This is a genomic window from Pseudomonas sp. B21-019, assembly GCF_024749225.1.
Lineage (GTDB): Bacteria > Pseudomonadota > Gammaproteobacteria > Pseudomonadales > Pseudomonadaceae > Aquipseudomonas.
This window is the reverse complement of record NZ_CP087193.1, coordinates 3,033,642-3,148,651: the sequence shown is the minus strand read 5'-3', so window position 1 is coordinate 3,148,651 and position 115,010 is coordinate 3,033,642. Positions and strand designations below refer to the sequence as shown.

Sequence of the window (115,010 nt, the reverse complement as noted above, 5' to 3'; positions counted from 1 at the left end):
GCCGAACTGGGCGTCTGGCAAGCAAGCGTTCCGAGCACTGTCGAGGTGCGCGCGCAACCACCGTACCTGGCCAAGGGCGATCTTGACGGTCTGTGCCAGGCTCTTCGTCTGGCGCAGCAGAGGTCTGCATGAAGCGCATTCTAGATCCGTTGGACGAACGCATACTGGCCGAACTTACCGCCAATGCGCGAATAGCCCATATCGAACTGGGTGCCAAGATCAACTTGTCACGCAATGCGGTGCGCCAGCGCATCGAGCGTCTTGAGCGCGACGGTGCGATCCAGGGCTATACGATACTTCTCGGCGAGTCCCGGCGGCCTACGTCGCTTATCAGCGCGGTGATCTTTGTCTATCGCTACGACCGCATGCGTGGCGAAGAAGTACTGACTGCGCTGCGCTCCATTCCCGAAGTGGTGCAATGTGAAGTACTCAGTGGTGAGTTCGATTTAATGCTGCGTGTGAATGCCGCCACACCTGAACGCGTCCATCTCGTGTGGAAGGAAATCGCGGCCATGCCGGGGGTGGAAAACACCGTGACATCGTTCGTCCTTTCTGCGGTGTTTTGACAACATCGTGCGTGGGCAAAACGCTCAACTAATACAGCACTCTGCCATATTCAACTGCCAAAGCCCGGCTCTTAGGATGTTCCTATCGAACAACATCAATATAGGAACAGCGCTTATGACTGAGTACAAAATTGCCTTGGTAGGGTTTGGTGGCGTGAACCGTGGCTTCGCCCAATTGGTCGCCGATCGTAATGCCGAGTGGAAAGAGGCCCTGGGCTTCACCATTAAAATTGTCGGGGTCACCGATCTGTTCCTCGGCTCAATCGTTGCCAAAGACGGTCTGGATGCAAAGCAGTTGGTGGCGCTGCCGGTTGAGAAGGGCGCATTCGCTCAACTGCCCGGCGGCAATGCCGAGGCCTTCAACGAAACCGTGATCAAGCATTCCGGTGCAGACATCATCGCTGAAGCCACTTTCACCAATCCGGTGGATGGCGAGCCCGCCACTACCTTTTGCCGCTGGGCCTTGGAAAGCGGCATTCATGTAGTGACCACCAATAAGGGACCTATTGCGCTGCACGGTGCCGAGCTCAAGGCGTTGGCCCGTCGCAACCAGGTCGCCTTCGAATACGAGGGAGCGGTGATGAGTGGCACCCCCGTGATTCGTCTGGCCAGGCAGGCTCTGGCGGGTGCCAACGTGCAAGGCTTCGAAGGCATCCTGAACGGCACTTCCAACTACGTGCTCACCCGGATGAAAGACGGCCTGGCGTTCAACGATGCCGTCGTACAAGCGCAACAACTCGGCTACGCCGAAGCAGATCCAACCGCCGATGTGGAAGGGTTTGACGTACGCCTCAAGGTAGTGATCCTGGCCAACGAACTGCTCAACGCACGACTGAATGTCAGCGATGTAGCGTGCTCGGGTATCAGCAATATCAGCGCGCAAGATATTGCCCAGGCAAGTGCCAATGGCGCGAGCTGGAAGCTGATTGGCTCAGCCGATCGTGAAGCAGATGGCTCGGTTCGAGCGAGTGTGGAAGCTCGGTTACTGTCGAACTCACATCCTCTTGCCGGAATCAGCGGTGCTACGAATGCAGTGTCATTCAAGACCGAACTGCTGGGAGCTATTACGGTTTCCGGGCCTGGGGCAGGGCGCATCGAGACGGCCTTCGCATTGCTGTCGGACATCGTCGCCATCCACACCGCCCACGGCAAATAACAGGAGATAGTCATGAGCGTATCCAGCATGGCCAGTATCCAGCTTGTTGAAGCCAAACAGATTGATGTGTTCAGTCCATTCGATGGTCGCCTGGTGGGAAGCGTCCCTTGCCTCGATGCAACCGCAGTTCCTGGCTTGCTGGAACGCGCGCGAATCGGCGTGCGCGAGAGTGCGGCAATGCCTCGTCACCTTCGTGCACGCATCCTTGAGGAGGCGGCCCGGCGTGTAGAGCTTGAGGCTGAAGCGTTTGCCAAACTCATTGTTGCAGAGGCGGGGAAGACGCTGCGACAAGCAGAGAAGGAAGTGAAGCGTTGTGTGAATACGCTGAAGCTATCGGCGGAAGAGGCTCGTCGTAACGCCGGGGAAGTGATTCCATTTGAGGCATATGAAGGCTCCGAATCGCGCCAGGGCTGGTTCACTCGGGAACCGTTGGGGCTTATCGTCGCGATCACTCCCTACAACGATCCACTGAACCTGGTCGCCCATAAACTTGGCCCGGCCATCGCCGGTGGTAATGCTGTGATCCTGAAGCCCTCAGAGCTCGCACCGTTGTCTGCTCTCAAGCTGGTTGAGTGCCTGGTGGAAGCGGGTCTGCCTCCGTCTGTGGTAACCCCGGCGACCGGAGGCGTCGATCTGGGTAAAGCATTGGTGGAGGTTCGCGAAGTTCGGATGATTTCCTTTACGGGCGGTTTTGCCACGGGTGAGGCCATTGCTCGTAGTGCAGGGTTGAAGAAGCTAGCGATGGATCTGGGAGGAAATGCCCCGGTTCTCGTGCTTGAAGATTGCGATATCGAACCGACTGTTGAGTCCTGCGTGTCTGGCGCCTTTTGGGCAGCAGGGCAGAATTGCATCGGTACTCAACGCATCCTTGTACATCGTTCAATTTATGAGGACTTCCGTGAGCGTTTTGTCAGCCAAACGCGTGCCTTGGTAGTGGGGGATCCTGACCAGCGAGCAACGGATGTAGGCCCGATGATTACGGAACAGGCGGCCCGTCGTACCGAACAATTGGTAAATGAAGCACTGGCCGAGGGGGCCGTTCTTCTGTGTGGGCACCATCGTGAAGTGGGAAGCTATGCGCCGACCGTGCTGGAGCGTGTAAGCCATAACAGTCGGATCTGGCAGCAGGAAGTCTTCGCGCCGGTTGTCATCCTGGAGCCTTTTGACCACCTGGATGATGCTGTTGCTCTGGCCAACGCTGCGGAGTACAGCTTGCATGCGGGACTCTTCACACGTGATCTTTCCAAGGCCTTGAAATTGGCTCGGCAAATTCAAGCCGGTGGCGTGATGATCAATGACTCTTCCGATTATCGTTTTGATGCCATGCCTTTCGGTGGCTTCAAGTACGGAAGTCTGGGGCGAGAAGGTGTCCGGTTTGCCTATGAGGACATGACACAGCCCAAAGTGGTCTGCATCAATGAAATGGGTTGAGCCATCAAAGTAGCTAATTACCGTCGACCGTTACATCGGGTGAAGTTGCTCGTCCAGTGACACCCGATGTTTTTTCTCAATGCTCATGGGCATGTGAATGGATGGTCAGGGCCCCCGGTACCTTGGTGCGTTCGAGCCCCCCATGTTCCAGCCACCGGAGGGTCTGCTCATAGGCACGCTGCAGCAAAGACTCGGTCTGGTCGAAGTTGAACACCGAGACATCCACAGGACACAAGGGCGGGACGATGTGCAGGCTGGTAAGCGTGCGGAAGTGTTCGATGTCGCTCACCAGTTGGCGCATGCTCATCAGATTGACGGTGTGCAGGGCCAAGGCGACCAGGCCTCGGGGCGGTTGTGTCAGGGCGCAACTCACCCCGGTGGGGATGACCACGACGTTGGTGGCTCCCAAGGCTACGGCAGTCGAAATAGGTGTATTGCTTGCCACGCCGCCGTCAACCAGGAACCGATCGGCGATTTGTACGCAGGGGAACACCAACGGGATGGCAGCGCTGGCCAGTAACGCCTGCTCAAGTTCGCCACTGGACAGCACCGTCTCGGCACCACTGAGCAGGTCGGTGGTGACAATGTGTAGGGGCAGCGCCGCATCCTCAATGCGATGAATGGGCAGTGCCTGACCCAGCAATCGGTGCAAGGCCGCCGGCTGCAACAGAAAACCACGCCGTTTGAGCAGTCCTCTACAGGTATCGAGCCAGGAGAGGGGAAAGATGTCCGTTTTACTCAGCCCGCGCCAGAACCCGGCGAGCGCCTCGACGCCATCGGAATCGGGCCTTGCGGCAAAGTAGGCACCATTGATTGCGCCTACCGAAGCGCCAACCACCATGTCGAATCGAACATTGACCTCGACCAAGGCCCGCAACATCCCCACCTGGACCGCACCCAAGCTGCCGCCGCCAGCGAATACGATTGCGGTTTTGGTCGCCATGGTCGAAGTCTCGGTGCGGAAATGTATCGAATGAGTGTAGCTGGTGGGGTGGTGTTACTTCGGTGGGAGAGGGTAGTCACATGACATCGCGATCATGGATGTCATGTGTCCAATGCGTCGGTTATCAGGACGCTCGATAGCTCAACTGCCACTGAACCAGTTGTAACCCTGATCCTCCCAATAGCCACCGGGGTAATCGTTGGTCACGAAGATCTCCACGACATGTTTGGGGTTCTTGAAGCCCAGTTTGGTCGGCATCCGCAATCGCAGGGGGTAACCGTATTCCGCTGGCAAGACCTGATCGTCATAGCGCAGGGTGAGCAGTGTTTGCGGGTGCAAGGCCGTGGGCATATCAATGCTGGTGTAATAGTCATCGGCGCATCTGAGTCCGACATATTTGGCACTGATATCGGCGCCCACACGTTGCAGAAAGGTCGATAAGGTTACACCACCCCATTTACCGATGGCGCTCCAGCCCTCCACACAAATCAGTCGCGTGACCTGACTGGTGTGCGGCAGTTGGTTCAGTTCAGTGAGGGGCCAGCTGTGCTTATCCTGGACCATGCCACCAACCGCGAGTTTGAAAGCAGCTCCGTCAATGTTCGGGATGCTGTTGCGGTCGTAGTAGGCGTTGAAAGGAAACGGGCGCGTCATCATCGACTCAGGGTAGGTCGGTGCCAGCCTGCTCGGATCGAATAGAGCCGCTTGTACCTTGTCATTGAAGCGCGACACCATTTTCAGCATGGACTCCACCGAATCACTGTCATCCAGCCGACAACCCGTCAACAAGGCAATTGCGCCCAGTGTCCAAGCATGACGAAGAAACTGTCTGCGTGCGGGTAGATCAAGTTCCTGCGCTACCGATTTGATGATGACGGAGTCATCTAGCCCGTCTACTTTTCTGTTCATGAGTTAGCGTCCGCGCAGCATGGCGATCAGGGTGCGTGGCACGAGAGCCACCATCACCAGATGCACTACGGCAAAGGCCACCAGCAGGCTCATGCAGACAAAATGCACGATGCGCGCTGAGTCATAGTCGCCCATCAGTTCCCTCAGCAGCGGAAACTGCACCGGTTTCCAGATCACCAGACCCGATAGCACGAGCACAATGAGATCGAGCACGACAAAGAGGTAGGCGAGCTTTTGCAGGGAGTTGTATTGCCGCAAGTCGGCATGGGCGAGCTTGCCCCTGAGGGCCGCCAGGCAATCATGCAAAACTTCGGCAGGGCGTATCGGGAGAAACTTGTGGGCGATGCGGCCGGAGAACACATTGAGCAGAAGGTAAAGGGTGCCGTTGATGACCAGTATCCACATCGCTGCGAAATGCCAATGCAGTGCGCCCGCCAACCAACCACCCAAGGTGATGCTGTCGGGAATCCGAAAGAAAAAAATCGGTGAAGCGTTATAGATACGCCAGCCGCTCATCACCAGGATGAACACAGCGATGACGTTGACCCAATGGGTCAGCCGGAGCCAAATCGGGTGAATCGTTTGGGGGCTACTCACAATTCCCATCCTGCCGGCACAGTGCCGACTAGTCCCCCCACGGCCAATACGAAGCGTGTTGGCTCAATCCCCCGTGCTTAACCGGCAACTCCACTGGAGTCGCAAACAGCACCTGCCTGACAGTGTCTCTATCAAGACTAGCATCAGCTTGTAGGCGCCGTTTTACATTGTTCAAGCCGTGATTGCCCATGTGAAGCACCAGCCATCAGTAGATACGCCAACTCAATCCAAAGGCGAGCGAATGAGCTGGCTAAGACCCTTGCTCGTGGAGCGACAAGTAATTGAGGAGTGCAGGCGGTGCTTTTATGAAAGTTCCGCCCAGACACATCATTTAACATAATATACATTACACGTAACATCATGTTTCAGGATTGGCCCGGTTGCACTGTCGAGATTATTTAAATATGCGTATAAGCAGCTAAATATGAAACAGCCGAACAATCAGCCCCTTAGTGAATTCTGCTCACTGCATCCTCCAAAAAATATTATTTAAATATGCGCATCAGCTTTCATACCGGGATCGGAAATTCTTCGTTGCCGGAGTTGTTTGCAGATCGCCTGCCCAGTAGTCGTTTGATATCTCAGAGGTCTAGCACTGATCTTGCCGCATCCGTCGCACCTAATCGGTCTGCATGAACAATGCTTCCAGGAATGTCAGCAATCACGACGCTGTGTGAAATCTGTGGCTTTCGGCATGGGTTGGTGCGCGGATTTCAAGGACAGCCATACAGGAATTGGCCAATGTCTGGCGACGCCGTCGAAAATTACGCTCCTAGCGACCCATGCACCAAGCATTGCTCTGAAACCCCATTTAAGTATGAATCAGCGAGTAAGGGGCTGACATTGCGGAGAGCTTCACTAGCTGGGCAAGGCGTTAACGACCGCTATTTGCCGAAAGCAGGCCTCTGCCCCCCGTTCATTTTGGCCCATCTCTGCTATCTACGATCTAGCTTGCCATGAACCATGCAATGGCTACCCGCACGCCTTTACCTAGCTCTAGGAATCTCCCGGCGGGAGGACATTATAGGCTGCCATAGATTAAACATAACTGGTGTTGTGTTTAATCTGAGTGACTGCTAGCATCCAAATCGCCAAGTGGCATTTTCGAGGAGAAAGCTCTCATGCAACCCTCTGTGCGAAAGGCGTTCCTGGAAGACGGGGCCGTCCTGATCAAAGGTTTTCTGAACAAAGATCAATTGGCCAAGTGCCGGGCAGCCTACGACTGGGCTGTCGAGAATCATGGCCCTCATGCGACCCGAATGTTCGACGGAACTGAGCAACAATCGCACGTCGACAATGCGAATCCGGTCGCCAAGGCCCGTCTCGAAGAACTGGTGACCTCCCTGCCCTTTGGCGAGCTGTTTGCACAGCTCTGGGGCTCGGAGAATGTGTGGTATTTCGCCGAAGAAGTATTTCTCAAGGCCGGTGGGCGCGGATCTCGCACACTTTGGCATCAGGACACGTCTTACCTGCCGTGGGCGGGAAACCACTGGGCCAATGCCTGGATCAGTTTTGAATCGGTCCCGAAGAAAAACGCTTTGGAGATCGTCCGAGGTTCACACATAGGGCCGCGTTACGACGGCACCACGTTTCGCGACCCAAATGATCCGACGCAACCTCTGCATGGCGGCGATGCCTTGCCGCGTCTGCCTGACATTGAGGCTCTGCGTCAGAACAATCCCAAGGCGTTCGACATCATTTCGTGGGCCACCGAGCCCGGCGATATCGTCCTGCTGCATCCTGGTTCGCTACACGGCGGTGCGCCGGTGGATGCAGCCTTCCCGGACCGCCATACCTTCGTCTTCCGTTTCTTTGGAGACGACGCAACCTTTCGACCTCTGCCAGAGCACAGCGCCGCCGGTTACCCGCAACAGGGCGTGCTGTTCAGTGAGGAGCTGTCGACCTTGAAAGCCGGAGATCCTTTCCGCCACCCAACGTTCCGCCAATTAATATAAGAGGAGTAACGCCATGAGTACTCAAGACCTGCAGCGTCAATCGATCAATCCTGGTCACACCCAGGCCATCTACGACACCTTCCATTTTTCCCAGGCGACGCGTGTCGGGAACATGATCTGGGTGTCCGGCCAGGTCGGTATCGACGCGTCCATGGTTCCTGCCGAAGGTATCCAGGCACAATCCCATCTGGCGTTTCAGTCCTTGAGAACCATCCTTGAGGCCGCAGGCGCAAGCCTGGCCGATGTGGTCGAGTTGATGACCTTCCACACGGATCTTCAGGGTGAAGTTCATGCCTTTGGGCAGGTAAAGGACGAGTACTTCCCCGAGCGCTATCCAGCGTGGACCGCTGTCGGTATTTCACAACTTGCACTTCCCGGATTGCGAGTGGAAGTACGAGCCGTTGCTGTGATTAATAGCGGTCGAATCTGAAGGATTGCATGTTCTCGACATGCCAAGCCAAAATGGCGTTCGCAGCCGCTGTCGGCTCAACGCCTTCAACCAACGGAATCACTTTCTCTCATGCATGATGCCCAAGCGCCTTCCACGGATCGTCAGCAACCCATTGACAGTGATTCCGCACACGCCCCACGCCGAGGACGCCCGGTAGGCAATCGCCTGGAAAAACGCGGAGAACTGTTGACCGCTGCCATCGAGGTGATTGCCCAGGAGGGTTATGCCGGGACTTCTCTGCGCAAAGTCGCCAGTCATGCTGGCTGCACGACTGGCGCCGTGACCTACTACTTCGCCAACAAGGAAGAGATGATCACTGCGGCCGCGCAGAGTCTGTTCGACGAGTTCGACGATCTGCTGGAGTCCGATCAAGAAAAAGTCGACGTCAGGGCAATGATCGAGCAGTGGTTGAACCTGACTCAAGCCAACGACTCAGCCCGCTGGCTTGCCTTGTTTCAAATGCTCGCCCACGCCCGGCACGAGCCAGTGTTTGCCGATGTGATCCAGAAACGTTACTCGCGATTCCGAGAGGATCTCGCGACCATTCTGGCCAAGGGGCAAACCCAAGGCATCATCCGCAAGGACATTCCTGCCGATCTACTCGCTGACCAGCTCAGCGCACTGAGTGACGGCTGGATGATGATGCTGCCGATCGAGCCGGAACGATTTGAACCCAAACGCAGCAAGGCGTTGATGGATGCCGTCATCACGCTGATCAGCCCCTCTCGATAAATCCCCCTACCCTGTCTTCATACCATCAACAAGGTTCGCTTCATTCGGGGAGCGAACCCAGCATATCTGCATCTTCCTTACGCTCAAATCCACTCTTTATCGCCATCCTCTCGATTTCACTTTGCTGAAGACCTCTTCCGTCATATATTCACATAACATCTGTAATTATAAATAGAAAAAGGAGGTGAAGATGGATTCGGATCTCGATGAGCTGTCGACGCAATCACGGCAGCGACGATTGTTATTGCAAGCGATCGGAGGCGCCGCCCTCGCCGGAGGACTTGGCATCAGTGGGCGTGCCATGGCTCAAACCGAACCTGCGACAGACGCTTCGATACTGGACGTGGTGATCATGGGCGCGGGGCTGTCCGGGCTTACATCAGCCAGGGATCTTCAGGCCGCCGGCTGCGAGTCGTTTGTAGTCCTTGAGGCCCGCGATCGCGTCGGTGGCCGCACGTACAACCATGACTTGGGCAACGGCGTCATCTCTGAGGCCGGCGGCCAATGGATCGGTCCTGGCCAAACATCGATTGCGGATCTGGCAAGGCAGCTCGATGTCGCAACCTTCCCTACTTATTACAAGGGCAAGGCGGTTTATCTGATGGGCGACGAAAAGATCCAAGAGGATGTCAGCGATGGCCCGAATTCCAACACTGAAATCGTCGGCAAACTGAACAAGCTGGCCGAAGGTGTTCCCAGTAAAGCGCCCTGGAAAGCCAAGGACGCTGCTGAGCTTGACAAACTCTCGGTTGGCCAATGGCTAGCCGAACAAGGCATCAGCAACGTAGACAAGATCGGATTCAACATGTCCGTGAGTCTGACCTTCGGTACGGCGCCGGCCGGCATGGGCCTGCTGCATTACCTGGCGATGATCAACTCCTCCGACTGCCGCCTCGAAAAGCTCGAAGGCATCAAAGGTGGCGCGCAGGAATCACGGCTGGTAGGTGGTTCTCAGACCCTCAGCTTGAAGATGGCACAGGCTCTGGGTGACAAAGTCCGGCTGGCGTGTCCGGTGCGCAAAATTGTCGGTTGGGATCGTGATGTCGTCGAATTGCATACCGACCAGGGCATCATCCGCACGCGGCAGGTGATTGCCGCCCTGAGCCCGGCGCTGTGCAATCAGATCATCTTCGATCCGCCTTTGCCAACCGAGCGCGCCGAGCTGCAGCGACGTTGGCCGGCCCATGCGCCAATGCGCAAGACCGTACACGTCTATGAGCGACCGTTCTGGCGAGACCAAGGCCTTAACGGGCAGATCGTACAAGTGGAGGGCCCCCTGATCTGGGCCTACGACAACTCCCCTGCGGACGGTAGTCTGGGCGTCCTGAGCGGCTTTATCAGGCCTGGGCAATTACCCCATGACCCCAAAGCGGCGCAGGACACCTTGTCGGAGATCTACGCCCAAGCTATGGGCGAGCAAGCCCTGCATCCGATCCAGTTCCATGATCAGGACTGGGGCAAAGTCGACCCATGGACCCTGAGCTGCATTTCTCCAATGCCCCCCGGTTTCTGGACTCAATGGGGCGAATACCTGACCCCGGCCGTTGGCCGTCTGATCTGGTCCGGCACCGAAACGGCGGAGATCTGGGCTGGGGCGATGGATGGCGCAATCCGCGCAGGCCATCGAGCGGCGATGGAAGCGCTACAGGCGTTGGTTCAACCGGGGAGGAACGTCTGATGAAGCGGACTATCGTGATTGGGGCAATCGCTGTGACAACCGCGCTGGCGGGATCGACAGTGATCTATGGGCCAGAACTGTTGGCGGGATACCGCTTTATGAATGCCGTGGATCAGCATGACGCTGATTACCAGGCCGATGGTGGTGCGTGGCCACAATTGCAGGACACCTGCGCACTCTGTCATGGCGCAAGAGGCCAGCCGCGGGACGCCCAGTATGCCGCTCTTGCGGGTCAGTCCGCAGCGTACATCGAAAGCCAGTTACATGCGTTTGCCGAAGGACGCCGACACAGTGCACAGATGAGTCCGCTGGCGGCGAATCTGACAGATGAGCAGATCAAGCGTCTGGCCAGTTATTTCGCCGAACAGAAACCAGGCGTAACTGAAGTCACGACGAAAGATGATGCTCTTCAACAGCAAGGTCAGCGTGTGGTCGTCGCCAATGGATGTGCAGCCTGTCACGGCGAAAAATTGTCTGGCGGCCCGTTGGCTCCGCGCATCGCGGGACAAGGGCAGCTTTATCTGACGGACCAACTGAAAGCCTTCAAAGTTGGCCAACGCAAAGATCCGACTCAAGCCATGAATGCTATGGCGGGTGCGTTGTCCGACGAGGATATCAAGGCCTTGTCGCACTATCTGGCGAATCTGGTGCCCTGATCCCGCTGGGCAAGGATGCCCGCCGCCCTCCTCTTTCATACGCCAAAAGCCGCCAGAATGGCGGCTTCGCATACCTGAAAAACATATCTCTCAGCGTGTCTGCAAAAGCGCCATTGAGTTCTTCGAACGCTCTAAGGCGCAATACGCGTAGTACAAGTGCACCAGTAAATAAGCCCAAGTAGTCAGCGCAAGAACATAGAAGTTCAGCAGCACGTTAGTGTCGTCCCCAGGGATTTTGTAGAAGTCATAAATGCAAGCAATGGTCAGTGAGGCGAGCATGCCAAATATCACCCCGATCGCGTGCAGGAACTCTCCGGCGCTTGCGAGCCTCACTGCGAAATAGACCAGATAAACCGAAAACATCACCCACATCATCACGTAGAAATACGGCAGGAGCGTGATCAGAACCTTGGTGGAAATCAAAGCGAATGTGCCCACCAGGGCACCGGCAAACATCATGAGTTCCTTGCGCACTGAGGGCTTGTAGGTATGCGTCACCGCCATCAACCCGAGTACCGTAATGATCGGGATCCCGAAGGCTCTGGAGAACGCATCGCAAAAGTATGAAATGAGGTACGAATGCTCCGATCCGGTGAGGAAAAATATCAGGAAGTTTGTCGCGGAAAAGGCGACCACAAACCACTCGAGAGCCAGTAGCAGGTTTCTTTTTTTAAGAAACTTGATGCCGAAGGTCAGCCCATTCGCGAGCAGCAAGAAACAGGCAAGGCACAGCACAATATTTCTCGGTTCCATAACGATAGCCTCGATACATCTGACAGAAAATTTGATGATTTATTTGGGTTGAGGAGCCAGTGCGGCAAGGTAGGTGGCAATCGCCTTACGCTCATCCGCTGACAGCGCGGCCGCCATTGCTTTCATTGCGCCGCTGGGCTCATTGCGCTCACCTGTGGCAAAAGCGTTGAGCTGCGCTAAAAGGTAGTCGTGCCCTTGCGCGGCCAAGCGAGGAAACGCGTCGTGCCCCATCAACTGGCCACCGTGGCAGGCTGCACAGCCTCTCGTTTGCACCAGTTGTTTGCCCTTTTCCTTCAGACCTTCGTCAGGGCTGAAAGCCGCATTCGCGCTGACGGATTGCCGAGAATAGAAATTCGCCAGCAGATCAATATCATCGCGGCTGAGGGTCATCGCCAACGGCCCCATATTGGGTGCAGCCCGTTGCCCACTGGCGAAGTTGTGCAACTGCGCAGACAGGTACGCGGCCGGCTGTCCGGCCAGACTCGGATAAGGCGAGTTCAGCGAGTTGCCCTTGCTGCCATGGCAACCCGTGCAGGCATCCGTCAGATGCGGCCAGCTCCCACGTTCGGTCTGGTACGCCTCAGTGGACGTGGTGATGTAACTCTGCAGGCGATAGAGATCGAGAAGGTCACGACCGAAAATCGCCAACAGCACGGCAATGACTGCGATGACGCCAAACGCTATGATTTTTTTCATTGTCGCCTCCTATGCCCGACGCAAGGCGTTGAGCACCTGTAAGGCGCTGTGGTGTCCGGCGCGTACGGCACCATCCATGTAGCCTGCCCAGATATCAGCAGTTTCAGTGCCCGACCAGAACAGATTGCCGCAGGGTGGACGCAGCGCCTCGCCATGAGTTGACCAGAAGCCTGGAGGAATCGGCGACACGCAAGTGATCGTCCATGGGTCGAAATGCGCCCAGTCATGATCGTGGTAGGAGACGGGGTTAAGCGCTTCGTCCCCCAAGGCACGCGCATAGATCTCGGTCTGCACACGTTTAGCGGCTTCAGGATCAGCAGGTGCTGCCGCATTCATGACGAATGCATTGATGACTCCGATTTCACCGTTGGGCGGTGAGTTGTCGTAAGCCCAGATGACCGGCCCCCCCACCTGAATGATGTGGCCGTTCAAGCCTTTGTCACGCCAGAAAGGCCGCGGGTAGACCATCGCGGTCTTGCGGGCCGGAGAGTGTGCCGGCCAGGCACGTTGCAAGGCTGCACGGGCTTCGGGCAGCGGTGGATCGAACTGCAAGCGTTGGCAGAGTGCGGGATGAATCGCCATGATCACCCGCCGGGCACGTATCTCGCCTTGATCCGTTTGGAGTCTGACGATGTCGCGATTCCAGTCGGTAATCTTTCGCACTGGACAGGACAAGCGAACTTTGTCGCCCAACAGTTGCGCCATCTTGCTGCTGAGAATCTGCGAACCACCGACGATCCGTGTGCCCTGCGCGCTGTCCTTGATTGAGTCGAGCCGCATATATTCGCAACCGGCCGAGTTGATCATCGACAGAAAATGCAGAAAGCCCATCTTTGCCGGCGTAACACCGCAGGTCAGGAGGAAACTGGCGTTCCACCCAGCCCGATCCTCAGGCTTTATGTTCTGTTGAGCCAGCCATTCACCTGCCGAGAGCTTGTCCAATTCGGCGGCCCTGGGTGACTTCCACGGTGTACCGCACGGCACGTCCCGCGACAGTTCACTGAGCTTTGCCGAAACGGCTTCATCGGTGCCGAACGTGCCTTTCAAATCAACGGCGACACGTCCGTCACCGCCGAGGATGATGGTTTCACCGTCGTAGAAACTCGGAAAGGTGCCCACCTCAAGCTCTCGGGCGAGATCCGCTACAGCCGTTTGCCCCGGGCCTATCCACTGGCCTCCGACCTCGGAGATGTAGCCTGAACCCAGATCGTGATTAAGGGTGCGCCCGCCTACACGATCGCGCGCTTCGAGCACCAACAGCGACTGGCAACCCGCCAGATGCAGATCGCGGGCTGCCGTCAGACCGGCAAGGCCTGCACCAATGATCACCACGTCGATAACATTGTCCGAGCTGTCTTGCAAAAGCGTATCGGCGGCATTGGCCAGGCCGATGTTCAAACCAATCGATCCCACCGCCGCTGTAGCACCGGCCAGTTTGAGCAATTGTCTTCGTTTTAAATCTGGAGGGGCGTCAGTGTTCATAATCGATGCCTCACATAACGTTATTGTTGGATTGAACGCTCATGACAGAGCGTCCGTGCGGCAGTAAAAAAAGCGGTGGCAGAAACAAAATCCATTTTGTCTTTCTGCAGGCGAGCGCCTGCCCGGCCAATGACTTCAAGGCCTGTGCCACCACTGAAAATCAGCGTGTTGTCTTCCTTTAACGCGTTGTTCTGCGCGCCCTCAACGATTAACGATGAGTGCGTGCAACCTTGCGGTTGGTGTATTCGTCGAGGCTGTTTGCCACCCCTAGCGCCAGATTCACGGCGCACCATTGCAGCGGCTCTGGCAATGTTTTCGGGGTTTTGTGGCGCAGCGCAGCGAGCAACGGATGCTCGATGCCGCCGATTCTTTCCGCCAGCAGATGCCCGATCAGCGACTGGGTGGCGATGCCGTGTCCGGAGCAGCCTGCGGTGTAGATAATGTTGTGGTGGGTTCCGGTTTCGCCCACCACCGGCAACGCGTCGTAGGCCATGCTGACGTAGCCGCTCCAGCACGATTGAATACCAATACCGCGCAAAGTCGGGAAACGTGCCCCCAGCGTGTTTTCCAGCTCGCGGTAGGCAACATCGTCGGGAATGTTCGGGGTTTTGGAACCGTAGACATAGCCGAGCCGTTTGGTGGTCAGCAGCAACGTATTACGCGCCGTCAGACGATGGCTTTCCATGGTCCAGTGCGGTGTCATCAACCCTTCCCGTCCTGCCCATCCCAATGACGCCAACTGCTGCGCAGACAATGGCTCGGTTTCGACTGCCGACACCCGAAATGGAACAATCTTGTCGCGCAGAAGCCCGATTTGCGGCGTATAGGCATTGGTGGCCAACACCAAATTCGGGGCTGTCGCACGACCGTGCGTGGTTTGGCAGGTGATCGTCGGCCCATCGGAATACGACACCAACTTCGTATTCTCATACAGTTTCACGCCTGCCTGGAGCGCCGCCCGCCGCAGTCCCATCACGTATTTGCCGGGGTCCAGCGTACCGCCATGGCGTTGCAGGCAGCCAAACAGAAATGCCGGTGGAATCCCCCGTGCGCGCATTTGAGCCTGATCCAGAAACTCGGTACGGGAGCCAAGTTCGTCACCCACTGCCATACTCTTGCGTAGCTTTTTCTCCTGGGAAGGATGGATGCCCGCCCTGATGATTCCCGAGGCGTTGTAGTCGCAGTCGATACCCAGTTCGCGCAATCGGCCTTCGACGTAGGCGACACCTTCGTCGTAGAACCTGACGATGTTTTTCGCCTTTTCGTGACCGACACGTTTCAAGAACAGCTCGAACTCAATGCCGATGCTTCCGCCCAGATAACCGGCATTGCGACCACTGGCACCGAAACCGGCAAATTCCTGTTCAAGGATGATTACCTTCGCACCCAGCGCCGTAAGCTCCAGGGCGGTAGACAGCCCGGCAAAACCGGCACCGATCACGATGACATCCGCGCTGACATCGCCTTCGAGCTCCGGCTGCAGATCAACCGGACTCTCGACCCAGCCACCCAACCGGCGGAAATGCCCGCCGGCAAAGTGGCTTTCCAGCTCTTGCGCTTGATAGGTCATGGACATGTGATGCGCTCCTATCGACTCAGGATGTGAATAGCGACCGCTGCTTCCTCAACACCTTGAAGACCGCCGCCGTTTTCCTGGATGGCATGCCGCGCGCCGTGTACCTGGCGCGCCCCGGCTTCCCCGCGCAATTGAGTGGTCAACTCGTACAATTGGCCGATCCCCGTTGCGCCGAGCGGATGACCTTTGGACTCCAGGCCGCCGGAGGTATTGATCGGTATGCGGCCACCCAGGGTGAAATCGCCCCGTTCGGCGCAAATTCCACCCTCCCCCAGCGGCGCCAGTCCGAGATTTTCCGACTGGATGATTTCCCCCATTGCCGAAGCGTCGTGAACTTCGGCCACATGCATGTCCTGCGGGCCGAGTCCGGCGATCTCGTAGGCCTGGCGCGCAGCCAACAGGCTGACGTGCTTGTGCGGCTCATCCAGTCCACGCAAGGTGAAACTGCGGATCACGCTGGCGGCGATTCGCACACAACGTTTCGGATCGGCCCCGATGCGTTTCAGGCCCGCCTCGGTGCAAATGATCGCGGCGGCCGCGCCGTCGGACAACGGCGCGCACATCGGTAACGTGATCGGATAGGTGATCGGTGGCGCCGCCAGTACCTCTTCGATGGTGAAGGTCTTGCGAAATTGCGAATAAGGGTTGTGCACCGAGTGTTGATGGTTCTTGGCACACACCGCCGCGATCTGCCGCTGTGTGGTGCCGTAGGTCTTCATGTGCCAACGGCACATGGCGGCATAAATGGCCATGAACTTGCTGTACGGGCGATCAGACTCCGAGCCTGGCGGAACAACGATGCCCTCCCCCATTTTTACCAGCGTGGCGTAGTTCTCCTCGGCGGTGGAAACATCCCAGCCGGTTTCGAACAGTGCCAGTGCCCGCGACTTGTCCGGCACGTTCATTTTCTCGGCGCCCAACGCTAACACCACATCGGTAGCCCCCGAGCGCAAGCTCTGCACCGCCAGATGAACCGCAGTACTGCCCGAGGCACAGGCGTTTTCGACGTTGTAGACCGGCACACCTTCGATGCCGATCTTGCTGCACATCACCTGCCCCGGGATGGAGAGCTGGCCTTGTAGATGGCCGTTGGTGATGCCGGCGTAAAACACTGCCTCGATGTCGGAGCGTTGGGCGCGGGCGTCTGCCAGAGCCCCCTGCAACGCCTCCAGAGCCATATCCTGAAGGCTACGCTCCAGATGACGTCCGAATTGGGTCATGGCGATGCCGGCTATGTAAATGGGTTCCATCACTTAACTCCTCGACGTCAGATCTGCCGATCAACGCTTTGCCAGTACTGGGCACGCAGATCCTTCTTCAACACCTTGCCAACAGGACTGCGTGGCAATGCATCAATGAAATCCACAGTTTTCGGAGACTTGACCGATCCGAGTCGGTCTTTGCAGAGACTGATCAGTTCTTCGGCGGTGACGCTTTGTCCAACACTCAGCTCGACGACGGCCTTGACGCTCTCGCCCCACTGATCGTCCGGAACACCGATCACCGCGCAGTCCTGCACTGCCGGATGGGCCCAAAGCACCTGCTCGACCTCGCTCGGATAAACGTTGAAACCACCGGAGATGATCATGTCCTTCTTGCGGTCGGTGATGTGCAGGTAGCCATGGGGGTCGAGATGGCCGATATCACCGGTGTGCAGCCAACCGTCGATGATGGTTTCGGCGGTTTTTTCCGGGTCCTTGTAATAACCCTTCATGACCAGGTCACCGCGTACGCAGATCTCGCCGGACTCGCCCTGGGCGAGAATCTCCCCGGCGTCGCTGAGGATCTCGACGCGAATCAGCGGATTGGGGCGGCCGACCGATGACAGACGCTCGTCCGATGCCAGTCGTCCACCTTGCAGATGCTCGGCGGGCGGCAGGTTGGAAATCGATGCGGGCGCTTCGGTCTGGCCGTATCCGCCGGCCATCACCGGGCCAAAGGTTTCGATCGCTTGCTTGAGCTTCTCCACCGACATTGGCGCCGCGCCGTAAAGAAAGTATTTCAACGAGCTGAAATCGACCTTCTGCGCCAGATTTGGAACATCCAGCAGGCGATAGATCACCGTCGGTGGCAGAAAAGTCTCGGTGACCTTGTACTTCGGAATCATCGCCAGCATCAGCGCCGGGTCCGGCTTGGTGATAACTACCACGGTGCCGCCCCGCGAGGTGCACGGCAGGGACAGTGTGCCGGCAGTATGGGTCATCGGTGCCGCCGCCAGGTTGACCGGTGGATGCTCATCCCCATAAGGGAAGTTGATCATGAAGTGCGCACAGAACGTCTGGATGCTGCGATGGGTGTTCATCACACCCTTCGGCAAGCCTGTGGTGCCACCGGTTGGCGAAATCGCCACTACATCGTCGAGTTGATACTCGACCTTGGGTGGCGTGTTCGGCTGACCTTCGATCCAGACTTTAAGCGAAGGTGCTTCGGGCAGATGTTCGTCGATGCAAATCCATAAACGGATTTTCGGCAGGCTCGGGCGCAACGCGTCGATGATGGATGCGAACTCCTTCTGGAAAAACAGCACCTCGCAGTCGAACGCATCGAGCACATGACGGTTCTCTTCGGCACTGTTGCGAGCTCCAACCGGAATCCAGCACATGTTGGCGCGCCAGAGACCCAGTGTGCACGTCCAGGCCACGGCATCGTTGGCCGACCAGATCGCACCCTTGGTGCTCTTGGGCAAACCCTCGGCCAACAGTGCATTGGCGATACGGCATGACAAGTTGCGGACGTCGGTAAAGGTGAAAACCCGGTCATCCTGGATATACGCCGCGCCGTGCGGATTGATCCGCCAGCCACGGTCGAAGAAATCAATAATCGCCATGTCGGTCACTTCACAGTTGGGTAACGGTTGCGCGAGCCAGGCCACGCTGTTCGAGGAAGCCCAGCAGGTAGCGATGACCGAAGGCTTTCGAGGCCGAGGAGAAACCGACCTTGGCGCTATCGTTGTTCAACAGCTTGACCACGGCTGCCGCATGCAAGGCGCCGGTGGCGATGTAGGGCGTGATGCCGTGCACGGTGGCACGCACCGCTGTCAACTGACCGCGGCCGATCGCGAAGTCGACGGTGCGTTGCAAGGTGCTGCGCTCGCGCGGTGGCATGCTCGGCGTGGTCGACTGCACGAGGCTATTGATCACCGCGTCCTGCTGCTCTTTCGGCAGGTGTTTGTACTCGGCTTCCCACTTCTCACCCAGGCCGTGGACCATTTTCATCACCGGGTTGTCGTAGAAACCAACGCAGGACATGCAACTGCGCACCCGGCTATCCTCCTCATAGAACACCGGCAACGAAGTGCCGCCCCATGGCAGGCAGAACACCGACTCCAGCAGATCGGGACAGACCACGTTGAAGCTCGTATTCGGCGCATATGGCACCAGTGCCTTCTCCCACAGATAGGCGCCGGGGTAGCGCATGCCTTCGAAAATGGTGGCCGTTGAACCAACGGTCACACCGGCGGCACCGGTACGTGGCCCACGGGTCAGGGTTGCGGTTTCCAGCGAATCGACGCCCGGAGTTTCCAGGGCCAGCTCGGCGGCGATCTCGGCGTAGGTGTACATGTACGCGAGCGATGGGGACAGCAGCAGCCCAGCCTGGCGGTATAGCTCGCCAAACTGGTCGCGCAAGGCACGAATGTGCGCTTGCTCACCGGCAGGATCCAGATAATGACAGCCGGCCTTCAATGCCGCTTCAACGGCGGTCAGGCCAAAATTGATGAATGGGCCGACCGTGTTACAAACCACGCGCGCGCCTTTGAACACCGAAGTCAACGCTTCGACCTCGTGGGGGCACTCAATGATTTCGTAGGTCGCCGACTCCAGGCCGACAACGCGTTGCGCCATCATTTCCTGGGCACGGCCGGCGTTGCGCGCCACGGCGGTGAACGGGATGTGCTGGTCGATCAACCAGTCCATGATCAGCATGCCGGTGTAACCACTGGCGCCGTAGACAACCACAGGATATTTGGCCATCGGGATGTACCTCATTGTTGTTATTGGATGAGTGATGTCGGGTGAATCTTCAGGGTCAGTTGTTCGCCCAGCCTTCGGCATAAAGCTGCTGGGCCAGCAGCCCCAGACGCATGGTCAGGACACGGTTTTCGCCGTCCTCGATCAATGAGGACTGGGTGTCGCGCAATAGCTTCTCGATCGGGTATTCGCGGGTGGTGCCGTTGCCACCGAACAGGCGGAAGGCTTCTTGCACAACGGCCATCGCCTCTTCGGTCACCGTGACCTTGGCAGCAGCTGTGGCGTAGGGATGGGTTTGCGGCGACAGACGCGCGAAGCTCAGCGAACGTCGGGCGACAGCGCGGGCGGCCTCGACACGGCGCAGCATTTCGCCCAGACGCAGGCGGGTCATCTGGTGGTCGATCAACTGATGACCGCCCTGGCGGCGTTCATGGCAGTACTGCAACGCCATCTCGAATGCGGCGCGCGCGACGCCGGTGAACACCTGGCTCATGTGCGTGCCGGCAAACGACCAGGAAGAGCTGACGGCGCCGTAGTAGTTTTCGCGCTCGGCGATTGCAAAGCGCCGGGGCACTCGCACGCTGTCGAAGTAGATTTCGCCTTGTGGCAGGGAACGCTGACCGATCTTGTCCAGCGGCTTGCCTTTAGACACGCCTTTGAGATCAAGCGGAATGATCACCGCAATACCATGCGGCCGACCGTTGGCATCGTAGAAACCGTCACCGTAATCGGCGCAGATCATACCCAGCGCGACCTGCGCGACGGCTCCGTTGGATACCCACGCCGAGCTTTGACCGTTGAGGATGATTTCATCGCCGACCACTTTGGCGGTCAGGTTGCCGATATTTCCAGGCTTTCCTGCCGGCCAGTCACGCGCCATATCGAAGATCTGGTTGTCGCTACCACGATCGGGTTGGGTGGCCATCCAGCAACCGATCCGGCCCTGGCAGAGCTCGGCCAATTCGGTATTGCCGGCGGCGACGGCCATTTGCAGCGGGAAGTCAGCACAGCCAAGGGAAACTGCCAGGCCGGCATCGCCCCAACCGAGTTCTTCGCCGATCAGTGATTCGATCCGTATCGCCATATCCGGTGGCAACTGTGCCAACAGCGCCGGATCAAGACCCAACTTGGCGAACTCGCTGAACATCGAATAGTAAGGCGAGCCTGGGGCAATCACCTCTTCCGGTGTCATGCGGTCCAGCTCACGCCCCAAGGGGCGCAACACCTCTTTGGCGAAGCGGTGGACGGAGGCCTGAATCGCAGCCTCCTCTTCTGTCAGCGGTGTTTCGAAGCCGGAGAGCCCGGCAGCTGGCAGGGTAAGCGTCGATTTGAGCGAGATCATCAGAGTACCTCCATCGAGAATGGCAGGCCGTTGCGCTTTGCAACGTTCTGCGTCTTGTTATTTGAGATCGACTCTAACAAGCAAAATTATTTAACGCAACAACTGTTATGCTTATTATTTTGCGCGTGAAAAAACGCTTTCAGGCACGGGGGAACCGGCCGAAAATCAGCAGGAAGTTTTAGAAAATGACCAAGCCAAATGTCGGGAAACGGGTATCGCGCTAGCCTCCCGACATCGCAGCGGCATCAGTGCTGAGGGACGACGCCTCGTCGTGAAAACAGAATCGGTGAGCCGTCACTGTTCAGCAGCGACGCCGTGAGCGAAACACCGTCGCCGCTGGGTTGCTCGTGAAAACTCTGTCCACCGTCGTCACTGCGCACAATCAAACCGTCGAGTCCCACCGCGATGACTTTTCGCTCTGAGACATCGATGGCTGTGACTGAACTTTTGCTTTGCAGCGGCACGCGCTGCCAGCTCGAGCCGTCTGCGGAACCATGCAGCAGCGTGCCACGTTGTCCGCCCACCAGCAGTGAGCTGTCACTCAGGACTGCCCCCGTCCACAACGTGCCGCTGTAGCCGGTATCCAGGTAGCGCCAGTGCTTGCCCCGATCGTCGGAGCGCAACAATTGGCCGCGCTCTGCGGTGGCATACAAGTGCCCTTTTTCATCGGCAAACAGTCCCATCAGATTCAGGTCGGCACGACTCGATCCGGGTGGCGCGTCGATTTTCTGTTCGATCCAGGTCTTGCCGCCGTCATCGGTTGTCAGCACCAGCGACCACAGTCCCACTGCGACGCCTTGCGTCGGGTTGAAGAAGTGCACGGCAAACAATGGCCGGTCTTCTGCACTGGATAATCGTTGAACCTGCCAGACATCACCGCCATCGCTAGTGGCGAGAATTGCTCCCCAGTGGCCGACGGCCCAACCCTGTTTGGCATCGGCAAAGGAAACACCGGTCAACGGAGTGGACAACGGTACGGAAGTCGCCTGACGAAAGCGCTGCCCGTGGTCATCCGACAACAACACCATGCCGTGATCGCCGACGGCAACGGTTCGCTCCCCGGCCCAGGAAGCGCTCAACAGCGTGGCGGCACTGGCGTTGGCGGTTTGCGTCGCGGGTACGGCCGGCAAGGGAGAAGCCTGTAGCAATGCCGGCAACATAAGAACAATCAAAGGAATCAGGTTTCGCATCGGGGTCTCCTCAATGCACCAGTGAGCCGATCAGGCGCACCGGGCGCCGCCGTGGGAATGTCCGTTCCAGCCACACGGCGAATGCAGGCAGTACGGTCATGGCCATGACCATGTTGACCAGGAACATGAAGGCCAACAGCTTGCCCATGTCGGCCTGGAACTTGAGATCGGAAAACGCCCAGGTGGCCACGCCCACTGCCAGCGTGATGGCGGTAAAAATCGTTGCCACACCCACCTCCAGCAAGGCGTGCTCGACGGCCTTGGTGATCGGCTGCCCTAGAGCCTGGTGCAGTTGCAGACGGTTGTAGATGTAGAAGGCGTAATCCACGCCGATGCCGACGGCCAGTACCATTACCGGCAAGGTGGCGATGGTCAGGCCGATTTGCAGCTCCTTCATGAACCAGTAGCCGATGAAGGTGCCGAGTGTCAGCGGCAGGCAGCACACCAGCACGGCGCGCCAGTCGCGGTAGACGATAAACACCAGCAGAGCGATCGCGGCATAGACGTAAAGCATCATCGGCAGCTCGCTGCGTTCCACCTCTTCGTTGATCGCAGCGATCACCCCGGCATTGCCGGAAGCCAGGCGTACGCTCACCCCATCCTGAGTGAACTGAGTACGAAATGCCTTGGCGGCGGCGATCACTCGGTGAATGGTCGTCGCCTTGTGATCGGCGAGAAACAGATGCACCGCCGTCATGCTGCAATCGGGACGCATCATTCCTGGCACGCGAGCCACCTCGGCGGCCATCGATGAGTAGTTGGTCGGGTCGATGGGTACCGCGTTCATTTTCGGGTTGCCCTCGTTATAGCCCTCGTTGAACTGTCGCAGACTGTTGGAGAACGAGGTGACCGACACCACCCCTGGCACGCCCTGCATCGCCCAGACAAAGCGATCCTGGTACTGGCCGAGGGCGACGTCTTCGCAGGCGTTCGTCCCTGCGTCGACTTTGGCCTCGAAGACCACGCTGAGCCAATCCAGGCCGATGTCATAGTTGCTGGCGATGGAGACCGCATCGCGATTAAAGCGTGCGTCCTCGCGCAACTCCGGTGCACCGGCTTGCAAGGAGCCGACAACCCGATCATGGCTCTGCCAGGCCGCCGTGACAAAGATCAGCACGGCCATGCCCAGCACCCAGCGCACGTTGTGCCATTCGGTCAATCGGGCAAAACCGTGCAACCAACGGGCACGACGCTGGCGGGAAATTTCTTCGGCCGCGGCGTAGCCCGAGTCGACTCGCAGCATCGACGCCACCACCGGCAGCATCACCAGATTGGTGATGATCTTGAACGCCACCCCGAGCGAAGCGGTGATGGCCAGCTCCCGAACCATGGGAATCGGGATCAGCAACAACGTCACGAACGACACGAATGCGGTCACCAAAGCCAGCGTGCCTGGGATCAGCAACCCGCTGAAACTGGCCCGTGCCGCACCCTCCACCGACTTGCCGCAGGCGATTTCACGGATGATGAAATTGATCTGCTGAACGCCATGGGACACGCCAATGGCAAACACCAGAAAAGGCACCAAGACCGCCAGTGGATCAAGTCCGTAGCCGAGCAAACGCAGGGCGCCAAACTGCCAGATCAACGACACCAGCGAACAGCCCACCGCCAGCAACGTGAAACGCAGCGAATGGCAATACCAGTACACCGCAGCAGCCGTCAGCAGTAGCGCCAGCAGGCAGAACTCCAGAACCGCCGAGGCACCTTCGGCAATGTCACCGATCTGCTTGGCGAAACCGATGATCTGGAGCTCGAAGTCTTTGTCTTCAAACTGACTGCGAATTTTTTGCTCCAGGACCCGGTTGTACGCCACATAGTCGAGGCGTTGGCCGTCAGCATCGAATTCGTTGAGATCCACGGTGATCATCGCGCTGCCCTGATCGCGAGCCACCAGTGTTCCGATAAAGCCGCCCTGCGCCGTCGAGTCGGCGATCATTGCAATGCTCGCCTCATCGAGACTCTCAGGCGTCACCGTGCCCGGCACCAATGGATCGGCACGAAAGCCCTCCTCGGTGATTTCGTTGACGAACGCGTTGGGCGTCCATAATGAACGCACGCTGCTGCGCGAGACGTTGGGCAGGAAAATCAGGGCCTGGGTTACATCATAAAGACGTTTGAGCCCTGCTCTGCTCCAGATCGTTCCACTCCGAGCCTTGACCACTACCGTGAGCCGGTTTGCACCGAGCAGATCATTGCGATACGTCTCGAAGGTTTCGATGTACTCATGGCCGATGGGCAGCTGTTTCTCAAACCCGGCTTCCATGCGCAACTGCACCGCAAACCAGGCCATGCCCACGGTGAACACGGCCAGGCTCAACAGCGTCAACAGGCGATGGGTAAACAACCACTGCTCGATGCGCGGCAACACGCCGCGCACTTTGGTTTCTGTCATTTTCAGCGAACTATTCACGGCGCGCCTCACAGGGTTCGGGAAACCACAAGACCGACGTAATCACGATCACGCAGCAGTTGATCGTAAGGGGTCTTGCCGCCCATGAACTTCGCGTAGTTGGCAGAGATCTGCCAGCTCGCCGGATTGCGCACGAAGTTGAGGTACAGGTTCATGCTGCTGGCATCTTCGGTGAACGTCGCCGACAGATTGGGTGTGCGTCCCTTGATTGATCGCGAATAGAACACCCCCGGCGTGACCTGCCAGCCAGGAATCAGCGTGTTGTCATACGTCAGGCTGAAATCGAGGCTGATCCCGGAAGAGGTTTTGTTGCCCTTGGCGCTCGGCGGGATGGCCGGATCCAGTTGCCAGGTATTGAGGCCGGCGGCAATCGGTTCGCCGGCGTAGTCGTTATGCAGGCCCGGGTATTTCACGACCACCAGTTCGCTCAACAGCGTGCCGGTGCTGGCACCGGTGAAGTCGAGCAATGTCGGCGAGTTGGACGGCGTCATGCTGTAGATGCCGGTCAGGTGCCATTGCAGTTTCTTTTCGTCTTTCCAGCATTTGCCACCGTTGCTGGCACAGGCGTCGATTACCGGGTTGAGCGGTACCGCGTCTTTGGGACGGTATGACAGTTCTGTGCCCACCGCCCAGTCGCCGATCGGCATATTGGCGCTGATGCCGTACATCATGCGGTCTTCCGGGTACTCCCATGTTTGCGCCAGGGCGAAGGTTTCAGGGTCCAGCACCTGCATCGTCAGTGACGGCAGCTTGTCGTGATAACGCATCACATACAGGCCAAGGTTGAGATCGGTGTTGTCTGGCTGCCAGCGCAGCGAAACACCCCATTGGCCGCCGTTGCGTGCGTCTTTTTCGTCGTAACCGTAGGCGCCCCTGCCCTCGCCCAGCGCGTGGGTGGTGGACCAGTAACTGCCCACGGGTGGTAACTCGCTTTTGTTCCAGTTGAATTGCCAATACGCCTCGATGTTTACGCCGGAACCGAGCCCGGACGCGAGGCTCAACATCGGCGCCGGCAGCAGGGCTTCCTTGAGCTGGGTGCCGGGTCGCGACAACGCCATGACATCGTAAGCGTTGGTATTGTTGATGCCGCCGGCAGCGAACAAGCTCTCGCCCCAGTTGATTACCTGATTGCCCAGACGAGCGCGGACACGCTGGTCACCGACATCGAAGCTCTTGCTCACCCACAGATCGAGCAGGCGAGCCTTGAACTCCAGATCATCCCGAGCATCGCTGGTGAGGCCGTCGTTGCCGACGCCTTCTGGCCGGTTGGCCGACAACGCGCCGCTGGTGTCGGTCGCCGCAAAATCACGGATCCAGCTACCGCGCGCCATGAACGTGTAGTCTTCGGGAAACTTCAGCACCAATTCATGGGTGCCCTTGATGTAGTTGGTGAACAAGTCACCCCTGTCGTAGTTCAGGTCGCCCTGATCACCGATATTGGCGCTGGGCGACAGACAACCGCTGGGAGGGTTGTGCCCGCTGGCCCCACTGGTGATGAGGTTGCAGCCGCGAGACTCGGTGCGCAGCCCCATGCCCACAGCGAGGGTGGAATCAAATGAGCCGTGAATGTTTTCGGTTTCAAAGGTGAACGCCATGGCAAATGGGGTTGCACACGCGATGACAAGACCTGAGGTTTTACTGATTATTTTTTTCATGTCTGTTCCCGGAAACTGCTGTTAGCGTTCGCTGGTGGCGCGCAGATTGTCTGAGGTGTAGAAGTCGCGTTTCAGACGAGGGTTGTTGGCGCTATCGGTCAGCCAGCGATGGTCGTTCTTGCCGGTACCAATTGATGTCATGTCGTACAGGTAGCGACCATCAACGAGGTTGTATTGCGCCTGGGCTTCCATATCGCAGGTGCCAGTCTCGTAGACCGGGATCGTGTAACCCTCGCGGACTTTCCAGATTTGCCCTTGCTTGTCGTAATCCACCGCCATCAGCGCGTTCCAGCTGTCTTCGTCGATGTAGAACAGGCGCTTCGGCGCCTGATGGCGCATGCCCTGGCGTACAGTGGCCTCGACCACCCAGACACGGTGCATTTCATAGCGGCGCGATTCGGGGGCGATGAAGTCGCGCTTGGCCACATCCTCGATCTTCGCCGAGTTGTCGTAGGCACCGAACGAGTTGTAGGGCACGAGCATTTCCTGCTTGCCGACCAGCTTCCAGTCGAAGCGATCCATCGGGCCGAAGAACACATTGGACTCATCGATGGTGTACTGGTTATCGAGACCGATTTGCGGCGCATCGTAGGAATACGCCGGCATGCGACGTACGCGGCGCTGGCCCGGGAAGTAGTAGAACGTGGTGGCTTGCTCGCCAGCCTTGGTAGTCACCACCCCGGCCTGCCCGGCAAGGGCTGCGGGGTCGGAGTAGCTGAAGTAGGTCGCGACTTCGAGGCGATCGAATGAGGAAAACAGCGCACTGCCCTTCACTCCCCATGGCGTGTACATGAACCAGTCGGTGGAGGTTCGCAGCCAGTCTTCACTGCCCTTGCGTGGCGAAATCCCGGAAACGGTTTTCGACATATCGAAGCCGACGCCGCGGTAGCGCATTTTCATGTTCCACATGACCTCGGCACCCGAGGTCGGAAACGGAAACGGAATACCGGGCACGTAGGCTTCCTGCAGCGCCAGGCCATCGCCGTCGAGTTTGGCGAAACCGACGTTCTTTTTGGTGTTTTCTGCAACGAAATCGGGTACGCCACAACTGCGACGCGTCGGGTACACATCCATCCGGTAACCCGGAATCTTTTTGAACATTTCCACCTGGCCAGGCGAAAGCTTGCTGGCGTATTTCGCGACGTTGCCCGAATCGATTCTGAACAGCGGTTTGTCGTCCTTGAACTTCCATTGCTGCCCGCGCACTTGGCCATGACTCCAGCTGGCACCCTGTGGGCCTGGTGGCGTCCAGGCCGGAATGACACCATCGGCGCTCGCCGCGACCTCGCCTCCCAGTGGGGTCAATTGGGTACCGAGCAACGCAGGATCCTTTTCTGCCGCTTGCCCCGTACAGATGAAAGCCGATGCGGCGATGGCCGCAATCAGATGTCTGATCCCGCCCCGTGTGAAGACTTCATTATTGGGGCACTCAATTACTGTGTTCATTGGAGGATCCTCGTGGGCCTTGATCAGCAATGTGTCCGTTTTTAAGGCGGTAACACGTTGCCTGCGCTAACCTAATCATCTGACTTGATCAAATGACCAAGTCGTTTGATCAAAGCAAGGCCGGTGCCAAGATCCACAGCGTTGGAAATAGTTGTTTTTTATCAATCGATTGGGAGAACCTCGGGAAGATTTGGCCAACGATGTTTTCGCAAAACGTAGCTAGGTGTTTCGTTGGCACGCACCAAACCGGGAATTAACGAAACACTCGTTACCAATAATGGTGCAACGGTTTCGGAACGCACAGGCATCCATGACGTTTGGCGATTCGTTGCTGTAGCATCCGCTAGCGTCGACACCGCCCACCGCCGTCACGGGGGCGCCAGGAAATATTGGAGATTGCTGATCTATGGCCAGAATGGGCGCTGAATTACGCAGGCAGGATTTCGTTGAAGCGACGGTCAAGGTGATTGCCGAACACGGCGTCGCCAATGCGACTACCCGGCGCATTGCGGCGGCGGCCGGTTGTCCCTTGGCATCGTTGCACTACGTGTTCCACACCAAGAACGACCTCTTTTATGCAGTCTACGAATCGCTGTTCAATCTGCCCCATCAAGCCCTGGAGCATGTGCCTGCCGGGACGACAGCCGCTGAAACCGCGGCGGAAGTTTTACGGCAATTGATCACGTGGTTCATCGACCATCCGGACGCGGCCAAGGCGCAGATAGAGTTGTTCTTCTGGGCGATGCGCAATGACCCCGAAATGGCGAGCAAGATCTACTCAGTGGCCATCGAGGCGACGGAGCGGGCGCTGGAGCGAGCCATGGGGGCTGAGCTGGAAGAGGCTTTTTTGAAGGCTGTGAGCCGACTGCTGATTCATCTGGTCGATGGGTTGACCATTGCGTGGTCCGCCCATGGCGATCTGCAACGCCTGAGGACCGAAACCGAGACGGCTTGCACTGCGCTGGCCCTTTTGGTGGCCAGTCACTGAGCGGATCATCAAATGCTGCTGACCAGATGGCCGCCATCCACGGCCAGCACACTGCCAGTCATGAATGTACCGGCGTCGCTCGCCAGCAGTAGAAAGGGGCCTGCCAGTTCGTGCAGCTCGCCCAATCGGCGCATGGGCACCAGCTCACGAATGTAGCTGTTGCCCTTGTCGCCGTCGAAAAAGTCTTCGTTCATTTCGGTCTTGAAGTAGCCCGGTGCGATGGCGTTGACCCGGATGTTGTACCGCGCAAGTTCCAGCGCCAGTGACTTGGTCAATTGCACCACGCCGGCTTTTGCGGCGCAGTAATGGCTGTAACCGGTTCCGACGCGCAATCCAAGGATCGAGGCAACGTTGACGATGCTCCCGCTACGCCCGGCCTTGGCCAGCCGTTGCGCGGCGACCTGAGCCACCCGCCAGACACCGTCCAGATTGGTCGAAAGCATGGCGCGCCACTGCTCTTCGCTGATCTCCAGCGGGCGCTGGCCGTTGCCAATGCCGGCGTTATTGAGGACCACATCGACCACGCCGAAATGCGTCTGGGCAACATCGAAGGCCGCCTCGACGCTGGCCCGGTCAGTGACGTCGAGCGCGACCGACAGCGCCTGGCCGCTCTCCCACTCAATGTCCCTGGCCACTTGTTCAAGCCTTTCGAGGCGCCGCGCAGTCAGAACCACCCGGGCGCCGGCACGAGCGGCGACCCGTGCCAGGTGCGCACCGATGCCGCTGGAGGCACCGGTGATCAACACGGTTCGGTCGGCAAGGGAAAAGTTCTGGGCGAAATCGTGAGTCATCAATACACCTCGAAAAGAATGACGGTACGTCTTGCGCTAGCGCGTTTTACAGGCAGACAGGCCCCCTTCCTCCGGGTTCGGGCCAGGGTATGGGTGATGCGTGGTCGCCCTTATCCTGGCGCTCCCCCGGAGAAAGAGGATTTTTCAGATTTTTTCGATGCGACACTTGCCGGCGGCGACCAGACGCTCCAGCAGCGCCGCCGGCCGGAACCACATCTCGCCGTATTCGCCCAGCACGTGGCGATAGTGGAGGATGCGATTGAGCACCGTGTCCAGGCCCAACTGTTCTGCGTAATGCATCGGGCCGCCGAGATGGGCGGGAAATCCGTAGCCGTTGATCCACACCAGATCAATGTCGCTGGCGCGCAAGGCAATGCCTTCGTCCAGCAAGCGGATCCCCTCGTTGATCATCGTGAACAAGCAACGATCATGGATCTCCAGGTCTTCAATGCAACGCCGGGTAACGTTGAGTTCCCTGGCAAGCTGTTCGGCCAGCGTGACGATCTCTTTGTCTTCCGTACGGCTACGTCCTTCGTAGAGATAAAAGCCACGCCCACTCTTCTGACCGTATCGCCCCAAGGCATACAGTTCTTCAGCGAGGCAGCAATAGCTTTGGTCATGGGCAATGGCCGCGCGATTAGCCTCGCGCATCAAGAAACTCACATCGATACCGGCCAGATCCAGCATGCTGAATACACCCATGTTCAAATCCAGACCGGTCAGCACAGCATCGACCTGTGCCGGTGTCGCCCCCTCCAACACCAGGCGATGGGCTTCGCGGGCATAAGGTTCGAGCATGCGATTGCCAATAGAACCTGCGCCGTTCCCCGAGATGACCGGAAGCTTGCCGATACGCCCGGCGATGTCCATGGCGGTGGCCACCACGTCCGGCGCCGTGGCTTGGCAACGCACAATTTCCACCAGACGCATGACGTTGGCAGGAGTGAAAAAATGCAGACCAATCACATCTTGCGGGCGGGAAACGGTCGCCGCGAGCGCGTCGATATCGAGCGATGAGGTGTTGGTCGCGAGAATGACACCCGGCTTGCAGAACTTCTCCAGAGAGAGAAACACCTGCTGTTTGATTTCCATCTTCTCGCACACCGCCTCGATGACCAGGTCGGCATCAGACAGGTCTGCATAGTCGAGCGTGCCAAACAACAACTCCATCCGCTGTTGCACTTGTACGGCGCTCAGCTTTCCGCGCTTGACGCTAAGTTGATAGTTTTCGCGAACTCGCTCGAGGCCACGATTCAGCGTACGACCATCTAGGTCCATTAACGCCACGGGAATGCCGACATCGGCGAAGTTCATGGCGATACCACAACCGAGGGTGCCGGCACCGATTACCGCAATCTTGTTGATCTTGCGCAGTGCAACGGCTGCCTCGATCTGCGGAATACGCCGGGCTTCACGTTCAGCGAAGAACACATGGCGCAGCGCCCTGGACTGGCGTGACGCCTCAGCCTGCTTGAACAACGTCAGTTCCCGCACGAGCCCTTCTTCCATCGGCAACAGGCAGGCTGCTTCCAACGCAGAGAGCACCAGACGTGGCGCCAGACGGCTTTTCCAGCGGGGTTCATGCTCAACGCGGTAACGCGCGAGGAAATCATCCGGCAGGTCTTCGGCGGGGTTTGGCCAGGCCTCTGCCGGCCGCGCCGGGGCGCCGCAGTCGATCAGCTCATGGGCATAAGCACGCGCTTCATCCAGCAATTGCTCGGCACTGGTGGCGATGCGGTCGAGGATGCCTAGCATGCGAGCGCGCTCAGCATCGATCTGTTCACCGGACAGAATCAGGTTCAGTGCCGATTCGGCGCCGATCAGCCTGGGCAGGCGTTGAGTTCCGCCAGCGCCGGGTAACAGGCCCAGATTGATTTCCGACAGTCCCATCCGCGCGCCCGGCTCGCCAATCCGGTATCCACAGGCCAGGGCCAGCTCCAGCCCTCCTCCCAGCGCCAGTGTGCCGAGCGCGGCAACCAACGGTTTATGGATTTCGCTCAGGCGTGTCAGGGTGCCGGGCAAGCTGGGTTCGGCAAAGCAGGCCTCGGTGCCAAACTCCTTGATATCGGCACCGGCACTGAACAGCCCCTGTGCGCCATAGAGAATAATGGCCCCCACGGTAATGTCGGCAGCAGCGCGCTCGCAGGCATTGATGAGAGCTGCGCGCAATGACTGATCGAGTGCGTTGACCGGTGCACGGTTCAGGCCTATCAGGGCCAGACCGTCTTCGACACGGTAGTGGATGAGGTCGCACATTGGGGAGCCCTTACTGGCATTTCCAGGGTATTGAAATCGGCGTTCTTCAGCTCGGAAACGGCGGTTTATCAAAAACTTCTGAAGACTTCGCCCATGCTGGCGACGGGATAATTCGGCTGGGAGACCGCCACGTGCCTGGATACCGCGGAGCCAAAAGCGCCATAGGAACCCCGCGAGTAGAAGCTATGAATGGAGTAAATGGCGAGTGAGATCAGGGTCACGGCCAGGCAGGAAAAAAGAATCGGGCGCATCGGAAACCTCCGTCATCTGGCGGGAGCCAAATGCAGTGTCTTTTGTTATTGAGGGTTTCGATTCTGGGTACTGGCAGATGCAAAAGCTTGGCAGATCACGCCATGTTTTTTGCAGATCATGACACTCAAAAACATTATTGATGTGGGCAACCTTGAGAGCCACAACTGAGCAAATAATGTCTCAAATGAAGTAATCTCCTCCTGTTCTGTGGTTTTCGTTGCAGTAATGAGCTTTTCCTGCACAATTCCAGCATTGAAATTCGATCCGAGACCTACTGATGTCCCTGACTCCCCAAGACGAAAGACTCATCAAGGCGTTGGCTCTGGCCATCGTTGATCGCCCTCGTGCGACGCTCAAGGAACTGGCTGAAGCCGCTGGCGTGAGCAAGGCCACCCTGCACCGCTTTTGCGGCACCCGTGACAACCTGGTGCAGATGATGGAAAGCCATGGAGAGACGGTGCTCAACCAGATCACCACCACGACCGACCTGTTGCACGGCGAGCCGGTGGAAGCGCTGCGAAGTCTGATCAATGAGCACTTGGCGCATCGTGAAATGCTGGTCTTCCTGCTCTTTCAGTATCGCCCCGACACCTTCGCGGTAAATGGCGAAGGTGATCGTTGGCAGTCTTATGCAGATGCCCTTGATGCATTCTTTCTGCGCGGCCAGCAATTGGGCGCCTTCCGCATCGATGTCACCGCTGCGGTCTTCACTGAACTGTTCCTGACCATGATCTTCGGCATGGTCGATGCGGAACGCCGTGGGCGCGCGGCAAGTGCCAACTCAGCCAATGTGCTGGAGCAGATGTTCCTGCATGGCGCTGCCTGCGTAGTACGTCCCCAATAATCCCTACTCCTCACTCCTCCAAAAAAAGAGCCCCGCGACCTGACGGTCCACGGGGCTAAAAAAACAGGTTGGATGCGCCAACCCAAGGAGCGCTTGCCAGCGTCTTATCTGGCCATTGCTTGCGATGACCATCCCCCGCCCAGCGAGCGGAACAGATCGACCAAGGCAATCTGACGCTGAGTGCTGACCTCAATGAATGCCGTCTCGTTGACGAAGCTGGCGCGCTGGGCGTCGAGGTAACGCAGGTGACTATCGATGCCGCCTTCATAACGGGCCTTGGCCAGTTTCAGCGTCTCGCTGCTGGTATTGGCCAGCGCGCGTCGGGCGGCTTCCTCCCGGCGCAAGGTGTCGGTAGCGGCCAGTGCATCGGCGACCTCGCGGAACGCCGTCTGAATCGTGCCCTCATACGCCGCCACCGCAGAGTCCTTGCGGGCTTCGGCCAGACTCAACCCCGCTCGATTGCGTCCGGCATCGAACAACGGCAACGACAGGTTGGGGACAAAGCTCCAGGAACGTGATCCACCGTCGAACAAACCGGACATTTGCGCGCTGGAGGTGCCGAAGCTGCCCGTCAGACTGATACGCGGGAAGAACGCCGCGCGCGCCGCACCAATGTCAGCATTGCGCGCCTGCAGACGATGCTCGGCGGCGAGAATGTCCGGTCGGCGTTCGATCAGCGTCGAGGTGGTGTCAGGCGCGATGTCTTGAACCAGCATCGGCTCCTTCTGCAACCGTTCGGGAATCGACTTCGCCGCATCTTTGGTGCCGAGCAACAGAACCAGCGCGTTAAAGGCCTGTTGCTTCTGCCGCAGATTGCTTTCCTGCTCTGCGCGCGATTGCTCCACCAATCCCAGTGCTTCCTGGTAATCCAGCGCGGTCGCCGTACCGTTCGAGCGGCGCTGGCTGATCAGGACAAACGAGTACTCGCGGCTGATCAGGGTTTGTTGCGTCAGATCCAGACGACGTTGGGCGCCATCGTGAACCAGATAAGCCTGGCTGACCTCGGCGATCAGTGCGATCTGCGCCGCGCGTGCGGCTTCTTCGGTGGCCAGGTACTCTTGCAACGCGGAGTCACTGAGGCTCTTCACCCGACCGAACAGATCCAACTCGTACTCAGGCAGCGACAGGCCGACCTGATAGTTGCTGGCAACGCCCGCCCGGCCGTCGTTGGCCAAATCCGCCGGCAAGCGCTGGCGATTGCCCGCTGCGTTGGCATTCAACCCCGGTACCCGGTCGGCACGCTGGATGCGGTATTGCGCCCGGGCCTGCTCGATATCCAGAAGCGTCTGGCGCAGTGAGCGGTTGTTCTCGAGAGCGATCACCACCAGGCGGCGCAGGTCGGGATCGACGATAAACGTCTGCCACACCAGTTGGTTGATCGGACTGCCCTGCTTCATCGACTCACCCGCCCAGTTATCCGCAACCGGCGCAACGGGCCGCTCATAAGTGGGCGCCAACGAGCAACCACCCAGCAGCATGGCGATCACCAGCGTAGAAAAAGCTGAAATACGCATGAGTCACTCCTGAGTCAAAGCGGGTTGTTCAATGGGGGCCGGTTTACTACGCAGCATCGATAGCACCCAGACAAAACAGATCGGTACGAACAGCACACCCAGCAATGTCGCGCTGAGCATGCCGCCGATCACACCGGTACCGATTGCACGCTGACTCGCCGCCCCGGCCCCGGTCGCCAACGCCAGCGGCACAACGCCGAGGATGAAAGCCATGGAGGTCATGACAATCGGCCGGAAGCGCAGGCGTGCGGCCTCGATGGCAGCGTCGCGCAGGCTGTAACCTTTCTCCCAAAGTTCTTTGGCGAACTCGACGATGAGGATTGCGTTCTTCGCTGCCAGACCGATGATGGTGATCAGGCCAACCTTGAAGTACACGTCGTTAGGCATGCCGGCGACCATCACCGCGAGTACCGCACCGATGGCACCGATCGGCACGATCAGCATCACGGTCAGGGGAATTGCCCAACTTTCATAGAGTGCGACCAGCAACAGGAACACCACCAGGATCGCGAGCGCGAACAGTTGCGTCGCCTGACCGCTGGAGACCTTTTCCTGATACGACAGCCCGGTCCACTCGTAGCTGAAACCCGCCGGCAATTGCGCGGCGATTCGCTCCATTTCCGCCATGGCTTCACCGGTGCTATATCCCGGCCCGGCATCACCGACGATCCGGATCGACGGATAACCGTTGTAGCGCACCAGTTGCACCGCACCTTCCTCCCAGTGGGTGGTGACGAAGGCGCTGAGCGGCACCAGATTGCCCGCGCTGTTGTGCACGTACAGTTTGAGCACGCTTTCCGGGGTCATCCGGTCGCCCTGCTCGGCCTGCACCACCACACGCTGCTGACGGCCAGCGTTGGTGAAGTCGTTGATCACCTCCGAACCGAACGCGGCTGACAATGCACGGCTGATCGACTCGAAACTCACACCCAGGGTGCGGGCCTTGTCACGGTCGATCACCACCCGCAATTGCGGCGACTCGGCCAGGCCTTCCATCATTGCGTAGAGGATTTTCGGGTTGCCATTGGCCTGCCCTAACAACTGATCGCGGGCTGCGATCAATGCTTCGCGGCCCAGGCCAGCGCGATCCTGCAGGCGCAGCGCAAAACCGCCGGAGTTGCCCAGGCCATCAATCGGTGGCGGAGGCACCGCCATCACTGCACCGTCGTTGGTCACGGCAAATTGCTCGTTCAGCGCCATGACTTCCGCCATGGCCGATTGATCTTCGCCACGCAGCGACCAGTCCTTGAACACCGGGAATGCCAGCGCCGCGTTATCGCCCATCCCGGAGAAACTGAAGCCCGACACCAGGAACGTCGACTGGACCGCGTCACGGGAGGCAAGATACCGCTCCAATTGTTCACCGGTGGCTTCGGTACGGGTACGGGTCGCGCCCGGTGGCAACTGGACGTCGACGATCATGTAGCCCTGGTCCTCCACGGGCACAAACGACTCCGGCAAGCGCAGATAGAAGTAACCGAGCATCGCAATGATGCCCACGTACACCAACATCATCCGGCCGGCACGCGACACCAGCCCGTTGTTCAGGATCGAGTAACGCTCGGTGAGCCGGGCAAAGCCACGGTTGAAGGCGCCGAAGAAACCGCGCTTTTCATGGTGTCCCTGAGGAATCGGCTTGAGCAGCGTGGCACACAGCGCCGGAGTGAACGTCAGCGCCAGGAAGCCCGAGAACAGAATCGACACTGCCAGCGACACCGAGAACTGCTGATAGATCACACCCACCGAGCCGGACATGAACGCCAGTGGCATGAACACCGCCGACAGCACCAGGGTGATGCCGATGATCGCTCCCGATACTTGTCCCATCGCTTTGACCGTGGCGTCGACCGGTGACAGCCCCTCCTCGGCCATGATCCGTTCAACGTTCTCCACCACTACGATGGCGTCGTCCACGAGAATGCCGATCGCGAGCACCATGCCGAACATGGTCATCATGTTCACCGAGAAGCCCAGCAGATACATCATCAGCAGCGTGCCCAGCAGACACACCGGCACCACAATCGACGGGATCAACGTGTAGCGGATGTTCTGCAGGAACAGGAACATCACCAGGAATACCAGCACCATCGCCTCGATCAAGGTATGGATCACCTTCTCGATAGCGACATCGACGAAACGCGAAGTGTCGTAGGGGACGGAATATTCCACGTCGTCCGGGAAATAGGCGGACAGTTCGGCCAGGCGTTCCTTGACGGCCGTCGCGGTCTTGATCGCGTTGGCGCCGGGGGACAACTGGATCGCCGCCGCCACCGCCGGTCTGCCATTCAGACGCGAGTTGAAGTTGTAACTCTCTTGGCCGACTTCCACGCGGGCGACATCCGCCAGTTTGACCGTCGAGCCGTCCTCGTTGGCGCGCAGAACGATGCGTGCGAATTCTTCCGGATTATCCAGAGTACCTTTCACCGCCAGCGTGGCTGTCAGTTCCTGCTGGCTGTTGGTCGGAGTACTGCCGAAGCTGCCGGCCGGCACCTGCACGTTCTGCCCGCGGATGGCTGTGCTCACGTCATCGATGGACAGCCCGTAACCCACCAGTTTCTGCGGGTCGATCCAGACGCGCATGGCTGCTTCAGAGGAGAAGAATTGCAGCTTGCCGACGCCCGGCACCCGGCGCAGTTCGTTGTTGATGTTGCGTGCGGCATAGTCACCCAGAGCGGTCGTATCGCTGTGCTGGGTGCCTTCCTTGTAGTTGAGCGCATAGATCAGCAGGAAACCGGCACTGGTCTGTTCTACCTCCAGACCTTGGGTGAGCACCGCCTGCGGCATACGTGCTTCGGCCTTTTTCAGGCGGTTTTGTACATCCACCTGGGCCAACTGCGGATCAGTGCCTGGCTGGAAAGTGACCACAATCTCGGCAATGCCGTTGGAGTTGTTGGTCGACTCAAAATAGAGCAGGTCCTTGGCGCCATTGAGCGACTCTTCGATCACGCTGGTGACCGAGTCCACCAACACTTTCGCCGAGGCACCAGGATAGGTAGCCGTAACCCTGATTTGCGGCGGCGCGACATTGGGGTACTGCGCCACCGGCAGCATCGGGATGACCAGCAGACCAGCCAGAGAGATGAACAACGCCACCACCCAGGCAAAGTTCGGGCGCTTGATGAAAAACTGAGACATCGGAATATCCTCGCGGCGACTGCGCCCTTACTGTTTCGACTCAGGCAGCTGAGCCTGGGCGTGAGACTGGCCCGGTGCGACCTTGGCGCCCGGTTGCAGGCCGGCAAGTCCGCCGACAATCACCTGATCGCCCGCCTTCAATCCCTCACTGATCTGCCAGCGCGAACCCTGCATGGCACCGGTGACCACATTGCGTGACTCGACCCGGTCGTCTGCGCCTACCACCATCACCTGGGCGCCGCCATCGCTGCCGCGTTGCACCGAGCGTTGCGGCACGAGAATGGCCTGGTTGTCAGTGCCTTGTGGCGTGCGCACGCGCACAAACATGCCCGGCAACAGGACACCGTCGGTATTGGCAAACTTGCCGCGCAACGATACCTGGCCGGTGCCACGATCCACCGCGACATCGGTAAACATCAGTGCACCCTGGCGCTCGTAGGGTGTGCCCTCGACACGAATTGACAGCGCCTTGTTGTCGTCGGCGGAGAGCTTTCCGCCCTTGAGCGATTCGCGCAGACGCAGTGCGTCGGCCGCCGACTGGGTGAAATCGACATACACCGGATCAAGCTGTTGAATCCGCGCCATCAACGTCGCGTCCCCCTGACCGACCAGGGCACCTTCGGTTACCAGTGCACGGCCGACGCGGCCAGAAATCGGCGCCGTCACCGAGGCATAACCGAGGTTCAGCCGGGCGCTTTGCAGATCGGCCTGGGCCGAACGGGTTGCCGCCTGAGCACTGCGCAGGTCAGCCATGGCACTGTCGAAATCCTGTTGGCTGACCGCCTCGATCTTCACTAGCGGTTCATAGCGCTTGACCCGTGCCTGTGCCTCAAGCGCAACGGACTGGGTGCGGGCCAGTTCACCTTCGGCGCGCGATAAAGCCGCTTTGAGCGGCGCCGGGTCGATCTGGAACAGCAGGTCCCCGGCTTTGACGTCAGCGCCCTCTTCAAAACGTTTTTGCATCACGATGCCGGGCACCCGTGCGCGCACTTCAGCGACCCGCATGGGTTCCACCCTGCCCGGCAGCTCCGAAGTCAGCGCCAAAGGCTCAGTCTTCACCGCCAGCACTTCTACCGGGCGCGCCACTTCGGCCACACCCGCTTGTTCATTCGCCGGCCCACATCCTGCCAGCGCAATGGCTACTGCCAGCGAGCCCGCCATCCTTACTGCACGCAAATTGCCCATAACTCACCCAAGGCTTGATTGAATTTGGTGCGAATGCTACTTTCTAAACCCTAATGAGTCAAATATGTCTCATATGAGAAATATGTGAACCTTATATGAACATCGCTTGAGGCTTGGTGATGAACCCGATTTCCCATGATGAACACCTGCTCAAGACGCTGACCGTGGCGGTCGTCAACCGACCGCGGGCAACGATGAAAGAGTTGGCGCAATTGGCAGGCGTGAGCAAGGCGACCCTGCACCGCTACTGCGGAACACGGGAAAACCTGGGGCAGCGACTGGAAGAATACGCCGAGGGCACGCTCAATCTGATTATCCGCAGCGCCGGTTTACAGCACCTGGAACCGCTGGACGCGCTACGCCGATTGATCCGGAAGCATCTCGCCCATCGCGAACTGCTGGCCTTTCTGATGGCGCAATACCGCCCTGACTTCCTTGACTTTGAACGGGGTGACACACGCTGGCAGTTTTACCTGGAGGCGCTGGATGGGTTCTTCCTGAGAGGCCAGCAAAAAGGGTTGTTTCGCATCGACATCACCGCAGCGATTTTTACCGAGCTGTTCATCACGTTGGTCTATGGCCTGGTGGATGCCGAACAGCGCGGGCGTGCCGCCAATGCTGATTCGGCACGAACGCTCGAGCAGATGTTCCTGCATGGAGCGCTGTCTGGCGGCGAGTTCCGCGAGCACTCATCTGTGCAGGAAAGAACGCTTTAATCCTCAGAAATGCGTGAAGGCATCGCTGATACTGGCAACCGGTGGGTGATTGGTATGATGAACAACAGTGTGGTTAGCGGGCCGAGGCTGAAAATAAAGCGCACCCGAAATCAGCGCGAGCACCAGGAAAACGAACAGGAACCGACGCATCGAATACCTCCATCGTCCGGCCTTGGGCCGAACGCAGGTCTTTTGTTATTGGTGGTTCGAGTCTGGTCTCGGAACAAGGGTGAAAGCTTTGCAAATCGCGCCAGAGATTTTGCAAATCGTGCCAGTACTCCTCAGGCCAAAGGCTGTGCTTCATTCGGGGGGGCGAGATAATGTCCACTGTCCGTGGCACTGCTCTGCTGGGGTTCAAGGAGTTCTCTGTCAGTCAGGGCATCGATCCGGATTCGGCGCTGGCTGAGGTTCATCTGGCCGTAGACCCGCTGGATGCGCAACTTTCCGGCGCCCAGTTCAATGCCTTGATCGAGTTGTGTGCAGTGCGTTCGAACAATCCTCTGTTCGGCTTACAGTTTGGCTTGCGCCAGGGCACGCAAAGTCTCGGCACCCTGCTGTACACCATGCGCAGTACAGGCAACGTGGGCGAGGCGCTGAATCTACTGACACGTTATTTCCATATACATAGCGACGGCGCGCTAGTGCGTCTTGAACGCCAGGCCGGCGGTGCCCTGCTTTTGTACGAAGTCACTGATGGAACGTTGGTCTCGGTACGACAGACGGTGGAGTTGGCGATGGGAATTGCCGCCTGCTTGCTCCGCGAACTGTTGGGGCACGCCTGGAAGCCGAGAGGCCTGATGTTGCGCCATTGTGCTCCGACAAACCGCATTGCCTATCGCGCGCTGCTGGGTGTACCCCCGCGCTTTGACAGCCCCGTCAATGCCTGGGTGTTTGATGAGGCATTGCTGGCGATACCTTTGGGAGCGACGGACGCCAGGTGTCAGCAATTGGCCCAGCAACACATTGACGAGCTTGCGCGCGTGACGCTGCAAGAGTTGCCGTCTTACGTGCAAAAACGGCTGCGTAATGAACTTGCCAATGGCCCGGTCACGCTTCGCGACATGGCGGTGTACATGATGATCAGCCCGCGCACCTTGCAACGCTATCTTCGGGCGCAAGGCACGCGATTTCAGGAACTGCTGGACGACACGCGCCAGGCGATGGCCGCGCGCTACCTCTGCGATTCGTCGATCAACCTTACGCAACTGGCAAGCTTGCTGGGTTATGCCGATCTGAGCACATTTTCCCGCGCCTTCACTCGCTGGTACGGCATCAGCCCGCAAAAGTGGAAGCAGCGCATGCAGCACACTCATCGGTAAATGACATGCCTTCCAATCCGTTCATTCGTGCACTCAGCCTGGCGGGATTCGATCAATTCGCCCGGCGTCAAGGCCTGGACCCGAGCCAGATGCTGCGTCGGGCTTCTGTGCCTGTGGCTTCTCTGCAGCGCCCGGAAGATATCCTGTCCTTCCAGCACTATTGCGGCTTGCTGGAGCTGTGCCAACAGCGTTCGAATACCCCGTTGTTCGGCCTGGAATTTGGGCTCTATCAAGGGGTCGACGTCTTCGGTGATATTTTTTTCCTGATTCACAACGCCCGAACCATCGGCGATGCCTTGCTCGAGCTGCGCGCCAATTTCGCGCTGTACAACGGCGCGGCGCATATCGATCTGGAGGTTTTCGAGGGCGTTGCTTTGCTTGGCTACCGGACCGATGAGGCGGCGATTGGCGGATTGCCTCAAGCAGAAGAACTGGCGTGTGGTGTCGGTCTACAACTGATGCGAACCTTGGCCGGGGATCAATGGCAACCCGAGGCGGTAATGCTCCGTCATCCCCCCCTTGCAGATGAGCGGGTCTATCGGCAGGCGCTGGGTATCACGCCGACCTTCTCCGCAGCGCACACCGGTCTGCTATTCGACGCTTGCGTGCTGACGCAGCCGCTGGATTGCGCCAGCGAAACCCTGCATCAACTCATCGCTCAACATCTGTCGGGCATGGAACGCTTGTCGGCAGACGAGATGCCCGGCTACGTCAGACAATTGCTGCGCAATCTGTTGCCTAGCGGTCGTGCGACGATCGATAGAGTGGCCGACTGCATGGCAGTCAACCCGCGGACCTTGCAACGCCATTTGGCTCAAGAAGGCACGTCATTTCAGCAGTTGCTGGATGAGACACGCCAGCAATTGGTGCGCAATTACCTGCAGGTCCCGACGATCAGTCTGACGCAAGTGGCGCATCTGCTGGGTTATGCCGATGTCAGCACATTCTCGCGTGCGTTCCATCGCTGGTTTGGTGTGTCCACGCTGGAATGGTGCAGGCAGTCGGGGTTTAGCAGGCAGCCGTTGCTGCTTCAGAGCCGAGTGAAGGATCGGTCGTGAACGTATCCAGTGTGCATGCACTCAAATTGGGTCGAAAGCGGCAGATCGGACGATAGGCTTCGGGAACAGCAACATTAGCCTCAATTACTTATCCAATTCTCGCGTCAGTTAGCCCAAAAGTGTTGCGTATGAACAAGTAATTTCATGCAACAAAACCGGATTTCGACTTATCGCAACATGGATATGTAATATTTTTCTAAAAAAACAATAAATTCAAAGAGTAATGAATCGCACAACCATCCGAACATTCCTACTATCGCCAACATTATGTTTCAGGATTGGCCCCGTTTCACACGGCTTTGCACACAGCGTTTTGAACGCTCGGAAGTAAATCATTGAAACGATGGCTCCGTCCCCGCTTCAATAAATTACTTCCGCCGGATCAGTCTGCTTGCACCGTGAACTGATGCTGTTCACCCAGCCCCTCGATACCCAGACGCATGGTCTGACCCGGACGCAGAAAGATCAGAGTCCGTGTATTACCTTTCTGATAGCGGTGTCCGTCGACTTCCAGCCACAGGTCCAGCGTGTGCGGATCACCGAATTCATCTTGAGTGACCAACCATGGGCCGATAGGACCGAACGTATCGAAGCCTTTGCCTTTGTCCCAAACGCTGGCCCGGCCGCTTTACTTCAGCGCTGACGCAGAGTCAGCGCTTTATTGGCAGCCCCCCGACATGTAAGCGTCCGGCGGCTCCGGCAGTGCGGCAAGCATGTCCTGCAGTCCGGCCGCCCACTGCATTCGGATACGCATGAAATACGGGTCGTCGGCCGTGATGCGATAACTTTTTGCACCGCCAAAACTGTCTTTTCTGAACACCAGCAGGTCCAGCGGCATACCCACCGACAGGTTGCTGCGCATGGTCGAGTCGAACGAGATCAGCCCGCAGCGCAGGCCCTCTTCGAGTGATGTGCGGTACGTGAGGTTGCGATCGAGTATCGGTCGGCCGTACTTGCTTTCACCCAATTGCAGGAATGGCGTGTCCTCCGTCGCCTGAATGAAGTTGCCTTGCGGGTAAATGCTGTACACATCCATCGGCCCCTCCGCGATCTGCCCGCCCACCAGAAAAGAGCAACTCAAGTCGGTCTTGCCTGCCAACTTGGTACGGTCCCGGGCGACGACTTCGCGAACGGTTTCGGCCACCAGCACGGTGGCGTCATAGAGTGTGCGGACATTCAACAGATGCGGGCCAGGTCCACTGCAACGCTGCTTGAGCAAGTTCACCACCGATTGCGAGGTGGCCAGATTGCCCGCCGTTTGCAACACAATGAGGCGCTCGCCCGGCGTGCTGAAAATAAACAACTTACGAAACGTTGAAATCTGGTCGATACCGGCATTGGTCCGTGAATCGGAGATGAACACCATCCCGTCGGCCAGGTGCATAGCGACGCAATAAGTCATTTGCGCTTACTCGTGAATTCTGGATGAAAGGCCATACCGTCTCCCCGACGGCATGGCCAATTACGGTGAACGTTTCAGGCTTATTGGTGCTGAACCTGAAACAGCGACGTTACTTGTACCCGCGCCAGCATCGACTCGGCCCCGCCACCACGACGCATGCCACGTACCGGGCAGGCGTCGAGGTAGTCCAGGCCTACCGCCAGTTTCAGATGGCGTTCGGGCCGGGTCAGTCGGTTGGTGACATCGAAGCTGTACCAACCACCGTCGAGCCAGGCTTCGGCCCAGGCATGACTGGCCAAGTGGTTTTCATCTTCAGTGCACAGATAACCGGAGACATAACGCGCAGGAATCCCCAGGCTACGGGCGCAGGCCAGGAAGGCGTGAGTATGGTCCTGACAGACCCCGCCTCCGACCGCAAACGCCTCGGCGGCCGTGGTGTCCACGGTGGTTGCGCCCGGGTTGTAGACCATATGGTCGGCCAGGCCGTGCATCAGGTCGGTCAACGCCGTTCGATCACGCCGTATGCCGCAGTGCTGCATGGCGAAGGCATTCAGGGCATCGTCCGCTATCGTCAGCTTACTGGTGCGCAAAAACGGCAAAGGCGATTGGCTGTCGCGCTCCAGTTCACGGTCCGAGTCGATATCCACCTGACCATAAGCTGTCAGTACCAAGGCCCCATGGGGTTCGTCCATCGTCAACACATGCAGGATGTTGCCGTACGGATCAAACTGGCTGCGCACCAGGCGCGGCAGTTCCAGGTGCCATTCCAGGATGCGCTGGCGTTCACTGTTCTGCGGCGTCAGACGCAGGAACTGAATGCTGGTGCAGACTTCATCGGCGTAGCTGTAGGTGGTGTCGTGACGTATGGACAGTTTCATACGGCCTCCAGATAGGACTCGTGAACGGTCTGGCCGAGATGGCGAACCTGGGAGATGAAGTCAGTCAGCCAAAGGTGCAGACCGAAGCCGAGAATCTCGTCGATACCGGTGTAGCGCAGCCGAGCATTCAACTCGGCGGCCAACCGCTGGGCTGCCCGCCCGTTACTGCCCGGCAGGCTGGCGAGGATATGGTCCAGTTCCTCGATGCAGGCGTGCAGCGAACGCGGGACGTCGCCGCGCAACAACAGCATCTCGGAGACCTGCTCGGCGCCCGGTGCATTGCGGTAGATCTCGTTGAACGCCTCGAAGGACGACAAGGCCCGCAGCAAGGCACTCCACTGGTAGTAGCCGCGCGCAGAGTTGTCACTCACCTCCTCCGACTCCTCGCCAAACATTTCGTAGCGTGCATCCAGCAGGCGCAGCGTGTTGTCCGCCCGCTCAAGGAAAGTCCCCAGACGAATGAAGCAATAGGCATCGTTGCGCATGATGGTGCCCGAGGTCGCACCGCGGAACAGGTGCGAGCGCTCCTTGACCCACTCGCAGAAATGGCTGATGCCATAACGCGCCAGACCATTGCTGGCGATGTTGCGCATCTCCAGCCAGGTGGCGTTGATGTTCTCCCACATGTCGGCGGTGATGCGTCCGCGCACGGCATGAGCATTGGCCCGCGCGGCTTGCAAACAGCAATAGATACTCCCGGGGTTGGTTTCATCCAGCGCGAAGAAGTGCAACATGCGCTCAGTGTTGAGTTCGCCATAACGCTCGTTGTAATCGTCCAGCGTGCCGGCGGCCAGCAGCGACATCGCCAGCTCGGCGCGACCATCGGTGCGCCCCGCCTGAGGCATCAACGACAACGAGTAACTGACTTCGAGCATGCGCGCCAGGTTTTCGGCGCGCTCCAGGTAACGGGACATCCAGTAGAGGTCCGAAGCGGTTCTTGAAAGCATGTCTTAGTCCTCCACTACCCAAGTGTCTTTGGTGCCGCCGCCCTGAGACGAGTTCACCACCAGCGAGCCTTCGCGCAATGCCACGCGGGTCAGGCCACCGGGCACCAGACGGGTTTCTCTGCCCGACAGCACAAACGGGCGCAGGTCAATGTGGCGTGGGGCGATGCCGTTTTCGACAAAGGTCGGGCACGTTGACAGGCACAGGGTTGGTTGGGCGATATAAGCTTCGGGGCGTGCCTTGAGGCGCGCGCGGAAGTCTTCGATTTCCGCCGCCGTGGCCGCCGGGCCGACCAGCATGCCGTAGCCACCGGAGCCCTGGGTTTCCTTGACCACCAGCTCAGGCAGATTCGCCAACACATGGGACAGTTCTTCCGGTTTGCGGCATTGCCAGGTAGGCACGTTCTTGAGGATCGGTTCCTCGGCGAGGTAGAAGCGGATCATGTCGCCGACGTAGGGATAGATCGACTTGTCGTCCGCCACACCGGTGCCGACGGCGTTCGCCAGCACCACGTTGCCTGAGCGGTAAGCGGCGATAAGGCCGGGCACGCCAAGCATGGAGTCCGGGTTGAACGACAGTGGATCGAGATACGCATCGTCGAGACGGCGGTAAATGACGTCCACCTGTCTGGGGCCAGCGGTGGTGCGCATATAAACGTGATCGTCGCGGACAAACAGATCTGCGCCTTCAACCAGTTCCACGCCCATTTCACGGGCCAGGAACGCATGCTCGAAGTAAGCGCTGTTGAAGCGGCCCGGGGTCAGCACCACGGTCGTGGGATTGTCCAGCGGACTGGAGCTCCTCAAGGTGTCCAGCAGCAGGTTCGGGTAGTGATCGATGGGCGCCACACGCTGGGCGGCGAAGAGCTCGGGGAACAAACGCATCATCATCTTGCGGTCTTCAAGCATGTAGCTGACGCCGCTGGGAGTGCGCAGATTGTCTTCCAGTACGTAGTAGCTGCCATCGCCGTCGCGGACCAGATCGACCCCGGCGATGTGGGCATAGATGCCCCGGTGCAGATTCAGGCCCTGCATGGCGACCTGATAACCCTCGTTGGCCAACACCTGTTCGGCCGGGATGATGCCCTCCTTGAGAATACGTTGCCCGTGGTAGATGTCGTCCAGGAACATGTTCAATGCCTGGACCCGCTGAATGCAGCCCCGCTCGACCATTTGCCATTCGCTGGCCTTGATGCTGCGCGGAATGATGTCGAACGGAATCAACCGCTCGGTGCCCTGCTCGTCCCCGTATAAGGTGAAGGTGATGCCGGCTCGGTGGAACAACAGGTCGGCTTCGCGACGACGTTGATCCAGCAACTCCAGAGGTGTGTCCGCCAACCAACGCGCGAACTCCTGGTAATGTGGGCGGCAGCCACCACTCGCATCATACATTTCGTTAAAAAAAGCTCGGGACATACCCTACTCCTTGCCGCGATACAGACGGCATTTTCTTATAACTTCGCTATTTCAATAAAATCAGGCCTTACGTTGTTTTAGTGAGTACTGTTTCTGTAGAGCACCTCAGTGTGCGTCGTTAACTTCCTGTCTCATTTGGAAACAAATTCCTCGTGAATTCGGCAATCTCTTGACGCGTCCCGACGCCAGAGACTTGGCCTTTGCGGTTTGATTTCTGGCGCCCCATTTATAACGTTCCCCCATTATTTTTTTCGATGAAAAACCACACTAGCGGTGGTTTGAAAGTACTTTTGCAAGGGCTGTGCCCAAGTATTGTTACGATCGATAAAAACCGGAAAAACCCTTAGACAAGCCGGAATTGCGACACATCGTTTCATTTTTGAGACGAAAATCGATAAGACTACTGAAACGGTTTTTCCACTTGTAACTTGCACAACTCTGGATCGGACGAAAATGGTGCATTTGGCAACTGATTTGAGTTTTATGCCCTACAAGCGGGAAATTCCTACTCACTGTTTTTATTCTCCGTGTAATACAAGGCGTCCAGCGCGGCGCGTCGATTAATGCCGATGCACTATTAATTCTCATGAAAATGCACCAAGCGGTGACACCGGCAGCGAAAGTGCCAAGTAGTGATGCAAAAATTTAATGCTGGAGAGGACGGCCTGACCCCGAGCCACGAGTCCACAATCAGGTGGGCATATCGGCAGAACAAAGCCAAGGATGCTGCGGTGGCAGGAGCGGTCGTCGGCGGATCACGGCAACGTCAGGAACGCCGCGAGGACCGCCGAAGTGCGGAGTAGAATACGGCCGCCGCTTCTTCCGCCTACAGCCGTTGCATGCAGCAGCGTGGTTTCAGAGCGTCCGATAATATCGAGTGTCCTGGAGAGACCGGTAATCAACCGAAGCGAGCCGTTGCCTCGGTGAAGCCCCTGAACTATCGGGTGCCAGGCACCAGATCGAGTATTTCATTGATCCCGAGACAACGAGGCTCCATCTCCAGCGTTCGACCATTGGCCAGTATTCCATTGGCAACCTCTCTCATCGCCAGGTACGCACTGCGCAACATGTGATTGGCATAAATCACCGCGTTGAATCCCGCTTTCTCCAGCTCGTCAAATCGCAGGTGAGCGTAACTGGTCGGCACGCAAATCAGCGGCACCTTTGCGCAGTACAAGCGAAACAGCCGGGCAAACTCGAGGATTTCCAGACCGTCCTTTTTCCGGCTGTGAATCATGATTCCATCAGCGCCCGCCTCCACATACGCCAAACAACGCTCGATGGCGTCCTCCATGCCCCGATCCAGAATCAGGCTTTCACATCGCGCAATGATCATCAGGTCCCGATGGCTTCGACTGGCGCAACCCACGCGGATCTTCTCGCAGAACTCTTCGATAGAGTCTTGCTCCTGGCTGACGGCATTACCAAACAACGAGTTCTTCTTCAGTCCGCATTTGTCTTCGATGACCACCGCCGAGACGCCGGCACGCTCGAGCATTTTGATGTGAATCGCAAAGTGCTCCGGTTTGCCGCCGGTATCACCGTCGAATATCAACGGCAACGAGCAGACATCAAAAATCTCGCGAATACCGTGTAGACGGTTACTGGGAGAGAGAATTTCGATGTCAGGTAAACCTCGCTGTGTCGAGTCCGTCAACGAACTCGACCAAATGGCGTCGTATGAAACATGTTGCCCGGACGCCAGTTCGAGTCTGGCTCGTTGTGCCAGCAAGGCTGAAATCGGACTATGAGCTTCAAGTACGCGAAGGCAACGCTTACTCTCGAGCAGAGTTGCCAGGCTGGTTGGGCGGATGTCAGTGTCGATCATGCGAATTTACGCTCCATTTTTATAATTGAATGAGCGGCTCCCGGACGGTAACTGTCACTACAAATCACTGATAAGCGGTCAAATCACATTAATCCCAGGCAGGCACTTCGCTTTTCAACACAGACGCCATCTTTCCAAGGTGTTCGCAGGCCTTGGCCACATACTCCCGGGACAGACTTTCGATACGCCGATAGTTGATCTCTTGATGGGTAGCGCTGGCATAGAGTCTCAAAGCCTCTGCCGCATGCCTGAAATGCCGGGCTTCTACACTTCCGCAATGAACGCTGAGAAAGGCAGCGACCCGATTGGCTTCACCCGATGGATAGCCGCGAACCTCCCGAAGCCACTGCTTCCACATCGGAGTCATCAAGTTGTATTCGCCGGTGTTGAACAATTCGGTCATGGCCATCATTTCCAGCGCTTCGGTGAGGTCCGGCGCCAGCGGTCTTTTTTGCCCGACCCAGGTGGAAAACTCTTTGGTGACAGGATCCAGAAACTTGTCCTGCAGGCGCCAGTCGTCAGAGCCACAAATGGCGGATGCCATGCGGTAATACAACTTCGAATGGTGTGGGTGCCCATGCATTTCGCCAAGCCCTACATCTTCGATGATGATCTCCCCGCAATGCCGCGCCGCCTCCAGCATCTTCAACCTGGCGTCGTCGTTCAACGATTCGGATTCCTGAAGTATCCGCACGATAATGCTCGATACCGCATGGGCTGCCCCGTCCGGGCTCCTCCAGCCACAAAAGAACGTACACAGTGAAGACACTGTCCAGTTGCTGGATGTCATGTCCTCATAGGTCTCGCAATAGGCATTCAACTTGTCAGGGTTGTTGTGAAAACCACTCAGCAGCGCCTCAACAAGATTTCCGTCCTCGACATCGACCAGTGCCTGATTGACGTAGTCGATAAACTTCTGGCTCGACTTCTCCATGGTGTTGCTCTCCTTGTTATTGATGGGGCTTCTCTACGACAAGATGAATAACGATGACCATTAACACGCTTGATCGGTACGTCAGGGTCAATCCGTGACGACTTGCGACATGAATTGCCCAAAGCGCGTCAAACCTTCGATCAACTCTTCACGCTCAACGGCGTACGAAATTCGAATGCTATAGGGATCGCCGCAGCCAGAGCCGGGAACCACCGCGATGTGTGCCTCGGTCAATAGCAAATCGGCGAGATGATCGACGTCGCGAATTGTCGTTCCGAGGTAACGGCAACCCAACTTTCGGGAGACATCGATAAACAGATAAAACGCCCCTTCCGGTGGCGCGCACCGGATGCCGTCCACATGACCGAGGCAGGTACATGCCACCAGCAGTTGTTCGTCGAGAAACCTGTTCACCTCGTCACCAAAGTGCGCAGAATCGGCGATCAATGTGTTCAGCGCCGCATACTGGGCGAGACTGCTGGGGTTTGAAGTCGTGTGCCCCTGCAGGTTATGCATGGCGCCGATCACCTCTGTCGGTGCGCAGGCATAACCTACTCTCCAGCCTGTTACGGCCTGGCTCTTGGAGAACGAATCAACCAGAATCGTCTGTCTTTTCAGCAATGGAAATAGCGACAGAATGTTGTGATGCACATGGGGATGACGTACCAGCTTGCGATAGCACTCGTCGAAAACCACCCAAAGCTGATGATCAAACGCGAGTTGGGCGATCCCCAATAACTGCTCTCTTTGATAGACCGTTCCGGTCGGATTGTTTGGCGTGTTGATCACGATCATTTTTGTGCGGCTGGTGAGCGCTCTTTCGACCGCCTTGCAGGTCAATCGGTAGTCATCGGGCTGGGTATCGACAAACACGGGAATGGCGCCGGCAAGAAGAACTTGCGTCGGAAAAGTTTCCCAGTAAGGCACAGGAATAATCACCTCATCACCAGGATTGAGCAGCACCATTGAAGCGTTGAAGAGCGCTTGCTTGGCCCCGGCTGTCACCGCCACTTCATTGGCGGCAAACTCAACCCCGCAACGTTGACTGACATGTTCTGCGAGCTTTTCACGCAGCCGAGGCAGCCCTATGGGCGGCGTATAACGATTTCGCGCCCCTTCTATTGCTGCGATGGCACCCGCCTTCATCTCCTGGCAGGCGTCGAGCGATAACTCGCCGGCTGCAAAGTTAATCACTTTGATACCACTTTCTTTCAGGGCATTCGCTTTACTGCGCATGCTCGATGTTCCTGGCGCGCTGAGATCAAGAGCGCGATGGGATAACGAAAACCGGATTGCAGAGGTCTCGCTGTTATTCATTTTTTTACCTGCGAAAACGATTAAAGAACGGCAACTCAGGTCTTCTTGATCGAACCTGCAAACGGTCGATCAACTCGCGTTCTGATAAAGGTGGGCATCAGCGTCCAGGCCTCGTTGCACATACCAGGACAAGGGCAGTGTCAACAACAGAGTGGCGGCCAACATGATCACAGCAGCAGGAATACCTGTGATGTCGCCCAGGCTGCCAAACAATACCGGTGCCAGCGCCCCGCCACCGATGGTGCCGGTGTAGAACACGGCGAAGGCGTGCTCTCGTTTGCCTGGGCCAGCCAGGTCCGGCACGGCGCCATACAGCACCGACGATGTTCCGTTCAACGCCAGCCCCAGCAGCGGCAACACCGCCATCAGGCCGAACAGCGGCAGGTACACCGACATGATGATCAACACCGCGGTGGTGAACTCGGTCAGCCATACGGTTTTCATCATGCCGATGCGCGCGCCCAGATAGCCGCACAGCAACTTGCCGAATGCACCGCCCACAAACAACATTGTCAACGCCAGACCTATGCCTGCCGTCCCGGCCCCCTTCTCTTTCAGCAGGAACGGCAAGAAGGTGAGAAACCCCATCCGTACTGCACTGTCCAGTGTGCCGGTCACGATGAGCGCCCGCAGCCCGCTGGCGGAGCCATTTCCCATGATTGCCCTGGAGGCCTTGCCCTGACCGGATGAAGTTACCGCGCGCGCCGGAATCAGCCACCACAGCAGACAGGCGGCGGCCAGACCGAGCAGGCCTATCAGCGTGACGCTCGCGCGCCAGCTGATGACCGTCAGTAACAGGCCGACCAACCCTGGTATCAACGTTTTGCCGATGTCTCCGGAGAAGTTGTACTGCGACAATGCTTGTTTGACGCCCGCGCCCTCCTCGTGCGTATCGGTGATCAACGAAGACGCCAGTGGGTGTTGGGTGCTAGCGCCCAATCCGCCCAACACCAGCGCCAACAACAACACCGTCAAGCCGCCAGCCTGCCCTGCCAGCAAGTAAGCCAACCCCGCGAGCGCGGTCCCGCCCACCAGCAAGCGCTCTCGCCCCCATCGCCTGGCGGCCCGGCTTGCCAACAGCTGGAAACCGGCCATCATCCCGGAGTAAGCGCCACGCATCAGGCCAATTTGGGCGTAGCTCAAGGCAAACTGCGCCTGCCATATCGGCAACAGCACATAGATGACGTCGGTCAGGCCGTCATGCACGGCGTGTGCGCCGCAGCCAGCCAACAGAGAGCGGCGCCGCACGCAAGCATCAGCCGAGGAAGAGACTCCGTCTTTCATATCGTTCATCGTTCCACCATTACTGCAACAGTTGCGCGCAATCCTTCATCACGCTGGATTTGCGGTGCAGGTATTCGGCGAAAATTTCCCGGGTAGTTTCCTGATCGACCGCGATCTGCATCGCATCGACAAATTGGTCGACAGCCGCCACGGCATGGGCGAAATGATTGCTCTCGGTGCCACCGGTATGCACGGTGACCCAGGCGACTGTCGCACGAGCCTTTTCCGCGGGTACGCCCATGTCGCGGACAAACCACTGTTTGTACAGCGGATGGATGAACTCCACCTCGCCATGGGTGTACACCTCATGGATCAACGTGGTCAGCAGTCCCTGCAGCAAATCGCGATCGCGCAGACGGCGAGCGTCAGTCCAGTCTTTGAAGGCCTGGGCCGAAGGTAGGCAGTTTTCCTTCAGCAGCCACTGATCATCACCGCACAAAGGCGTGGCCATGTTGTAGAACAGGTCCGAGTGCAAGGTATTGCCCAGTGCGCCCAGATCCTCGTCGGTAATCCGTTGCAGACTGCCGCAGGCCCGATAGAGCTTCTCGGCAGCCTCGGAACCCTGCTCGGAACGGGCCAGCAAGGTGATGCGGTTGGCCAGGCCAGAGACACTGGCGGCCGAGTTGTTGGTCTTGGACCAACTGGCGAAAAACTTACGCAAGGCTGCTGGCGGATGGCGGCGCGAAGTCAGTGTCTCAAAGGCATTTTCGATGTCCACAAGCGCACCCTCTTCATTCCAGAACGCTTCGAACAGCGCATGCTTCAAGACACTGGCAGGCATGTCGTTCAACACCGGTTCGACGATCTTCAACAACTGGCTCTGGCGGGTCAGTACGTTACTCATGGTCACCTCTTATATTCCTTTATTGGATGATGATTCAGGCAGGTTCACCGGTTCGTTCGGAACCGTTACGGTCGTGCGCGACCGGCGTATCGGGTTCAAGGGGTTTCCAGCCGGTCAAGGCGATCAGCAGCGACAACAACTGGACGCCGATGATCAGCGCCACACACCCCTGCCAACCCCAGCGATTCCAGATCATCGCGGGGCCGACGGCGCCGAAACTGCCTCCCAGGTAATAACCCGTCAGGTACAGCCCCACCGCCCCGGCTTTGTTATGTCGGGCCGTGGCTGTAATAAAGGCGTTGGCGCAGGCCTGGGCCAGAAACACGCCGGTTGAACTCAGGGCCAGGCCCAGCACGATCAGCCACAGCGAGGGCAGCAGCGTCAGGAGCGAGCCACAGACGCCCAGTAACACCGCGGCCACCAGCAACTCGGATTGCGGTCGCGATTTGCTCAAGCGTCCGACGATGGGGATCACCACCAGTGCCAGCAGGAACACCGCATAGATCGTCCCGAGGGCCGCAGCGCCGAGATTGAAAGGCGTCTGGCTGAGGTACAGTCCGGCGTAAGTGAAGGTCGCGACTTGCGAAAACAACACACAAAAGCCCACGCCATACGCCGCCAGCAAGGGTTTGCGGCACAGATCGCGAAGGGCTTGCAGACGCAGTGGCGAATTTTTGGTAGCCAACACCGGATTGGCCGGCAGCAGAAAGTGGATGGCCACGCCGACGAACACGCTCATTGCTGCCAGCAGTTCAAAGGCCTCACGCCAGCCCACATATTCGGTCATGAGCCCGGTCACGAAGCGCCCGGCAAACCCACCCAGTACGGTACCGGCCACGTAGAGGCTGGTGACCACCGTGACAGTGCCACCGCTCCAGCGGTCGCCGATGTAGGCTACGCTGGTGGCGAACACCACCGGAATCAACATGCCTTCGACAAAGCGCCAGACCAACAGCTCGCTAAAGCTGTCGGCATGGGCTGTCAGCAGTGCCGGCACCGCCAATAGCAATGCCGCGCCGACAATCACCGAGCGTTGTTCAAAGCGACGGGTAAGACGGCTGACAAAGGGCGCGGTGATGGCGACCGCCAGGGTGGTCACCGTGATGCTCCATCCCGCCTGCCGGGCGCTCACCTGAAAACTCAGGGCAAATTCCTGAAGGATACTCTGGGTTGAATACAGGTTGAGGAAGGCCGCGCAACCACACAGAAACAAGGCGATGCGAGCACTCTGCAGACGCGAATTCATGAGGCCTCTCGTTTTATGACAGGAGGCCTTTATAGAATACGCGGGCTGCCGAAGACCAATACCGAATTCGGACCGATCAATACCCAAGGAACAGGATGCTGGATCTACGCAAGTTACGTTACTTTTTGACGGTCGCCGAAGAGCTGCACTTTGGTCGCGCGGCACTGCGTCTGCACCTCGCCCAGCCGCCGTTGACCCGGCAGATTTCCGCTCTGGAAGCCGAGCTGGGTTTTCGTCTGTTTGACCGCACCAGCCGCACGGTGTCGCTCACGGCCCAAGGCCGGCATTTTCTGCCTTATGCGCGCGCCATGCTGGAGCAAGCCGACCTGACCGAAATCATCGCCGGCAAGCTGGCCGCTGGCTCGACCGGGCAACTCGTGTTGGGTTACGCCAGCTCGATTGCCCTGTCAGACCTATTCAGCCAGGCCATTCAAGCTTTTGCCCAACGCTTTCCAGAGGTTCAACTGACTCTGGTGGAAGGTGCGTCCAGCAGTCTATGGTCACAGGTCGCCGATGGTCGTATCGATATTGGTATGAGCCGGTTGCTGCCTCAAAACGGGCAAGCCGAGGTCCGGGTACTATCCCTGGGTGAAGAACCCTTAGTGGCAGCCCTTTCCAGTGACAACCCGTTGGCCGGCCAGGCCGAGGTCAACCTCGCCCAGCTCAGCGCGTACCCCTTGATTTTATTTCCGGTCGATTACGGCTCGGGGCTCAACGAATCCATTCAACAACTGTACCGACGCAACGGGTTGCCCCTGCGCCCAGGTCCATCCGGACGGCAAATTACCTCGATCATCGCGCTGGTGGCCGCCGGGCAAGGCGTTGCGCTGGTTCCCCAGTGCACCCAGACGTTGGTAAAAAAGGGGGTGACCTACCGCCCGCTGGCTGACTCCGAAGCTCGCGCGCAACTGCTGATACTGACGCGAGCCCAAGGGCGCAGCCTGCTGGTCGAGGCCTTCATGGGGGTGATCGACGAACTGATGCCAGTCAGTTAAAGCACAATCCATGTGGAAGCGAGCCTGCTCGCGATGACGGCATAACATTCAACGTTGCAGTTGACTGTCAGACCGCTATCGCGAGCAGGCTCGCTCCCACGAAAACCACTTCAACATTACATCAGCGGGTCAACAGCACTTCGGCCCTGCCTTACCGCCGTAACGAGCCTCCTGACGTTCGCGGAAGAACATCTCATAGCTCATCACCGGCTTGTCCGGGTGTTCGGTTTGCATATGCTCGACGTAGTTGTCGTAGTCGGGCATGCCGACCATCAGGCGCGCGGCCTGACCGAGGTATTTGCCCAGGCGACTCAGGTCATTGAACATGCTGCCCTCCTCGATCAAGCATCTGGCAGCGCATGGAATGGCGCTTCTTTATCCGTACGTTCTTTGGTGCCCCAGGCGGCAATGCCGACTTTAAGCGCAAAGAACAGGATGCTGAACACCACGAGCAGGAACAACACCGTCAGCGTTGCGTTGGTGTAGGCGTTGTAGATCACGTGCTGCATCTGCTCGATGCTCTTGGCCGGCGCGAGTACTTGACCGTTGGCCAAGGCATCGCTGTATTTCTTGGCCAGCGCGAGGAAACCGATTGCCGGGTTGGCGTCGAACAGCTTGATGAAGCCGGCGGTGGTGGTGCAGATCAGCAGCCAAACGGCTGGCAGCATGGTCACCCACACATAGCGTTGGCGTTTCATTTTGATCAGCACAACGGTTGCCAGCATCAGCGCGATACCAGCCAGCATCTGGTTGGAGATACCGAACAGCGGCCACAAGGTGTTGATGCCGCCCAATGGGTCGATCACGCCTTGGTACAACAGGTAACCCCACATCGCCACGCAACCGGCCGTGGCGATCAGGTTGGCGGTCCAGGATTCGGTGCGTTTCAGCGCCGGCACGAAGGAGCCGAGCAAGTCCTGCAGCATGAAACGTCCGGCACGGGTACCGGCATCGACCGCAGTCAGGATGAACAGCGCTTCAAACAGAATCGCGAAGTGGTACCAGAACGCCATGGTGTTTTCACCCGGCAGCACGTGGTGCAGGATCTGCGCGATACCGACCGCCAGGGTTGGCGCACCGCCGGCACGGGCCAGGATGGTGGTTTCACCGATGTCCTTGGCCACCGCTTGCAGGGCTTCCGGGGTAATCGCGAAACCCCAGCTGCTGACTGTCTGCGCAACCGAAACAGCATCGGCGCCGACCAGAGCTGCCGGGCTGTTCATGGCGAAATAGACGCCCGGCTCGATCACCGAAGCAGCCACCATTGCCATGATCGCCACGAAGGATTCCATCAGCATGCCGCCGTAACCGATGTAACGGGCATGGCCCTCGCTGGCAAGCAGCTTCGGCGTGGTGCCGGAAGCAATCAGTGCGTGGAAACCGGACACCGCGCCACAGGCGATGGTGATGAACAGGAACGGGAACAGCCCACCCTTCCACACCGGCCCGGTGCCGTCGATGAACTGGGTCAATGCCGGCATTTTCAGCTCGGGCATGGTGATCAGAATGCCGATCGCCAGCGCAACGATGGTGCCGATCTTGAGGAACGTGGACAGGTAATCACGCGGCGCCAGGATCAGCCATACCGGCAATACGGCCGCGACAAAACCGTAGCCGATCAGCATCCAGGTAATCTGCAGTCCAGTGAAGGTAAAGGCTTTGGCCCAGACCGGGTCAGCAGCAATCTGCCCGCCCAGCCAGATCGAACCCAGCAGCAACGCCACGCCGATCACCGAGATTTCACCGATACGGCCCGGACGGATGTAGCGCATGTAGACGCCCATGAACATCGCGATCGGGATGGTCGCCATCACGGTAAAGATGCCCCACGGGCTTTCGGCCAGGGCCTTGACCACGATCAGCGCCAGCACCGCGAGGATGATGATCATGATCAGGAAGCAGCCAAACAGCGCGATGGTCCCGGGGATGCGGCCCATTTCTTCACGGACCATGTCGCCCAGGGAGCGGCCGTTGCGGCGGGTGGACATGAACAGGACCATGAAGTCCTGAACCGCACCGGCCAGCACCACACCGGCAATCAGCCACAACGTGCCGGGCAGGTAGCCCATCTGCGCCGCCAACACCGGACCGACCAGCGGCCCCGCGCCGGCAATGGCCGCGAAGTGGTGACCGAAGAGTACGTGTTTATTGGTCGGCACATAGTCCAGACCATCGTTGTTGAGTACGGCGGGAGTGGCTCGATTGGGGTCGAGTTGCATCACCTTGGTGGCGATGAACAGGCTGTAATAGCGGTATGCGACGAGATAAATAGCGACGGCTGCGACTACGATCCAGAGGGCGTTGATCGCTTCGCCGCGGCGCAGGGCCACGACACTTAGCGCAAACGCTCCCAAGACAGCCACGGCAAACCAGGCGAGGTGTTTAGCCAGACGGGGCATAGCGTGTCTCCTGCCGACAGTCAGTGACTGCGGCGGTAATTATTATAATTGTGTCCGCTTTGCGGAGCGGGCCCAATATCCCCCCATGCTGTCGACAAATAAATCCGCGTTACTACGTACGTGGCGTCTACGTAGTTCTACGTAGATGGCGCTGATGCAACACCTGTGAGCTGTGGCGAGGGGGCTTGCCCCCGTTTGGGTGCGTAGCACTCACAAAATCTCTGGTGTATCAGAGATTTTGGGGCCGCTTCGCAGCCCAACGGGGGCAAGCCCCCTCGCCACAGCTCACTCCCTTAGGTTTTGCATTTCATCACGACCGCAGGCGCGTATCTTTGGCATATGATGCCGGGCCTTCGCCCTCCCTCGGTCTGGCCAGGAGTAGAGATGCAGCTCAAACACAAAATCGTCGCGCTCGGGATTCTGCCGCTGGTGCTGGCGATCGCGGTCATCTGCGCGCTGGTGATTTCCCTGAACCGCCAACTGGGTGATCAACAGGCGCAACTGATCGAAGACAGCATTCTGGCCAGCAAGCGCGCAGAGCTGAAAAACTACGTCGAAATGGCGCAAAGCCTGATCGCGCCGCTGTACGACAACGGCCGTGGTGACGAACACGCACAGCAACAAGTGCTGGAAGAACTGCGCAAGCTCAGTTTTGGCATCAATGGCTACTTCTTCGTCTACGACCGCGAAGGCCGCAGCCTGATGCACGCACGCCAGTCGGAGCTGGTGGGCCAATACCTGTGGGACATGAAAGACCCTCACGGCCTGCCGGTAATCCAGGCGTTGCTCAAAAGCGCGGCATCCGGCGAAGGTTTTCAACGTTACGCCTGGAACAAACCCTCTTCCGGCCAAGTGACCGACAAGCTCGCCTACGTAGTGATGCTCGATCGTTGGGGCTGGATGCTCGGCACCGGCATCTACCTTGAAGACGTTGAACGCGCCACCCAACAAGCGCGTGCCGAGGTGGCTCAGGGGATCCGCACAACCATGCTGGCGATTGCCGCGGTGGCGCTTGTAGCGGTGCTGTTTGTGTTCGCCAGCGGCATGACGCTGAACGTCAGCGAACATCGCCTGGCCGACAAGAAGCTGCAGCGCCTGACCCAACGTATCGTCAGCCTTCAGGAGGAAGAGCGTTCGCGGGTTTCCCGAGAGCTGCACGACGGTATCAGCCAGTTGCTGGTCTCTATCAAGTTTCAGTTCGAACTGGCCAGCCATGTGCTGGAGAATGGCCAAGACAAAGGCTTGAGCATTTTAAGAGACGCCACCGAGCGCCTGGGGGAAGCGATCGGTGAGGTTCGCAGCCTCTCCCACGACCTGCGCTCATCATTGCTCGACACCCTCGGCCTGCCGGCGGCAATCGGTCAACTCGCCGCCGAGTTCGAGCAACGCAGCGGTCTTGTTGTAACCTTCAACGATAACGAATTCGACTGCCATCTGGCCGATGGCGCCGCCGCCTCGCTGTTTCGCATTGTGCAAGAAGGCCTGACCAACATCGAACGCCACGCCCAGGCAAAACACGTCATCATTACCCTGCACGGCTGCGAAAAGTCCGTACGGTTGACGGTGATCGATGACGGCATCGGTTTCAACGTCGCCCAGGTCGAACGTCGCCAGGCCGGCATTGGCCTGCGTAATATCCGCGAGCGGGTCGAGCATTTTGGCGGTCGATTCGAACTGATCTCGATGCCGGGGAAAAGTGAGCTGGACGTAGTGCTGCCGATGAAGCCACCCGGTACAGAACGCTGACTCCCCCCATAACAATTAGAGTGAATGCCTGCGATGAACCTGCCCTACCCGATCCGCGTCGCCCTGGTCGACGATCACTCCCTGGTCCGCGATGGAATCAAATCGCTGCTGGCGGTCATGGCGTCGCTGGAAGTGGTGGGCGAAGCCGAGAATGGCGCCGATGCCATTGAGATGGTCGGGCGCTGTCAGCCGGATCTGTTGCTGGTCGACATCAGCCTGAAGGATATCAACGGGCTCGAGCTGACCCGGCTGTTGCGCAGCCAGTACCCGTCGCTCAAGGTGCTGGTGCTGAGCATGTACGACAACTACGAATACGTCAGTGAATCGGTTCGCTCGGGGGCCAGCGGCTATGTACTGAAGAACGCGCCTTCACGGGAAATCATTGCGGCCATCGAAGCCATTGTCAGTGGCGGGACGTTCTACAGTGCAGAAATCGCCCAACGGCTTATCGCCGATAAAAGTACCGACAACGAACTGACACCACGCGAGAGCCAGGTGCTGTACAAAATGGCTCAGGGGTTGAACAACAAGGAAATGGCTCGCGAGCTGGACATCAGCGTCCGCACAGTGGAAACCCATCGCCTGAGCATCCGCCGCAAACTCAACATCGACAAACCCGCCGCCCTCGTAAAATACGCGATCGATCACGGAATCATTTCTGGTTAATCCGCTGTCAGCTTTTCAAATAACTCCGAATGCTCGGGAAACATCTCGCCGAGCTTGCGCCGAGTCCCCAGTTCCATGTCCGCGTAATCAAACCCCGGCGCAACGGCTTCACTGATCAAGCCGTAACCCGCCGCGCCCTCCATCAGTTGCGAGGCCTTCCAGACGCCGCCCGGCACATGCAGCTGCAAACACTGACCCGCAATCACGTCGTTGCCCATCACCACGGTTTTCAATGAACCGTCCGGAAAAATCAGGCTGTACTGAATCGGGTCGCCCAGATGGTAGTAATGCACAATGTCGGACTGATTCAGATGGAAATGGCCAATCGGCGCATCCTCGGTCAACAGGTAATAGATGGAGGTCAGCAAGTAACGCTGACCTCCTTCGGTCTCAACCATGGCGCGGTGATCCGCCTGAAAGGTTCTGCGGTAGAAACCACCTTCCGTGTGCGGTTCGAGGTTGAGCGCAGCGACGATGGCTTGAGCATCAGGTTTGTTTGTATCGAGTCCCTCTTTCTTCATCCTGCAGACGCTCCTGACGACGATTCACACTGTACTGGTATTCACGACACGCGCCGTGCGGATAAACAAGGCACGGACCTTGTCCCAAAAATTCCCGCCCAAAACGAAAAAGCTGCCGACCAACAGGGCATCGCCCAACACCTGGACCTGCCAGAGGTTCGGTCTCAGCCCCGGCCAAAGCGTATCTACGTAAGGTTCGAGAAACGATGAAATCAGTGGCAGGCAAAACATCACCATGCCAATTCTATGGCGAGCCGGGCCTACTTCCAGGTCGGCGGCCGGTGCAAGCGTGGAGACATAACCAAACACGTTGCGCTTGAGTTGCTGAAAACCGGACTTGCCCATGACCGCAATGGCGAGGATCAACAGAATCTTGTTGCTGATAAACAGGATGCCTGTCAGTGCCGCGATTTTTGGGCCGGGCACATCCGCGGCGGCGGCGAGTGGCACCGTCAGCCAGGAGATCACTGTCAAACTGAGTATCGCAATGCCTGCTTTGAAGCGCCAACCGGTGGAACTGGGGGCAATCTCGTCCTGGGGGCTGCTCATGGTCTTCGTACCCGTCTTTTTGGCCCGAATGAATAACTTTCAGAAGCGTAGCAGTTGCCCGACCCCATGATCGTCCAACATGACCTTGTGTTTGTCCGGGCTGTACTAACCTAAGCAAACCGGCTCAAGCCCAATAGCCAGGGCATTCAATACTTGGGGACTCCAGGATGAGGTTTTCCCGTGACCTGCTTGTAGTGCAGCCATGCTGACGCGTTCGGCTCGGCTACTTCTGCTGGGCGCCCTGGGCCTTGGCGGCTGCGTGCGTCTGGGACCGGATTTCCAGGCCCCGGGCGAGGCCTGGACAAAACTCTGGAGCAGCCCTGCGCTTGAACAGGCCAGCCAAAGACGCGCCTATCCCGATGTGCGCCAGTGGTGGCAAGTGTTCGCCGACCCGGTCCTCGACGGGCTGATCGCCGAAGCGGATGCGCACAATTCCAACCTGAAAATTGCCGGCCTTCGCGTCATGGAAGCCCGTGCCCGGTTGGGGATTGCCCAAAGCGGACGCTATCCGCAACTGCAACAGGCCAGCGCCGAGAGCTTGTACATCAACCGTCGGCAATACGGCGGCAGTAACCCGCAAGACAGCCATTTCTGGCAACACAGCGTGGGCTTTGATGTCGGTTGGGAACTGGACTTCTGGGGACGTTTCAGTCGGGCCATCGAGTCGTCAGATGCCAGTTACTTTGCGGCTCAAGCCAATTATGAAGACGTACTGGTACTGCTGCGTGCTCAAGTGGCCGACACTTACTTCTCATTGCGCACCACCGAAGCGCGTTTACGCGTCGCCCGGGAAAACGCCGAACAGCAAAAACGCAATTTCGAGATCACCGAGAAACTGTTCAACAGCGGCCAGAGCGCCGAGCTCGATTTGCAACAAGCCAAGACCCAGTACCTCGGCACCTTGAGCAGCATTCCGGAGCTTGAGGGGCAAGTGCTGCGCACCCGCAACGCATTGGCCGTACTGATCGGACAGCCACCCAACGCCCTGCCCCGATTGCTCGAAAACCAGGGATTGATTCCGCTGGTAGACCGTGCCGTGCTGCAAGACGTACCCGCCAGCTTGCTGTTGCGTCGACCGGACGTACGCGCCGCCGAACTCAACGTCGCCGCCCAATCGGCGCTGATCGGCGTGGCAGAAACCGACTTCTATCCATCGCTGACCTTGCTCGGCAGCATCGTCTGGTCGACCGACACGCTGAAGGGCACCTCCAACAGCCTGGACCTGATCGGCGGCCCCAGTTTGCGCTGGAACCTGTTTGATCACGGTCAGATCAGCAACAACGTGCGGGTGCAGGATGCGCGGTTGCAGCAGCTGATCGAGGTTTATCGCGACAAAGTCCGCGAGGCTGCGCGCGAAGCCGATGATGCCGCCAGCGGCCTGAGCAAATCACTGGAACGCGAGCGCATCCTGAGTGAAGCGCAGGTCGCCGCCAAGCGCTCGCTGAGCCTGGCCAACAGCCAATACCGCGAAGGCTACTCGGACTTCCAGCGGGTGCTGGATGCCCAACGCGCATTGCTCGAACAACAGGACAATTACCTGGTCAGCCGCAGCAATGCCGTGAGCAACCTGATCGCCCTGTACAAAGCCCTCGGCGGTGGCTGGTACAGCGCCCTGCCAACCGTCGACCCAGGCACTCGCCAACAAATGGAACACCGCACCGACTGGGGCAACCTGCTGAATGAACCGGCCCCTTCGCCAGCCCTCTCTTCCACGTCAGACAAGGTCAAAGCCGATGAGTGAACCCTCACCGCCCGCCGCTGAAGCGCCCTCTTCCAAGGCGCCCGAACCGGCTGCCGATCCGGCTGCCGATCCGGCAAAAAAAGGCATCAAATGGGTGCTGCTGCTGATCGTCCTGAGCCTGGCCTGGTATCTGTTGGCTGACCGTTTCACGCCGTATACGCAACAGGCTCGGGTCGGTGCCTTTGTGATTCCGGTGGCGGCTGAAGTGGCCGGCCGCGTGATCCGCGTGAATGTGCGCAACAACCAAGACGTCAAGGCCGGCGATGTGCTGTTCGAGGTCGATCAGCAGCCCTATCAAATAGCCGCCGACCGCGCACGCGCGGATCTTGAGTCTACCCGCCGGCAGATCGGCGCCAGCACCGCCGGCATTGCCTCCGCGCAAGCCTCGTTGCGGGCGGCCCAGGCCAATGAACTCAAGGCCCGGCAGGATAACGAACGCCTTGAAAGCCTGTACCGCCAAGACCGCGGAACCATTTCCGTGCGCCTGCTGGAAGCCTCGCGGGCCAGCCGTGAGCAGGCCGTCAGCCAGGTCGCCGCGGCCCGTGCCGAAGTCCAGCGAGCACGGGAACAGGAAGGTGGCAGCGAGGAAGACAACGCGCTGTTGCGCAGCGCTGCCACGGCGTTGTCAAAAGCCGAACTCGACATGGCCAACACTCAAGTCCGCGCGCGCTCGGCGGGTTTGATTACTGACCTGCGCACCGACGTCGGGCAATTCGCCGCGGTCGGCACGCCGGTCATGACCTTGATTGCCATTCACGATGTGTGGATCAGTGCGGACATGACCGAGAACAACCTTGGGCGGGTCAAGCCTGGAACTCCGGTGGCGATCGTGCTGGACGCGCTGCCGGGCGAGGTCTTCGAGGGGCGGGTGCGCAGCGTCGGCTACGGCGTCAGCGTGGGGCAGACGCCGGCGCCGGGCACCTTGCCTAGCGTGCAGAACAGTCGCGACTGGTTGCGTCCGGCCCAACGCTTCCCGGTGATCATCGAATTTTCTGACGAGGCGATGCAGGTGCTGCGTGACAGTCGCGCCATTCGTGCCGGTGGCCAGGCCGAAGTCATGGCCTTTCCTGCGCAGAACAATCCGCTGAATCCCTTGGGACGCCTGTTTTTCTGGCTGATGAGCTGGCTGTCTTATGCCTATTGATCGCCCGCCCAGATACCAACGGGCGCCGCGTCTGGCCGTCGGCACGGCGCTGTGCCTGGCCATCAGCTTCGGCCTGGCACTGCCGATTCCGTTTATTGCGCCGGTGCTTTCTGTGTTGCTGTTAGCCACGCTTAACAAACCCCTGCCATTCAAGGCCGGAGTGATGCTGGCAGTGGTTGCGATGCTGACCACCGGCATCGGGCTGTTACTGATCCCGGTCCTGCGTTATTACCCCCTCAGCGGTGTGCTGCTGATCGGTGTCAGTCTGTTCCTGGCCTTTGGTTTCGGGCTGCGCGGCGGCAACACCTTGGTCGTGACCTTTCTGATCATTGGCCTGACGATGATTTCCTCGGCCGGCGTTGCCGAGTTCGATCTGGCGATGATGGTCATCGGTGCCCTGGTCAAGGCCTTGCTCCTCGCCGTCATCGTCGTCGCGATCAGTCACTGGCTGTTTCCCGACCCGGCCAATGCACCCTCGCCACCTGCCGCCAGTGCTATGCCGGCGCAAGAAGTGCCCAGGATAGCGCTGCGTGCCACCCTGATCGTGATGCCGGCGTTCCTGTTGGCGCTGATCGACCCGGCCAGTTATCTGCCGATCATTTTGAAAGCGGTCAGTCTGGGCCAGCAGAGTTCAACGGTAACGACGCGCAACGCCAGTCGCGAACTGCTCGGCTCGACTTTGATGGGCGGGCTGTTGGCCATTGTGTTCTGGTGCGCGCTCAGTCTGTTCGTGCACTTGTGGATGTTCTTTCTGTGGATGCTGCTGTTTGGCTTGCTGTTGGCGCGCAAGCTCTATGCCCTGAGTCCGACTCGGCAAACCCCGGGGTTCTGGCTCAACAGCCTGGTCACGTTGATCATCCTGCTGGGCCAGTCGGTGCAGGACAGTCTTGCCGGCAAAGACGTCTATACCGCCTTCGCCGTGCGCATGGCGCTGTTTATCGCCCTCACGCTCTATGCCGACCTGATGGTTCACCTGATCGAACAGCGGCAGCGAACGCCTGATGCTCAGGGCGTTACCTGATAACCGCGCCCTTGCAGGCAGCTGGTATAGGCGGTTGAACTGGTCGCCGCGCTGGTTTTTTGCTGCGCCCGGCGCTCCTGACGCTGGCGCGCGCCACCAACCACTGCGCCCGCCGCTGCGGTTTGCCCGGCCCGGTTCTGGCGATATTCCTGTTTCACATCGTCGTCGACCCCCTCGTAAAACTCGTCATGCTGACGCCCCCGGACCTCAGCGCCCACCGCCCCGGCAGCAGCACCCACCGCAGCACCGCGCAAGCGCCCGCCCGAGGGTGGTGGTGTTGAGGAACTCTGACTCGCCGCGACGTTGCGGCAATCGTTGATGTCCAGCTGGGTTTGTTGCGAACTCTGCCCTTTCAACGGCACAACCGTTTCGGCCTGGACCTGCGTACAGGCCATCGACATTACGACACACAGACTGAAAGACGATAACCGACTCATGATGACCTCCGACAAGGTCCACTGTGTTGGCGGGCGAGCGTCTGGCTGGGAAGTTCCTGGAACAGCGCTCGATAACTGCTGGAAAACCGCCCCAAATGCCAGAACGACCAGTGCATCGCCACTTGCGCGACTGTCGTGTCGCTGGCCGTTCGGCTGAGCAACTCACGGCGCGCACTGTTGAGCCGGCGCAAGCGCAACCAATGCGAGGGCGTCATCCCGGTGTACGCCTTGAACGCGTGCTGCAACTGACGCAACGAAACCCCGGCCACCTGGGACAGTTCCAGCAAATTGAGGGTTTCTTCCGGGGTATCGGCGGCCCATTCGGCGACGCGCTTCATGATCGTTCGCTCTTCGGCCCGGCGCTGCAAGCCTGCTCGATCCAGGCACACACAGGCGTTATCGAGGATGAACAAACAGTCCTCCAACAACTGCTGGGTCAATGCCTCTTTGCTCGGCGGATCCAGCGTCTGCTCCAGTCGCGTCAAGGTGCCGCTCAACCAGCGGCTGAACAGCGCGTTCTGCCCGCAATTGAGCGGCGACATGAACAAGCCTTCGAGCCGCGCCACGTCCAGGCCATGCCGTTGAACGAATTGCGGCCCGAACACCACGGCGATTTCCTGGTAGTTCTCCGGGGTGATCCAGATGTTGCGGCTCTCGCCGTTCAACATGTACAGCGAGTTGTCGTTGCGATCGAAACAGAACGCCAGTGAGCCTTCGGGGGCGCTGAAATTCTGCTCGACCCGGGTGTTCATCTGCTCTTCGTAAATCTCCACGCCTTGCAAGTCCAGATAGCGCACCCGCCCGGCGAAATGCCCCGGTGACATCTGCTGATAGTGCTGCACCCAACCCGGTGTGGCGCGGATCTGCTCGGCCACGTCGGCGGTGTTGAAGGCTTGAACCTGTAACGGATTGCACGCTGTCATGGGGTGACCTTACGCACTCGTTTGGTGCGTTTTGGTGCTGCTTAAAGTGGATAGATGGAACGCCACGGCTCACCCAAGATAGTCGTCAATGCGCCACAGGGGAAGTGTCCGGTGGATGAAGGCGCCTTCCCCGGCGTAATTCAAACCAACAATGAGGTCTTTATGAATGTCCCTTTCGATCAGCTGTTCACGTGGCTGAAAGATCACAAGATTACCGAGGTCGAGTGTGTGGTCAGCGACTTGACCGGCATTGCTCGCGGCAAGATTGCACCCACCAACAAGTTCCTGCATGAGCGAGGCATGCGCCTGCCGGAAAGTGTGCTGTTGCAAACGGTAACCGGGGACTTTGTCGACGACGACATCTACTACGACCTGCTCGACCCGGCCGACATCGACATGGTCTGCAAACCTGTCGCCGACGCGGTTTACGTGGTGCCGTGGGCCATCGAACCCACCGCCATCGTGATCCACGATACCTTCGACAAGTTCGGCAACCCCATCGAACTGTCGCCGCGCAACGTGCTGAAGAAAGTGCTGCAGCTTTACACCGACAAAGGCTGGCAGCCGATTGTCGCGCCGGAAATGGAGTTCTACCTGACCCAGCGCTGTGAAGACCCGGACTTGCCACTCAAGGCACCATTGGGCCGTTCTGGCCGCGCGGAAAGCGGTCGTCAGTCGTTTTCCATCGACGCCGCCAACGAGTTCGATCCACTGTTTGAAGACGTCTACGACTGGTGCGAACTGCAGGGCCTGGACCTCGACACGCTGATCCACGAAGACGGCCCGGCGCAGATGGAAATCAACTTCCGTCATGGCGATGCGCTGGACCTGGCGGACCAGATCACCGTGTTCAAACGCACCCTGCGCGAGGCGGCACTCAAGCACAACGTGACTGCGACTTTCATGGCCAAACCCATTGGTGACGAACCTGGCAGCGCCATGCACATCCATCAAAGCGTGGTCGACATCGCCAGCGGCCAGCCGATCTTCGCCGATGCCGATGGGCGGATGAGCGAGCTCTTCCGGCACCACATCGGCGGCCTGCAAAAGTACATTCCCAAAGTGCTGCCGATGTTCGCGCCCAACGTCAATTCGTTCCGCCGCTTCCTGCCCGACACCTCGGCGCCGGTCAACGTCGAATGGGGCGAAGAAAACCGCACCGTCGGCCTGCGCGTGCCGACCTCGAGCCCCGACGCCATGCGCGTGGAAAACCGTTTGCCGGGTGCCGACGCCAACCCTTACCTGGCGATCGCCGCGAGCCTGTTGTGCGGCTACCTGGGCATGGTCGAAAAGGTCGAGCCGAGCGCCGCGGTGCAGGGTCGTGCTTACGAACGACGCAACCTGCGTCTGCCGATCACCATCGAGGATGCACTCACACGCATGGAAGAGTGCGAAACCATCAAGCGCTACCTGGGCAGCAAATTCGTCCGGGGGTATGTCGCGGTCAAGCGCGCCGAACACGAGAACTTCAAGCGCGTGATCAGCTCCTGGGAGCGCGAGTTTCTGCTGCTCAGCGTCTAAAAAACACACGCCCACATGAGATCACAATCCTCTGTGGGAGCGGGCTTGTGTGGCGAGGGGGCTTGCCCCCGTTGGGGTGCGAAGCACCCCTAACAACGGTCACCACGATCTTGAATTTAGAAAGTGATGACTGGTTTTACGACTGCTTCGCAGTCGAACGGGGGCAAGCCCCCTCGCCACATAAGCCCGATCCCACAAAGACGAATAATTCAAAGAGGTGTCGATATGCGTCTATTGAAATCCGTGGTTCCGGTCGCGCTGGCGGTATTGTTCAGCGCCGGGGCACAGGCTCAGCCGAGCGTCAGCGTCTACAACTGGACCGATTACATCGGCGAGACCACCCTCGCCGACTTCCAGGCAAAAACCGGGATCAAGGTGATCTACGACGTATTCGATTCCAACGAAACCCTGGAAGGCAAACTGCTCGCCGGCCGCACCGGGTATGACGTGGTGGTGCCGTCCAACCACTTTCTCGCGCGCCAGGTGAAGGCCGGCGCGTTCCTCAAACTGGATCGCTCGCAGCTGCCCAACTTCAAAAACCTCGACCCGAAACTACTGACGCTGCTGGAGAAAAACGATCCGCAGAACGCGCATTCCGTGCCGTATCTGTGGGGCACCAACGGCATCGGCTACAACGTCGACAAGGTCAAGCAAGTGCTGGGCATTGATCACATCGATTCCTGGGCCGTGTTTTTCGAACCCGAGAACCTGAAGAAACTCAGCCAGTGTGGCGTGTCGATGATGGACTCGGCTGATGAAGTATTCCCGGCAGTCCTCAACTACATGGGCATGGACCCACGCAGCGAAAACCCTGAGGACTTTAAAAAAGCCGAAGCCAAACTCTTGAGCATCCGGCCTTATATCACCTATTTCCACTCCTCCAAGTACGTCTCGGACCTGGCCAACGGCGACATCTGCGTGGCCTTCGGTTACTCCGGCGACGTGTTCCAGGCGGCCAATCGCGCCAAGGAAGCGAAGAACGGCGTGAACATCGCCTACTCGATCCCCAAGGAAGGCAGCAACCTGTGGTTCGACCTGCTGGCAATTCCCGCCGACGCCAGCAACCCGAAAGAGGCCCACGCCTTCATCAATAACCTGCTGGACCCGCAAGTGATCGCCAAGGTCAGCGCCTCGGTGGGCTATGCCAATCCGAACCCGGCGGCCAAGGCCTACATGGATGCTGAGTTGGTCAATAATCCTGAGGTCTATCCTCCTCAGGATGTCCTCGACAAACTCTACATCTCCACCACCCCGCCCCAGGCGATCATGCGTCTGATGACCCGTTCCTGGAGCAAAGTGAAGTCCAACCAATGAATCAGCATGACAAGCAACATGCCCGCTCCTATTACGCGGCATCGGCCAATGGCATGGCACCCTACCCTACGCTGGATTCGGACCTTGAAGCCGATGTCTGCGTGATCGGTGGCGGGTTCACCGGCGTCAACACCGCGATCGAACTGGCGCAGCGCGGGCTCTCGGTGATTCTGCTGGAGGGCCGGCGAATCGGCTGGGGCGCCAGCGGTCGTAATGGCGGGCAGTTGATCCGTGGCATTGGCCATGACGTCAGTGGGTTCGCCCGTTATGTCGGCGAGGAAGGCGTGCGTTATCTGGAGCGTGCGGGCATCGAGTCCGTGGAGCTGGTGGGCAATCGCATCCGTGAACATGGCATCGATTGCGACCTGCGCTGGGGCTTCTGCGAACTGGCCAATACCCCGGCGCAGTTCGCTGCGTTCAAGGCTGAGCTGCAAAGCCTCGCCGAGTTGGAGTACGCCCATGAAACCCGACTGGTCGGCCCCGAGCAGATCCGCCAGCAAGTGGTGGGCTCGGACCTTTATGCCGGCGGCCTGATCGACATGGGTTCTGGGCACTTGCATCCGCTGAATCTGGTGCTCGGCGAAGCGCAACTGGCGCAATCCCTCGGGGTACGGATTTTCGAGCAGAGCCCGGTGCTGGAGTTGGTCCACGGCAGCACCGTGCAGGTTCGCTGCGCCGGCGGTACAGTGCGCGCCGGCAGCCTGGTGCTGGCCTGTAACGCACATCTGGAAGAACTCGAACCGCGCCTGAGCGGTAAGGTGCTGCCGGCGGGCAGTTACATCATCGCCACCGAACCGTTGGCACCCGACGTGGCCGCGCAATTGATTCCGCAAAACCTGGCGCTGTGCGACCAGAAAGTCGGCCTCGACTACTACCGGCTCTCGGCGGATCGACGTCTGTTGTTCGGCGGTGCCTGCCATTATTCCGGGCGCGACCCCGTGGACATCGGCGCCTATATGCGGCCGAAAATGCTCAAGGTCTTCCCGCAATTGGCGGATGTGCGCATCGACTATCAATGGGGCGGCAGGATCGGCATCACCGCCAACCGTTTCCCCCAGGCCGGCCGCCTGAGCCAGTACCCGAACGTGTTCTACGCCCAGGGTTATTCCGGCCATGGCCTGAACGTGACCCACTGGTGCGCCCGGTTGCTGGCCGAAGCGATTCAGGCCGGCCACAGCCAGGGGCTGGACGTGTTCAGCGCCGTGCCGCACATGACCTTTCCCGGCGGACGAGCCTTGCGCTCACCGCTGCTGGCGCTTGGCATGTTCTGGTATCGCCTGCGTGAATTACTTGGCTGAACTGTGGCGAGGGGGCTTGCCCCCGTTGGGTCGCGAAGCGACCCCAAAACCTGCCATCGCATTCATGCAGGCATACCGGTTGACGACTGCGCAGCCGAACGGGGGCAAGCCCCCTCGCCACAAGTCGCATCCGGGTTATCCCTGGAGTAGCCTTTAGATTTGCTCAATCGCAAGTCACTTCTATATTGAAGGAGTGCTCTGACTCTTCTGCCTTCCGGCGAGTGCGGCCCATGGCGACGACTGCTCCATTGATCATCTGCGAGCACTGCGACTGCGTGTATGAAAAAGTCACGCTCGCCAAACATCAAAAGGCCCTGTGTACCCGTTGCGGCGGTGTGCTTGCGCGTTACAACGGCTTGTCGGTGCAGCAACGCCTGGCGCTGAGCTTCACGGCGGCAGTGCTGTGGACTTTCTCGAATTTCTACCCGGTCATGACCATCAGCCTCAAGGGCATGAAGAACAGCGCGACGCTGTGGGATTCGGTGGTGGCGCTGAGCCAGGGGCCGATCACTTTCATTGCGTTGGTGGCGGCGATTTCCATCATCATCGCGCCGATGTTCCAGCTGCTCCTGTTGATCTGGGTATTGAGCTTCGCCCTTACCTCCCGACGTTCACCTGGCTTCAAGCTGTGCATGCGCTGGCTGGAAACCCTCAGGCCCTGGAGCATGCTGGAAGTCTGCTTGCTGGGGGCGATGGTCGCGGTGTTCAAACTCGCCGGGTTGCTGGATGTGCTGCCGGGTATCGGCATGTTTGCCCTGGCGGTCCTCAGCCTGTTGCTGATCCGCATCGCCGGGCGCGATGTACGTGATCTGTGGGACACCCTATGAACAGGCCTCCGCTCGCCAGCGAACTCAACCTCTGCCTGTGCCACAGTTGTGGCATGGCCTGCGACATGACCGATCAACCTCACGAATGCGAACGCTGCGGCGCGCCGTTGCATGCCCGCAAACCTGACTCTCTGACCCGGACATGGGCCTACCTGCTGGCCTCACTGGTGTTTTATATCCCGGCCAATCTGCTGCCGGTAATGAACACCAGTCTGTTCGGCAACGGCTCCGACAGCACCATCATGAGCGGTGTGCTGGAGTTCTGGGCACACGGTGCATGGGACATTGCGCTGATCATTTTCATTGCCAGCATCGCGGTGCCGGGCATCAAGTTCGTGGCTCTCTCCCTGCTGCTGATCACGGTGCAACGCGGCAGCTTCTGGGCGCGCAAGGAACGTTCGAGGCTTTACCGTTTTGTCGAGCTGATCGGCTACTGGTCGATGCTCGACGTAATTGTCGTTGCGCTGGTGGCGGCATTGGTGAAATTCCAGGCTTTGGGCGATATCGAACCGCGCCCGGGCATTCTGTTCTTTGGTCTGGTGGTGGTGTTCACCATGCTGTCGGCGATGAGTTTCGACCCGCGACTGATCTGGGATAAAGAACGGGATCAAGAGCCGGAAAACCCACAAGATGAGGAGCGCATGGATGAAGTCCCAAGCCACTGACGGTCCGCACGCCCCTGGCCAGGCCGCGATCAAGACTCGTCGCTTCAGCGTTTCGCTGGTATGGATCGTGCCGATCGTAGCGGTGTTGGTGGGGATTTCCCTGGTGGTGCACAGCTGGCTGCAGGAAGGCCCGACCATCACCATCACGTTCAAGACCGGTAGCGGCCTGGTGGCCAACAAGACCGAGGTCAAATACCGCAATGTGGTCATCGGCCGCGTCTCGGAGGTGAAACTGAGCGGCGACCAGAAACGCGTCGACGCCACGATCCAGCTCGACAAACAGGCTGAAAGCTTTACTCGTGCAGACTCGCCATTCTGGGTTGTGCGGCCGCGCATCGGTGCCGGTGGCGTTTCGGGCATCGATACCTTGCTGTCGGGCGACTACATTGGTGCCGACATCGGCCAGGCCGATGCCCGTTCCAAACACTTCACCGGGCTGGAAAACCCGCCGCCCATTACCTATGGCGAGCCGGGCAAACGCTTCATGTTGCACACTCAGGACCTCGGCTCGCTGGACATCGGCTCCCCCGTCTACTACCGCAAGATCCCCGTCGGGCAAGTGGTGGCGTATGAACTGGATGCCGACGGCAAAGGGGTGAACATCGAAATCTTCGTGCATGCACCCAACGACGCCTATGTCACCGAAAATACCCGGTTCTGGAACGCCAGCGGTATTGATGTGAATGTCGGCGCCAACGGTTTTGCGGTGAAGACCGAGTCCCTGTCGGCCCTGTTGGTGGGCGGCATCGCGTTTCGCGCGCCGGAATACAGCCCCAACGATCAAGTGGCAGCGGAGGATAATGCCTTCGACCTGTTCGAGGATGAGCATACCGCCCTCGCCCCGCCCAACGGCAAGGCGCAGTACCTGAGCTTGCGTTTCGATCAGGCATTGCGCGGGCTCAAGGTCGATGCACCGGTGGAATTCCTCGGCATGGAGATCGGCCGGGTGGTAGCGGTCAATCTGGATTTCGACGTGAAGAACCGCAGCTTCCCGGTTAACGTCGGCATCGTGATCTACCCGCAACGCCTCGGTAAGGCTCATCTCAAATTGCTCGAGGCCTTGAAGCATGACCCCAACGATGAAGCCGCCAGCGTGCGCCTGATCGGCTCCTTCATCGAAAACGGCCTGCGAGCCCAGGCCCGTAACGGCAATCTGTTGACTGGCCAGCTGTACATCGCGCTCGACTTTTACCCCAAAGCAGAGAAAGTTGCGTTCGATCCAACCGCCCGTCCCGTCGTTATTCCCACCATTCCCGGAAGCCTTGAGCAGTTGCAGGAAAAACTCGAGAGCATGGTCAACAAGATCAACCAGCTGCCCATCGAACGCATAGCCGGCAACCTCGACAGCAACCTCGTCGAACTGCGCAAAGGCCTCGCACAATTCAACGCCAAGACCCTGCCCGGCGTGCAAACCACCCTGTCGGACGTCAGCAAGACCTTGCAATCGGCCAGTTCGACCCTCGCCGAAGATTCGCCGCAACGGGAACAACTGAGCCAGACCCTGGACGAACTTGGACGCATGTCGCGCTCGTTGCGTGAACTTTCGGACTACATGGGACGGCATCCGGAATCGCTGATTCGCGGCCGCCCCGACAATGCCCCGCCGATGGATCTGCAAGGGCCACCGCGCAACTGACCACAGGAGCTACCCCATGGCATTTTCGCTGAAGATCACGCTGGTCACTGCGTTGTTACTACTCGCCGCTTGCCGCAGTGATCCGATTCAATTCCACACCCTGACCCCGGCTCAACCGAGCGGTGCAAGCGGCGGCGCGGACATCCAGATCGAAAGCATCACCGTGCCGCCCCAGGTCGACCGTCCGCAGATCGTCATTCGTCAAGGCAACGCCGGCCTGGCAATCCTCGAAACACAATGGTGGGGCGCAAGCCTGTCGGAAGAACTGCGCAGTGCCCTGGTCGATCAACTGGTCAACAGTAACCCGCAGCGCAAAGTGTCGTTGCGCCTGGAAGTTCAGCGTTTTGATTCGATACCCGGCCAGTACGCATTGATCGACGTCAAATGGCGCCTGCGCAAACTCGGCGAAGGCGACGCTGCACTGGTCACCTGCCGCAGCACCTTGCAGACGCCTTCCGGCACGAGTATCGATGAGTTGGTGGTGGCTCATCAGAACAATGTGAAGCGCTTGGCCGCCACCATCAGCCAGGCTACCGCAGGCACATCGAAAAGCTGCCCGGCAACTAAATGACAGTCGTCAGGCGCCTTCCAGTTCAATGGTGAAACAACTGCCGTTGGGCTGAAGGCTGCTGTGTACCACACGCCAATTCTGATGGGGCACTGCACGTGGTGTTCAAGACAAGCGTTGCAACAACCAACTAAAAAAATACTGAAATTTTTATACGCAAATTTTTCACATCCCTTTCACCACTCCGACACCTGCCTTGAACTAGTGTCTTTCCATGGCCCTTCAAGCGTTGTTACGCAGGGTTGTATTTGAAAGTTGTTCTCTATTGCGTACCGACGGGTAAACAAAACATGGTTGATCATGTATCGCGCAAACAGCCAGCGGCACGAATCGTTACATCGCGGCTCGGCAAACTGGCCGCGGCAACGGCCGCTCTGGTTATCGCGGCACTCGTCACGGGGTTTGTCTGGTGGCCCAGATCGCCGATCAACCTGGCGACCGCCGGGTCCGAAGCGACCAACAGCCTGGTCGATCGCTGGCAAGCCGGTGAAGTGGTGGTACTGGTTCGCCATGCGGAACGCTGCGACCAGTCCAGCAATCCGTGCCTTGGCCCCGCCGACGGCATTACCCGAGTCGGCAGCGAAGCCGCCACAGCCGTGGGCCAAGGCTTTATGCAGTTGGGCATGACCCAAACCGATGTGCTGAGCAGCCCAGCCACCCGCACGGCACAAACCTCGCGCTACATGTTCGGTAAAGACGCGGCGACCCAGGAATGGCTGGTCAGTTGCGGCAAAACCCTGCGTAACGATGTGGTGGCGCACAAGCAAGCCCATCGGAATCTGGTGCTGGTCACGCACAGCGGTTGCATCAGCGACTTCGAAGCCCAGACCGGTTTCGAGCACGCGACGACCAGTAAGTATGGCAGTGCCTTGTTCGTGCAAATTGCCGCCGACGGGCAACCCCAGGTACTCGGCATTGTGAATGCCACTGACTGGCAGACGCTGTTGCACGGCAAAGCCTTGAAACAATAATCGCGGCAAAAAAAGTCGAAGCCGAGAAAGCGTTTTTGCTCGGGCAGACTATAACTAGTCCGTAACCCTTAGATGGCTGACGCAACTTCTGTAGTCCACATCACTATTGTGTTGCTTTATGTAAGAAGTTCCGCTAGTGCACGCATGCACCTAGCGGAGCAACATCCTTCTGCGCCAAGGTCGAGTCATGACGTCCAATAACTTGTTGCCCCACCCCGACGGCTCTTTATTGCGCGGCACCGCGCGTGCGCTGCCCATCACCGAACGCTGGATCGTGCCCGGCTTGCTGCTGGCCTACGTGGTTTTCTACCTGCTGCCGCTAGTCACCCATGGTCTATGGATTCCCGATGAAACCCGTTATGGCCAGATCAGTCAGGAAATGCTGCTGAGCGGTAACTGGGTGTCCCCGCACTTCATGGGTATCCGCTACTTCGAGAAACCCATCGCCGGTTACTGGATGATCGCCATCGGTCAAGCGGTGTTTGGCGACAACCTGTTTGGTGTGCGTATCGCTTCGGCGCTGAGCACCGGGCTGAGCGTCTGGCTGACTTACCTGATTGCTCGCCGATTCTGGAATGACCCGGGCAAGAGTTTTATCTGCGCCTTGCTCTACATGAGCTTCGGCCTGATCGCCGGACAAGCCGGATACGCCAACCTCGATCCGCAATTCACGCTCTGGGTCAACTTGAGCCTGGTCGCGTTGTGGTTTGCCATCGATAGCCATTCCTCCCGCGGCAAACTCGGCGCTTGGGCGCTGTTGGGTTTTGCCTGTGGCATGGGCTTCATGACCAAGGGCTTTCTCGCCTGGTTATTGCCGGTGTTGATCGCCCTGCCCTACATGATTTGGCAGCGACGCCTGGGCGAGCTGTTGCGCTACGGACCTCTGGCGGTGGTCGTGGCGGCGGTGGTCTGCCTGCCGTGGGTGCTCGCCATTCACCATCAGGAACCGGATTTCTGGCGGTTCTTCTTCTGGCACGAACACATTCGCCGTTTCGCTGCCGATAACGCGCAACATGCTCGCCCGTGGTGGTTCTATCTGCCGCTGCTGGTCGCTTCGAGCCTGCCGTGGGCCGCCTTGTTGCCGACGACGTTGGTTCAGGCCTGGCAGCAAAAGCGCCAGCCCGTGATCGGTTTTCTGTTGCTCTGGATGCTGTTGCCCCTGGCGTTCTTCAGCTCGAGTAGCGGCAAACTGCCGACCTACATCATGCCGTGCCTGTTGCCTTTGGCGTTGCTGATGGGACACACAGTGATGGAGCTGTTGAATCAGGGGCGAGGCCGGATCCTTCGCATCAACGGCGTGATCAACGTCGTCATCGCCACCAGCGCCCTGATCGCCCTGCTTTATCTGCAAGCCACCAAGGAAGTCTACGTAAACACCGAGATGTTCACCCTGTCCCTGGCGTTCATCGTGTTGCTCGGCTGGATCATCACCAACGCCTTGCAGGTGCTGCGTCCATTGATGTTCTGGGCAATGCCGGCACTCGGCATCTGGCTGCTGGTAGCGTTGTTGCCGGCTGCGATGCCGGCACAGATCGTCAATAGCCAAATGCCTGACCAGTTCATCGCCGAGCATCTGGATGCCTTGAGTCAGACGACATCGTTGCTCAGCAACGATCTGGGTGCGGCGTCAGCTTTGTCGTGGCGACTGAAGCGGCCACAGGTCGATCTTTACAACACTATCGGCGAGCTGAAATATGGCCTCGATGATCCCGCCATGGCGTCACGTAAAGTCACCATGGACAACGTCGGGCAATGGATGACCGAGGCCCGCAAAAAAGGCGCGGTCGGTGTGGTGATGCGGGTTAACAGCGTCGTGGAAATGCAGGAAGTCGAGATGTTGCCCATCGATGGCAAGCGTTATCAGCGCGGCCAACTGGAGATTCTGATATTCCCGCAGAGCCAACCCTGACGCCGTTCTTCCTACAGGAAACCCGCCATGAACCTTCGGGCTAGTGACAGGGGCGCGTTGGCGCTCCTGCTCGGCGCCTCTGCGCTGATTTTGTTGTTGGGTCTGGGCACGCGGGAGTTATGGGGGCCGGAAACCCGCTGGGCCAACATCGCGCTGCAAATGCTGCAGAGCGGTGACTATTTCGATCCCTACCTCAAGGGCGGGCCGTATTACGACAAACCGCTGCCCTCCTACTGGCTGATCACGGCCACCGCGTGGCTGACCGGCGGTTTGGGACACTGGTCATTACGCTTGTCCTCGGTGGTTGCTGCCTGGCTGAGCGTCTGGCTGGTGTACTTGATCGGCGAGCAGCTGATGCGCAAAGGCACCGGGTTGATTGCCGGCTGGATGCTGGCGACCACCTTCTATTTCGTGTTCTGGGCACGGGTCGCCACCGCCGACATCCTCACCGTCTGCGGTGTTCTGGCGGCGGTCTGGTGGTATTGGCGCGGGCCGCAAGACACGCGTTTCAGCCGTTACCTGGTGTTTTTCCTGCTGTTGTCCCTGACCTCATTGTTCAAAGGCCTGATCGGCTTCATTCTGCCGGGCTTGCTGCTGTTACCGCATGTGGTGCAGGACGGTCGCTGGAAAAGCCACCTCAATCTGCGGCTGTGCGCAGCCCTGGTCATCGCCGGGGCGTTTTACATGACGCCATTCATATTGTCGCACCTCTACGGCGCGCCGACTTATGGCGAAAGTGGCCTGGGCCTGGTGCTGCGGGAAAACGTCGTGCGGTTTTTCCAGCCCTTCGACAACATCGGACCGATCTACACCTATCTGATTTACCTCCCGGTCTACACCCTGCCATGGGCGCCTTGCTGGATGCTGGGGTTGTGGTTTGCGCTGCGCCACTGGCGCAGCGTCGAACCCAATACGCGCTGGCTGGTTTGGGGGTTGGGTCTGTTGATGCTGTTTTTCACGGCCAGCGGCAGTCGACGCAGTTACTACGTGTTGCCCCTGGTGCCCTTCGCCCAGTTGCTGGGCGCCTGGTGGATCACCCGGCGAATGGCCGAACGCAATGCCACAGACAGGTTCGGTAGTCGCCGATTGAAAATCGGTTTCGGCCTGACCGCTGTGTTGTTGATGGCGATACTCGGTGTGTTCTATCCCTGGACCAACGGCGGTGGCGGCGTGGTTCAGTTCGGTGAGACGGTCAGGCTTGAGGCCAGCAAACGCGCACCGCTCAATACATGGCGCATGGTGATGATCGAGGTGGACAACAAAGTGCCGATGTACCTGCAAACCGGCGGCGCCCCCTTCTATTATGTGCAGCAAACCCAGGACTTTCCTCGCACCGGCGATACCGCCGCGCTGATGACCTGGCTGGACAACACCAGCGGCCAGCACTGGGACCCGCAACGCACCATCGTTATCACCCAGTACCGCAACGGTGATGCAGTACCGCTGGACTACCTGAGTGCCGACCATCAGGTCATCACCACCACGCCCAACAACGGCGAGCGCATATTCCACGGCCGTGAAGACCAGAGCGTGGCGTTTATACCCCGGGGCTAATAAATGTCAGTGCACGCTTTTGCTGTCGATCTTTGTCGCCAGGTTGCTCAGTGCCTCGGTACACGCCGCCAGATCCGGCGACCCGGTTCTGACTTGCTTCAACGCCCGGTCCAGGGACTTGTCGATGGAGGTCCAGCCTTCAGGATCAATCGGTCGCAGCTTTTCCTCGTTTTGGTCCCAAGTGCTTTCCAGGTCGGTGATCCTGGCCCGTGCGCCTTTCATGTCGCCACTGCCGAGCAGTTTTTCGGTGTCGGTAATGATGACCTTCAGGTAGGACAAGTCGCCCATCGACCCCGCGGAAGGTGCCGCTACAGGAATGGCGGCACTGCTCTGCTGGCTATCAAGCTTGGCCAGCAGGGTTTTCAGGGCGTCGGCACAGGCTTTCGGGTCCGGTTTGCCGGAGCGCAATTGGGACAGCGCACGGTCGATCGATTTGTCGACCGACGTCCAGGATGCCGGCGCCTTCGGCTGCAAGGTTTCTTCGGCCTGATCCCAGGCGGTTTCCAGATCGGTGATGCGAGCCTTGGCTGCCTTCAGGTCGCCGGCGTCCACTAAACGGGCAGTGTCTACGGTAATCTTCCGGAAACTCGACAAATCGCCAAGGGAACCGGTCACCGTCGAGGCGCTCACCGTCGTTTTACCGGCCGTTGCCTGAGCCGGCACCCAGAACCACCCACCGACGCCGACCGTGCAGACGAACAGCAGCGCCCCCAGGAACGGCGTGGACGCCAGATGCGGGACACGCTTGGGGCTGAGGTTCAATGTTGAACCAACCTTCGCCACCCGAAAGCTTCGCCGAGAAAGCGTCAGCCAGATAGCGCTGGACATGAAAATCGACGACACCGCGCCGGATATCAGACCCAGCACCAGAGCCAGCGAGAACATCTGCAACGGTTCGCAGGCAAACAGATACAGGCAGGTCGACGCCATCACCACTGTCAGCACGGTGTACAGCGAACGCCTCAGGGTCTGGCTGATGCTCAGGTTGATCAGGCTCCACAAGGCCAGCGCATCCACCGGCGGGGACTTTTTCACGTTTTCGACAATGCGTCCGAAGATCACGATCTTGTCGTTCAGTGAATAGCCGATGATCGTCAGCAATGCCGCGATGTAAGTGACGTCGATCTCGAACTTGAACAGCGAGAAGATCGCCGAAACGATGAGGATGTCCTGAACGATCGGCAGCAAGGTTGCCAAGGCGATGGCCCAGGAGAAACGCAGGCCGATATAGATCGCGATGCTGGCGAATGCCGCAATCACCGCATAAATGGCCCGAGTGGCAAAATCCCGTGCAACGCCCGGGTCTGCGGTGTTTTCCTCATACTCTACGGTCTGATACTTACCCTTGAACGCAGTAATGATCTGCTTAAGATCAGCGGGCTTGAGCACTTCATCGAAGCGTACGGCGATGTGCTGATTCTGTGCACCGCCCACGGCCACGGTGGCCGGGATGGTGCCCGCCCCGGTCATGATTTGCGTGGCGGTTTCCTGAGTGATCGCACGGTCGACGTCGATGTCCAGCGCAGTGCCGGCGGTAAAATCGATGTCCAGGTTCAGGCCGTGAGCGCGGTAATACAGCGAGCCGGAAACGATGGTCAGCAACGAGACCACAATCGCCGTTTTACCCAGGCCCACGAAGTTGAAACGGCGCGCCTTGGTGGCGCGCGGCTTGCCCTTGCCAATCAACCAGCACTGGTTGACCCACTGGGTATCGACCAGCCACAGCATCAGCTGGCGAATCAGCAAGAAGTTAGTGGCGACACTGATCACGATGCTCACCAGCATGGTCAGCGCAAATCCTTGAATCGGTCCGATGCCGGCCGCGAACAAGGCAATCATCGCCAGCGCGGTCACCAGGTTTGCATCACGTATCGTCGGCAGCGAGCCTTTGAAACCGTTATCCACGGCTTCGCGCAGAGACCGGCCAAGGTCGATTTCCTCGCGAATACGTTCCAGGCAAATGATGCTCGCATCCGCCGCCATGCCTATACCCAGCACAAACGCCACCACCGCCGACAGCGACAAGGTGGCACCCGAGGCGGTGAACACAATCAGCAATAGCCACAGGTAGACCAGCGTACAAAACGCGGCGATCAAACCGGCGGTGCGGTACAGCCCCACCAGCAACAGGAAAATACAGGCGATGCCGATCAAACCAGCCTGAACGGTTTCCGCCAGCGCGGTTTTGCCGAGTACGCTGCCGACGGTCTGGGTGTATTTCTCAGTCAGCTGCGTGGGCAACCCCTGCGAACTTCCGAGCAGCGAGCGTGATTCTTCGGCGGACGTCAGGCCTGCCAGTTTCACCCGAATATGGTTGGCGCCCTCGACCCGGATGTCCGGCTCGGTAATACCGATGCTGTCGGCGCGTTTACTCAGGATCGCGACCGTCTGCAACAGGTCATCCTTGGCGAGCAGGGTTTTGCCCGGTGCCGGATTCACAACGTAATAAATCTCGTAACCACCGCGAAATTCCAGCCCGAAGCGCACATGAGTGGCCAGGCTGGAAAATGTCGCGGCCACCAGACAGGCCAGAAGCCCCGTCAGGAGGATGAACGACAAGCGTCGACTGGAAAGGCTCATGGAAGAAATCCAGATAAGGGACTGAAAAGCGAATCGAAGCCCAAGGGCTTGTTCACCACTGCCGGGCAGTCTAAAGAAGCGAAAGTGAACCGCTTGTTAACGAAGTCGTATGGCTGTGCGACGGCTTGCCAGCGCGTGCCGGACATGCAATGAATGCACGCCTGCGATGCCTGATCAGGAAGCGAGCGATGAAGGTTCTGGTGGCCGAAGACAATGCCCTGCTGGGTAACAGCATCAAGCGCGGGCTTGAGGAAGCAGGCTGGGTAGTGGATCTGGCCAGGGACGGAAAAGAGGCCTTGTACTATGCCGATGCCAGTGAGTATGACGTGTTGGTGCTGGACTGGATGCTGCCGCAGATATCGGGTCTGGACGTACTCAACGTGCTGCGCGGCAAGGGCAACGAAGTGCCTGTGATCATGGTCACGGCCAGAAGCGAGGTGGTGGATCGGGTGCAGGGCCTGGATCGCGGCGCCGACGATTATCTGACCAAACCTTTCGAAATGATCGAGCTGGTGTCGCGGCTCAATGCCCTCTATCGACGCTCGATCGCCCGTGGCTCGAAATCGCTGACACTGGGCAATCTGAACATCGAACTCGACACCTTGCGGGTCAGCATCGGCGACCGTCCGCTGGAGCTCACGGGCATGGAATACGATCTGCTGGTGGCACTGGCCGGCAAGGCGAATCAATTGCAGACCCGCACGGTGTTGCTGGGTCTGCTCTACCCTTTCGACAGCGAGCCGGACAGCAACAGCCTGGACGTGCTGCTCAATCGCCTGCGACGCAAGTTGGCTGGGGCCGACGTCGAGATTGAAACCGTTCGCGGCAAAGGGTTGATCCTTCGTGTGGCGTAACCTGGCACTGAACATCAAAATCGCACTCACGCTGTTCGTGGTTCAGGCGTGTGTGTTGCTCGTCGGCTATGTGTGGCTGAGTCATTGGGTGCAAACCACCCGGCTCGATGAACTGCGGCACCATCTTGATACCCAGTCGGACGTCATCGAGTCGCTGATCAGCGTCGAAAACGCACAGTTGGTCTATCAGCGCCAGGGTGAATTCGCCTCGGAACTGGATCACGATCACGACCTGTATTTTGATTTGTCATCGATATCGGGCGAGATGCTGCAAGAGTCCTGGGGGCCAACGCCGTCAATGCGCAAAGCGCTTCGCGAGGCCATGAGTCAGGTTCGCGCGGGCGACGAAGAGACGTTCCTGTTCGATGTCGGTCACGAGAAATGGATCGCACAGATGGGCGACCTTGAGCGCGCCGGCCCCGAAGGCCCGCTGAAAGCCAGGCTGCTGGTGGCCACCAACGCGCAACCGGTGCTCAATGCGGTCGACGCCTTCAAACGGGTGGTGGCGCTGGCCGCGATAGGGATATTGCTGTTGACGACGCTTGGCAGTTTTATCGTGGTGTCGCTCTCCACCCGCAACCTTCGCCATTTCGCTCGACAACTGCGCACCTTGAAGCCGCCGGAATTCACCCGCCGGGTGGTATTCGAGGCGCACTCGGCGGAAGAAAAACTGCTGTTCGACAGCTACGCGCAAATGGAAGCGGCGGTTCAGGAGGTGCTGGAACATCAACGGCTGTTTATCGCCAACGCCTCCCATGAACTGAAGACGCCGATTGCTGCCGTGACCTCTGCGCTGGAGGTCATTCTGGCGCGGCCACGGCACGCCGAAGATTACGCCCAGACCTGTCGTGATGTGCTGGCCGAAATGCAGGTGCTCAAGCGCCTGTCTCTCGGCCTGTTGGACCTTGCGCAACTGGAGGGCACCACCGAGATTGCCGGGCAGGCAAGCGGGTTGAATGACAATGCGCTCAATGCCGTTGAGCGTTGGCGCAAGGCCGCCGAACTCAAAGGTCTCAGTCTCTCCCTGCATCTGCTGGAGGATTATCAGGCCCAAGTCGCCGGAGGACCGGAACAGTGGGAAGTGGTGTTTGGCAACCTGCTGGACAACGCCATCAAGTACACCCCGGCCGGCGGCGCCGTCGACGTCAGGCTGGACGAACCACCGGGTGGCGGTTTGATCATCCGGATCACCGATAACGGTGCAGGCATGTCCGCACAAGAAGTCCGGCAATTGGGGCAAGTGTTTTTCCGTGCCGACGCCGCACGGTCGCAACCATCGTCGTTCGGACTTGGATTTGCCCACTGCAAGCGGATTGTCGAAAGACTGGGTGGACATCTGACGGTTCAAAGTACGCCGCAGACAGGGACGCGCGTGACCATTGCCATGATGCGTTATAAGCCTTGAGCCCCGCGTCACCTCAGACCAGGCCAAAGTTCAGCCAAGAGGCCCAAGGCCACACTCCGATCGAAGATATCGTTTGAAAGTTGCCCACCACCGTGTCGGCTCAAGTTTTCCGCCGACAGTGAAATGACATCTATTTACGATTTTTTGACGTTTTTTTCTCATTTGGCGCTCTACATTCGCGGCGACTCAAACATGCAAATGATTCGCATTGTTCCAATAATGAATCCGCGCGTGTTGACTAAAAAAACAGGAGCCGTCGACAGAATGATTTCCCGCATCCCCTCGTTCCTTAAAAACGCATTGCTGACCACTGCTTTACTCAGCGCCGGTCATGTGTATGCCGCTGCGCAGGCTGACGGTATCGTGGTCTACAACGCTCAACACGAAAGCCTGACCAAAGCCTGGATCGAAGGCTTCACCAAGGAAACCGGTATCAAAGTGACCGTGCGCAATGGCGACGACACCGAGATGGGCAATCAGCTCGTGCAGGAAGGTGCAGCCTCCCCGGCCGACGTGTTCCTGACCGAAAACTCCCCGGCGATGGTGTTGGTCGACAACGCGGGGCTGTTTGCACCGGTTGCGCCGAGCACGCTGGAACAAGTGGGCGCGGCCTATCGTCCGGCGCATGGCAAATGGGTAGGGATTGCCGCGCGCTCCACGGTGTTCGTCTACAACCCGAGCAAGCTGTCTGAAGCAGACTTGCCAAAATCGCTGATGGACCTCGCCGCACCGAACTGGAAAGGCCGCTGGGCTGCTTCGCCAGCAGGCGCCGACTTCCAGGCCATCGTCGCAGCTGTATTGGAACTCAAGGGTGAAGCCGCGACCCTCGACTGGCTGAAAGCCATGAAAACCAACTTCACCGCCTACCGGGGCAACAGCGCCGTGCTCAAAGCGGTCAATGCCGGTCAGATCGACAGCGGTGTGATCTATCACTATTACAGCTTCGTCGATCAGTCCAAGACCGGCGAGAACAGCAAGAACACCTCGCTGAACTACTTCAAACACAAGGATCCAGGTGCCTTTGTCAGCCTGTCCGGCGGCGGCGTCCTGGCCTCCAGTCAACACAAGGAACAGGCCCAGGCATTCCTGAAATGGATTACCGGCAAAGACGGCCAGGCGATCCTCAAGAACGGCAACTCGTTTGAATACGCCGTGGGCAAGAATGCAGAGTCCAATCCGAAACTGGTGCCGCTGCAGCAACTCGACGCTCCGACTGTCGACGTCTCGAAACTCGACAGCAAAAAGGCGGTTGAGCTGATGACCCAGGCCGGGTTGCTCTAATTGCTTCCTGAAACGCTACCGGCAGAGGTCGCTGCGGCGTCCTCTGCACACTTGCGCGCACGCTCTCGCGGCCTCTTCGCAGGCCGCGGCGGCGCCTGGGTGATTAGTCTGTCGGTGCTGATGTCGTTACTGGCGTTACTGCCGATTGCTTTCGTGATCGGCGTATCGGTGCAGACTGGCTGGGCGACGCTGGTGACGCTGGTATGGCGCCCACGCGTCGGCGAGTTGCTGATCAACACCGTGCTGCTGGTGGTGCTCACCATTCCCTTGTGCATCGCACTAGGGCTGGCGCTGGCCTGGTTGACGGAACGCACCAACTTGCCGGGGCGGCGCTGGTGGTCGCTGTTGGCGACGGCGCCGCTGGCGGTGCCGGCATTCGTGCACAGCTATGCCTGGGTCAGTCTGGTGCCGCCGATTCATGGGCTGTTTGCCGGCGTTCTGGTTTCGGTCATCGCCTATTTCCCGTTTCTTTACCTGCCGATAGCGGCGACTTTGCGTCGGCTCGATCCGGCCATCGAAGATGTCTCCGAGTCGTTGGGGCTCAAGCCCTGGGCAGTGTTCTTTCGCGTGGTGCTGCCGCAGTTGCGCCTGGCCATCTGCGGCGGTGCCTTGCTGGTGGGGCTGCACCTGCTGGCCGAGTACGGTCTGTACGCGATGATTCGCTTCGACACCTTCACCACGGCCATCTTCGATCAGTTCAAGTCCACCTTCAACGGGCCTGCCGCCAATATGCTGGCCGGCGTCCTCGCGCTCTGCTGCCTCGCCATGCTGACGGCCGAGTCGGCTGCTCGCGGCACGGCGCGCTACGCCCGGGTCGGGTCGGGAAGCGCGCGCGAACAAAGGATCGTGCGCTTGAAGTTGCGCACCACCCTGCTCGCGCTCACGCTGCAAGGCATGACCTGTGTGCTGGCACTCGGTGTGCCGTTGATCACCCTTGGCAAGTGGCTGATCGCCGGTGGCGCGCAAGTCTGGAACCTGAGCGAACTGTTGCCGGCGCTGGAGCAGACGCTGATGCTCGGGGCCGCCGGTGCGCTCATTACCACATGCGCGGCCATCCCGATCGCCTGGCTGTCGATTCGCTCACCGGGCCCGTTGCAACGTGTGCTGGAAAGCTGCAACTACATTACCAGCGCGTTGCCGGGGATTGTCGTTGCGCTGGCGCTGGTAACGCTGACGATTCATTTTGCCCGGCCGATTTACCAGACCACCATCACGGTGCTGCTGGCGTATTTACTGATGTTTTTGCCCCGCGCCCTGGTGAGTTTGCGCGCAGGTATCGCCCAGGCGCCGGTGGAACTGGAGAACATGGCGCGCAGCCTCGGCCGTTCGCCTGGTCGGGCGTTGTGGCTGATCACTCTGCGTCTGGCCGCACCCGGTGCTGCCGCTGGCGCTGCGCTGGTGTTTCTGGCGGTCAGCAATGAGTTGACCGCCACCCTGCTGCTAGCCCCCAATGGCACGCGCACCCTGGCCACCGGTTTCTGGGCAATGACCAGTGAAATCGACTATGCCGCCGCGGCGCCCTATGCCTTGCTCATGATTCTGCTGTCGCTTCCGTTAACCGGACTTCTTTACCATCAATCCAAACGCACGGCTGGCCGATGAACGCTCTTGAACTCCACTCGATCTGCAAGTCCTACGGTTCTCAACGAGCCCTGGAGAACATCAGCCTGTCGGTGCCGACGGGAAGCCGTACGGTGATCGTCGGCCCGTCCGGTTCGGGCAAGACCACCTTGCTGCGAATGATCGCCGGTTTCGAGTTCCCGGACTCGGGCAGCCTTGCGCTCAATGGTCAGACGCTGGTCGACGGCACCCGCGAGGTACCCGCGCATCAACGCTTGATCGGCTATGTTCCGCAGGATGGTGCACTGTTCCCGCACATGACCGTAGCCGCCAACATCGGTTTCGGGCTGGCGGCCAAGGGCGTTGCCAAACAGGAACGTGTCGCCGAGTTGATGGACAGCGTGGCACTGGACTCGAGCATGGCCAATCGTTGGCCGCATGAACTCTCCGGCGGCCAGCAACAGCGTGTCGCGCTGGCCCGGGCCCTGGCGCAACAACCACGGCTGATGTTGCTGGACGAGCCGTTTTCGGCACTCGATACCGGTTTGCGCGCCGCCATGCGCAAATTGGTCGCAAGGCTTCTGGCTGACGCCGGTGTCACGACCATTCTGGTGACTCACGATCAAAGTGAAGCGTTGTCATTCGCCGATCAGTTGGCGGTGATGCGTCAGGGCCGGCTAGTGCAATCCGGACATCCGCTGGACCTTTACCGCTATCCCTCCGATGAACAAACAGCCCTGTTTCTCGGGGATGCCGTGGTCATGCCGGCCAGAATCGAAGCGGGTTGGGCTCATTGCGATCTGGGTCGCATACCGGTCAACAACCACAGAAACAACCGATCAGCGCAAATCATGCTGCGCCCCGAGCAACTTCAGCTGATCAGCGCGCCCCACGGACTGGCGCAACAGGACGGCTGTCGCGGCGTGGTCACCGAATGCGACTTCGGCGGTAATACCTGCACATTGACCGTGGAATTGCAGACGTTTAGCGCTGATGAGCGTCCGGGTCGTTCATTGCTGGTGCGCAGCTCCGGCATGCACGCGCCACCCGCTGGCAGCGAGGTTCATGTGTCGACCATCGGCCATGCTCATGTACTGAGCGAACCTTAAGGTTTTGAATCGGTAACGGGTAAGAAACGAAATCGCCCCGAATATAACAATTGAAAAAAAAACAACTAAGCAATGCAGCGCAAGTCCATCAAGGCGGACACTTCTGGACGCCTTTCCCTACAAAAAGTGCGATGAGCCGGTAGAAGTCTGAACAGTGCCTGTATGGGCTTGAAATAAAACGAATCACCTACCGGTTTTTCATGTTCCTTTCACAAAATCGCGCTTACCCTCAACGGACCGGAGATGGCGTCTTGATGGCGTCCAATCCGCTGGGCATGACAAGCAAAGTCAACCGATGTAATTTGTCACAAATTACTGGCAACTGTTTGATGCAGCGTTTGTTTTAGCGTCTACGCTGATGTTGGATCCAACGTTCAAGCCTGATAGTCTAATTTTTTTTCAGTTCCGAGGTGCCCATGAGTCAGGCGTTTCTCCCCTTCTCTCGCCCGAGTATCGGCGATGAAGAAATTGCTGCGGTAGAGCAAGTACTGCGCTCTGGCTGGATCACTACCGGGCCGAAAAACCAGCAACTGGAAGAACACTTCGCCAACTATGTCGGCTGTCGGCATGCCGTCGCATTGTCCTCGGCCACCGGTGGCATGCACATTACTTTATTGGCCTTGGGTATCGGTCCCGGCGACGAAGTCATCACTCCGTCGCAGACCTGGGTGTCCACCGCCAACATGATCTGCCTGCTCGGTGCGACGCCGGTTTTCGTCGACGTTGACCGCGACACGTTGATGAGCGACGTGGCGAGCATCGAAGCTGCGATCACGCCTCGCACCAAGGCAATCATTCCGGTGCATTACGCCGGTGCGGCATTCGACCTCGATCCGCTCTACGCTCTGGCCGACAAACATGGCATCACCGTCATCGAAGACGCGGCTCACGCGGCGGGCACTTTCTATAAAGGTCGGCATGTCGGCGCCCAAGGCACGGCGATCTTCTCGTTCCACGCGATCAAGAACATGACCTGCGCCGAGGGCGCGATGTTCGTCAGCGACGATGAAGCCCTGGCCAATCGGGTACGCATGCTCAAGTTCCATGGCCTGGGCGTCGACGCCTACGACCGCCTCACCCACGGCCGCAAACCCCAGGCCCAGGTGATCGAACCCGGCTTCAAGTACAACCTGGCCGACATCAATGCCGCCATCGCCCTGGTGCAACTGGAACGCCTGGACGCGATCAACGCCAAACGCACAGAGCTGGCCCAGACCTACCTGCAACGCCTTGAAGGCCTGCCGGTGCAACCGCTGGCCATTCCGGCCCATGCGCAACAGCACGCCTGGCATCTGTTCATCCTGCGCATCGACGCCGAACGTTGCGGGCTGGATCGCGAGGCGTTCATGAAGGCGTTGCAGGAACAGAACATCGGCACCGGTATTCACTTCATCGCCACCCACCTGCACACTTACTACCGGCAGCGTTTCCCCAACATCTACCTGCCCAACACCGAATGGAACTCGGCGCGGCTGTGTTCGATCCCGTTGTTCCCCGACATGACCAGCGATGATGTCGATCGTGTCGTCGGCGCCATTGAAAAAACACTGGACAGAAGCCTGTGAAACCTTATCCGATCCGTTGCGTATCAATCGTCATCCCGGTCTATAACGAGGAAGACAGCCTGCCTGAGTTGCTCCGGCGCACCGAAGCGGCGTGCCAGCAACTGCATCATGACTACGAAATTGTGCTGGTCGACGACGGCAGCCGCGACAACTCGGCGCAAATCCTCGAGGACGCGGCCAGTCTCGACGGCAGCCCGGTGGTGGCGGTCATTCTCAACCGCAACTACGGCCAGCACGCGGCGATCATGGCAGGGTTCGAACAATGCAAGGGCGACGTGGTGATCACCCTCGACGCCGACCTGCAAAACCCGCCTGAAGAAATCCCGCGGCTGGTGGCCCAGGCCGAACTGGGCTATGACGTAGTCGCCACGGTGCGCAACAACCGTCAGGACTCGGCCTTGCGTCGCTGGCCGTCGAAGCTGATCAACCTTGCCGTGCAGCGCTCCACCGGTGTTGCCATGAGCGACTACGGCTGCATGCTGCGCGCCTACCGCCGCACCATCGTCGACGCCATGCTCGCCTGCCGCGAACGCAGCACGTTCATCCCGATCCTGGCCAACAGCTTCGCCCGGCACACCACGGAAATTCTGGTGACCCACGCCGAGCGTGAACACGGCGAATCCAAATACAGCCCGATGCGCCTGATCAACCTGATGTTCGACCTGATCACCTGCATGACCACCACGCCCCTGCGATTGCTGAGCATCGTCGGCTTCGGCATGGCCGGCCTCGGCGTGCTGTTCGCCATCGCGCTGATTGTGCTGCGCATGGCTTTCGGCGCCGGTTGGGCGGGCGGCGGTACGTTCGTCCTGTTCGCCGTATTGTTCGTTTTCACCGGTGGGCAATTCATTGGCATGGGCCTGCTGGGCGAGTACCTGGGCCGCATGTACAGCGATGTCCGGGCACGTCCACGGTTCTTTATCGAAAAAGTTTTACGTAGCACCCCTTCTGCTCCTGCCCCCGTTGTCACCGTTGACGGTCTCACTTCCACTTCTTCAGATCAGGTTCTCTCATGAGTGCAAAAGCTGTTGTCTTCGCTTATCACGATATTGGCTGTGCCGGCATCGAATCCCTGCTTGCCAGCGGTTTCGAGATTGCAGCCGTGTTCACCCATCCCGATGACCCGAAGGAAAATGCGTTCTATGGCTCGGTTGCGCAACTGTGCGCCCGTAAAGGCATCCCGGTGCACGCCCCGGAAGACGCCAACCACCCGCTGTGGATCGAGCGCATCAACAAACTCAACCCCGAGTACCTGTTTTCGTTCTACTACCGCAACCTGCTGAGCGAACCACTGTTGGCCACGGCCAGCAAAGGCGCCTTCAACCTGCACGGTTCGTTGCTGCCTCGCTACCGTGGCCGCGCACCGGCGAACTGGGTACTGGTCAACGGTGAAACCGAGACCGGCGTGACCCTGCACCGCATGGTCAAACGTGCCGATGCCGGCGCCATCATTGCCCAGGAGCGGGTAGCGATCGAGCGCGCCGACACCGCGCTGACCCTGCACGCCAAATTGCGCCAGGCCGCCAGCGATCTGCTGCGCGACACCTTGCCTGCATTGCTTCAGGGCAAAATCAGCGAAACCCCACAGGACGAATCCAAAGCCACAGTGTTTGGCCGTCGCACCCCGGCGGACGGCAAACTGGTCTGGAGCAAACCGGCCGAAGAACTGTTCAATCTGGTCCGCGCCGTGACCCAACCTTACCCGGGCGCGTTCTGTGCCGTGGGCGAGCACAAGTTGATTGTCTGGAGCGCGGATGTCGTCAAGGGCAACGAAGGCCAGGCACCAGGCCGGGTTATCAGCGTCGATCCGCTGCGAATCGCCTGCGGCGAAGACTCGCTGGTGATCAACGCCGGCCAACGCAACGACAACGGCCTGTACCTCAGCGGCCCACAACTGGCCAATGAACTGGGGCTGGTCGACGGTTCTGTGCTGCGTGGCGCCGAATCGGGCCGTGCACCGCGTCGCACCCGCGTGCTGATCCTTGGCGTCAACGGCTTCATCGGCAATCACCTGTCCGAGCGCCTGCTGCGTGACGACCGCTATGAAGTGTACGGCCTGGACATCGGCTCGGACGCCATCGAGCGCCTGCGCAGCCATCCTAACTTCCACTTCGTCGAAGGCGATATCAGCATCCACTCGGAGTGGATCGAGTACCACATCAAGAAATGCGACGTGGTCCTGCCGCTGGTGGCGATCGCCACGCCGATCGAATACACCCGCAATCCGCTGCGTGTATTCGAACTGGACTTCGAAGAGAACCTGAAGCTGGTTCGCTACTGCGTCAAATACAACAAGCGCGTGATCTTCCCGTCGACCTCCGAAGTCTATGGCATGTGCCAGGACGCCAACTTCGACGAAGACAGCTCTAACCTGGTGGTTGGGCCGATCAACAAGCAACGCTGGATCTACTCGATCTCCAAGCAGCTGCTTGACCGAGTGATCTGGGCTTACGGCCAGAAAGGCCTGAACTTCACCCTGTTCCGCCCTTTCAACTGGATGGGCCCACGCCTGGACCGTCTGGACTCGGCGCGTATCGGCAGCTCCCGGGCCATCACCCAGTTGATCCTGAACCTGGTGGAAGGCACGCCAATTCGCCTCTTCGACGGCGGCGAACAAAAACGCTGCTTCACCGACATCGCCGATGGCGTCGAAGCCCTGGCGCGGATCATCGACAACGACAACGATGTCTGCAACGGCCAGATCATCAACATCGGCAACCCGGACAACGAAGCCAGCATTCGTCAGCTGGGCGAAGAACTGCTGCGTCAGTTCGAAGCTCACCCGTTGCGCGACAACTTCCCGCCATTCGCCGGTTTCCGCGATATCGAAAGCAAGGCTTTCTACGGCACTGGCTATCAGGACGTGTCTCACCGCAAACCGAGCATCGCCAACGCCAAGCGTCTGCTTGACTGGGCACCCACCGTGGAGATGAAGGAAACCATCGGCAACACGCTGGACTTCTTCCTGCGCGAGGCCATGCTCGAAATCGCGGACAAAAAACGTTGATGCAGGCAGGCCTTCGAATCGATGTCGACACCTACCGAGGCACCCGTGAAGGGGTGCCGCGGTTACTCGAAATACTCGATGAAGCACAGGTCAAGGCGACGTTTTTCTTCAGCGTCGGGCCAGACAACATGGGGCGCCACTTGTGGCGCCTTATCCGTCCGCAGTTTCTCTGGAAGATGCTTCGTTCCAACGCTGCCGGCCTGTATGGCTGGGATATTTTGTTGGCCGGCACTGCGTGGCCGGGCAAACCGATCGGTCGCGACCTTGGGCACCTGATGCGTCAGGCCCAGGCGGCCGGGCATGAAGTCGGCCTGCACGCCTGGGATCACCACGGCTGGCAGGCCAATGCCGGACGCTGGAGCCAGGCGCAACTGATCGAGCAAATTCGCCGTGGCGTCGATAGCCTCAGTGACATCCTCGGTCAAAAAGTCGAATGCTCGGCATCCGCCGGTTGGCGGGCGGACGAGCGTGTGATCGAAGCCAAGCAAGGTTTCGGCTTTCGCTACAACAGCGATTGTCGAGGCCAGCACCTGTTCCAGCCAATCCTGACCAATGGTAGTCTGGGCGCACCGCAGATTCCGGTGGACCTGCCGACCTTCGACGAAGTGGTCGGCCCCACCGTCGCAGCCAAAGACTTCAACACCTTTATTCTTGAGCGGTTCTCCCCGCAAAAACTCAATGTCTACACTGTCCATGCCGAAGTAGAAGGGATTCTGATGGCCAACGATTTTCGCCAATTACTGGCCGATGCTCGCCAACGTGATATTCATTTCCAACCCTTGGGCAATTTGCTACCCGACGCCCCCGTCATCTTGCCGAAGGGCCGGGTTGTACGCGGCACCCTTGAGGGTCGCGAAGGATGGCTAGGGGTTCAAGGCGCATGAGCAAACCTTGGGCATTGCCGTTATTACTGGTCGTTCTGCTGCTGGCGTACTTGTTGCCACTGGGCACCCACGGCCTATGGATTCCCGACGAAACCCGTTACGCCCAGATCAGCCAGGACATGCTCCTGAGCGGTAACTGGGTGTCGCCGCACTTCATGAGCCTGCGTTACTTCGAAAAACCCATCGCGGGCTACTGGATGATTGCCATCGGCCAAGCGATGTTTGGCGACAATCTGTTTGGCGTGCGTATCGCCTCGGTGCTGAGCACCGGGCTGAGCGTGTTGCTGTGCTACCTGATCGCTCACCGGCTGTGGAACGAGCCGCGCAAGAGTTTTGCCTGCGCGCTGCTGTACATGAGTTTTGCGATCATCGCCGGGCAAGCCGGCTACGCCAACCTCGATCCGCAATTCACCTTCTGGGTAAACCTGAGCCTGGTGGCTTTGTGGTTTGCGCTGGACAGCACCAGCCGTGGCCAGCGTCTACTCGGCTGGACAGTACTGGGTCTGGCCTGCGGCATGGGTTTCATGACCAAGGGCTTCCTCGCCTGGGCGTTGCCGGTATTGATCGCCCTGCCCTGGGTGCTCTGGCAGAAACGCTGGCGGGAACTGCTGACTTACGGCCCAGTGGCGATTGTCGTGGCCATCGCGGTGAGCCTGCCGTGGGCCTTGGCGGTGCACACGCAGGAACCCGATTACTGGCGGTTCTTCTTCTGGCACGAACACATTCGCCGCTTCGCCGGGGATGACGCACAACACGATGCGCCATGGTGGTTCTACCTGCCGCTGCTGGTGGCGTTCAGCCTGCCATGGGCGGCGTTGCTGCCATCGGCGCTGAAACAGGCCTGGCAGACCCGGCGTCAGGCCAACATCGCTTTCCTGCTGCTGTGGTTGCTGATGCCCTTGCTGTTTTTCAGCCTGAGCAACGGCAAGCTGCCGACCTACATCATGCCCTGCCTGCTGCCTCTGGCGTTGTTGCTGGGCCATGCCCTGGCGGACCGACTGAAGCTGGAACAAGGTCGGGTGCTGGGGATCAATGGCCTGCTGAACATGACGCTGGGCCTGATCGTCCTGATTACGCTGGTTTATCTGCAACTGAAAAAACCGCTGTACACCCACGAACTGCACAACCTGGTATTGGTGTTCATCGGGTTGATCGGCTGGATCATGGCCAACCTGCTGCAGGCCTTCCGTCCCTTGCAATGCTGGGCGGCACCGGCTTTTGGCAGTTTGCTGCTGATCGGCGTGCTGCCGGCCGGCATGCCGGATTCGGTGGTGGCGAACAAGATGCCCGACCAGTTCATCCTCCAGCACGCCCCGGAGCTGGCGCAAACCGACAAACTGTTGAGCAACGACCTGGGCGCTGCCTCGGCGCTGGCCTGGCGCTTGAAACGCCCGGAGGTGGCGTTGTACAACACGATAGGCGAATTGAAATACGGCCTCGACTACCCTGATCCAGATGCAATGCAGCAGCGGGTCGATCTCGAGCACGTGCAACAGTGGATGCGCGAAGCGCGTCAGAGTGGTTCGGTCGGCGTGGTGATGCGGGTCAAAGGGGATGACGAACTGCAAGAAATCGAACTGCTGCCCAAGGATGGCAAACGTTATGAACAAGGCAACCTGGTGATCCTGATCTTCCCTCGGGATGCGTCATGAGCCTGTTGCTGCTACTGACCGCCTGCCTGCTGACTTGCCTTGGCCAGATCGCCCAGAAGTACGCCGTGGAAAGCTGGCGTGGCAAGACCTCGGGCTGGGGCGAGAAACTGCGTTCGCCCTGGCTGTGGCTGGCGCTCGCCTCTCTGGGGCTGGGTTTGCTGGTCTGGCTGCTGGTGTTGCAGCGCCTCGAAGTCGGTATCGCCTATCCCATGCTCAGCCTGAATTTCGTGCTGATCACACTGGTCGCCCGTTTCGTCTTTCACGAAGTCATCGACCGCCGTCACTGGTTGGGCGTGGCGCTGGTGATTGGTGGCGTGGCGTTGCTGGGGCAACACGCATGAGCCTGCGTCGCGGAATCGCCTTCGCCATGGGCAGCGTAGTGCTGGGCACCGCCGCGCAGTTGGGCATGCGCTGGAGCATGACTCGATTGCCACATCCCGAACAGTGGTTAGCGGCCTTGAGCAGCGGCAGCGTCGATATGCCCGCTGTGATTGTCGTGCTGTCCGCCATCCTCGCCTATACCGTGTCGATGCTCACCTGGCTCGCCGCCCTGCGGGATGTGCCGCTGGGTCGGGCCTATTCGCTGCTGAGCATCAGCTACGCGCTGGTGTATGTGCTGGCCGCCAGCCTGCCGCTGTTCAACGAATCCTTCAGTCTTTCAAAAACCCTGGGAGTGGCGCTGGTCATCCTGGGGGTCATTACTATTAATTCTCGACCTGCTCGCGCGCCCGAACTTAGGAGTGCATCATGAAAATCAGTGTATTTGGTAGCGGTTACGTTGGTCTGGTGCAAGCCGCCGTCCTGGCTGAAGTCGGCCATGACGTAGTGTGCATGGACATTGACGAGAAAAAAGTTGCGTTGCTGCAACAAGGCCACGTCAGCATCTTCGAGCCGGGGCTGGCCAGCCTGGTGCGTGAAAGCCTGGATGCCAAGCGGCTGCACTTCACCTCGGACGAAAAGTTCGCGGTGCAACATGGCCAGGTGCTGTTCATCGCCGTCGGCACGCCATCCCGGGAGGATGGTTCGGCGGATCTGCAATACGTGTTATCCGTGGGTGAAGCGGTCGCGCGTCATCGTGAACAACCGGTGATCCTGGTGGAAAAATCCACGGTGCCGGTGGGCACCGGCGATACGCTGCGCGCCCATATCGACCAGTACCTGCTCAAGGCCGGCCGTCAGCTGCAGTTCGATATCGTTTCCAACCCGGAGTTTTTGAAAGAAGGTTCGGCCGTGGCCGATTGCCGGCGCCCGGACCGCATCATCATCGGCTGTGAAGGCGATGAAGTGCGCGACGTGATGCGCGACCTCTATGCACCGTTCAACCGCAACCATGACCGCGTCATGTTCATGGACCTGCGCAGCGCCGAACTGACCAAATACGCCGCCAACTGCATGCTGGCGACCAAAATCAGCTTCATCAACCAGATCGCCGAACTGGCCGAACACCTGGGGGCCGACATCGAATCGGTACGGCTGGGCATCGGTGCCGACTCGCGCATCGGTTACCACTTCATCTACCCTGGCTGCGGGTACGGCGGCTCGTGTTTCCCCAAGGACATGCGCGCTCTGATCCACAGCGCCGAAGAAGCCCATTGCAACAGCGACCTGCTGCAAGCGGTGGAAGCCATCAACGAGCGGCAAAAACACAAATTGTTCGAACGCATCAACGCGTTCTACAAGGGTGATTTGCGCGACAAGACCTTCGCCGTTTGGGGCCTGGCCTTCAAGCCCAACACCGATGACATGCGCGATGCGCCGAGCCGGGTGCTACTGGAGTCGCTGTGGGCTGCGGGGGCCAATGTACGGGCGTTCGACCCGGAAGCCATGCAGGAAACCCAACAGCTTTATCCTGACGAACCGAAGCTGATGCTCATGGGCACGCCGGAATCAGTCCTTTCGGGCGCCGATGCATTGATCATCTGCACCGAATGGCAGCAGTTCAAGGCGCCGGACTTCGACCTGATCCAGCAACGCCTGAATGCACCGGTGATTTTCGACGGACGTAACCTGTACGACGCAGAGCGCCTGGCCCGCAGCGGCTTCCTGTACTTCCCGATGGGCCGAGGTGAATCCCGCAAATTGCCAATTCCCCTTCAGCAATGGCCATCGGCCTCAGTCGTCGCGTGAGTACGCTATCGCCCGGCATTCGTCGGCAGTCCTTAGGGTTCGGGCTGCTGACGTTCATGCTGTTCATCGCGGGGGTCTATCAGCAAACAGCAATCGGTTTCGATTCGCGGTTCGTGCTGTTCGCCCAGGAGATGCTGCGCCACGGGCCGTCGTTTTTCCCGACCACCTATGGCCAGCCCTATGCCGATTACTCGGCGCTGTCTACGGTGTTTGTCTGGCTGCTGTCCCTGCCGTTCGGTCAGGTCAATAGCCTCACCGCGTGGTTGCCGAGCGCCATCGGCGCCGCGGTGATCGTCACGTTGATGTACCGGTTGGTCGCGCCCTGCTCCACACGCTGGGCGCTGCTAAGCATCGCGTTGCTGTTGCTCACCAGTACATTTGTCACTGAAACCCGTGCCGTGTCCCAGGACCTGATGCTGGCGGCCGTGGCCTTTTCGGTGTTCTACCTTGGGTACGCCGCCGATCATTTCGCGATGCCCCGTCGGTGGCCGCTGATTTTTGTGCTGCTGCTGTTGGGCTTCGGGATTCGCGGGCCGATCGGGCTGGTGATCCCCACCGGTATGCTGTGCAGCTACTACCTGCTCAATCGCCAATGGTCACGGTTGTTCGGTTTTGGCCTGTTGGCGGCGGTGTTGTTGGTGGTATGCGTTGGCGCACTCCTGTGGCTGGCCGAAGCCAGTGGTGGAACGGCCTTCATGCATGACGTGGTGCGCATGCAGTTCATGGGGCGCATGGACGGCAGTGAAGGCGTCAGTGGTTCGCTGTATTACTTCACCGCTTCGTTTGGCAACTATGCGCTCGCTTATCCATTGGCACTGCTGGTATTGGCCGCGGTCTGGCTGACGAATCCACGGCAGGCAGGTCCGGCATTACGCTTGTTGCAATACTGCACGGCGGCCGGGTTGATCGTGATGATTGGCTTATCGATTCCCCAGGCGAAAAAGGCCCGTTACCTGCTGCCGATGCTGCCCATGGCAGCGATCATTGCGGCGTACCCGTTTCAGGTGGCGCAAGGTCGGGTATTCGGTTGGTTGCGGGGTTTGATGCAAGGGCTGTGGTTGGTGATACCGGGGGTGTTGATTGTCGCATTGCTGATCATTCAGCGGCGTCTGCCAGCACAACCTCCTGCCTTTGTGCCGGTATTGATCGTGCTTGCGGCTCTGCAAGTCATCACGCTGGCGGCTTGGTTTCGCGCTCGCTGGCGAGCCGAGGTGCTGGCCTGTTGCGCAGTCCTGGCGCTGTGGTCGGTTTATATCCTGGTATATGAACCGGTCGAACGTCAGCTTTACGACACGCAAGCCTTCAGCCGAGCCGCGTTCGCAGAGATTCAAAAAGCCCCGGCGCCGTTGGTGCTGCACGGCATGGGCAAAGACGCCAAGGCGATCAAGTTCATGGTCAATATCGAGCAGGACTTTCAACCGGTGTTCACCGAATCGATTCAGGAACTGGAAGCCCTCTCGGGGCCGGCCTGGCTGATGATGGACCGAAACGACTACAACGCCTTGCAAGGCACTCCGCTGGGGGCCCAGCCACCGGTATTGAGCGGACGTTTCGATAAAAACGATTTCGTATTGCTGCACACGCCGCCCTTGTAGGAACTGCCGTAGGCTGCGATCTTTTGATGGTTTCGATGTTGCTGAAGAGCAAGATCAAAGATCGCAGCCTGCAGTAGCTCCTGCGTATCCATGTATTGTCCGTTAGTTACTGTTAACCACACTTGAACGCCTACGTTTGAGGTTAAACCGGCGCCTTCAAATCCACCCCCAGCGCCTGGGCAAACGCCTTCACCAACGGACTGCGCACAGTGTTGTGGCGCAGGATCAGATTGAACGGCGTGACGATGTTGATCAGGTCCGGACGCACCGCCCGAAACTCTCCCTGAGCCACCAGGTTTGCCGCGTAATGCTCGGGCAGAAAACCGACGAAACGGCCGGTCTTGACCAGCAGCGCCACGGCTTCCACTTGAGTCGCCGAGGCGGAAAAGCTGTCGTAGCGGGCAAAATTCAGTTTGTCCCGATGGATCGCGTAGCGGTGGTTGATGCACTCGTAATCCTGCAGCACATTGCCGCCCATGTCCGCCTCCGGCACCGAGAACAGTGGATGACCGACAGCGCAATACACGTACGAGCGTTCTTCATAAAGCGGGAAGTAATCGAACTCTTCTCTTTTTTGATAAACCGGCACGATCCCGGCCACTAACCGCCCCTCGACCACGCCTCTTTCCACCTCATCTAACTGCGATGCCTGAAGTTGAAATCTTACTTTCGGCGACTCTTCATTTATTCTTCTAAGCGCCGCAACTAACGGAGAATTGGAGTCCGTAATCGTATTATCAATGACGCCCACCCCAAGGTCGCCAATAAGTTCATTCTGCGCTGAACTAAGCCGGTCTCTAAAGTTGTCGACCGAGGCAAATAAATCGATCGAGGCCTGATACACCAGACGCCCTTCTTCGGTCAGGTGAAACCCCTCCCGCCCCCGCGTACACAGGCGCATGCCAATACGAATCTCAAGGTCGGAAATCTGTTTGCTGATGGCCGCCAAGCCCACATTCAGCTCATTCTGCGCCGCACTGAAGCCGCCGGCCTCGACCACGGCCTTGAATACTTTGAGCAGTTTGAAGTCCAGGCCGCTGAGGGCCAGCGGCGCCCGATGTACCGTTTTTAGCGGCGGGTTTCCGGAACTGGAAAGTGGGGTTTCCATAATGCTTATTTACCTCTGGCGCCCTATTCAACAACCTGTGTCCAACAACAAAAACAGTGCTGGCTAATAATAATGAACACAGAAAACAAGGCTTGGCAACCGTTAATAAATCCCGCCAATCAGTGCCAACTCACTGATTTCGAACTATTAAAAGCTGACACTTCGATCAGCTCTCGCCCTTTAGCAACTGCCCTCTTGAACACTGCTTGGCCATGACCACACCCGAATAATTTCCGGAAGTGTTTCAGGCTCTGCACACCGATATCAGTTCGCGTTACCGACGAGGAAAACAACAATGTCTCAAACCACCGACCGTCTCTGGGGTGCCCGCTTCAAGAGCGGCCCGTCCGAAGCCCTGGCGGCCCTGTCCCGTTGCCCCGAGCGCTACTTTCGCCTGACCCCGTACGACCTCGCCGGTTCCAAGGCGCATGCCCGGGAATTGCAGCGCGCCGGTCTTCTGAGTGAGCAGGAAACCCAGACCATGCTCGACGCCCTGCAGCGCATCGGTGATGACTTCCGTGCAGGCAGCATCGCGCCGACCCTGGACGACGAAGACGTGCATACCTTCATCGAGCGCCTGCTGACCGAACGCCTCGGCGCACTGGGCGGCAAGCTGCGCGCAGGCCGTTCGCGCAACGACCAGACCGCCAACGACCTGCGGCTATTCCTGCGTGATCACGTCCGTACTTTGGCCGTTGAAGTGCTGGCCTTGCAGCAAGCGCTGGTGGAGCAGGCCGAGCAACACGTCGAAAGCATCTGCCCGGGCTTCACTCACCTGCAACAGGCCCAGCCGATCGTCTTCGCTCATCACTTGCTGGCCCACGCCCAATCGATGCTGCGCGACGTGCAGCGTCTGGTGGACTGGGACGCGCGCACCTCGCTGTCGCCACTGGGTGCGGCGGCCATGGCCGGTTCCGCCATCGCTCGCCTGCCCCAGCAGTCGGCCAAGGAAATGGGCTACAGCGGCGTGTGCGAAAACTCCATCGACGCCGTGGCCAGCCGCGATCACGTCGCCGAATTCCTGTTTATCGCCAGCATGCTCGGGATCAACATTTCCCGCCTCGCCGAAGAATTCTGCCTGTGGTCGTCGCGGCAATTTCGCTGGGTCGCTTTGGACGATGCCTACGCCACCGGCAGTTCGATCATGCCGCAGAAGAAAAACCCGGACATCGCCGAACTGGCCCGGGGCAAGGCTGGCCGCTTGATCGGCAACCTGACCGGCCTGCTCTCGACGCTGAAATCCCTGCCGCTGTCCTACAACCGTGACTTGAGCGAAGACAAGAACGGCGTGCTCGACAGCGTCGACACCCTGCTGCTGGTGCTGCCGGCCATGGCCGGGATGGTCGCGACCATGAAGGTCAACGTCGAAGAACTGCGCCGTCAGGCACCGCTGGGTTTCACCCTTGCCACCGAAGTCGCCGACTGGTTGGCGATGCGCGGTGTGCCGTTCAAGGAAGCTCATGAAATCACCGGCGCATTGGTCCAGGCCTGTGAGAAACACGACATCGAACTGTGGGAAGCCTCACCGGCGCTGCTGGCCGAGATCGATCCGCGTCTGACGCCTGAGGTGCGCGACAGCCTGACCCTCGAAGCCGCCATCGCTGCCCGCAGTGGCTGGGGCGGTACCGCGCCGCAACAGGTGCGCGAGCAGATCGGCCGACTGAAAACCGCCCTTGTCGCGCAGCAAGAGTGGACCGAGAACTATCAGGGCTTCCGTCTCTGATCCAGGGCGAAAACCCTGCGCGAGCGCTGCAACTGAAAAACCACACACGCCGCCCGTATCGAGGGCGGCGTACGGAGAACCAACATGAGCCAGACACAGGCAGAACGACTCCAGGCGGAGCGCAAACTGGCGGAAAACCAGTTCGATATCACCCAGTACCAACACGTGCCACGGCGCTACTACGGGCGGATTTTTTTCGCCACCGTCATCGTGATCGCGATTATCGGCCTGGTACGAGCCTTCGCCGAAGGCAAGATCGAATGGTCGTACATCGGCCAGTTCCTCACTTCGCAAGCGATCATGTGGGGCTTGCTCAACACCATCGTCATGGCGGTGCTGGCGATGGCGCTGGGCATTGTCTTCGGGGTGATCACGGCGATCATGCGCATGTCGGCCAACCCGATCCTGCGCTATGTGGCGCTGACCTACACCTGGCTGTTCCGTGGCACGCCGCTGATCCTGCAGCTGTTGCTGTGGTTCAACCTGGCGCTGATCTTCCCCACCATCGGCATTCCCGGCCTGTTCGAAATGGACACCGTGAGCCTGATGACGCCCTTCGTAGCCGCCCTCCTCGGCTTGAGCATCAACCAGGGCGCCTATACCGCCGAAGTGGTGCGTGCCGGCCTGTTGTCGGTGGACACCGGCCAGTACGAAGCCGCCAAGTCGATCGGCATGCCGCGCCTGCAAGCCCTGCGCCGGATCATCCTGCCCCAGGCCATGCGGATCATCATTCCGCCGGTCGGTAACGAATTCATCGGCATGGTGAAAATGACCTCCCTGGCGAGCGTCATCCAGTACTCCGAACTGCTCTACAACGCGCAGAACATCTACTACGCCAACGCCCGTGTGATGGAGCTGCTGATCGTTGCGGGTATCTGGTACCTGGCCACGGTCACCGTGCTGTCCTTTGGTCAAAGCCGTCTGGAGCGTCGTTTCGCTCGCGGCGCCGGCAAGCGTTCTTGAGGAGCCCAACATGAGAAGCATCGTCAAGGCCGTGAGCCTGAACAAGTATTACGACCATTTCCACGCGCTCAAGGACATCAACATCGAGGTCGAGCAAGGTGAAGTGCTGTGCATCATCGGCCCGTCCGGCTCCGGCAAAAGCACCCTGCTGCGTTGCGTGAATCAGCTGGAAAAAATCGACAAGGGCGGCCTGTGGGTCGACGGCGAACTGGTGGGTTACCGGATCGTCGGCAACAAACTGCACGAGCTCAACGAGTCGCAGATCGCCCGTCAGCGCCTGGCCACCGGCATGGTGTTCCAGCGTTTCAACCTGTTCCCGCACATGACTGTACTGCAAAACATCATCGAAGGGCCGTGCCAGGTGCTCAAGCGTTCGCCCAAAGAGGCGCACGAAGAAGCCGTGGAACTGCTCGCTCGCGTCGGCCTGGCCGACAAGCGCAACAGCTACCCGATCGAACTGTCGGGTGGTCAGCAACAACGTGTCGCCATTGCCCGTGCATTGGCCATGCGCCCCAAGCTGATGCTGTTCGATGAACCCACTTCGGCACTCGACCCGGAACTGGTCGGAGAGGTGCTGTCGGTGATGCGCGATCTGGCGCAAACCGGCATGACCATGATCGTCGTCACCCATGAACTGGGCTTCGCTCGCGAGGTTTCCAACCGCATGGTGTTCATGGACGGCGGGCAGATCGTGGAGGCTGGAAGCCCCGAAGAAATACTAATAAGTCCGCAAAACCCACGCACCCAAAGCTTCATTTCTGCCGTTCGAACCTAAGCGCTCTTTGGCGCTCACAACACTCATAAGAGAACGACCATGAAGAACCTAGTAATCCCAGCAGTACTTGCCAGCGTCCTGGCATCCGGTTTCGCCTTCGCTGCCGAGTTGCCGGCCAGCATCAAGGACAAGGGCGAGGTCGTTGTTGCGATCATGCCGAACTACCCGCCGATGGATTTCAAGGACCCGGCCACCAACACCCTCACCGGCCTTGACTATGACCTGGGCAACGCCCTGGCCGAACGTCTGGGCGTGAAGATCAAATGGCAGGAAACCGGCTTCGAGCAAATGATCAACGCGCTCACGACCGACCGCGTAGACATGGTGCTGTCGGGCATGACCGACACCGCCGAGCGTCAGGCCAGCGTGACCTTCGTCGATTACTTCACCAGTGGCCCGCAGTTCTACACCTTGCAGAAAAACAAGGACACCAACGAGATCGTCGACCTGTGCGGCAAGAAAGTCGGCACCAGCCGCCGTACCACCTTCCCGGCGGAAATCGCCGAGTGGAGCAAGGCCAACTGCGAAGCCGCCGGCAAACCCGCGATCAACGTAATCGGCACCGAGGGCTCGGCCGACGCCCGTGCGCAATTGCGTCAGAGCCGTATCGACGCGGCCATGCAGGGCAGCGAAACCCTGCCGTACCTCAAGACCCAGGAAAAGGACATGTACAAAACCGTGGGCCTGCCGATCTCCAAGCAGTTCTCGGGCATGGGTGTGAGCAAGAAAAAACCTGAGCTGAGCGAAGCGGTGAAAGTCGCGTTGCAAAGCATGATCGATGACGGCAGCTACCAGGCAATCCTGAAGAAATGGGACCTGGAACTGGGCGCGATCAAGACCGTGACCATCAACGCCGGGAAATAACACGGTTCGTAGCAGCTGCCGAGCCTGCGAGGCTGCGTTCGGCGGCGCAGCCGTCGTAAACCCTGCACGCGAGGTTTTCCTGAAACACCGCGTAGTTTGAATTCACGACGGCTGCGCCGCCGAACGCAGCCTCGCGGGCTCGGCAGCTGCTACGGGTGTTTCAACTATTAATTCTGGAGCGCCATACGATGTCCTCCTCGCTGCAACCCACCTGGCCCGACCAGCACAAGGCCTGCCTCGCCCTGGCCTTCGACCTCGATGGCCCCACCGGCGATGCCATGCTTAACGGCTCGATCTGGCGCAAGCCCGAGTATTTCGGTTTCGGCGGTTACGGCCCCTATCGGGCGCTGCCACGGATTCTCGATCTGCTGGATGAGTTCCGCATCCCGACCACGTTTTTCGTCCCGGCCTGGGTCGTGGAGAACTGGCCGAAACAGTGCCAGGCGATTGTCGAGCGCGGGCATGAGGTGGCCTATCACGGCTACAAACACGAATCTTTTTACGCCCTGACGCTGGAGCAGCAGAAGGATGTGATGCACAAATCCCGCGAGGTGTTCTGGAAGTACCTGAACATCCGCGCTGAAGGCTTCCGCACACCGTCCGGCGACTGGCGGGCCGAAACGCCGGCCATGCTGGTGGAAGCCGGCGTGACCTATTCCAGCAGCATGCGCGGCGATGACCGGCCCTACCTGGTCAAGGTGCCGGGCTTCGATACACCACTGGTGGAAATCCCCGGCCGCTGGGAAATGGACGACTACGCCTCCCTCGCCTACACCCGCGCACCGGACTTCCCTTCCGGGCTGGACCGCACCGCCAGCTACGAACTGACCCTCGATAACTGGTGCCGCGAGTTCGATGGCGCCATGGCTGAAGGGCTGTGCCTGACCACCCTGTTCCACCCCAAGATCACCGGCAAACCGGGGCGCATCCTGTTACTGGAAAAACTCTTCGAACACATGCGCCAGCGCGACGACGTGTGGTTCGCCACCTGCCGCGACGTCGCCCACTGGTGGCTGAAGGAGCATCACCATGGCTGATTCCATTGTCTGGCCCAACGGCTACCGCTGCGCCGTGGTGCTGACCGTCGATTACAACGACATCCACGGCATCCTCACCCAGGCGCCGGAAGTCGCCGGGCGCGACAAGACCTTGTCGGTGTGGCGCTACGGCACCCAGCGCGGGGTCGAGCGTTTGCTTGGCGTGTTCGCAGAACTGGGGGTTTCCAGCAGCTGGTTCGTGCCCGGCATCGTTGCCGAGGAAAACCCGCAACACCTCCGGGCGATCCAGGCCGGCGGGCACGAGATTGCCTGCGCCGGCTACCGCCATCAGCACTACGATAACCTGACTCTGGCCGAGCAAAACGCCGAGATCGCCAAGGGCTGCGCGGCCTTGAGCGCGCTGACCGGTCAGCGTCCGACAGGCTTTCGCATTCCGGCTGGCAATGGCGCACCGGGCTTCATCGAGGCGTTGCGCGAGCACGGTATCCGTTGGTCCTCGTCATGGCGCGGCGATGATTTGCCCTTCGCGCATCCGACGGCTCCCGAGGTGATCGAACTGCCGTTGCACTACGAACTGGAAGACGAACCCTATTTCGCCTTCAACCTGAGCCCGGCGGTGCCACCGGCGCAATCGCGCATCGCCTCCTACAGCCACACCCTTGGCAATCTGAAGATGGATTTCGCCGGGTTTCACCGGTTCGGCTTGTGTTACGTGCTGCGGCTGCACCCGGAAATCATCGCCACACCGGGACGGATCGGTGTGTTGCGCGAATTACTGCGAAGCATTCAGCAGCACGATGACGTGTGGATCGCCACCGGTGCCGAAGTGGCTCAGTGGTGGGCAGAGTCGGCAGCGCCGGTGACCGAGGATCACCCGGCCGCTGTGTACGAGCGTCATTATCGGGATTACGGCGTATGAAAGATCAGGATGGGGTTAAGCGAATGGCGCGGTTGGCGCAGTTCTGCGTCGATACCCGTTTCGAAGATTTACCCGTCGCGTTGGTGGAGCAAGCCAAGCGACACATTCTCGACACCTTCGGCGCAGCCCTGGCCGGAGCCGGCAGCGATGTCGCGAAACAGGCGCGTCAGGTGTTCAAGGGGGAAGCCGGCAGCACGTTGGTCTGGGGCGCCGGTCAGCGAGTCGGCGCGGCGCAAGCCGCCATGCTCAACGGCATCGCCGCGCATGCCCTGGAGCTGGACGATACCGGCGGCTGCGACCATTCCGGCGCGGTGGTGCTGCCGGCGGTGATGGCGGCGCTGTCGATGTCAACGAAGCCAGTAGACGGCCGCGAACTGATCACTGCCGTGGTGATCGGCTACGAAATCGGCCGTAGGGTGCTCGAAGCCTGCGGCAGTTACTCGGCCCATAACGGCGCCGGTTGGCACTCCACGGCGACGTGCGGAGTGTTTGGCGCGGCGGCGGCCAGTGCACGGATTCTGGGGCTGGATGCACAACAAACCTTGTCGGCACTGGGCATCGCCGGCAGCTTCAGCAGTGGTCTGTGGGCGTTTATCCATGACGGTTCGCAAAGCAAAAGACTCCACAGCGGACGCGCCGCCGAAGGTGGATTGCTGGCCGCGCGGTTTGCTCAACAAGGCATCACCGGCCCGACAAAACTGTTCGATGACGTCTGGGGCGGTTTCCTCAAGACTCTCGCGGCGGACACTGCCGTGCCCGAGGCGTTGGACGCCGAACTGGGCCACGTATGGAAACTCGCCCGCTGCTCGATCAAGCCCTATGCGGCATGCCGGGGGACGCATTCGGCGATCGACGCATTGGGCTTGTTGCTCGATCAATTGCAGATCAGCGCCGAGCAGGTCGAGGACGTACAGGTGTCGCTGTGCGGATTCCTTCAGGACATGTGCGGTGGCCAGGACGTCAGCACGTTGCCGGCGGCGCAGATGAGCCTGCGTTATGCCCTGGCGGCCCGGCTGAACCACGGTCATTGCCGATTGGAAGCCTATGACGAAGAACAGCGCCGCCACCCACGGATTGCACACTGGATGTCGCGTATTCGCCTTGAAGTCGACCCGCATCTGTCCGAGGATGGCGAGCCTGTCGTCAGCGTGCGGACCGTGGACGGTCGGCAAGCGAGCCTGTGCGTTGAGGTGCCGTTGGGGGCGCCGGGCAATCCGCTGAGCGATGCGGCGCTGGAGGAGAAATTCTTCAGCCTGGCCGGGCGGGTGATACCGCGACAGCAGGCCAGTCAACTGCTGGAACAGTTGTGGCGACTGGAAGAGCTGGAGTCGGTTCGGGCGCTTGATCGGTGGCTGAGTTGAGTCTGGCGTTGCGCGCCAAACACCACAGAATCTGAATAAGGACATTTGCCCCACCGTGGCCACTTACTCCCTCGTTATCCGCCGGCTGATGATCTGCTCGCTGACCATCGTCGTCAGTCGCGCCATCACCAGCCCGTTGCTCACGCTGTTCCTGAGCACCAAGCTCGGCCTCAACCAACAGGACGTCGGCCTGCTGCTCGGGATTGCGGTGTTCATCGCCACCCTGCTTGCGCTCTATGGTGGTTACATCATCGATCGCCTCGAAAAGCGTCGGCTGCTGATCCTGGCCATGCTCTCCAGTGCCATCGGCTTCGTGCTGCTGACCTTTGCCGAAAACCTCTACCTGACCACCGCGACCCTGGTGATCACCGAAACCGCCTCGGCGCTGTTTCTGATCGGCTCCAAGGCGATCCTCAGCGAAAACCTGCCCATGGGTCAGCGCGCCAAGGCTTTTTCGCTGCGCTACACCCTGACCAACATCGGCTACGCCACCGGCCCGATGCTCGGTGTGGTGATCGCCGGCGTGTACCCGATTGCCCCGTTCCTGATCGCCGGCGGCATCGCGTTCTTCAGCATTTTCCTGATGAGCGGCATTCCCAAGGACCCGGCCCAGACACCCGCCATCGGCCAGCCCCAAAGCTTTCTCAAAACCCTGGTCACCCTGAAAAACGACCGCACGCTGATCATGTTCACCTGCGGCTGCCTGCTCAGCACCGTGGTCCACGGTCGTTTTACCTTGTACCTGTCGCAATACCTGCTGGTGACCCACGACGCCAAACGAGCGCTGGAAACCATGGCCGCCCTGCTCGCCTGCAACGCCATCAGCGTGATCCTGCTGCAATACCAGATCGGCCGGTTTCTCAAACGCGAACAACTGCGTTACTGGATTGTCGGCGGCAGCAGCCTGTTCATCCTCGGCTTGATCGGTTTCAGCCTGGCCGACGGCCTGGTGAGTTGGTGCATCGCGATGTTCATTTTCACCCTCGGCGAAATGATCATTTACCCGGCCGAATTCCTCTTCGTCGACACCCTGGCCCCGGAAGAACTGCGCGGCAGCTACTATGGCGCGCAGAACCTCGCAGCCCTCGGTGGTGCGCTGAGCCCGGTGATCTGCGGCTTCCTGCTGATGCACACGCCCGCGCCCACCATGTTCTACGCCCTGAGCGCGTTGACGGCGATGGGCGGCTTTCTCTGTTTCATGAGCGGTCGACGCGTCGCGATGCTGCAAAAATAATGCATTGAAGCTGCATTAATATGAATTTGTCAGCATCGGTAATGACCGGCACACTGTGCGCCGTTCCTCCCCCAATAGTTGGAACCACTTCAAGGGCTTTCCGGGTATCCGGACAAGCCTTTTTTTTGCCCTGGTTTTTGTCAAAGGATCGATGTTCGTCATGCTCGCTCACTGGTTGCCCGCCGCCATCAACACCCGCCCCTCCGAATGGAGCCGTGCCGCCATCGGCATGGCCATGGGGACGATGTTCAGTGTCTGGTTGTGCGGCCAGGTGTTCGGCATCGATGTGGCGCTGCATCTGATAGGTCCGTTGGGCGCGTCGGCGGTATTACTGTTCGCCGTGTCCTCGGGTGCGCTGGCCCAGCCGTGGTCGATTCTTGGCGGTTACCTCTGCGCGGGGGTGATCTCGCTGCTGGTCGCTCACGTACTCGGCCGCACCCTCGCCAGCGCCTGCCTGGCGGCGGGCATGGCGCTGATTCTGATGTGCTGGCTGCGTTGCCTGCACCCACCCGCCGGGGCGCTGGCGCTGCTGATGGTGCTGGCAGACCCGGCGACCATCGCCATGGACTGGAAAGCCCTCGGCCCGGTGATGCTCAGCGGCTCGACGATGCTGCTCAGCGCGTTGGCGTACAACAACTTCACGCGCATTCGTTACCCCAAGCGTCCCGCCGAACCGGCACCGCTAATGCCCGCGGCCGACAGCCAGGCGATCACCGCCGAAGATCTGCGACGCGCACTCGCCGACATGGAGGCCTTCTACGACGTCACCCCTGAAGACCTCGAGCAGTTGATTCATGCCAGTGAATTGCATGCCAAGCGGCGCAGTATCGGTGAAGTGCTGAGCAGCAGAGTCTGAAACACTCACATTCTGTGGCGAGGGGGCTTGCCCCCGCTGGGCTGCGAAGCGGCCCCAAAACCTGCTATCGGTTTTCCTTAGTAATACCGAGATCACTGAATCTGCGACTGCTGCGCAGTCGAACGGGGGCAAGCCCCCTCGCCACAAATTCAAGGTCGCTTCAAAAACCGTGTCAGGCCGCCGACTGCTGCCGCGCCGGCACCGCCAGGCTCACTGCGCGCACCGAAGCTCCGGCACTCAAGCCCAATGTCTTCGCCGTCTGCGCATCGACAATCAAGGTGCCAGCAGCGACTCGCGCCGGGGCTGCGGTAATCCGGCATTCGGCAAACTGGCGGTTGTGAATCAGGTACGTCGCTGCGTGTTCTCCGGGGGGGCCGATACTCAGTTGCAACACCTGGCTGTCGCGCACCGCACGGATGTCGCCGGTGGCGCATTCGATCAGCGGCCCGCCATCAAAGATGTCGATGTAATCCCGATGCTCAAAGCCTTCAGCCTTGAGCATGCCCAGCGCCGGTTCGGTGTTGGGATGGACGCGGCCGATGACCGCGCGTGCCGCTTCAGGCAACAGGCAGGTCGGCAGTGGAAACTTGGGCATCAGTTCGGCGATGAAGGTTTTGTTGCCAAGGCCCGTTAGGTAGTCGGCGTCGGCGAAATTCATCTTGAAGAAATGTCGGCCCAAACCTTCCCAGAACGGTGAGACGCCCTCTTCGTCCGAATAACCGCGCATCTCCGCGATTACTTTTTCACCGAAGTGCTGACGGAACTCCGCCAGAAACAGGAAGCGAGCCTTGGACAGCAAGCGGCCATTCAGACCGCTGCGGTGATCGGCGTGCAAAAACAGTGAACACAATTCCGAGTGGCCGGTCATGTCGTTGCCAAGGAACAACGTCGGCAGTTGCTGATTGATCCCGAGGTTTTTCGACGCGGCGACAAACAGGCCCAGTCGATAGTTGTACCAGGGCTCACGCAGGCCGACAGCGCCCGCCAAGGCACAAATACCGACCGCTTGCTGCTGGTCGTTCTCCAGCACAAACAGGTAGTCGGCATCCGCACGTTCTGCCTCGCCGGCGAAGGTTTTCGCCGCCCACTCCAGGCGATGACTCAAGCGCGACGCATCGGCCGGCAACGTGGTCAAACCGGTCCCGGCACTATGAGCCAGGGCCAACAGTGCCGGCAAATCTGCCGGTGTTGCAGGACGGACGATCATCGCACTTGCTCCTGGGCAGCGTTCGGCTGACGTTCAGATTGACGTTTGGATAGAAAGACTTCGGCCAACATGCAGCGAGCGCTACCGCCGCCGATGCGTTCGATGGTGTCGATGTTCACCGGCAGCGGCGTGACGTGGGTTTCGATCAAGCGGCGTTGATCGGCATCCAGCGATTTCCAGGCGGTGCGTGACATCACCAGTAAGGGTTCGCCCGCGGCGTTGTGGACTTCCAGCATGTTGCCGGCGAACGACTCCAGTTGCGCCCAGTCCAGGGCAATCACCTTTTTACCGCTGTCTTCCAGCCGTGAGCGCAGCGCCAGGCGTTCTGCCGGGTTAGTGACAGAGGCCAGGCATGCAATGGCCAGCCGAGTACCGACACTCATCATCACGTTGGTGTGATAAATCGGCACACCCTGGCGGTCCACCGCATTGAAGGCGCACAACTCGTAACCCAAATGGTCGACCAGTTGGTCCAGCGCCCGAGCGTGAGTACGGGTGGAATAGCCGGCGTAACAAATCCGCTGCTCGCGATCCAGCACCATGCTGCCGGTGCCCTCGAGGAACACTTCCTGCTGTTCCAGGCTGGAAAGGTCCAGCATCTGCTCGACCCGGTACTCGTCCCGCAACCAGTCGAGCACGCCTTTGTCACGCTCCAGACGGCGGTTGTGGCCCTGCATCGGGTACAGCACCAACGTGCCGTCGGGATGACTGCTCCACCAATTGTTGGGGAATATCGAATCGGGGGTATGCGGCGCTTCGCGGTCGTTGTGCACCAAGACTTCGACGCCGTGGCTGCGCAGCGCGGCGACGTAGCCATCGAACTCTTGCAAGGCCTTGAGCTGCACGTCCTCGGACACATCGGCCGGGCGCTGGAAACGGTTGTTCGCCGCCGTGTCCTGATTGAACGAGAAACGTGTCGGGCGAATCATCAAAACGGTATTGGTGGTTTGCATGGGCACAGATTCAATGAGGGTTGAGAGGCACTCATTGTCTGTTTCGGCGGCGGAAAAACCCGGTTGTTAAGGGCCGGCGATGTGATGAAAATGGCTGAAAAACGTGGTTGGGTCAGCCGATTCGGCGAGGGCCGAAATCAAAATATCGCAGCCCCAAAATTGCGGTAAACACGGTCCCCGTAGCAGCTGCCGAGCCTGCGAGGCTGCGTTCGGCGGCGAAGCCGTCGTGAAGTCAGGCTATGCGGTGTTTCAGGAGAACCGCGTATACAGGATTTACGACGGCTTCGCCGCCGAACGCAGCCTCGCGGGCTCGGCAGCTGCTACGGGGCTACGGGGTTATTCCATCGTGGTCTTGACCATCGCCAGTTCCGGATGGCTGACCAGCTTATCAATGTGCAATTCCGGGTCGTCGAACCAGACTTCAGTCAGCACCCGGTAATGTTCCATGTCCCGGCAACGCATGCGCAGGCTGTAGTCGAACGCGCCGCTGATCAAGCGGCATTCCAGCACCTGCGGACAACCACGGACCTTGGCCTCAAAAGCCTTTTGCGCCGCCCGCCCGCTCTGGTTCGACAACGCAACCAACACCAGCAACGACAACCCCGGTGTCAGTTTCTTTTCATCGAGAATCGCGCCGTAGCCACGGATAACCCCGAGCTGTTCGAGCTTGCGCACCCGTTCCAGGCACGGCCTGGGCGTCAGGTGCACGCGCTCGGACAGCTTTTGATAAGTGATGCGCCCTTCGTGGCGCAGCACTTCGATGATGGCCTGATCAATACGATCAAGCACAATCGACATATCACGGATATCCGCCATGTACGTCTTGCCTCACTTCAAACGACCCGATAGAAATTGCTGTAACCGTTCACTCTTTGGCTGGTCGAGGATGGTTGCATCACCTTGCTCCTCGACCCGCCCTTGATGCAAGAACAACACCTGGCTGGACACTTGCCGGGCAAAGCCCATTTCGTGGGTCACCATCAACATGGTCCGCCCCTCTTCGGCCAGCGCCTGAATCACCTTCAACACCTCGCCTACCAGCTCCGGATCGAGGGCCGAGGTCGGCTCGTCGAACAACAGAATCTCCGGCTCCACCGCCAATGCCCGGGCAATCGCGACGCGCTGTTGCTGTCCGCCGGACAGGAACGCCGGGTATTGATCGGCCACCCGTTGCGGCAAACCGACCTTGTCCAGATACGCCCGAGCGCTGTCTTCGGCTGCCTTGCGGCTGACACCCAGCACCCGACACGGCGCCAGTATGATGTTTTCCAGTACGGTCAGATGGCTCCACAGATTGAAATGCTGGAACACCATCGCCAGGCGTGTGCGCAGGCGCTGCAACTGCGCCGGGTTGGCGACGCGCATGCCGCCCGCGCCCGGGCGAGTGATGATGCGCTCGCCTTCCAGCACGATGGCGCCTTCGTCCGCCCGCTCCAGAAAGTTGATGCAGCGCAGCATGGTGCTTTTACCCGAGCCGCTGGCGCCGATCATGCTGACCACATCGCCAGCCCGTGCGTTCAACGAGACGCCCTTGAGCACTTCATTGTCACCAAAACGTTTGTACAGATTTTCAACCGTGAGTTTGTACATGCATAAGTCTCCTGCAGCAGCGCCGGCCTCGGCGCTGCTCTGGATGAAAAGAGGAATTAGTGCGCCGGCCCGAGGAAGCTCAACCAACGCTTCTCCGCCAGACGGAACGCGCCGACCAGACCGAACGACAACGCGAGGTACAACAGGCCGGCAATGCCGAAAGCCTGAAAGGTCATGAACGTCGCGGCATTGGCGTCCCGGGCGATTTTGAGAATGTCGGGAATGGTCGCGGTGAACGCCACCGATGTGGCGTGCAACATCAGGATCACTTCGTTGCTGTAATACGGCAGTGCCCGGCGCAAGGCCGACGGCAGGATCAATCGCAAGTACAGGCGCCAGCCACTCAAGCCATAGGCATGGGCCGCCTCGATTTCACCGTAAGGAATGCTCCGAATCGCCCCGGCGAAGATTTCCACGGTGTAGGCACAGGTGTTGAGTGTGAACGCCAGCAACGTGCAATTCATCGCATCGCGAAAGAACGCTTCAAGCAGCGGTTGCGAGCGGACCACGGCGATGCCGTAAATCCCGCTGTAGCAAATCAGCAGCTGGATATACAGCGGCGTGCCGCGAAACACATAGGTGAACAGCTGAACCGGCCAGCGCAGCAGGCCCCAGCGTGAGGTTCGAAGGATCGCCAAGGGCAGCGAGAGGAAGAACCCCATCACGATGCTCGCCACCAGCAGCCACAAGGTCATCGCCAATCCAGTGAGGTTATAACCGTCGCTGAACAGAAAGGGTTTCCAGTATTCGGCAATCAACTCGATCATCGCGCCATCCCCCGCACGCCCTGGTTATAACGCCGTTCGAGCACACGCAATACGTAGTTCGACGCGCTGGTGATCAACAGATACAGCGCCCCTGCCAGCAGCAGGAAATCGAGCATGTTGAAGGTGCTTTTACCGGCTTCCTGAGCCACCTTGACCAGGTCCGACAAACCGATGATCGACACCAGCGCCGTGGCCTTGAGCAGCACCAGCCAGTTATTGCCCAGGCTCGGCAAGGCGAATCGCATCATCTGCGGGAACACCACGAAGCGAAAACGTTGCCAGCGGCTCAGACCAAAGCACGCGGCGGCTTCCTGCTGACCGTTTGGCACGCTGAGGATCGCCCCGCGAAAGGTCTCGGTGAAATACGCGCCGTAAATGAAGCCGAGGGTGACAATGCCGGCTACAAACGGATCGATCTCCATGTAAGGCCAGCCCATGGCCTCGGTCAGGCTGCTCAGCCAGCCTTGCAGGCTGTAGAAAATCAGCAGCATCAGCACCAGGTCCGGCACGCCGCGAATCAGCGTTGTGTAGAAAGTCGCGGGCAGGTTCAACAGCTTCAGCGGCGACAGCTTGGCCGCCGCGCCGAGCAGCCCCAGCGCCATGCTCACCAGCAGTGACAGCGCCGACAATTTGAGGGTGACCCAGGTGCCATGCAGCAACAATGGGCCATAGCCTTGCAGGGCCGAAAGATCGACCCCGATCAGATTCAGGAAGGAGTTCACGCCAGTCACCTGTCTTGAGGCGCCCGCTTGCAAGCGCTGCGCCTGTTACCAGGACGCAGCGTTCGGGGCGCGAGGATCAGTTGTTGTAGAGGTCCAGATCGCCGAAATGCTTCTGCTGGATCTGCGCGTAGATGCCCTTTTCATGCAGGGCCTTGATGGCGGCGTTGAGCATGCCTTTGAGTTCTTCGTTGTCCTTGCGCACGCCGATGGCGATTTCCGATGGCACCAGCGGGTCGCTGATGCCCTCGCTGTTCTTGAAGTCTGCCCCCTGCGGTGATGTCAGGAAGCTCATCTGCGCTTGCAGCTTGTCCTGGATCGAGGCATCAAGACGGCCGTAAACCAGGTCGGCGTAGACCTGATCCTGGTTCTGATAAGCGCGCAACTTCACGCCGCCCGGTGCCAGTTTGGCCTTGGCATAGGTTTCCTGAATCGTGCCCTGCATGTAGCCGATGGTCTTGCCCTGCAGCGATTCGGCGGTGGGTAGCAAGCCAGAGTCCTTGCGGGTGACGATAGCGGTCGGCCCGGCGTACAGGCGATCGGTGAAGTCGATCTGTTTTTTACGTGCGTCGGTCACGGTCATCGACGATTCGATCGCGTCGAACTTGCCCGCCTTGAGCGCCGGAATCAACCCGTCAAAGTCATTGCTGACCCACACACACTTCACTTTCAGCTCGGCGCAGATCGCATTGCCCAGGTCCACGCCGAACCCTTGCACGCCGCCATCAGCGGTGGTGGATTCAAAAGGCGGATAACTGGGGTTAACGCCGAAGCGCAGCTCTTTCCACTCCTTGGCGCTGGCACCGGTGGAGCAGCACAGCAAAGCCAATGCCGGTAAGGTCAGCCATTTGATGTTCATCTTCTAAGGTCCCGGATTATTTGGATTTATCGCGGCTTGGCGCCTGCGCCGCACCACACTTTTTGACAGGGCAGAGAGTCGATGCGGCATTCACCGCAGCCGTATTTGTTGTTGTTTTCAACCGGCTTGGGCCAGTCGTCGGGGTGCAGTCCATTCCAGGCGCTTGATCGCAAGTGCTTGAAATGGACCGTCAGAATGCCAATTGCCAGGACGGCACGGGTGTCGTAAGCCCCTGTCCAGACAGCTCAACTGCGCTGAACGAAGGGCTTTCACAGCCGATCCTGTCGTTGATTGCTGGATGGGGTTAAAGATCAAAAGAAAGATCAAAAGAAAGATCAAAAGAT

101 protein-coding genes and 1 pseudogene (1 of these 102 only partly in view) are annotated in these 115,010 nt (G+C 59.2%); 54 read left to right on the top strand and 48 right to left on the bottom strand.

The annotated features are described in order from the left end of the window. The 4 genes from thrC to LOY36_RS14115 form a co-directional block, all read left to right on the top strand. Positions 1-132 carry the end of a threonine synthase gene (thrC, locus tag LOY36_RS14130; RefSeq protein ID WP_258674094.1) on the top strand. 1,257 nt of this gene lie to the left of the window's left edge, so the window shows 132 of its 1,389 coding nt (coding positions 1,258-1,389); its start codon lies off the left edge, out of view; the stop codon is at positions 130-132. Continuing rightward, the gene (locus LOY36_RS14125; protein ID WP_019649830.1) at positions 129-566 is read left to right on the top strand and encodes an Lrp/AsnC family transcriptional regulator; all 438 of its coding nucleotides are present in this window, start codon (positions 129-131) and stop codon (positions 564-566) included. Before thrC ends, LOY36_RS14125 begins: the two co-directional genes overlap by 4 nt. A 115-nt stretch (positions 567-681) precedes the next feature. Further along, positions 682-1,722, top strand: a complete 1,041-nt coding sequence (locus LOY36_RS14120; protein ID WP_258674181.1) for a homoserine dehydrogenase — start codon at positions 682-684, stop codon at positions 1,720-1,722. A gap of 12 nt (positions 1,723-1,734) precedes the next feature. Further along, positions 1,735-3,153 (top strand): aldehyde dehydrogenase family protein, encoded by a 1,419-nt coding sequence (locus tag LOY36_RS14115; protein WP_258674093.1) that lies wholly within the window; start codon positions 1,735-1,737, stop codon positions 3,151-3,153. 76 nt (positions 3,154-3,229) lie between these two features. On the opposite strand, the gene LOY36_RS14110 is transcribed toward LOY36_RS14115, so the two are convergent. From LOY36_RS14110 to LOY36_RS14100, 3 genes are all read right to left on the bottom strand, one after another. Continuing rightward, complete coding sequence (locus tag LOY36_RS14110; RefSeq protein WP_258674092.1) at positions 3,230-4,096, bottom strand: patatin-like phospholipase family protein; 867 nt, start codon at positions 4,094-4,096, stop codon at positions 3,230-3,232. Positions 4,097-4,237: 141 nt separating this feature from the next. After that, a complete protein-coding gene (locus LOY36_RS14105) occupies positions 4,238-5,005 on the bottom strand; it encodes a molybdopterin-dependent oxidoreductase (protein WP_258674090.1) in 768 nt (255 codons plus the stop codon). Between the two features lie 3 nt (positions 5,006-5,008). Beyond that, complete coding sequence (locus LOY36_RS14100; protein ID WP_258674088.1) at positions 5,009-5,611, bottom strand: cytochrome b/b6 domain-containing protein; 603 nt, start codon at positions 5,609-5,611, stop codon at positions 5,009-5,011. Between the two features lie 1,112 nt (positions 5,612-6,723). Between LOY36_RS14100 and LOY36_RS14095 the strand changes: the two genes are divergently transcribed. The 5 genes from LOY36_RS14095 to LOY36_RS14075 all read left to right on the top strand — a co-directional run bounded on the left by LOY36_RS14095 (position 6,724) and on the right by LOY36_RS14075 (position 11,074). Then, a complete protein-coding gene (locus LOY36_RS14095) occupies positions 6,724-7,557 on the top strand; it encodes a phytanoyl-CoA dioxygenase family protein (RefSeq protein WP_064617876.1) in 834 nt (277 codons plus the stop codon). A gap of 13 nt (positions 7,558-7,570) precedes the next feature. Further along, on the top strand, positions 7,571-7,987 hold the full coding sequence (locus tag LOY36_RS14090; RefSeq protein ID WP_019578922.1) for a RidA family protein: 417 nt from the start codon (positions 7,571-7,573) through the stop codon (positions 7,985-7,987). 90 nt (positions 7,988-8,077) lie between these two features. Then, the gene (locus tag LOY36_RS14085; protein WP_258674085.1) at positions 8,078-8,740 is read left to right on the top strand and encodes a TetR/AcrR family transcriptional regulator; all 663 of its coding nucleotides are present in this window, start codon (positions 8,078-8,080) and stop codon (positions 8,738-8,740) included. 190 nt (positions 8,741-8,930) lie between these two features. Next, on the top strand, positions 8,931-10,418 hold the full coding sequence (locus tag LOY36_RS14080; protein WP_258674084.1) for an FAD-dependent oxidoreductase: 1,488 nt from the start codon (positions 8,931-8,933) through the stop codon (positions 10,416-10,418). Further along, a complete protein-coding gene (locus LOY36_RS14075) occupies positions 10,418-11,074 on the top strand; it encodes a c-type cytochrome (protein WP_019578919.1) in 657 nt (218 codons plus the stop codon). The genes LOY36_RS14080 and LOY36_RS14075 overlap by 1 nt, the downstream gene beginning before the upstream one ends. A gap of 90 nt (positions 11,075-11,164) precedes the next feature. On the opposite strand, the gene LOY36_RS14070 is transcribed toward LOY36_RS14075, so the two are convergent. The 3 genes from LOY36_RS14070 to LOY36_RS14060 are packed head-to-tail and all read right to left on the bottom strand — an operon-like array spanning position 11,165 to position 14,005. Continuing rightward, on the bottom strand, positions 11,165-11,827 hold the full coding sequence (locus tag LOY36_RS14070; protein WP_258674082.1) for a hypothetical protein: 663 nt from the start codon (positions 11,825-11,827) through the stop codon (positions 11,165-11,167). 39 nt (positions 11,828-11,866) lie between these two features. Then, the gene (locus LOY36_RS14065; RefSeq protein ID WP_258674081.1) at positions 11,867-12,523 is read right to left on the bottom strand and encodes a c-type cytochrome; all 657 of its coding nucleotides are present in this window, start codon (positions 12,521-12,523) and stop codon (positions 11,867-11,869) included. 9 nt (positions 12,524-12,532) lie between these two features. Next, the gene (locus LOY36_RS14060; protein WP_026345877.1) at positions 12,533-14,005 is read right to left on the bottom strand and encodes an FAD-dependent oxidoreductase; all 1,473 of its coding nucleotides are present in this window, start codon (positions 14,003-14,005) and stop codon (positions 12,533-12,535) included. 41 nt (positions 14,006-14,046) lie between these two features. On the opposite strand from LOY36_RS14060, the gene LOY36_RS14055 reads away from it, so the two are divergent. Beyond that, positions 14,047-14,187, top strand: coding sequence for a hypothetical protein (locus LOY36_RS14055; protein WP_019649724.1), 141 nt, complete (start codon positions 14,047-14,049; stop codon positions 14,185-14,187). A 26-nt stretch (positions 14,188-14,213) separates the two neighbouring features. On the opposite strand, the gene LOY36_RS14050 is transcribed toward LOY36_RS14055, so the two are convergent. The 9 genes from LOY36_RS14050 to LOY36_RS14010 form a co-directional block, all read right to left on the bottom strand. Further along, positions 14,214-15,581, bottom strand: a complete 1,368-nt coding sequence (locus tag LOY36_RS14050; protein ID WP_019649723.1) for an FAD-binding oxidoreductase — start codon at positions 15,579-15,581, stop codon at positions 14,214-14,216. An 11-nt stretch (positions 15,582-15,592) separates the two neighbouring features. Further along, positions 15,593-16,831 carry a thiolase family protein gene (locus LOY36_RS14045; RefSeq protein ID WP_019649722.1) on the bottom strand — a complete coding sequence of 413 codons (1,239 nt, stop codon included), beginning with the start codon at positions 16,829-16,831 and terminating at the stop codon, positions 15,593-15,595. A 17-nt stretch (positions 16,832-16,848) separates the two neighbouring features. Beyond that, on the bottom strand, positions 16,849-18,408 hold the full coding sequence (locus tag LOY36_RS14040) for an AMP-binding protein (protein ID WP_026345876.1): 1,560 nt from the start codon (positions 18,406-18,408) through the stop codon (positions 16,849-16,851). A 10-nt stretch (positions 18,409-18,418) separates the two neighbouring features. Further along, positions 18,419-19,552: a trans-acting enoyl reductase family protein gene (locus LOY36_RS14035; RefSeq protein ID WP_019578912.1), complete on the bottom strand. Its 1,134-nt coding sequence runs from the start codon at positions 19,550-19,552 to the stop codon at positions 18,419-18,421. Positions 19,553-19,607: 55 nt separating this feature from the next. Beyond that, positions 19,608-20,891, bottom strand: a complete 1,284-nt coding sequence (locus LOY36_RS14030; RefSeq protein WP_019578911.1) for an acyl-CoA dehydrogenase family protein — start codon at positions 20,889-20,891, stop codon at positions 19,608-19,610. A 245-nt stretch (positions 20,892-21,136) separates the two neighbouring features. Then, positions 21,137-22,081, bottom strand: coding sequence for a YCF48-related protein (locus LOY36_RS14025; protein ID WP_258674080.1), 945 nt, complete (start codon positions 22,079-22,081; stop codon positions 21,137-21,139). Positions 22,082-22,091: 10 nt separating this feature from the next. Continuing rightward, the gene (locus LOY36_RS14020; RefSeq protein ID WP_019649719.1) at positions 22,092-24,476 is read right to left on the bottom strand and encodes an RND family transporter; all 2,385 of its coding nucleotides are present in this window, start codon (positions 24,474-24,476) and stop codon (positions 22,092-22,094) included. A 26-nt stretch (positions 24,477-24,502) separates the two neighbouring features. After that, complete coding sequence (locus tag LOY36_RS14015; RefSeq protein ID WP_019578908.1) at positions 24,503-26,149, bottom strand: DUF1302 domain-containing protein; 1,647 nt, start codon at positions 26,147-26,149, stop codon at positions 24,503-24,505. Between the two features lie 21 nt (positions 26,150-26,170). Beyond that, positions 26,171-27,595: a DUF1329 domain-containing protein gene (locus tag LOY36_RS14010; RefSeq protein ID WP_019578907.1), complete on the bottom strand. Its 1,425-nt coding sequence runs from the start codon at positions 27,593-27,595 to the stop codon at positions 26,171-26,173. Between the two features lie 406 nt (positions 27,596-28,001). Here LOY36_RS14010 and LOY36_RS14005 point away from each other — a divergent pair, with 406 nt between their 5' ends. Next, positions 28,002-28,583 carry a TetR/AcrR family transcriptional regulator gene (locus tag LOY36_RS14005; RefSeq protein ID WP_026331646.1) on the top strand — a complete coding sequence of 194 codons (582 nt, stop codon included), beginning with the start codon at positions 28,002-28,004 and terminating at the stop codon, positions 28,581-28,583. Between the two features lie 8 nt (positions 28,584-28,591). On the opposite strand, the gene LOY36_RS14000 is transcribed toward LOY36_RS14005, so the two are convergent. The 3 genes from LOY36_RS14000 to LOY36_RS13990 all read right to left on the bottom strand — a co-directional run bounded on the left by LOY36_RS14000 (position 28,592) and on the right by LOY36_RS13990 (position 31,881). Beyond that, positions 28,592-29,374 (bottom strand): SDR family NAD(P)-dependent oxidoreductase, encoded by a 783-nt coding sequence (locus LOY36_RS14000; protein WP_019578905.1) that lies wholly within the window; start codon positions 29,372-29,374, stop codon positions 28,592-28,594. Positions 29,375-29,518: 144 nt separating this feature from the next. Next, positions 29,519-31,630, bottom strand: coding sequence for an enoyl-CoA hydratase/isomerase family protein (locus LOY36_RS13995; protein WP_019649716.1), 2,112 nt, complete (start codon positions 31,628-31,630; stop codon positions 29,519-29,521). 68 nt (positions 31,631-31,698) lie between these two features. Next, positions 31,699-31,881 (bottom strand): hypothetical protein, encoded by a 183-nt coding sequence (locus tag LOY36_RS13990; RefSeq protein ID WP_019578904.1) that lies wholly within the window; start codon positions 31,879-31,881, stop codon positions 31,699-31,701. A gap of 278 nt (positions 31,882-32,159) precedes the next feature. Between LOY36_RS13990 and LOY36_RS13985 the strand changes: the two genes are divergently transcribed. Beyond that, on the top strand, positions 32,160-32,726 hold the full coding sequence (locus LOY36_RS13985) for a TetR/AcrR family transcriptional regulator (RefSeq protein WP_019578903.1): 567 nt from the start codon (positions 32,160-32,162) through the stop codon (positions 32,724-32,726). 104 nt (positions 32,727-32,830) lie between these two features. Here the strand turns inward: LOY36_RS13985 and LOY36_RS13980 are convergent, their stop codons facing one another. From LOY36_RS13980 to LOY36_RS13970, 3 genes are read right to left on the bottom strand one after another with little or no spacing between them, the layout of a single operon-like run. Beyond that, positions 32,831-34,240, bottom strand: a complete 1,410-nt coding sequence (locus tag LOY36_RS13980) for an efflux transporter outer membrane subunit (RefSeq protein WP_019649715.1) — start codon at positions 34,238-34,240, stop codon at positions 32,831-32,833. A gap of 3 nt (positions 34,241-34,243) precedes the next feature. Then, entirely contained in the window at positions 34,244-37,375 is a 3,132-nt protein-coding gene (locus tag LOY36_RS13975) for an efflux RND transporter permease subunit (RefSeq protein WP_019578901.1), read from the bottom strand. A gap of 27 nt (positions 37,376-37,402) precedes the next feature. Then, positions 37,403-38,560, bottom strand: coding sequence for a MexC family multidrug efflux RND transporter periplasmic adaptor subunit (locus LOY36_RS13970; RefSeq protein WP_026331644.1), 1,158 nt, complete (start codon positions 38,558-38,560; stop codon positions 37,403-37,405). A gap of 119 nt (positions 38,561-38,679) precedes the next feature. Here LOY36_RS13970 and LOY36_RS13965 point away from each other — a divergent pair, with 119 nt between their 5' ends. Next, positions 38,680-39,276 (top strand): TetR/AcrR family transcriptional regulator, encoded by a 597-nt coding sequence (locus tag LOY36_RS13965; protein ID WP_019578899.1) that lies wholly within the window; start codon positions 38,680-38,682, stop codon positions 39,274-39,276. Positions 39,277-39,279: 3 nt separating this feature from the next. Here LOY36_RS13965 and LOY36_RS13960 read toward each other — a convergent pair whose 3' ends face one another. Next, on the bottom strand, positions 39,280-39,426 hold the full coding sequence (locus LOY36_RS13960; RefSeq protein ID WP_019578898.1) for a hypothetical protein: 147 nt from the start codon (positions 39,424-39,426) through the stop codon (positions 39,280-39,282). A 167-nt stretch (positions 39,427-39,593) separates the two neighbouring features. Between LOY36_RS13960 and LOY36_RS13955 the strand changes: the two genes are divergently transcribed. Beyond that, positions 39,594-40,595 carry an AraC family transcriptional regulator gene (locus LOY36_RS13955; RefSeq protein WP_309475244.1) on the top strand — a complete coding sequence of 334 codons (1,002 nt, stop codon included), beginning with the start codon at positions 39,594-39,596 and terminating at the stop codon, positions 40,593-40,595. A gap of 5 nt (positions 40,596-40,600) precedes the next feature. Beyond that, positions 40,601-41,653 carry an AraC family transcriptional regulator gene (locus tag LOY36_RS13950; protein ID WP_258674078.1) on the top strand — a complete coding sequence of 351 codons (1,053 nt, stop codon included), beginning with the start codon at positions 40,601-40,603 and terminating at the stop codon, positions 41,651-41,653. A gap of 382 nt (positions 41,654-42,035) precedes the next feature. Here LOY36_RS13950 and LOY36_RS13945 read toward each other — a convergent pair. The 11 genes and pseudogenes from LOY36_RS13945 to LOY36_RS13895 form a co-directional block, all read right to left on the bottom strand. Continuing rightward, a pseudogene (locus LOY36_RS13945) lies at positions 42,036-42,275 on the bottom strand (fumarylacetoacetate hydrolase family protein); the annotation flags it as partial. A gap of 36 nt (positions 42,276-42,311) precedes the next feature. Then, complete coding sequence (locus LOY36_RS13940) at positions 42,312-43,055, bottom strand: proteasome-type protease (RefSeq protein WP_258674077.1); 744 nt, start codon at positions 43,053-43,055, stop codon at positions 42,312-42,314. 80 nt (positions 43,056-43,135) lie between these two features. Beyond that, the gene (locus LOY36_RS13935; RefSeq protein ID WP_258674075.1) at positions 43,136-43,933 is read right to left on the bottom strand and encodes a transglutaminase family protein; all 798 of its coding nucleotides are present in this window, start codon (positions 43,931-43,933) and stop codon (positions 43,136-43,138) included. Continuing rightward, complete coding sequence (locus LOY36_RS13930; RefSeq protein ID WP_258674074.1) at positions 43,930-44,880, bottom strand: alpha-E domain-containing protein; 951 nt, start codon at positions 44,878-44,880, stop codon at positions 43,930-43,932. Before LOY36_RS13930 ends, LOY36_RS13935 begins: the two co-directional genes overlap by 4 nt. 3 nt (positions 44,881-44,883) lie before the next feature. Beyond that, positions 44,884-46,293 (bottom strand): circularly permuted type 2 ATP-grasp protein, encoded by a 1,410-nt coding sequence (locus tag LOY36_RS13925; RefSeq protein WP_007938225.1) that lies wholly within the window; start codon positions 46,291-46,293, stop codon positions 44,884-44,886. Between the two features lie 937 nt (positions 46,294-47,230). Further along, positions 47,231-48,121 carry a phosphoenolpyruvate mutase gene (gene aepX / locus LOY36_RS13920; protein ID WP_258674071.1) on the bottom strand — a complete coding sequence of 297 codons (891 nt, stop codon included), beginning with the start codon at positions 48,119-48,121 and terminating at the stop codon, positions 47,231-47,233. A gap of 88 nt (positions 48,122-48,209) precedes the next feature. Next, positions 48,210-49,055, bottom strand: coding sequence for a hypothetical protein (locus LOY36_RS13915; protein ID WP_230173707.1), 846 nt, complete (start codon positions 49,053-49,055; stop codon positions 48,210-48,212). 87 nt (positions 49,056-49,142) lie between these two features. Continuing rightward, positions 49,143-50,372, bottom strand: a complete 1,230-nt coding sequence (locus tag LOY36_RS13910; RefSeq protein WP_258674068.1) for a pyridoxal phosphate-dependent aminotransferase — start codon at positions 50,370-50,372, stop codon at positions 49,143-49,145. Positions 50,373-50,441: 69 nt separating this feature from the next. Then, on the bottom strand, positions 50,442-51,665 hold the full coding sequence (locus LOY36_RS13905) for an MFS transporter (protein WP_258674067.1): 1,224 nt from the start codon (positions 51,663-51,665) through the stop codon (positions 50,442-50,444). 10 nt (positions 51,666-51,675) lie between these two features. Next, positions 51,676-52,500 carry a hypothetical protein gene (locus LOY36_RS13900; protein WP_230173694.1) on the bottom strand — a complete coding sequence of 275 codons (825 nt, stop codon included), beginning with the start codon at positions 52,498-52,500 and terminating at the stop codon, positions 51,676-51,678. 34 nt (positions 52,501-52,534) lie between these two features. Further along, positions 52,535-53,746, bottom strand: coding sequence for an MFS transporter (locus LOY36_RS13895; RefSeq protein ID WP_258674066.1), 1,212 nt, complete (start codon positions 53,744-53,746; stop codon positions 52,535-52,537). A 95-nt stretch (positions 53,747-53,841) separates the two neighbouring features. Between LOY36_RS13895 and LOY36_RS13890 the strand changes: the two genes are divergently transcribed. Continuing rightward, entirely contained in the window at positions 53,842-54,741 is a 900-nt protein-coding gene (locus LOY36_RS13890; RefSeq protein ID WP_019578886.1) for a LysR family transcriptional regulator, read from the top strand. 129 nt (positions 54,742-54,870) lie between these two features. On the opposite strand, the gene LOY36_RS13885 is transcribed toward LOY36_RS13890, so the two are convergent. Together LOY36_RS13885 and LOY36_RS13880 are read right to left on the bottom strand one after the other, a co-directional pair. After that, positions 54,871-55,068, bottom strand: coding sequence for a YbdD/YjiX family protein (locus LOY36_RS13885; RefSeq protein WP_007938220.1), 198 nt, complete (start codon positions 55,066-55,068; stop codon positions 54,871-54,873). Between the two features lie 14 nt (positions 55,069-55,082). Continuing rightward, positions 55,083-57,140, bottom strand: coding sequence for a carbon starvation CstA family protein (locus LOY36_RS13880; RefSeq protein WP_230173690.1), 2,058 nt, complete (start codon positions 57,138-57,140; stop codon positions 55,083-55,085). Positions 57,141-57,524: 384 nt separating this feature from the next. Here LOY36_RS13880 and LOY36_RS13875 point away from each other — a divergent pair, with 384 nt between their 5' ends. After that, positions 57,525-58,886, top strand: a complete 1,362-nt coding sequence (locus tag LOY36_RS13875) for a cache domain-containing protein (RefSeq protein WP_258674065.1) — start codon at positions 57,525-57,527, stop codon at positions 58,884-58,886. A gap of 33 nt (positions 58,887-58,919) precedes the next feature. Continuing rightward, positions 58,920-59,552, top strand: a complete 633-nt coding sequence (locus tag LOY36_RS13870) for a response regulator transcription factor (protein WP_258674064.1) — start codon at positions 58,920-58,922, stop codon at positions 59,550-59,552. Here the strand turns inward: LOY36_RS13870 and LOY36_RS13865 are convergent. After that, the gene (locus LOY36_RS13865; RefSeq protein WP_258674063.1) at positions 59,549-60,073 is read right to left on the bottom strand and encodes a cupin domain-containing protein; all 525 of its coding nucleotides are present in this window, start codon (positions 60,071-60,073) and stop codon (positions 59,549-59,551) included. The genes LOY36_RS13870 and LOY36_RS13865 overlap by 4 nt on opposite strands. Before the next feature lie 24 nt (positions 60,074-60,097). Then, positions 60,098-60,622, bottom strand: coding sequence for a transporter suffix domain-containing protein (locus LOY36_RS13860; protein WP_019649704.1), 525 nt, complete (start codon positions 60,620-60,622; stop codon positions 60,098-60,100). A 202-nt stretch (positions 60,623-60,824) separates the two neighbouring features. On the opposite strand from LOY36_RS13860, the gene LOY36_RS13855 reads away from it, so the two are divergent. From LOY36_RS13855 to LOY36_RS13845, 3 genes are read left to right on the top strand one after another with little or no spacing between them, the layout of a single operon-like run. Continuing rightward, entirely contained in the window at positions 60,825-62,363 is a 1,539-nt protein-coding gene (locus LOY36_RS13855) for an efflux transporter outer membrane subunit (RefSeq protein ID WP_258674062.1), read from the top strand. Then, positions 62,356-63,507, top strand: a complete 1,152-nt coding sequence (locus LOY36_RS13850) for an HlyD family secretion protein (RefSeq protein WP_258674060.1) — start codon at positions 62,356-62,358, stop codon at positions 63,505-63,507. The genes LOY36_RS13855 and LOY36_RS13850 overlap by 8 nt, the downstream gene beginning before the upstream one ends. Continuing rightward, the gene (locus LOY36_RS13845) at positions 63,497-64,528 is read left to right on the top strand and encodes a DUF2955 domain-containing protein (RefSeq protein ID WP_258674058.1); all 1,032 of its coding nucleotides are present in this window, start codon (positions 63,497-63,499) and stop codon (positions 64,526-64,528) included. Before LOY36_RS13850 ends, LOY36_RS13845 begins: the two co-directional genes overlap by 11 nt. On the opposite strand, the gene LOY36_RS13840 is transcribed toward LOY36_RS13845, so the two are convergent. Both LOY36_RS13840 and LOY36_RS13835 read right to left on the bottom strand, forming a co-directional pair. Beyond that, on the bottom strand, positions 64,513-64,965 hold the full coding sequence (locus LOY36_RS13840; protein WP_258674056.1) for a YMGG-like glycine zipper-containing protein: 453 nt from the start codon (positions 64,963-64,965) through the stop codon (positions 64,513-64,515). The two genes, LOY36_RS13845 and LOY36_RS13840, sit on opposite strands and share 16 nt — an antisense overlap. Further along, positions 64,962-65,888: a helix-turn-helix domain-containing protein gene (locus tag LOY36_RS13835; RefSeq protein ID WP_019578879.1), complete on the bottom strand. Its 927-nt coding sequence runs from the start codon at positions 65,886-65,888 to the stop codon at positions 64,962-64,964. The genes LOY36_RS13840 and LOY36_RS13835 overlap by 4 nt, the downstream gene beginning before the upstream one ends. A 162-nt stretch (positions 65,889-66,050) precedes the next feature. On the opposite strand from LOY36_RS13835, the gene LOY36_RS13830 reads away from it, so the two are divergent. The 10 genes from LOY36_RS13830 to LOY36_RS13785 all read left to right on the top strand — a co-directional run bounded on the left by LOY36_RS13830 (position 66,051) and on the right by LOY36_RS13785 (position 78,151). Further along, positions 66,051-67,409 carry a glutamine synthetase family protein gene (locus tag LOY36_RS13830; protein ID WP_258674054.1) on the top strand — a complete coding sequence of 453 codons (1,359 nt, stop codon included), beginning with the start codon at positions 66,051-66,053 and terminating at the stop codon, positions 67,407-67,409. A 225-nt stretch (positions 67,410-67,634) separates the two neighbouring features. Beyond that, positions 67,635-68,723: a polyamine ABC transporter substrate-binding protein gene (locus tag LOY36_RS13825; protein WP_019578877.1), complete on the top strand. Its 1,089-nt coding sequence runs from the start codon at positions 67,635-67,637 to the stop codon at positions 68,721-68,723. Next, complete coding sequence (locus tag LOY36_RS13820) at positions 68,720-70,021, top strand: FAD-binding oxidoreductase (protein WP_258674053.1); 1,302 nt, start codon at positions 68,720-68,722, stop codon at positions 70,019-70,021. The genes LOY36_RS13825 and LOY36_RS13820 overlap by 4 nt, the downstream gene beginning before the upstream one ends. A gap of 230 nt (positions 70,022-70,251) precedes the next feature. Then, on the top strand, positions 70,252-70,848 hold the full coding sequence (locus tag LOY36_RS13815; RefSeq protein WP_019578875.1) for a paraquat-inducible protein A: 597 nt from the start codon (positions 70,252-70,254) through the stop codon (positions 70,846-70,848). Then, on the top strand, positions 70,845-71,513 hold the full coding sequence (locus LOY36_RS13810) for a paraquat-inducible protein A (protein WP_019649695.1): 669 nt from the start codon (positions 70,845-70,847) through the stop codon (positions 71,511-71,513). The genes LOY36_RS13815 and LOY36_RS13810 overlap by 4 nt, the downstream gene beginning before the upstream one ends. Further along, a complete protein-coding gene (locus LOY36_RS13805; protein WP_258674052.1) occupies positions 71,494-73,149 on the top strand; it encodes an intermembrane transport protein PqiB in 1,656 nt (551 codons plus the stop codon). The genes LOY36_RS13810 and LOY36_RS13805 overlap by 20 nt, the downstream gene beginning before the upstream one ends. Positions 73,150-73,165: 16 nt before the next feature. Continuing rightward, positions 73,166-73,720, top strand: a complete 555-nt coding sequence (locus tag LOY36_RS13800; RefSeq protein WP_019649693.1) for a membrane integrity-associated transporter subunit PqiC — start codon at positions 73,166-73,168, stop codon at positions 73,718-73,720. 287 nt (positions 73,721-74,007) lie between these two features. Next, the gene (locus LOY36_RS13795; protein ID WP_258674051.1) at positions 74,008-74,688 is read left to right on the top strand and encodes a histidine phosphatase family protein; all 681 of its coding nucleotides are present in this window, start codon (positions 74,008-74,010) and stop codon (positions 74,686-74,688) included. A 187-nt stretch (positions 74,689-74,875) separates the two neighbouring features. Next, positions 74,876-76,597, top strand: coding sequence for a lipid IV(A) 4-amino-4-deoxy-L-arabinosyltransferase (gene arnT / locus LOY36_RS13790; protein WP_258674050.1), 1,722 nt, complete (start codon positions 74,876-74,878; stop codon positions 76,595-76,597). A 27-nt stretch (positions 76,598-76,624) separates the two neighbouring features. Continuing rightward, a complete protein-coding gene (locus tag LOY36_RS13785) occupies positions 76,625-78,151 on the top strand; it encodes a glycosyltransferase family 39 protein (protein WP_258674049.1) in 1,527 nt (508 codons plus the stop codon). 6 nt (positions 78,152-78,157) lie between these two features. Here the strand turns inward: LOY36_RS13785 and secF are convergent, their stop codons facing one another. Further along, positions 78,158-80,731, bottom strand: a complete 2,574-nt coding sequence (gene secF, locus LOY36_RS13780; RefSeq protein ID WP_258674048.1) for a protein translocase subunit SecF — start codon at positions 80,729-80,731, stop codon at positions 78,158-78,160. Positions 80,732-80,919: 188 nt separating this feature from the next. On the opposite strand from secF, the gene LOY36_RS13775 reads away from it, so the two are divergent. The 14 genes from LOY36_RS13775 (at position 80,920) to LOY36_RS13710 (ending at position 97,770) form a co-directional block, all read left to right on the top strand. Beyond that, positions 80,920-81,585: a response regulator transcription factor gene (locus LOY36_RS13775; protein WP_258674046.1), complete on the top strand. Its 666-nt coding sequence runs from the start codon at positions 80,920-80,922 to the stop codon at positions 81,583-81,585. Continuing rightward, positions 81,575-82,990, top strand: coding sequence for a HAMP domain-containing sensor histidine kinase (locus LOY36_RS13770; RefSeq protein WP_258674045.1), 1,416 nt, complete (start codon positions 81,575-81,577; stop codon positions 82,988-82,990). The genes LOY36_RS13775 and LOY36_RS13770 overlap by 11 nt, the downstream gene beginning before the upstream one ends. 264 nt (positions 82,991-83,254) lie before the next feature. Beyond that, positions 83,255-84,271 carry an iron ABC transporter substrate-binding protein gene (locus LOY36_RS13765; RefSeq protein ID WP_258674044.1) on the top strand — a complete coding sequence of 339 codons (1,017 nt, stop codon included), beginning with the start codon at positions 83,255-83,257 and terminating at the stop codon, positions 84,269-84,271. Next, positions 84,272-85,873 carry an iron ABC transporter permease gene (locus LOY36_RS13760; RefSeq protein WP_258674043.1) on the top strand — a complete coding sequence of 534 codons (1,602 nt, stop codon included), beginning with the start codon at positions 84,272-84,274 and terminating at the stop codon, positions 85,871-85,873. Continuing rightward, entirely contained in the window at positions 85,870-86,940 is a 1,071-nt protein-coding gene (locus LOY36_RS13755; protein ID WP_258674042.1) for an ABC transporter ATP-binding protein, read from the top strand. Before LOY36_RS13760 ends, LOY36_RS13755 begins: the two co-directional genes overlap by 4 nt. 416 nt (positions 86,941-87,356) lie before the next feature. Further along, a complete protein-coding gene (gene arnB / locus LOY36_RS13750) occupies positions 87,357-88,505 on the top strand; it encodes a UDP-4-amino-4-deoxy-L-arabinose aminotransferase (protein WP_258674041.1) in 1,149 nt (382 codons plus the stop codon). Further along, positions 88,502-89,521, top strand: coding sequence for an undecaprenyl-phosphate 4-deoxy-4-formamido-L-arabinose transferase (gene arnC, locus LOY36_RS13745; RefSeq protein ID WP_258614310.1), 1,020 nt, complete (start codon positions 88,502-88,504; stop codon positions 89,519-89,521). Before arnB ends, arnC begins: the two co-directional genes overlap by 4 nt. Continuing rightward, complete coding sequence (gene arnA / locus LOY36_RS13740) at positions 89,518-91,512, top strand: bifunctional UDP-4-amino-4-deoxy-L-arabinose formyltransferase/UDP-glucuronic acid oxidase ArnA (RefSeq protein WP_258674040.1); 1,995 nt, start codon at positions 89,518-89,520, stop codon at positions 91,510-91,512. Before arnC ends, arnA begins: the two co-directional genes overlap by 4 nt. Further along, positions 91,512-92,396: a 4-deoxy-4-formamido-L-arabinose-phosphoundecaprenol deformylase gene (gene arnD / locus LOY36_RS13735; protein WP_258674039.1), complete on the top strand. Its 885-nt coding sequence runs from the start codon at positions 91,512-91,514 to the stop codon at positions 92,394-92,396. The genes arnA and arnD overlap by 1 nt, the downstream gene beginning before the upstream one ends. Continuing rightward, positions 92,393-94,048, top strand: a complete 1,656-nt coding sequence (gene arnT / locus LOY36_RS13730) for a lipid IV(A) 4-amino-4-deoxy-L-arabinosyltransferase (RefSeq protein ID WP_258674038.1) — start codon at positions 92,393-92,395, stop codon at positions 94,046-94,048. The genes arnD and arnT (LOY36_RS13730) overlap by 4 nt, the downstream gene beginning before the upstream one ends. Further along, positions 94,045-94,389: a 4-amino-4-deoxy-L-arabinose-phosphoundecaprenol flippase subunit ArnE gene (arnE, locus tag LOY36_RS13725; protein ID WP_018925830.1), complete on the top strand. Its 345-nt coding sequence runs from the start codon at positions 94,045-94,047 to the stop codon at positions 94,387-94,389. The genes arnT (LOY36_RS13730) and arnE overlap by 4 nt, the downstream gene beginning before the upstream one ends. Next, on the top strand, positions 94,386-94,799 hold the full coding sequence (gene arnF / locus LOY36_RS13720; RefSeq protein ID WP_258674037.1) for a 4-amino-4-deoxy-L-arabinose-phosphoundecaprenol flippase subunit ArnF: 414 nt from the start codon (positions 94,386-94,388) through the stop codon (positions 94,797-94,799). Before arnE ends, arnF begins: the two co-directional genes overlap by 4 nt. After that, positions 94,796-96,175 carry a UDP-glucose/GDP-mannose dehydrogenase family protein gene (locus LOY36_RS13715; RefSeq protein ID WP_258674036.1) on the top strand — a complete coding sequence of 460 codons (1,380 nt, stop codon included), beginning with the start codon at positions 94,796-94,798 and terminating at the stop codon, positions 96,173-96,175. Before arnF ends, LOY36_RS13715 begins: the two co-directional genes overlap by 4 nt. After that, positions 96,148-97,770, top strand: a complete 1,623-nt coding sequence (locus tag LOY36_RS13710; protein WP_258674035.1) for a glycosyltransferase family 39 protein — start codon at positions 96,148-96,150, stop codon at positions 97,768-97,770. The genes LOY36_RS13715 and LOY36_RS13710 overlap by 28 nt, the downstream gene beginning before the upstream one ends. Positions 97,771-97,912: 142 nt before the next feature. Here LOY36_RS13710 and LOY36_RS13705 read toward each other — a convergent pair whose 3' ends face one another. Next, entirely contained in the window at positions 97,913-98,878 is a 966-nt protein-coding gene (locus LOY36_RS13705) for a LysR family transcriptional regulator (RefSeq protein ID WP_258674034.1), read from the bottom strand. Between the two features lie 295 nt (positions 98,879-99,173). Between LOY36_RS13705 and argH the strand changes: the two genes are divergently transcribed. The 9 genes from argH to LOY36_RS13660 all read left to right on the top strand — a co-directional run bounded on the left by argH (position 99,174) and on the right by LOY36_RS13660 (position 108,571). After that, positions 99,174-100,601 carry an argininosuccinate lyase gene (gene argH, locus LOY36_RS13700; protein ID WP_138867517.1) on the top strand — a complete coding sequence of 476 codons (1,428 nt, stop codon included), beginning with the start codon at positions 99,174-99,176 and terminating at the stop codon, positions 100,599-100,601. A gap of 84 nt (positions 100,602-100,685) precedes the next feature. Then, entirely contained in the window at positions 100,686-101,564 is an 879-nt protein-coding gene (locus tag LOY36_RS13695; RefSeq protein ID WP_105346141.1) for an amino acid ABC transporter permease, read from the top strand. Between the two features lie 10 nt (positions 101,565-101,574). After that, a complete protein-coding gene (locus tag LOY36_RS13690; RefSeq protein WP_018929141.1) occupies positions 101,575-102,339 on the top strand; it encodes an amino acid ABC transporter ATP-binding protein in 765 nt (254 codons plus the stop codon). A 39-nt stretch (positions 102,340-102,378) separates the two neighbouring features. After that, entirely contained in the window at positions 102,379-103,203 is an 825-nt protein-coding gene (locus tag LOY36_RS13685) for an ABC transporter substrate-binding protein (protein ID WP_258674033.1), read from the top strand. A 188-nt stretch (positions 103,204-103,391) separates the two neighbouring features. Beyond that, a complete protein-coding gene (locus tag LOY36_RS13680; RefSeq protein WP_258674031.1) occupies positions 103,392-104,240 on the top strand; it encodes a polysaccharide deacetylase in 849 nt (282 codons plus the stop codon). Beyond that, positions 104,233-105,120, top strand: a complete 888-nt coding sequence (locus tag LOY36_RS13675; RefSeq protein ID WP_258674030.1) for a polysaccharide deacetylase — start codon at positions 104,233-104,235, stop codon at positions 105,118-105,120. The genes LOY36_RS13680 and LOY36_RS13675 overlap by 8 nt, the downstream gene beginning before the upstream one ends. Next, positions 105,117-106,481: an MmgE/PrpD family protein gene (locus LOY36_RS13670; RefSeq protein ID WP_258674027.1), complete on the top strand. Its 1,365-nt coding sequence runs from the start codon at positions 105,117-105,119 to the stop codon at positions 106,479-106,481. The genes LOY36_RS13675 and LOY36_RS13670 overlap by 4 nt, the downstream gene beginning before the upstream one ends. A 55-nt stretch (positions 106,482-106,536) precedes the next feature. Further along, positions 106,537-107,715 carry an MFS transporter gene (locus LOY36_RS13665; RefSeq protein ID WP_258674026.1) on the top strand — a complete coding sequence of 393 codons (1,179 nt, stop codon included), beginning with the start codon at positions 106,537-106,539 and terminating at the stop codon, positions 107,713-107,715. 160 nt (positions 107,716-107,875) lie between these two features. Continuing rightward, complete coding sequence (locus LOY36_RS13660; protein WP_026345868.1) at positions 107,876-108,571, top strand: HPP family protein; 696 nt, start codon at positions 107,876-107,878, stop codon at positions 108,569-108,571. Between the two features lie 172 nt (positions 108,572-108,743). Here LOY36_RS13660 and astA read toward each other — a convergent pair whose 3' ends face one another. From astA to LOY36_RS13625, 7 genes are all read right to left on the bottom strand, one after another. Continuing rightward, entirely contained in the window at positions 108,744-109,778 is a 1,035-nt protein-coding gene (astA, locus tag LOY36_RS13655) for an arginine N-succinyltransferase (RefSeq protein WP_258674025.1), read from the bottom strand. Continuing rightward, complete coding sequence (gene ctlX / locus LOY36_RS13650) at positions 109,775-110,731, bottom strand: citrulline utilization hydrolase CtlX (protein ID WP_258674024.1); 957 nt, start codon at positions 110,729-110,731, stop codon at positions 109,775-109,777. The genes astA and ctlX overlap by 4 nt, the downstream gene beginning before the upstream one ends. Before the next feature lie 336 nt (positions 110,732-111,067). Next, positions 111,068-111,547, bottom strand: coding sequence for an Lrp/AsnC family transcriptional regulator (locus LOY36_RS13645; RefSeq protein WP_007939680.1), 480 nt, complete (start codon positions 111,545-111,547; stop codon positions 111,068-111,070). A 12-nt stretch (positions 111,548-111,559) separates the two neighbouring features. After that, entirely contained in the window at positions 111,560-112,321 is a 762-nt protein-coding gene (locus tag LOY36_RS13640; protein ID WP_007939681.1) for an ABC transporter ATP-binding protein, read from the bottom strand. Between the two features lie 56 nt (positions 112,322-112,377). Then, positions 112,378-113,088, bottom strand: coding sequence for an ABC transporter permease (locus LOY36_RS13635; RefSeq protein ID WP_258674023.1), 711 nt, complete (start codon positions 113,086-113,088; stop codon positions 112,378-112,380). Then, entirely contained in the window at positions 113,085-113,810 is a 726-nt protein-coding gene (locus tag LOY36_RS13630; RefSeq protein ID WP_019649665.1) for an ABC transporter permease, read from the bottom strand. Before LOY36_RS13630 ends, LOY36_RS13635 begins: the two co-directional genes overlap by 4 nt. Positions 113,811-113,886: 76 nt before the next feature. Beyond that, positions 113,887-114,666, bottom strand: a complete 780-nt coding sequence (locus LOY36_RS13625; RefSeq protein WP_007939684.1) for a transporter substrate-binding domain-containing protein — start codon at positions 114,664-114,666, stop codon at positions 113,887-113,889. Positions 114,667-115,010: the final 344 nt, after the last annotated feature.

Excerpts from the sequence above, each read along its gene's own strand:
- LOY36_RS14125 (WP_019649830.1), top strand. The coding sequence starts at position 129 with ATGAAGCGCATTCTAGATCCGTTGGACGAACGCATACTGGCCGAACTT.
- LOY36_RS14120 (WP_258674181.1), top strand. The coding sequence starts at position 682 with ATGACTGAGTACAAAATTGCCTTGGTAGGGTTTGGTGGCGTGAACCGT.
- LOY36_RS14115 (WP_258674093.1), top strand. The coding sequence starts at position 1,735 with ATGAGCGTATCCAGCATGGCCAGTATCCAGCTTGTTGAAGCCAAACAG.
- LOY36_RS14110 (WP_258674092.1), bottom strand. The coding sequence starts at position 4,096 with ATGGCGACCAAAACCGCAATCGTATTCGCTGGCGGCGGCAGCTTGGGT.
- LOY36_RS14105 (WP_258674090.1), bottom strand. The coding sequence starts at position 5,005 with ATGAACAGAAAAGTAGACGGGCTAGATGACTCCGTCATCATCAAATCG.
- LOY36_RS14100 (WP_258674088.1), bottom strand. The coding sequence starts at position 5,611 with ATGGGAATTGTGAGTAGCCCCCAAACGATTCACCCGATTTGGCTCCGG.
- LOY36_RS14095 (WP_064617876.1), top strand. The coding sequence starts at position 6,724 with ATGCAACCCTCTGTGCGAAAGGCGTTCCTGGAAGACGGGGCCGTCCTG.
- LOY36_RS14090 (WP_019578922.1), top strand. The coding sequence starts at position 7,571 with ATGAGTACTCAAGACCTGCAGCGTCAATCGATCAATCCTGGTCACACC.
- LOY36_RS14085 (WP_258674085.1), top strand. The coding sequence starts at position 8,078 with ATGCATGATGCCCAAGCGCCTTCCACGGATCGTCAGCAACCCATTGAC.
- LOY36_RS14080 (WP_258674084.1), top strand. The coding sequence starts at position 8,931 with ATGGATTCGGATCTCGATGAGCTGTCGACGCAATCACGGCAGCGACGA.
- LOY36_RS14075 (WP_019578919.1), top strand. The coding sequence starts at position 10,418 with ATGAAGCGGACTATCGTGATTGGGGCAATCGCTGTGACAACCGCGCTG.
- LOY36_RS14070 (WP_258674082.1), bottom strand. The coding sequence starts at position 11,827 with ATGGAACCGAGAAATATTGTGCTGTGCCTTGCCTGTTTCTTGCTGCTC.
- LOY36_RS14065 (WP_258674081.1), bottom strand. The coding sequence starts at position 12,523 with ATGAAAAAAATCATAGCGTTTGGCGTCATCGCAGTCATTGCCGTGCTG.
- LOY36_RS14060 (WP_026345877.1), bottom strand. The coding sequence starts at position 14,005 with ATGAACACTGACGCCCCTCCAGATTTAAAACGAAGACAATTGCTCAAA.
- LOY36_RS14055 (WP_019649724.1), top strand. The coding sequence starts at position 14,047 with ATGACAGAGCGTCCGTGCGGCAGTAAAAAAAGCGGTGGCAGAAACAAA.
- LOY36_RS14050 (WP_019649723.1), bottom strand. The coding sequence starts at position 15,581 with ATGTCCATGACCTATCAAGCGCAAGAGCTGGAAAGCCACTTTGCCGGC.
- LOY36_RS14045 (WP_019649722.1), bottom strand. The coding sequence starts at position 16,831 with ATGGAACCCATTTACATAGCCGGCATCGCCATGACCCAATTCGGACGT.
- LOY36_RS14040 (WP_026345876.1), bottom strand. The coding sequence starts at position 18,408 with ATGGCGATTATTGATTTCTTCGACCGTGGCTGGCGGATCAATCCGCAC.
- LOY36_RS14035 (WP_019578912.1), bottom strand. The coding sequence starts at position 19,552 with ATGGCCAAATATCCTGTGGTTGTCTACGGCGCCAGTGGTTACACCGGC.
- LOY36_RS14030 (WP_019578911.1), bottom strand. The coding sequence starts at position 20,891 with ATGATCTCGCTCAAATCGACGCTTACCCTGCCAGCTGCCGGGCTCTCC.
- LOY36_RS14025 (WP_258674080.1), bottom strand. The coding sequence starts at position 22,081 with ATGCGAAACCTGATTCCTTTGATTGTTCTTATGTTGCCGGCATTGCTA.
- LOY36_RS14020 (WP_019649719.1), bottom strand. The coding sequence starts at position 24,476 with ATGACAGAAACCAAAGTGCGCGGCGTGTTGCCGCGCATCGAGCAGTGG.
- LOY36_RS14015 (WP_019578908.1), bottom strand. The coding sequence starts at position 26,149 with ATGAAAAAAATAATCAGTAAAACCTCAGGTCTTGTCATCGCGTGTGCA.
- LOY36_RS14010 (WP_019578907.1), bottom strand. The coding sequence starts at position 27,595 with ATGAACACAGTAATTGAGTGCCCCAATAATGAAGTCTTCACACGGGGC.
- LOY36_RS14005 (WP_026331646.1), top strand. The coding sequence starts at position 28,002 with ATGGCCAGAATGGGCGCTGAATTACGCAGGCAGGATTTCGTTGAAGCG.
- LOY36_RS14000 (WP_019578905.1), bottom strand. The coding sequence starts at position 29,374 with ATGACTCACGATTTCGCCCAGAACTTTTCCCTTGCCGACCGAACCGTG.
- LOY36_RS13995 (WP_019649716.1), bottom strand. The coding sequence starts at position 31,630 with ATGTGCGACCTCATCCACTACCGTGTCGAAGACGGTCTGGCCCTGATA.
- LOY36_RS13990 (WP_019578904.1), bottom strand. The coding sequence starts at position 31,881 with ATGCGCCCGATTCTTTTTTCCTGCCTGGCCGTGACCCTGATCTCACTC.
- LOY36_RS13985 (WP_019578903.1), top strand. The coding sequence starts at position 32,160 with ATGTCCCTGACTCCCCAAGACGAAAGACTCATCAAGGCGTTGGCTCTG.
- LOY36_RS13980 (WP_019649715.1), bottom strand. The coding sequence starts at position 34,240 with ATGCGTATTTCAGCTTTTTCTACGCTGGTGATCGCCATGCTGCTGGGT.
- LOY36_RS13975 (WP_019578901.1), bottom strand. The coding sequence starts at position 37,375 with ATGTCTCAGTTTTTCATCAAGCGCCCGAACTTTGCCTGGGTGGTGGCG.
- LOY36_RS13970 (WP_026331644.1), bottom strand. The coding sequence starts at position 38,560 with ATGGGCAATTTGCGTGCAGTAAGGATGGCGGGCTCGCTGGCAGTAGCC.
- LOY36_RS13965 (WP_019578899.1), top strand. The coding sequence starts at position 38,680 with ATGAACCCGATTTCCCATGATGAACACCTGCTCAAGACGCTGACCGTG.
- LOY36_RS13960 (WP_019578898.1), bottom strand. The coding sequence starts at position 39,426 with ATGCGTCGGTTCCTGTTCGTTTTCCTGGTGCTCGCGCTGATTTCGGGT.
- LOY36_RS13950 (WP_258674078.1), top strand. The coding sequence starts at position 40,601 with ATGCCTTCCAATCCGTTCATTCGTGCACTCAGCCTGGCGGGATTCGAT.
- LOY36_RS13940 (WP_258674077.1), bottom strand. The coding sequence starts at position 43,055 with ATGACTTATTGCGTCGCTATGCACCTGGCCGACGGGATGGTGTTCATC.
- LOY36_RS13935 (WP_258674075.1), bottom strand. The coding sequence starts at position 43,933 with ATGAAACTGTCCATACGTCACGACACCACCTACAGCTACGCCGATGAA.
- LOY36_RS13930 (WP_258674074.1), bottom strand. The coding sequence starts at position 44,880 with ATGCTTTCAAGAACCGCTTCGGACCTCTACTGGATGTCCCGTTACCTG.
- LOY36_RS13925 (WP_007938225.1), bottom strand. The coding sequence starts at position 46,293 with ATGTCCCGAGCTTTTTTTAACGAAATGTATGATGCGAGTGGTGGCTGC.
- aepX (WP_258674071.1), bottom strand. The coding sequence starts at position 48,121 with ATGATCGACACTGACATCCGCCCAACCAGCCTGGCAACTCTGCTCGAG.
- LOY36_RS13915 (WP_230173707.1), bottom strand. The coding sequence starts at position 49,055 with ATGGAGAAGTCGAGCCAGAAGTTTATCGACTACGTCAATCAGGCACTG.
- LOY36_RS13910 (WP_258674068.1), bottom strand. The coding sequence starts at position 50,372 with ATGAATAACAGCGAGACCTCTGCAATCCGGTTTTCGTTATCCCATCGC.
- LOY36_RS13905 (WP_258674067.1), bottom strand. The coding sequence starts at position 51,665 with ATGAACGATATGAAAGACGGAGTCTCTTCCTCGGCTGATGCTTGCGTG.
- LOY36_RS13900 (WP_230173694.1), bottom strand. The coding sequence starts at position 52,500 with ATGAGTAACGTACTGACCCGCCAGAGCCAGTTGTTGAAGATCGTCGAA.
- LOY36_RS13895 (WP_258674066.1), bottom strand. The coding sequence starts at position 53,746 with ATGAATTCGCGTCTGCAGAGTGCTCGCATCGCCTTGTTTCTGTGTGGT.
- LOY36_RS13890 (WP_019578886.1), top strand. The coding sequence starts at position 53,842 with ATGCTGGATCTACGCAAGTTACGTTACTTTTTGACGGTCGCCGAAGAG.
- LOY36_RS13885 (WP_007938220.1), bottom strand. The coding sequence starts at position 55,068 with ATGTTCAATGACCTGAGTCGCCTGGGCAAATACCTCGGTCAGGCCGCG.
- LOY36_RS13880 (WP_230173690.1), bottom strand. The coding sequence starts at position 57,140 with ATGCCCCGTCTGGCTAAACACCTCGCCTGGTTTGCCGTGGCTGTCTTG.
- LOY36_RS13875 (WP_258674065.1), top strand. The coding sequence starts at position 57,525 with ATGCAGCTCAAACACAAAATCGTCGCGCTCGGGATTCTGCCGCTGGTG.
- LOY36_RS13870 (WP_258674064.1), top strand. The coding sequence starts at position 58,920 with ATGAACCTGCCCTACCCGATCCGCGTCGCCCTGGTCGACGATCACTCC.
- LOY36_RS13865 (WP_258674063.1), bottom strand. The coding sequence starts at position 60,073 with ATGAAGAAAGAGGGACTCGATACAAACAAACCTGATGCTCAAGCCATC.
- LOY36_RS13860 (WP_019649704.1), bottom strand. The coding sequence starts at position 60,622 with ATGAGCAGCCCCCAGGACGAGATTGCCCCCAGTTCCACCGGTTGGCGC.
- LOY36_RS13855 (WP_258674062.1), top strand. The coding sequence starts at position 60,825 with ATGCTGACGCGTTCGGCTCGGCTACTTCTGCTGGGCGCCCTGGGCCTT.
- LOY36_RS13850 (WP_258674060.1), top strand. The coding sequence starts at position 62,356 with ATGAGTGAACCCTCACCGCCCGCCGCTGAAGCGCCCTCTTCCAAGGCG.
- LOY36_RS13845 (WP_258674058.1), top strand. The coding sequence starts at position 63,497 with ATGCCTATTGATCGCCCGCCCAGATACCAACGGGCGCCGCGTCTGGCC.
- LOY36_RS13840 (WP_258674056.1), bottom strand. The coding sequence starts at position 64,965 with ATGAGTCGGTTATCGTCTTTCAGTCTGTGTGTCGTAATGTCGATGGCC.
- LOY36_RS13835 (WP_019578879.1), bottom strand. The coding sequence starts at position 65,888 with ATGACAGCGTGCAATCCGTTACAGGTTCAAGCCTTCAACACCGCCGAC.
- LOY36_RS13830 (WP_258674054.1), top strand. The coding sequence starts at position 66,051 with ATGAATGTCCCTTTCGATCAGCTGTTCACGTGGCTGAAAGATCACAAG.
- LOY36_RS13825 (WP_019578877.1), top strand. The coding sequence starts at position 67,635 with ATGCGTCTATTGAAATCCGTGGTTCCGGTCGCGCTGGCGGTATTGTTC.
- LOY36_RS13820 (WP_258674053.1), top strand. The coding sequence starts at position 68,720 with ATGAATCAGCATGACAAGCAACATGCCCGCTCCTATTACGCGGCATCG.
- LOY36_RS13815 (WP_019578875.1), top strand. The coding sequence starts at position 70,252 with ATGGCGACGACTGCTCCATTGATCATCTGCGAGCACTGCGACTGCGTG.
- LOY36_RS13810 (WP_019649695.1), top strand. The coding sequence starts at position 70,845 with ATGAACAGGCCTCCGCTCGCCAGCGAACTCAACCTCTGCCTGTGCCAC.
- LOY36_RS13805 (WP_258674052.1), top strand. The coding sequence starts at position 71,494 with ATGAAGTCCCAAGCCACTGACGGTCCGCACGCCCCTGGCCAGGCCGCG.
- LOY36_RS13800 (WP_019649693.1), top strand. The coding sequence starts at position 73,166 with ATGGCATTTTCGCTGAAGATCACGCTGGTCACTGCGTTGTTACTACTC.
- LOY36_RS13795 (WP_258674051.1), top strand. The coding sequence starts at position 74,008 with ATGGTTGATCATGTATCGCGCAAACAGCCAGCGGCACGAATCGTTACA.
- arnT (WP_258674050.1), top strand. The coding sequence starts at position 74,876 with ATGACGTCCAATAACTTGTTGCCCCACCCCGACGGCTCTTTATTGCGC.
- LOY36_RS13785 (WP_258674049.1), top strand. The coding sequence starts at position 76,625 with ATGAACCTTCGGGCTAGTGACAGGGGCGCGTTGGCGCTCCTGCTCGGC.
- secF (WP_258674048.1), bottom strand. The coding sequence starts at position 80,731 with ATGAGCCTTTCCAGTCGACGCTTGTCGTTCATCCTCCTGACGGGGCTT.
- LOY36_RS13775 (WP_258674046.1), top strand. The coding sequence starts at position 80,920 with ATGAAGGTTCTGGTGGCCGAAGACAATGCCCTGCTGGGTAACAGCATC.
- LOY36_RS13765 (WP_258674044.1), top strand. The coding sequence starts at position 83,255 with ATGATTTCCCGCATCCCCTCGTTCCTTAAAAACGCATTGCTGACCACT.
- LOY36_RS13755 (WP_258674042.1), top strand. The coding sequence starts at position 85,870 with ATGAACGCTCTTGAACTCCACTCGATCTGCAAGTCCTACGGTTCTCAA.
- arnB (WP_258674041.1), top strand. The coding sequence starts at position 87,357 with ATGAGTCAGGCGTTTCTCCCCTTCTCTCGCCCGAGTATCGGCGATGAA.
- arnA (WP_258674040.1), top strand. The coding sequence starts at position 89,518 with ATGAGTGCAAAAGCTGTTGTCTTCGCTTATCACGATATTGGCTGTGCC.
- arnD (WP_258674039.1), top strand. The coding sequence starts at position 91,512 with ATGCAGGCAGGCCTTCGAATCGATGTCGACACCTACCGAGGCACCCGT.
- arnT (WP_258674038.1), top strand. The coding sequence starts at position 92,393 with ATGAGCAAACCTTGGGCATTGCCGTTATTACTGGTCGTTCTGCTGCTG.
- arnE (WP_018925830.1), top strand. The coding sequence starts at position 94,045 with ATGAGCCTGTTGCTGCTACTGACCGCCTGCCTGCTGACTTGCCTTGGC.
- arnF (WP_258674037.1), top strand. The coding sequence starts at position 94,386 with ATGAGCCTGCGTCGCGGAATCGCCTTCGCCATGGGCAGCGTAGTGCTG.
- LOY36_RS13715 (WP_258674036.1), top strand. The coding sequence starts at position 94,796 with ATGAAAATCAGTGTATTTGGTAGCGGTTACGTTGGTCTGGTGCAAGCC.
- LOY36_RS13710 (WP_258674035.1), top strand. The coding sequence starts at position 96,148 with ATGGCCATCGGCCTCAGTCGTCGCGTGAGTACGCTATCGCCCGGCATT.
- LOY36_RS13705 (WP_258674034.1), bottom strand. The coding sequence starts at position 98,878 with ATGGAAACCCCACTTTCCAGTTCCGGAAACCCGCCGCTAAAAACGGTA.
- argH (WP_138867517.1), top strand. The coding sequence starts at position 99,174 with ATGTCTCAAACCACCGACCGTCTCTGGGGTGCCCGCTTCAAGAGCGGC.
- LOY36_RS13695 (WP_105346141.1), top strand. The coding sequence starts at position 100,686 with ATGAGCCAGACACAGGCAGAACGACTCCAGGCGGAGCGCAAACTGGCG.
- LOY36_RS13690 (WP_018929141.1), top strand. The coding sequence starts at position 101,575 with ATGAGAAGCATCGTCAAGGCCGTGAGCCTGAACAAGTATTACGACCAT.
- LOY36_RS13685 (WP_258674033.1), top strand. The coding sequence starts at position 102,379 with ATGAAGAACCTAGTAATCCCAGCAGTACTTGCCAGCGTCCTGGCATCC.
- LOY36_RS13680 (WP_258674031.1), top strand. The coding sequence starts at position 103,392 with ATGTCCTCCTCGCTGCAACCCACCTGGCCCGACCAGCACAAGGCCTGC.
- LOY36_RS13675 (WP_258674030.1), top strand. The coding sequence starts at position 104,233 with ATGGCTGATTCCATTGTCTGGCCCAACGGCTACCGCTGCGCCGTGGTG.
- LOY36_RS13670 (WP_258674027.1), top strand. The coding sequence starts at position 105,117 with ATGAAAGATCAGGATGGGGTTAAGCGAATGGCGCGGTTGGCGCAGTTC.
- LOY36_RS13660 (WP_026345868.1), top strand. The coding sequence starts at position 107,876 with ATGCTCGCTCACTGGTTGCCCGCCGCCATCAACACCCGCCCCTCCGAA.
- astA (WP_258674025.1), bottom strand. The coding sequence starts at position 109,778 with ATGATCGTCCGTCCTGCAACACCGGCAGATTTGCCGGCACTGTTGGCC.
- ctlX (WP_258674024.1), bottom strand. The coding sequence starts at position 110,731 with ATGCAAACCACCAATACCGTTTTGATGATTCGCCCGACACGTTTCTCG.
- LOY36_RS13645 (WP_007939680.1), bottom strand. The coding sequence starts at position 111,547 with ATGGCGGATATCCGTGATATGTCGATTGTGCTTGATCGTATTGATCAG.
- LOY36_RS13640 (WP_007939681.1), bottom strand. The coding sequence starts at position 112,321 with ATGTACAAACTCACGGTTGAAAATCTGTACAAACGTTTTGGTGACAAT.
- LOY36_RS13635 (WP_258674023.1), bottom strand. The coding sequence starts at position 113,088 with ATGATCGAGTTGATTGCCGAATACTGGAAACCCTTTCTGTTCAGCGAC.
- LOY36_RS13625 (WP_007939684.1), bottom strand. The coding sequence starts at position 114,666 with ATGAACATCAAATGGCTGACCTTACCGGCATTGGCTTTGCTGTGCTGC.